This window comes from Clostridium formicaceticum, from assembly GCF_001854185.1.
Classification (GTDB): Bacteria; Bacillota; Clostridia; order Peptostreptococcales; family Natronincolaceae; genus Andreesenella; species Andreesenella formicacetica.
In genome coordinates, this window is record NZ_CP017603.1 from 4,379,630 (window position 1) to 4,494,972 (window position 115,343).

The 115,343-nt window shown below is 35.1% G+C and carries 99 protein-coding genes, 2 pseudogenes and 2 riboswitches (2 of these 103 running past the window's edge); of the genes and pseudogenes, 12 read left to right on the forward strand and 89 right to left on the reverse strand.

Annotated elements, in window-relative coordinates:
* The 29 genes from vanT to BJL90_RS20540 form a co-directional block, all read right to left on the reverse strand.
* A protein-coding gene (vanT, locus tag BJL90_RS20400; RefSeq protein ID WP_236904973.1) for a serine racemase VanT catalytic subunit crosses the window boundary here: on the reverse strand, window positions 1–988 show its 5' portion. Its footprint begins 1,136 nt before the window's first position; the window shows 988 of its 2,124 coding nt (coding positions 1–988); it begins with the start codon at window positions 986–988; the stop codon falls past the left edge of the window.
* Complete coding sequence (locus tag BJL90_RS20405) at window positions 969–1,751, reverse strand: M15 family metallopeptidase (protein ID WP_070972554.1); 783 nt, start codon at window positions 1,749–1,751, stop codon at window positions 969–971. Before BJL90_RS20405 ends, vanT begins: the two co-directional genes overlap by 20 nt.
* Window positions 1,729–2,796 (reverse strand): D-alanine--D-serine ligase VanG, encoded by a 1,068-nt coding sequence (gene vanG, locus BJL90_RS20410; RefSeq protein ID WP_070972556.1) that lies wholly within the window; start codon window positions 2,794–2,796, stop codon window positions 1,729–1,731. Before vanG ends, BJL90_RS20405 begins: the two co-directional genes overlap by 23 nt.
* Window positions 2,797–2,965: 169 nt before the next feature.
* Complete coding sequence (vanS, locus tag BJL90_RS20415) at window positions 2,966–4,072, reverse strand: vancomycin resistance histidine kinase VanS (protein ID WP_070972558.1); 1,107 nt, start codon at window positions 4,070–4,072, stop codon at window positions 2,966–2,968.
* Complete coding sequence (gene vanR, locus BJL90_RS20420; RefSeq protein WP_070973462.1) at window positions 4,059–4,772, reverse strand: VanR-ABDEGLN family response regulator transcription factor; 714 nt, start codon at window positions 4,770–4,772, stop codon at window positions 4,059–4,061. The genes vanS and vanR overlap by 14 nt, the downstream gene beginning before the upstream one ends.
* Before the next feature lie 359 nt (window positions 4,773–5,131).
* Window positions 5,132–5,347: a CBS domain-containing protein gene (locus BJL90_RS20425; protein WP_070972560.1), complete on the reverse strand. Its 216-nt coding sequence runs from the start codon at window positions 5,345–5,347 to the stop codon at window positions 5,132–5,134.
* A gap of 124 nt (window positions 5,348–5,471) precedes the next feature.
* Window positions 5,472–6,236: a MerR family transcriptional regulator gene (locus BJL90_RS20430; RefSeq protein ID WP_070972562.1), complete on the reverse strand. Its 765-nt coding sequence runs from the start codon at window positions 6,234–6,236 to the stop codon at window positions 5,472–5,474.
* A gap of 435 nt (window positions 6,237–6,671) precedes the next feature.
* The gene (locus BJL90_RS20435; protein ID WP_236904974.1) at window positions 6,672–8,891 is read right to left on the reverse strand and encodes an ABC transporter permease; all 2,220 of its coding nucleotides are present in this window, start codon (window positions 8,889–8,891) and stop codon (window positions 6,672–6,674) included.
* Between the two features lie 26 nt (window positions 8,892–8,917).
* Window positions 8,918–9,616 carry an ABC transporter ATP-binding protein gene (locus tag BJL90_RS20440; protein ID WP_070972566.1) on the reverse strand — a complete coding sequence of 233 codons (699 nt, stop codon included), beginning with the start codon at window positions 9,614–9,616 and terminating at the stop codon, window positions 8,918–8,920.
* 25 nt (window positions 9,617–9,641) lie between these two features.
* A complete protein-coding gene (locus tag BJL90_RS20445; protein ID WP_070972568.1) occupies window positions 9,642–10,307 on the reverse strand; it encodes a TetR/AcrR family transcriptional regulator in 666 nt (221 codons plus the stop codon).
* A gap of 618 nt (window positions 10,308–10,925) precedes the next feature.
* Window positions 10,926–11,591, reverse strand: a complete 666-nt coding sequence (locus BJL90_RS20450; protein ID WP_070972570.1) for an ABC transporter ATP-binding protein — start codon at window positions 11,589–11,591, stop codon at window positions 10,926–10,928.
* 13 nt (window positions 11,592–11,604) lie between these two features.
* Window positions 11,605–13,053, reverse strand: a complete 1,449-nt coding sequence (locus BJL90_RS20455; RefSeq protein WP_070972572.1) for an ABC transporter permease — start codon at window positions 13,051–13,053, stop codon at window positions 11,605–11,607.
* Between the two features lie 476 nt (window positions 13,054–13,529).
* On the reverse strand, window positions 13,530–14,825 hold the full coding sequence (locus BJL90_RS20460) for a sensor histidine kinase (RefSeq protein ID WP_236904975.1): 1,296 nt from the start codon (window positions 14,823–14,825) through the stop codon (window positions 13,530–13,532).
* Window positions 14,815–15,501, reverse strand: a complete 687-nt coding sequence (locus BJL90_RS20465; protein ID WP_070972576.1) for a response regulator transcription factor — start codon at window positions 15,499–15,501, stop codon at window positions 14,815–14,817. The genes BJL90_RS20460 and BJL90_RS20465 overlap by 11 nt, the downstream gene beginning before the upstream one ends.
* A 148-nt stretch (window positions 15,502–15,649) precedes the next feature.
* Window positions 15,650–16,498, reverse strand: a complete 849-nt coding sequence (locus BJL90_RS20470; RefSeq protein WP_070972578.1) for a WD40/YVTN/BNR-like repeat-containing protein — start codon at window positions 16,496–16,498, stop codon at window positions 15,650–15,652.
* A gap of 343 nt (window positions 16,499–16,841) precedes the next feature.
* Window positions 16,842–17,957: an ABC transporter ATP-binding protein gene (locus BJL90_RS20475; protein ID WP_070973464.1), complete on the reverse strand. Its 1,116-nt coding sequence runs from the start codon at window positions 17,955–17,957 to the stop codon at window positions 16,842–16,844.
* A gap of 146 nt (window positions 17,958–18,103) precedes the next feature.
* Window positions 18,104–19,498: an ABC transporter permease gene (locus tag BJL90_RS20480; RefSeq protein WP_070972580.1), complete on the reverse strand. Its 1,395-nt coding sequence runs from the start codon at window positions 19,496–19,498 to the stop codon at window positions 18,104–18,106.
* A gap of 5 nt (window positions 19,499–19,503) precedes the next feature.
* Entirely contained in the window at window positions 19,504–20,781 is a 1,278-nt protein-coding gene (locus tag BJL90_RS20485) for an HlyD family secretion protein (protein WP_070972581.1), read from the reverse strand.
* A 70-nt stretch (window positions 20,782–20,851) separates the two neighbouring features.
* The gene (locus BJL90_RS20490; protein ID WP_070972583.1) at window positions 20,852–21,748 is read right to left on the reverse strand and encodes a carbohydrate ABC transporter permease; all 897 of its coding nucleotides are present in this window, start codon (window positions 21,746–21,748) and stop codon (window positions 20,852–20,854) included.
* A gap of 22 nt (window positions 21,749–21,770) precedes the next feature.
* Window positions 21,771–22,634 (reverse strand): carbohydrate ABC transporter permease, encoded by an 864-nt coding sequence (locus BJL90_RS20495; protein WP_070972585.1) that lies wholly within the window; start codon window positions 22,632–22,634, stop codon window positions 21,771–21,773.
* Window positions 22,635–22,652: 18 nt separating this feature from the next.
* Window positions 22,653–25,976 (reverse strand): extracellular solute-binding protein, encoded by a 3,324-nt coding sequence (locus tag BJL90_RS20500; protein WP_156778868.1) that lies wholly within the window; start codon window positions 25,974–25,976, stop codon window positions 22,653–22,655.
* A 20-nt stretch (window positions 25,977–25,996) separates the two neighbouring features.
* The gene (locus BJL90_RS20505; protein ID WP_070972589.1) at window positions 25,997–26,386 is read right to left on the reverse strand and encodes a BlaI/MecI/CopY family transcriptional regulator; all 390 of its coding nucleotides are present in this window, start codon (window positions 26,384–26,386) and stop codon (window positions 25,997–25,999) included.
* A 341-nt stretch (window positions 26,387–26,727) separates the two neighbouring features.
* A complete protein-coding gene (locus BJL90_RS20510) occupies window positions 26,728–27,363 on the reverse strand; it encodes a flavodoxin family protein (protein WP_070972591.1) in 636 nt (211 codons plus the stop codon).
* Between the two features lie 101 nt (window positions 27,364–27,464).
* Complete coding sequence (locus BJL90_RS20515; RefSeq protein ID WP_169824251.1) at window positions 27,465–28,166, reverse strand: TVP38/TMEM64 family protein; 702 nt, start codon at window positions 28,164–28,166, stop codon at window positions 27,465–27,467.
* A gap of 16 nt (window positions 28,167–28,182) precedes the next feature.
* A complete protein-coding gene (locus BJL90_RS20520; protein ID WP_070972595.1) occupies window positions 28,183–28,647 on the reverse strand; it encodes a hypothetical protein in 465 nt (154 codons plus the stop codon).
* Window positions 28,648–29,028: 381 nt separating this feature from the next.
* Window positions 29,029–30,771 (reverse strand): glycosyl hydrolase family 18 protein, encoded by a 1,743-nt coding sequence (locus tag BJL90_RS20525; RefSeq protein WP_070972597.1) that lies wholly within the window; start codon window positions 30,769–30,771, stop codon window positions 29,029–29,031.
* Between the two features lie 232 nt (window positions 30,772–31,003).
* A complete protein-coding gene (locus BJL90_RS20530; protein WP_070972599.1) occupies window positions 31,004–32,947 on the reverse strand; it encodes an ABC transporter permease subunit/CPBP intramembrane protease in 1,944 nt (647 codons plus the stop codon).
* Between the two features lie 32 nt (window positions 32,948–32,979).
* The gene (locus tag BJL90_RS20535; RefSeq protein WP_070972601.1) at window positions 32,980–34,161 is read right to left on the reverse strand and encodes an ABC transporter permease; all 1,182 of its coding nucleotides are present in this window, start codon (window positions 34,159–34,161) and stop codon (window positions 32,980–32,982) included.
* A complete protein-coding gene (locus tag BJL90_RS20540) occupies window positions 34,142–34,903 on the reverse strand; it encodes an ABC transporter ATP-binding protein (protein WP_070972602.1) in 762 nt (253 codons plus the stop codon). The genes BJL90_RS20535 and BJL90_RS20540 overlap by 20 nt, the downstream gene beginning before the upstream one ends.
* Window positions 34,904–35,231: 328 nt before the next feature.
* On the opposite strand from BJL90_RS20540, the gene BJL90_RS20545 reads away from it, so the two are divergent.
* Window positions 35,232–36,275 (forward strand): hypothetical protein, encoded by a 1,044-nt coding sequence (locus BJL90_RS20545; protein WP_070972604.1) that lies wholly within the window; start codon window positions 35,232–35,234, stop codon window positions 36,273–36,275.
* 95 nt (window positions 36,276–36,370) lie between these two features.
* Here the strand turns inward: BJL90_RS20545 and BJL90_RS20550 are convergent, their stop codons facing one another.
* The 6 genes from BJL90_RS20550 to BJL90_RS20575 all read right to left on the reverse strand — a co-directional run bounded on the left by BJL90_RS20550 (window position 36,371) and on the right by BJL90_RS20575 (window position 44,846).
* A complete protein-coding gene (locus BJL90_RS20550) occupies window positions 36,371–37,513 on the reverse strand; it encodes an aldo/keto reductase (RefSeq protein ID WP_070972606.1) in 1,143 nt (380 codons plus the stop codon).
* Window positions 37,514–37,641: 128 nt separating this feature from the next.
* The gene (abc-f, locus tag BJL90_RS20555) at window positions 37,642–39,282 is read right to left on the reverse strand and encodes a ribosomal protection-like ABC-F family protein (RefSeq protein WP_070972608.1); all 1,641 of its coding nucleotides are present in this window, start codon (window positions 39,280–39,282) and stop codon (window positions 37,642–37,644) included.
* Window positions 39,283–39,841: 559 nt separating this feature from the next.
* Window positions 39,842–40,555 carry an iron-sulfur cluster repair di-iron protein gene (gene ric / locus BJL90_RS20560; RefSeq protein ID WP_070972610.1) on the reverse strand — a complete coding sequence of 238 codons (714 nt, stop codon included), beginning with the start codon at window positions 40,553–40,555 and terminating at the stop codon, window positions 39,842–39,844.
* A gap of 24 nt (window positions 40,556–40,579) precedes the next feature.
* The gene (locus tag BJL90_RS20565; protein WP_070972612.1) at window positions 40,580–41,809 is read right to left on the reverse strand and encodes an FprA family A-type flavoprotein; all 1,230 of its coding nucleotides are present in this window, start codon (window positions 41,807–41,809) and stop codon (window positions 40,580–40,582) included.
* 133 nt (window positions 41,810–41,942) lie between these two features.
* On the reverse strand, window positions 41,943–42,644 hold the full coding sequence (locus tag BJL90_RS20570) for a Crp/Fnr family transcriptional regulator (RefSeq protein ID WP_236904977.1): 702 nt from the start codon (window positions 42,642–42,644) through the stop codon (window positions 41,943–41,945).
* Between the two features lie 279 nt (window positions 42,645–42,923).
* Window positions 42,924–44,846, reverse strand: coding sequence for a flavocytochrome c (locus BJL90_RS20575; RefSeq protein ID WP_070972616.1), 1,923 nt, complete (start codon window positions 44,844–44,846; stop codon window positions 42,924–42,926).
* 290 nt (window positions 44,847–45,136) lie between these two features.
* Between BJL90_RS20575 and BJL90_RS20580 the strand changes: the two genes are divergently transcribed.
* The 3 genes from BJL90_RS20580 (at window position 45,137) to BJL90_RS20590 (ending at window position 49,019) form a co-directional block, all read left to right on the forward strand.
* A complete protein-coding gene (locus tag BJL90_RS20580; protein ID WP_070972618.1) occupies window positions 45,137–46,693 on the forward strand; it encodes a spore germination protein in 1,557 nt (518 codons plus the stop codon).
* A 140-nt stretch (window positions 46,694–46,833) separates the two neighbouring features.
* Window positions 46,834–47,925 carry a GerAB/ArcD/ProY family transporter gene (locus BJL90_RS20585; RefSeq protein ID WP_070972620.1) on the forward strand — a complete coding sequence of 364 codons (1,092 nt, stop codon included), beginning with the start codon at window positions 46,834–46,836 and terminating at the stop codon, window positions 47,923–47,925.
* Entirely contained in the window at window positions 47,922–49,019 is a 1,098-nt protein-coding gene (locus BJL90_RS20590) for a Ger(x)C family spore germination protein (RefSeq protein WP_070972622.1), read from the forward strand. Before BJL90_RS20585 ends, BJL90_RS20590 begins: the two co-directional genes overlap by 4 nt.
* 141 nt (window positions 49,020–49,160) lie before the next feature.
* Here the strand turns inward: BJL90_RS20590 and BJL90_RS20595 are convergent, their stop codons facing one another.
* The 9 genes from BJL90_RS20595 to BJL90_RS20635 all read right to left on the reverse strand — a co-directional run bounded on the left by BJL90_RS20595 (window position 49,161) and on the right by BJL90_RS20635 (window position 60,214).
* On the reverse strand, window positions 49,161–50,111 hold the full coding sequence (locus BJL90_RS20595; protein WP_070972624.1) for an aldo/keto reductase: 951 nt from the start codon (window positions 50,109–50,111) through the stop codon (window positions 49,161–49,163).
* Window positions 50,112–50,547: 436 nt separating this feature from the next.
* Window positions 50,548–53,196, reverse strand: coding sequence for a glycine cleavage system aminomethyltransferase GcvT (gene gcvT, locus BJL90_RS20600; protein ID WP_070972626.1), 2,649 nt, complete (start codon window positions 53,194–53,196; stop codon window positions 50,548–50,550).
* A 120-nt stretch (window positions 53,197–53,316) separates the two neighbouring features.
* Window positions 53,317–53,395, reverse strand: a riboswitch (glycine riboswitch).
* A 3-nt stretch (window positions 53,396–53,398) separates the two neighbouring features.
* Window positions 53,399–53,523, reverse strand: a riboswitch (glycine riboswitch).
* 118 nt (window positions 53,524–53,641) lie between these two features.
* Window positions 53,642–54,829, reverse strand: coding sequence for an anaerobic nitric oxide reductase flavorubredoxin (locus tag BJL90_RS20605; RefSeq protein WP_070972628.1), 1,188 nt, complete (start codon window positions 54,827–54,829; stop codon window positions 53,642–53,644).
* Between the two features lie 216 nt (window positions 54,830–55,045).
* Entirely contained in the window at window positions 55,046–55,651 is a 606-nt protein-coding gene (locus BJL90_RS20610; protein WP_070972629.1) for a response regulator transcription factor, read from the reverse strand.
* A gap of 26 nt (window positions 55,652–55,677) precedes the next feature.
* Window positions 55,678–56,793, reverse strand: a complete 1,116-nt coding sequence (locus tag BJL90_RS20615) for a sensor histidine kinase (protein ID WP_070972631.1) — start codon at window positions 56,791–56,793, stop codon at window positions 55,678–55,680.
* 40 nt (window positions 56,794–56,833) lie between these two features.
* The gene (locus BJL90_RS20620) at window positions 56,834–57,520 is read right to left on the reverse strand and encodes an ABC transporter permease (RefSeq protein ID WP_070972632.1); all 687 of its coding nucleotides are present in this window, start codon (window positions 57,518–57,520) and stop codon (window positions 56,834–56,836) included.
* Window positions 57,517–58,251: an ABC transporter permease gene (locus tag BJL90_RS20625; RefSeq protein WP_070972634.1), complete on the reverse strand. Its 735-nt coding sequence runs from the start codon at window positions 58,249–58,251 to the stop codon at window positions 57,517–57,519. The genes BJL90_RS20620 and BJL90_RS20625 overlap by 4 nt, the downstream gene beginning before the upstream one ends.
* A 2-nt stretch (window positions 58,252–58,253) precedes the next feature.
* Window positions 58,254–59,195 carry an ABC transporter ATP-binding protein gene (locus tag BJL90_RS20630; RefSeq protein WP_205684328.1) on the reverse strand — a complete coding sequence of 314 codons (942 nt, stop codon included), beginning with the start codon at window positions 59,193–59,195 and terminating at the stop codon, window positions 58,254–58,256.
* Between the two features lie 371 nt (window positions 59,196–59,566).
* Complete coding sequence (locus BJL90_RS20635; RefSeq protein ID WP_070972637.1) at window positions 59,567–60,214, reverse strand: cyclase family protein; 648 nt, start codon at window positions 60,212–60,214, stop codon at window positions 59,567–59,569.
* 317 nt (window positions 60,215–60,531) lie between these two features.
* On the opposite strand from BJL90_RS20635, the gene BJL90_RS20640 reads away from it, so the two are divergent.
* Complete coding sequence (locus tag BJL90_RS20640) at window positions 60,532–60,864, forward strand: DnaJ family domain-containing protein (RefSeq protein WP_205684255.1); 333 nt, start codon at window positions 60,532–60,534, stop codon at window positions 60,862–60,864.
* Between the two features lie 66 nt (window positions 60,865–60,930).
* On the opposite strand, the gene BJL90_RS20645 is transcribed toward BJL90_RS20640, so the two are convergent.
* The 11 genes and pseudogenes from BJL90_RS20645 to BJL90_RS22240 all read right to left on the reverse strand — a co-directional run bounded on the left by BJL90_RS20645 (window position 60,931) and on the right by BJL90_RS22240 (window position 71,692).
* Window positions 60,931–62,334 (reverse strand): sigma-54 interaction domain-containing protein, encoded by a 1,404-nt coding sequence (locus BJL90_RS20645; protein WP_236904978.1) that lies wholly within the window; start codon window positions 62,332–62,334, stop codon window positions 60,931–60,933.
* A gap of 114 nt (window positions 62,335–62,448) precedes the next feature.
* Window positions 62,449–63,627, reverse strand: a complete 1,179-nt coding sequence (locus tag BJL90_RS20650; protein ID WP_070973469.1) for an acetyl-CoA C-acetyltransferase — start codon at window positions 63,625–63,627, stop codon at window positions 62,449–62,451.
* Window positions 63,628–63,646: 19 nt separating this feature from the next.
* Window positions 63,647–64,390 carry a 3-oxoacyl-[acyl-carrier-protein] reductase gene (fabG, locus tag BJL90_RS20655; RefSeq protein WP_205684256.1) on the reverse strand — a complete coding sequence of 248 codons (744 nt, stop codon included), beginning with the start codon at window positions 64,388–64,390 and terminating at the stop codon, window positions 63,647–63,649.
* Window positions 64,391–64,434: 44 nt separating this feature from the next.
* Entirely contained in the window at window positions 64,435–65,718 is a 1,284-nt protein-coding gene (locus tag BJL90_RS20660) for a GntP family permease (RefSeq protein WP_070972641.1), read from the reverse strand.
* Window positions 65,719–65,754: 36 nt separating this feature from the next.
* Complete coding sequence (locus BJL90_RS20665) at window positions 65,755–67,308, reverse strand: acyl CoA:acetate/3-ketoacid CoA transferase (RefSeq protein WP_070972643.1); 1,554 nt, start codon at window positions 67,306–67,308, stop codon at window positions 65,755–65,757.
* Between the two features lie 942 nt (window positions 67,309–68,250).
* Window positions 68,251–68,589, reverse strand: a pseudogene (locus tag BJL90_RS20670) (phosphotransferase); the annotation flags it as partial.
* 78 nt (window positions 68,590–68,667) lie between these two features.
* Window positions 68,668–69,270, reverse strand: a complete 603-nt coding sequence (locus BJL90_RS20675; RefSeq protein ID WP_070972645.1) for a LysE family translocator — start codon at window positions 69,268–69,270, stop codon at window positions 68,668–68,670.
* Window positions 69,271–69,282: 12 nt separating this feature from the next.
* On the reverse strand, window positions 69,283–69,723 hold the full coding sequence (locus tag BJL90_RS20680) for an Lrp/AsnC family transcriptional regulator (RefSeq protein ID WP_070972647.1): 441 nt from the start codon (window positions 69,721–69,723) through the stop codon (window positions 69,283–69,285).
* Window positions 69,724–70,335: 612 nt separating this feature from the next.
* Window positions 70,336–70,665 (reverse strand): YlbF/YmcA family competence regulator, encoded by a 330-nt coding sequence (locus tag BJL90_RS20685; protein WP_070972649.1) that lies wholly within the window; start codon window positions 70,663–70,665, stop codon window positions 70,336–70,338.
* 261 nt (window positions 70,666–70,926) lie between these two features.
* Complete coding sequence (locus BJL90_RS20690; RefSeq protein WP_070972651.1) at window positions 70,927–71,247, reverse strand: hypothetical protein; 321 nt, start codon at window positions 71,245–71,247, stop codon at window positions 70,927–70,929.
* A 271-nt stretch (window positions 71,248–71,518) separates the two neighbouring features.
* Window positions 71,519–71,692, reverse strand: a complete 174-nt coding sequence (locus BJL90_RS22240; RefSeq protein ID WP_156778869.1) for a hypothetical protein — start codon at window positions 71,690–71,692, stop codon at window positions 71,519–71,521.
* A 157-nt stretch (window positions 71,693–71,849) separates the two neighbouring features.
* Between BJL90_RS22240 and BJL90_RS20695 the strand changes: the two genes are divergently transcribed.
* The gene (locus tag BJL90_RS20695; protein WP_070972653.1) at window positions 71,850–72,539 is read left to right on the forward strand and encodes a YczE/YyaS/YitT family protein; all 690 of its coding nucleotides are present in this window, start codon (window positions 71,850–71,852) and stop codon (window positions 72,537–72,539) included.
* A gap of 439 nt (window positions 72,540–72,978) precedes the next feature.
* Here BJL90_RS20695 and BJL90_RS20700 read toward each other — a convergent pair whose 3' ends face one another.
* From BJL90_RS20700 to BJL90_RS20755, 11 genes are all read right to left on the reverse strand, one after another.
* Complete coding sequence (locus BJL90_RS20700) at window positions 72,979–73,740, reverse strand: acyl-CoA dehydratase activase (protein ID WP_070972655.1); 762 nt, start codon at window positions 73,738–73,740, stop codon at window positions 72,979–72,981.
* A gap of 144 nt (window positions 73,741–73,884) precedes the next feature.
* Window positions 73,885–75,042: a double-cubane-cluster-containing anaerobic reductase gene (locus BJL90_RS20705; RefSeq protein ID WP_070972657.1), complete on the reverse strand. Its 1,158-nt coding sequence runs from the start codon at window positions 75,040–75,042 to the stop codon at window positions 73,885–73,887.
* 161 nt (window positions 75,043–75,203) lie between these two features.
* Window positions 75,204–76,268 carry an ABC transporter permease subunit gene (locus tag BJL90_RS20710; RefSeq protein ID WP_070972659.1) on the reverse strand — a complete coding sequence of 355 codons (1,065 nt, stop codon included), beginning with the start codon at window positions 76,266–76,268 and terminating at the stop codon, window positions 75,204–75,206.
* Window positions 76,255–77,292: an ABC transporter permease subunit gene (locus tag BJL90_RS20715; RefSeq protein WP_070972661.1), complete on the reverse strand. Its 1,038-nt coding sequence runs from the start codon at window positions 77,290–77,292 to the stop codon at window positions 76,255–76,257. Before BJL90_RS20715 ends, BJL90_RS20710 begins: the two co-directional genes overlap by 14 nt.
* Window positions 77,279–78,856 carry a sugar ABC transporter ATP-binding protein gene (locus tag BJL90_RS20720; RefSeq protein ID WP_070973471.1) on the reverse strand — a complete coding sequence of 526 codons (1,578 nt, stop codon included), beginning with the start codon at window positions 78,854–78,856 and terminating at the stop codon, window positions 77,279–77,281. Before BJL90_RS20720 ends, BJL90_RS20715 begins: the two co-directional genes overlap by 14 nt.
* Before the next feature lie 81 nt (window positions 78,857–78,937).
* Window positions 78,938–80,086: a DUF3798 domain-containing protein gene (locus BJL90_RS20725; protein ID WP_070972663.1), complete on the reverse strand. Its 1,149-nt coding sequence runs from the start codon at window positions 80,084–80,086 to the stop codon at window positions 78,938–78,940.
* A gap of 261 nt (window positions 80,087–80,347) precedes the next feature.
* The gene (locus BJL90_RS20730; protein ID WP_070972665.1) at window positions 80,348–81,496 is read right to left on the reverse strand and encodes a double-cubane-cluster-containing anaerobic reductase; all 1,149 of its coding nucleotides are present in this window, start codon (window positions 81,494–81,496) and stop codon (window positions 80,348–80,350) included.
* Between the two features lie 686 nt (window positions 81,497–82,182).
* Window positions 82,183–82,695: a DUF3189 family protein gene (locus BJL90_RS20740; protein ID WP_070972669.1), complete on the reverse strand. Its 513-nt coding sequence runs from the start codon at window positions 82,693–82,695 to the stop codon at window positions 82,183–82,185.
* Window positions 82,696–83,159: 464 nt separating this feature from the next.
* Window positions 83,160–83,393: a hypothetical protein gene (locus BJL90_RS20745; protein WP_070972671.1), complete on the reverse strand. Its 234-nt coding sequence runs from the start codon at window positions 83,391–83,393 to the stop codon at window positions 83,160–83,162.
* Window positions 83,394–83,917: 524 nt separating this feature from the next.
* A complete protein-coding gene (locus BJL90_RS20750; protein WP_070972673.1) occupies window positions 83,918–85,027 on the reverse strand; it encodes a cysteine desulfurase family protein in 1,110 nt (369 codons plus the stop codon).
* Window positions 85,028–85,785: 758 nt separating this feature from the next.
* Window positions 85,786–86,454 (reverse strand): ketopantoate reductase family protein, encoded by a 669-nt coding sequence (locus BJL90_RS20755; protein ID WP_335617861.1) that lies wholly within the window; start codon window positions 86,452–86,454, stop codon window positions 85,786–85,788.
* A 241-nt stretch (window positions 86,455–86,695) separates the two neighbouring features.
* On the opposite strand from BJL90_RS20755, the gene BJL90_RS20760 reads away from it, so the two are divergent.
* Window positions 86,696–88,057 carry an MATE family efflux transporter gene (locus BJL90_RS20760; protein WP_070972677.1) on the forward strand — a complete coding sequence of 454 codons (1,362 nt, stop codon included), beginning with the start codon at window positions 86,696–86,698 and terminating at the stop codon, window positions 88,055–88,057.
* Window positions 88,058–88,098: 41 nt separating this feature from the next.
* On the opposite strand, the gene BJL90_RS23220 is transcribed toward BJL90_RS20760, so the two are convergent.
* The 3 genes from BJL90_RS23220 to BJL90_RS20770 form a co-directional block, all read right to left on the reverse strand.
* Window positions 88,099–88,368 carry a YoaP domain-containing protein gene (locus tag BJL90_RS23220; RefSeq protein ID WP_335617862.1) on the reverse strand — a complete coding sequence of 90 codons (270 nt, stop codon included), beginning with the start codon at window positions 88,366–88,368 and terminating at the stop codon, window positions 88,099–88,101.
* 202 nt (window positions 88,369–88,570) lie between these two features.
* Window positions 88,571–89,470 (reverse strand): NAD-dependent epimerase/dehydratase family protein, encoded by a 900-nt coding sequence (locus BJL90_RS20765; protein ID WP_070972679.1) that lies wholly within the window; start codon window positions 89,468–89,470, stop codon window positions 88,571–88,573.
* Between the two features lie 270 nt (window positions 89,471–89,740).
* Entirely contained in the window at window positions 89,741–90,568 is an 828-nt protein-coding gene (locus BJL90_RS20770) for an MBL fold metallo-hydrolase (RefSeq protein WP_070972681.1), read from the reverse strand.
* A 400-nt stretch (window positions 90,569–90,968) separates the two neighbouring features.
* On the opposite strand from BJL90_RS20770, the gene BJL90_RS20775 reads away from it, so the two are divergent.
* Complete coding sequence (locus tag BJL90_RS20775; RefSeq protein ID WP_236904979.1) at window positions 90,969–92,150, forward strand: SAM-dependent methyltransferase; 1,182 nt, start codon at window positions 90,969–90,971, stop codon at window positions 92,148–92,150.
* A gap of 227 nt (window positions 92,151–92,377) precedes the next feature.
* Here BJL90_RS20775 and BJL90_RS20780 read toward each other — a convergent pair whose 3' ends face one another.
* From BJL90_RS20780 to BJL90_RS20800, 5 genes are all read right to left on the reverse strand, one after another.
* Window positions 92,378–92,641: a transposase gene (locus tag BJL90_RS20780; RefSeq protein WP_070972683.1), complete on the reverse strand. Its 264-nt coding sequence runs from the start codon at window positions 92,639–92,641 to the stop codon at window positions 92,378–92,380.
* A gap of 253 nt (window positions 92,642–92,894) precedes the next feature.
* Entirely contained in the window at window positions 92,895–93,203 is a 309-nt protein-coding gene (locus BJL90_RS20785) for a hypothetical protein (protein ID WP_169824252.1), read from the reverse strand.
* A 232-nt stretch (window positions 93,204–93,435) separates the two neighbouring features.
* On the reverse strand, window positions 93,436–95,040 hold the full coding sequence (locus BJL90_RS20790) for a sensor histidine kinase (protein WP_070972687.1): 1,605 nt from the start codon (window positions 95,038–95,040) through the stop codon (window positions 93,436–93,438).
* A complete protein-coding gene (locus BJL90_RS20795) occupies window positions 95,033–95,848 on the reverse strand; it encodes a response regulator (RefSeq protein ID WP_472234950.1) in 816 nt (271 codons plus the stop codon). The genes BJL90_RS20790 and BJL90_RS20795 overlap by 8 nt, the downstream gene beginning before the upstream one ends.
* Window positions 95,849–96,156: 308 nt before the next feature.
* Window positions 96,157–98,511 carry a C40 family peptidase gene (locus BJL90_RS20800; RefSeq protein ID WP_081562142.1) on the reverse strand — a complete coding sequence of 785 codons (2,355 nt, stop codon included), beginning with the start codon at window positions 98,509–98,511 and terminating at the stop codon, window positions 96,157–96,159.
* A gap of 82 nt (window positions 98,512–98,593) precedes the next feature.
* Between BJL90_RS20800 and BJL90_RS20805 the strand changes: the two genes are divergently transcribed.
* Window positions 98,594–99,301, forward strand: coding sequence for a poly-gamma-glutamate hydrolase family protein (locus tag BJL90_RS20805; RefSeq protein WP_335617811.1), 708 nt, complete (start codon window positions 98,594–98,596; stop codon window positions 99,299–99,301).
* 104 nt (window positions 99,302–99,405) lie between these two features.
* Here the strand turns inward: BJL90_RS20805 and BJL90_RS20810 are convergent, their stop codons facing one another.
* From BJL90_RS20810 to pgsB, 4 genes are all read right to left on the reverse strand, one after another.
* Window positions 99,406–100,236: a poly-gamma-glutamate hydrolase family protein gene (locus BJL90_RS20810; protein ID WP_070972689.1), complete on the reverse strand. Its 831-nt coding sequence runs from the start codon at window positions 100,234–100,236 to the stop codon at window positions 99,406–99,408.
* A 194-nt stretch (window positions 100,237–100,430) separates the two neighbouring features.
* A complete protein-coding gene (locus BJL90_RS20815) occupies window positions 100,431–100,655 on the reverse strand; it encodes a hypothetical protein (RefSeq protein ID WP_070972690.1) in 225 nt (74 codons plus the stop codon).
* 15 nt (window positions 100,656–100,670) lie between these two features.
* Complete coding sequence (gene pgsC / locus BJL90_RS20820; protein ID WP_070972692.1) at window positions 100,671–101,123, reverse strand: poly-gamma-glutamate biosynthesis protein PgsC; 453 nt, start codon at window positions 101,121–101,123, stop codon at window positions 100,671–100,673.
* 60 nt (window positions 101,124–101,183) lie between these two features.
* The gene (gene pgsB / locus BJL90_RS20825) at window positions 101,184–102,380 is read right to left on the reverse strand and encodes a poly-gamma-glutamate synthase PgsB (RefSeq protein WP_070972694.1); all 1,197 of its coding nucleotides are present in this window, start codon (window positions 102,378–102,380) and stop codon (window positions 101,184–101,186) included.
* Between the two features lie 373 nt (window positions 102,381–102,753).
* On the opposite strand from pgsB, the pseudogene BJL90_RS22925 reads away from it, so the two are divergent.
* Both BJL90_RS22925 and BJL90_RS20835 read left to right on the forward strand, forming a co-directional pair.
* Window positions 102,754–103,420 (forward strand): annotated as a pseudogene (locus BJL90_RS22925) (transposase); the annotation flags it as partial.
* Window positions 103,421–103,497: 77 nt separating this feature from the next.
* On the forward strand, window positions 103,498–104,709 hold the full coding sequence (locus BJL90_RS20835) for an IS256 family transposase (protein ID WP_070967132.1): 1,212 nt from the start codon (window positions 103,498–103,500) through the stop codon (window positions 104,707–104,709).
* Window positions 104,710–105,074: 365 nt separating this feature from the next.
* Here BJL90_RS20835 and rlmD read toward each other — a convergent pair whose 3' ends face one another.
* The 4 genes from rlmD to pssA all read right to left on the reverse strand — a co-directional run bounded on the left by rlmD (window position 105,075) and on the right by pssA (window position 108,517).
* Window positions 105,075–106,451: a 23S rRNA (uracil(1939)-C(5))-methyltransferase RlmD gene (gene rlmD, locus BJL90_RS20840; protein WP_070972697.1), complete on the reverse strand. Its 1,377-nt coding sequence runs from the start codon at window positions 106,449–106,451 to the stop codon at window positions 105,075–105,077.
* A 137-nt stretch (window positions 106,452–106,588) separates the two neighbouring features.
* The gene (locus tag BJL90_RS20845; protein WP_070972699.1) at window positions 106,589–107,353 is read right to left on the reverse strand and encodes a class I SAM-dependent methyltransferase; all 765 of its coding nucleotides are present in this window, start codon (window positions 107,351–107,353) and stop codon (window positions 106,589–106,591) included.
* 30 nt (window positions 107,354–107,383) lie between these two features.
* Window positions 107,384–107,935, reverse strand: a complete 552-nt coding sequence (locus BJL90_RS20850; protein WP_070972702.1) for a DUF6648 family protein — start codon at window positions 107,933–107,935, stop codon at window positions 107,384–107,386.
* Window positions 107,936–108,001: 66 nt separating this feature from the next.
* A complete protein-coding gene (gene pssA / locus BJL90_RS20855) occupies window positions 108,002–108,517 on the reverse strand; it encodes a CDP-diacylglycerol--serine O-phosphatidyltransferase (protein WP_236904980.1) in 516 nt (171 codons plus the stop codon).
* 462 nt (window positions 108,518–108,979) lie between these two features.
* Between pssA and fba the strand changes: the two genes are divergently transcribed.
* A complete protein-coding gene (fba, locus tag BJL90_RS20860) occupies window positions 108,980–109,909 on the forward strand; it encodes a class II fructose-1,6-bisphosphate aldolase (RefSeq protein WP_070972704.1) in 930 nt (309 codons plus the stop codon).
* A gap of 57 nt (window positions 109,910–109,966) precedes the next feature.
* Here fba and BJL90_RS20865 read toward each other — a convergent pair whose 3' ends face one another.
* The 7 genes from BJL90_RS20865 to BJL90_RS20895 all read right to left on the reverse strand — a co-directional run.
* Window positions 109,967–110,656, reverse strand: a complete 690-nt coding sequence (locus BJL90_RS20865) for a metallophosphoesterase (RefSeq protein ID WP_070973482.1) — start codon at window positions 110,654–110,656, stop codon at window positions 109,967–109,969.
* Window positions 110,657–110,687: 31 nt separating this feature from the next.
* The gene (gene yjbM / locus BJL90_RS20870) at window positions 110,688–111,491 is read right to left on the reverse strand and encodes a GTP diphosphokinase (RefSeq protein WP_070973484.1); all 804 of its coding nucleotides are present in this window, start codon (window positions 111,489–111,491) and stop codon (window positions 110,688–110,690) included.
* Between the two features lie 240 nt (window positions 111,492–111,731).
* Complete coding sequence (locus BJL90_RS20875; protein ID WP_070972706.1) at window positions 111,732–112,151, reverse strand: hypothetical protein; 420 nt, start codon at window positions 112,149–112,151, stop codon at window positions 111,732–111,734.
* A 188-nt stretch (window positions 112,152–112,339) separates the two neighbouring features.
* Window positions 112,340–113,296, reverse strand: coding sequence for a tRNA modification radical SAM protein MnmL/YtqA (gene mnmL, locus BJL90_RS20880; protein ID WP_070972708.1), 957 nt, complete (start codon window positions 113,294–113,296; stop codon window positions 112,340–112,342).
* Between the two features lie 159 nt (window positions 113,297–113,455).
* Entirely contained in the window at window positions 113,456–113,842 is a 387-nt protein-coding gene (locus BJL90_RS20885) for an adenine nucleotide alpha hydrolase family protein (RefSeq protein WP_070972710.1), read from the reverse strand.
* Window positions 113,843–114,020: 178 nt separating this feature from the next.
* The gene (locus BJL90_RS20890; RefSeq protein ID WP_070972712.1) at window positions 114,021–114,806 is read right to left on the reverse strand and encodes a LysM peptidoglycan-binding domain-containing protein; all 786 of its coding nucleotides are present in this window, start codon (window positions 114,804–114,806) and stop codon (window positions 114,021–114,023) included.
* Window positions 114,807–114,929: 123 nt separating this feature from the next.
* On the reverse strand, window positions 114,930–115,343 hold the end of the coding sequence (locus BJL90_RS20895) for an L-lactate permease (protein ID WP_070972714.1). 1,077 nt of this gene lie beyond the right edge of the window; the window shows 414 of its 1,491 coding nt (coding positions 1,078–1,491); its start codon lies beyond the right edge, outside the window — the gene reads right to left on this strand; it ends in the stop codon at window positions 114,930–114,932.

Consider the following 115,343-nt stretch of genomic DNA (forward strand, 5'->3'; position numbering starts at 1 on the left):
CTTTATTCCATATAAAGTTGAAGATCATAGAAGTAAAAACTGACAAAAGTGTAACCAATGTAAAATGGAGTATGCTGTTATCTATGAAGAAAGCCTCCGTTTTTGTTAATCTAGCGAAACCTCTAATCAAAACAATACACCATGGATGGATTATATATACTAACATAGCAATAGTACGTAGCGATTTATGGCTACTACCTTTCCACAGAAGAAGCATTTGAAAAAGAAAGTACATGGATGGCAGCAACGCTATATACATACTATCATGTTTAGGGGCTGAAAAGTGGTGTATCAATAACCCTTCTACCATTAAAATTGATAAAGAGAGCAAGAGACCCACCATACTGGTTTTAAAGGAATGTCTTTGAGGAATTTTAGAGAATAATGCCCCTAAAAACAAATAAATAGGAGAAAAAAACAAACCATTTCTTGTATAGTCAAAGAAAAAAAACAAAATGTCATAGAAATTTCTTAAAAAAGGAATTTCATTAGCTATGCCATAGTAACTGTCACCAAACACACCTATCAAATAAAGTAACAGTGCTATAATTATTGCAGTGTGCATTTTACAGTATTTTAATAAAAGAAGAAACACCCCAACCCCTATGATAATAGCAGGAAAATACCACAGATGATAAAAAGTTCCGTTGAAAAAAATATTCTTTAAAATGAATGCCCCTGCATATTTTCCACTAAAATGCCCTGCATAAAAGTTTAGAGGTAGGTATAGTAAAATTGACACACCATAAAGCTTTACTATTTTTAGCAAGAAGCTTTTATAGGAAAAGCTCCCTTCATCATAAGAGGCAAAAATAAAAAATCCTGTTGTCATAAAGAAAAAGGGGACAGCAACACGCCCTATTACCCTGGTCAAAATCAAATCCGCCTCTGTGTTTACAGATAATAAGGGAAAGGTATGAATGGCAATTACTAAAATAGCTGCAATAAAACGAAAGTAATCAATCCCTTTATACGCTCTGTCTTTCATCATTTTCACCCCATACAGTAATAATTCCACCATCTACGTTATTGCCGGATATCTGCCACATACCATTAGGCTCTTGAACCGTAACAGAGTTTTCCTCTATAAGATTTACATAAGATACCTGAATTTCTCGTCCTTTTTCTTGAAATAATAATGGGTTTTTGTTATAAATATGATTTCTAAGAAGGTCTATATATTCTTCCAAGGTAAGCTTCAAGTTCTCTATGATTTTAGAATGGGGATAACCCACATATCGAAAATGCCATGGCTCTTGTCCAATACCTGTAATAGCTTCTTTCCCCTTTTGATACCGCTCAATAAAACCAAAATCTGCTGCCTTCTCTCTAAATTTCTGGCAGATTCCGTGGTAAGGAAAATCAGGACAAATGAAGTCAATATCCTGTTTTTTTTCTGCCACATCTATAGCAAATCCTGTCTGATGCTCACTGCAATTAGGTAATGCTACATACTTGAGGGTAAATGCCTCGCCATTTTCCCTCATGGAATTTTGAAAGATTTCTTGCTGCTCCTGTAAAGAACGATAGCCGCTGATGGGAACAATACTGTCTTCAGCTTTGCAGGCCTTAATTAATTGAGATAACATGACAGCAGAGCGTAGTTCTAAAAAAATATCTTCATGAGATTCATCTACAGGGACAAATCGATGGTTCTTGGTGATCACCTCCTCATGAATAGGATATTGTTGATTTACAAGGATAAGATGTCCTTTATATATTTTTTTTCTAGTAAGTTCTATTGTTTTCATCTTCTGTCACCAATCCTATCAGTTGATCTATTATTTCTTCGAAGGCAAGTCCAGTGTGAGAAAGCATGCTAGGATACCGGCTATGGGAGGTAAACCCAGGAATTGTGTTGATTTCATTAAAAAAGATTTCCCCCTTAGGTGTTAAGAACATGTCCACCCTGGCAAGTCCTCTACATTCTAAGGCACGATATAGGGTTGCCGCCGTCTCTTTCATTTCCTTTGTTTTTTTAGAGCTAATTCTTGCAGGAATATGAATTTTTGAGGTTTCCAAAGTGTACTTTTCTTTATAATCAAAGAAACCTTTTTGAAGCTCAATTTCATCTAATGCTCCCATAATTAACTCTCCATTTCCTAAGACAGCACAACCCACTTCAAAGCCCTCCACCGCCTCCTCAATAACTACCTTATCATCATAGGTAAAAGCCAGTTGAAGGGCATCTATTAACTGATCTTTGTTGATGATTTTTGTAATACCAAAAGAAGATCCCGCCTTTGCAGGCTTTACAAAAAGAGGATATTTCAGTTGCTCTGTTTCTTTTAGCTTCTGCTGAAAGTCATCATATTTTCTAACTACAAGGAACGGAGCTACCTTTACCCCAGCCCCCTGTGCTACTAAATGAGCAAGTCCTTTGTCCATGCAAAGGGCAGAAGAAAGCGTGTTACAGCCCACAAAAGGGATACCTGCTAGCTCTAGTAATCCTTGTAGGGTACCATCTTCACCATTTTTTCCATGTATTATAGGAAACACTACATCAATATGCACTCGTTCTACCTTATCGTCACAGAACTCTATAATTCCTTGTACTTCTCTGCTTGGAGAAATCATAGCTGAAACGCAACTTTCATCAGTGAACCATGTATCATTTTTAATTTTCTCTAAGCTTCCTCTATAACGGAACCATGTACCCTGTCTGGTAATTCCAATCAAAATCGCTTCATATTTATCTTTGTTTAAGTGACTAATCAATGCATAAGCCGATTGCAGAGATACTGAATATTCTGTAGAACATCCTCCAAATAAAACTGCTACTTTTTTCTTCATTATATTTCCTCCCCTTATTTAATAAATATTTTCTCAGCTATTTCATAGCTTGTTTGAAATAAAAAAACACCATCTATCTCGATAATCCTATTTTATCGAAACAAATGATGCTCTTTATCCGTTTTTACCTATAAAAGTCTTTAGATTTTCTAACAAACTTCTTAAGATTTTCTTACGAAGGGTTAGGGATGAAAATCTCAAAGGCGATCATTTCATTTTCACTAGAGGCTGTAATTCTTCCTCCATGAAGTTCAATAATTTCTTTGGCTATGGCTAGACCGAGACCTGATCCACCATTTTCAGTAGTTCTAGCAGCGTCTAACCGATAGAATTGTTCAAATATGTGGTTTAGCTTATGCTCAGGAATGGTATCTCCCTGATTACAGAACTTTAAAATGACTTCTTGATCTCTTGAAATTGCTGTTATTAGAATTTCAGTGTTTTGATAGCTATAGCTGATAGCATTTCGAATCAAATTATCGAAGACCCGCTCTAGTTTTTTCACATCTCCTCGAAGAAAAATATCCTTCTCTGCCTTCAAGGAACAGTTTAGACCTTTTGGCTTCAATAAAGGCTGGAATTCATAGGTAATCTGTTCTAACATTCTCGTTAAATTAAATTTAGCAGGCTCTAAAGTTAAGTCCTTCAAATTAAATCTAGTAATTTCAAAAAACTCGTTGATAAGAGCTTCTAATCTCTCGGATTTTTCTAAAGAGATGGATAAGTACTTTTCTCTTAATTCCTGAGAGATTTGCCCTTCATCCCGCAATAGGGTTAAATAACCGATGATGGAGGTAAGAGGGGTTTTTAAATCATGGGCTAAGTAGACAACCAAATCATTTTTTCTTTGTTCCGCCTCTTTTGCCAATTGCTGATTTCTCATTATATTATATTTTATTTGATTTAATCTTTCTTCAACATCCTTCAATCCGTTAGGTAATTGAATCAAATCCGTATCATTTTCAAATAAGTCATCAATTGCTTTTGTCATTTTATCTACATACCCTATAGTCTTGTTCCAAAAATATAAGGTAATCAATAAAAATACTATGCCCCAAACCAATAAAAATAAATAAAGTCTAAAACTATCCGCAAATTTGAATAAACGGTACCAAAACCCCCAAGGATAATACCACACAATTACTCGATGGCCCACATAAATGCCTATAAAAAATAACAATGCCAGTCCAATGGTAAATAAAACTACTGTAGAGAAAAATTGTGCTAATAGACGCAGGGTTAGCTTAGTTTTAACCCCTGTTATATCAATCTTTTTCAATCTGATAGCCTACCCCCCATACGGTTTTGATGAATTTTGGCTTTCTTGGAGGCTCCTTCATCTTCTCCCTTATCCTTCCGATATGAGCCATGACAGTATTATTATTGTCTAAATACTTTGCTCCCCATACTTCTTCAAAAAGCTCCTCGGAAGAAACCACCTTACCTCTATTTTCACATAAATACCAAAGAATTGAAAATTCAATAGGTGTTAGAGATAGAGGCTTTCCATAAAGGCTGCACTTATGCGTATCTTTATTAATGATCAGCCCAGAAAAATCAAATTCATTGGTATTTTGAACAATTTTTGCTTTATTAACATCCAAAGCATTATAGTGTGTATATCTTCTTAGTTGGGCCTTTACCCTTGCCACCATTTCTAGTGGATTAAAGGGCTTTGTTATATAGTCATCTGCCCCAATGGTAAGTCCTGTAATTTTATCAATATTTTCTACTTTAGCAGTCAACATAATGACAGGATAATGATGTCTTTCCCTGATCTTTTGACAAATAGAAAATCCATCTATATCAGGAAGCATCACATCTAAGACAGCTAAATCCAATTTCATAGAGTCGATACACTCCATTGCTTTTTTTCCTGTGTAAAATTTGTAAACATTATATCCTTCGTTTTTAAGATATAATTCTACCAAATCAGCGATTTCTTTTTCATCATCTACAACTAATATATTTGTTTCCATAACTTTACCTCTGTTTTTTTCTTTTTCCCAGTATTCTATAATATTTGCTGCCAAATATCCAGATAAATTCTTTTTGATCCATGCTCTTTATAGTTAGGTATATTCCCCAATCTCCAAAGAGAAATACTTTGTAGAGCAAACATTTTTGCTAGGTCTATTTTTGCCTTTTTACGATCTCTAGTTTTGTTACTATAGTATTATATTAGCCTCAGTATCAGTATTAAATAGAATATCACTCTCTGCAAATACCATTAACTGCGTGGAAACATTGTTCTCCTTTATATCTCCATGTATATCCATTATATATGGAGGTATAAAGTAAATATTTACTTATACCTTACATGTATAGGTTTTGATTGTCAAGAATAAATCAATAAATCCTTGTAACTCAGTTTTTTGCTTATATACACTAAATCTGTTTCTGTTACAATTCCTACCAAAATACCTTCACTGTTAAGAACATGTAAGCAGTTGACATCAACAGATACCAATACTTTTATTGCTTCATAAATACTGTTATCTTCATTAATAAAAATAACATCCTTCGTCATGATATCCTTTGCTGTTAGATTCATAGTATCTCCCCCCCAAAAAAAAAGTTGCAATTTGTTTTTTATGAGAAGTTTCATATATTATATATACCACATCATTTCATATATAATCATTTAGCTCAACTATTCTAAGGATTTTATAATGATTTTACTTTTTCATTCCCGTATAAATAAGGATAGCATCTCTCAAAAATTCTGCTGTTCCAGGTTGTTCTTTATCGTAAAATGCTGTGAATCTTTCATCATCTACATACATTTGTGCAACTCCTGCATGGGCTTCTTTGGTGTAGTTATTCCAATACAAACTTAACCATTGGCGATGTAAATCTGCTGCCTTCTGTGCCAGTTCACCTGCTGGATTTCCAGTTTTAAGAGCTGTATGAAGTGTTGCAATAATTTCTTCTCCTAATCTATTGGCTTCATCATACTCTTCTTTTTCCATATTTTTCAGTTTATTGTTTGACCGATCAACAACTTCATCACCGTATTTTTCACGGATTTCTTTGCCATATTTCTTTTCATTGTCATTGATTAACTTTTGTTTAAAACCTTGAAATTTTTCTCTATTATCCATAGTAGTTCTCCCTTCTATTACCGCAATGGTTTTATTGACATTCGCAATTAACAAATCTAATTGCACTCTTTTCTCAAGCAGCTTTTCTCGATGTTCTCTCAATGCCTTTTCTCTGTCAAAAGAGGGTGTGGTTATAATATCTTTAATCTTCTCTAAGTTCATATCCAGTTCTCTGTAAAAAAGGATTTGCTGCAAGGTATCCACTTCTTTTTCACCATAAATGCGATACCCTGATGAATTGATCCTTGCCGGCTTAAGGAGCCCAATCTCATCATAGTATCTCAATGTCCGCGTGCTGACACCTGCTATTTGAGCTAACTTCTGTACTGTATATTCCATGTTTTCACCTCCTGATATAATAACTATATACCTTTACGTTGCGTTAATGTCAACAGGGGCATACACTATTTTTTAAAAGGATTGAATCTGCTTATAAAAGTCTAAACCTTTCTTTATTATTAGGTATAATTTATATAACAATTTTTTACCTATAAAAAGTTATGCATAGATCATAAAATTTACCCTAAGATGACCGTAGAGGAATTATTGCTATGCTACGCTATAGTATAAAAAATCATGATCGTCACTGCCTGCACATACACTTTCTAAGTATTCGTTATTGTTTTCCCTTCTTCAAAATCACCTCCATTATTTTTATTGGCCATTATTTCTTCTGATGTTGAAATTGTATATAATTAACACAAAAAACCTGCCGTACAAAAAACGGCAGGTTTTTTTATATGCACCTCAAAGGAAATGTATACAGAAACTTTTTTACTCCATTCCTGCTTTTAGCGCTTCACTCATGGAAACTTCATTCACCTTCTTTGCACACAACAGCTTGCTTAGCTGATAGGTTAACATGATGACCACGAAGCATACAGCCACATAAAGGGGACTAATAATGGTTGGCAGCACTAAATTAATCATATTGCCAAGATAGCCGTACATTGCACCCATCGACGCCGCCATAATAGGAATGCTGATCATAAATCCAGCCACTATAACAAAGGTAGAGCTGTTTAATATCATGGACTTGATCTCCCGACGGCGGTAGCCAAATACCTTGAAAAGCGATATGGTGTTTCTATTTTCCTCAATAATCAACGAAGTTACAAGATAGAGGATAATCAAGGCCACGATACTGGAAACAATAGTCATCAATGCTACCATGGAAATCATCTGCCCCAAAAATTCATCCATGGCATCCGATGCCTCACTTAGGGACTTGGTTCCTGAAAGCTCTTCATCAGGAATATCAAGCTTATTTATGCTAAAAAGCCCCATATAGCTATTTTCTGGAAGTCCCAGTTTTATGTTAAACTCATCTATTGGCATGAAGATAAACTGCTCGACTTTTGAGTCGGCGACAGCGTCAATATGAAAGGTGTAGGCTTTCCCATCCGCTTTGTTTATGAAGGTTACGGCGTCCCCGACCTTAATTCCTAATCGGTTAGCCAAAGGCTTTGTAATGTTAGTTTGGTTATTAGGAAGGGGATTTCCCTTGCTATCCTTCAACGTCACAATCGTCGAATCTGGCTCTATCCCAGTTATATAAAACTCAATTCCCTCATTATTGTCGGGATAAAACTTTCCTGCATTGAAGGCCTCTGCCCCTTCTGGTGCCTCATCGTATTGTATATCCTTAAAGGCGTATTCATACTCAAACTGGTATACGTCTGAGGCGGTGTTGAATACATGATTCATGGAGTTCATAATGGTAAAACCAAAGAGCATTAGGACAGAGGCACTGGTAACACCCAGGAAGAGAAACACAAGCCGCGAAATGCTTCTAAACTGCTGCCGCAGCTTGAATTTGGTGCTGAATTTAAACCTTTCCAGTTTAAAGGCCCGCTCCAGGGCGTTAACCTTGGTTTTTTGCTTGTCCCCCTTCATAAGTTCCGCTGGAGAACGCTTCAGCTCTGAACGTATTACCAGATAGCTGCTGAGGCCCAAAAATAGCGTCGGGGTCAGTATTCCAATCAAGACATTCAAAACACTCAGTTTAATGTTTATGACGGGAACATTATAATATGAAACCATAGCTATAACTATTGGCTTGATAGAGGGTAGTGCCAACAGGCTTCCGATCACTCCACCTGCAAAAGCCAGCAGTAGAGGAAGGGTCATATAATGGCGCATTAATTCACGCCTACGGTAGCCTTGGGCGTAGAGGGTCCCAATAATCACCGATTCATAGCGAATCATACGCCAGATCATGATGCCGATAATTAAGCAGCACAATAGAAACATGGCCGCCGGCAACGGTACGCTCATGGTTTTCATACCGGTTATGGAGGCCCAAACCATTCTTGCCCGTTTGTTGTTCATAATGTCAATCCAGTCGGAGACAATTATACCTTCTGCCCGTAAACCCTCCCGTAATTCCACCGCCTGTCTATTAAAGCTCTGGGTTCTGTCATGAAACCTGACGGAATAAATACTAGCAGCATTATCTATATCCGCAAATTCCTCTCGATTTATGACCGCCACACCGAAATCATTGGGGGAATACAGTATATCGTACACGTTCTTTAGCGGATAGATATAGTGGGGCAGGGACACAAAGCCAACCACAGCGAAGGTTTTACCTGCCGCTTCTATTTGGCTGCCTATAGGATAGCCGTTGGCTTCGGCAAAGGCAGGGTCAAGTAGAATCTCCCCCGAACCTAAAAGCCCTCGTCCCTCTATAGCAGCCGGGATGTTCAGTCTTTCTGTTTCACTGAGGAGCCGCAGGGTAAGGGTGTCGGACAGTTCAGCGTCAAAGCTCATATACTCCTCGATGATAGCGTCAAACTCTTTCTCTAATGCTGCCCTATCAGAAATAGCTCTATCAGTTGAAAAGGACAGATCTTCCTGCTTATGCTCCTCTGTAAAGGTTGTGACCAGGTTAGCGAGATTCTGAGAAAGCCCCGCCGCCACAATAAAGGTATAGCTTCCAAGGATAATCAGCATAAGAACGCCAATATATCTCAATAGATTTCCTTTCAACATCCGAAAAACTCTCTTGTTTAAAGCCATCACCACTCAATCCTTTCTGCAGGAACTGTCATCTGATTAACCTCTGCTTCTACGATTTCTCCGCTTCTAACTTTAAATACTCTGTTGGCCATAGCGGCTATTGCAGCATTGTGGGTTATCATCAAAATGGTTGTTCCGTATTTTTTGTTCACCTGCTGGAGAAGCTGTAGGATGCTTCGAGAAGTTAAAAAGTCAAGGGCCCCGGTTGGTTCGTCGCAAAGCAGCAGCTTTGGATTCTTGACAATCGCCCTGGCAATGGAGACTCTTTGTTGCTCACCACCGCTTAGTTCCCTGGGAAAGCGGTGTTTTTTATCCAGCATTCCCACTGCTTCTAAAACCTCGTCAATGTTGAGAGGTGATTTGCTGATATTGGAGACTACTTCTATGTTTTCTCCGACTGTAAGGTTGGAAACCAGGTTATAGAACTGGAAGACGAAACCAATGTCCTCACGTCTATACTCCGTCAACTGATCATCATTTAGATTATTTATCTCCACCCCATCAACAATGACCTTGCCACTGTCACCCCGATCGATTCCCCCGAGGATATTCATCAGTGTGGATTTTCCTGAGCCGGAGGGCCCTAGAATAACACCGATTTCCCCCTTTCCTAAATTCATTCCGATGCCCTTCAAAACTTCAGTTTTAACCACCCCAGTTGTATAGCTCTTCTTTAAACTTGAAACATCAATAAACATATTAATCTCCCCCCTTCCATCTTGATTATTTATAAAGCAGCTTGCGAAGTAACTCTAAATATTCTTCAAATTCCTTCATTAATTTCTCATAGTTAGCTTCATAGTTTTCCAAGTCATCCCCATACGCCAGTAAACTGTCTGAAAAGCCATGCATTGTCCACATAATAATGTTTTGGGCCTTGTCTTTATCAATATCATCCCTAAACATTGATTTATCAGATTTCGTTAAAATTTCCTGTAGAAGTGTTCTATTAGAATTAGGTATGTCCTTAGGCAATCCCTCAGGAAAAACCTCATTAAGAACAAAAACCGCCTTCCCTATAAATCCATACATGATTGGATACTGTAATGTCATTTCCAGCGCAAGCTTAGATACCTCCCAAACATTTTTTAGAAAATCCCTACTGCTTAGAATTACCTTAGAATATTTGTTGTTGATAATTTCAGCAGAATACTTCAGCAAAAATAGAAACAATCCCCTTTTTGAGCCAAAATAGTGAAAGATTAAGCCCTTAGATATACCCGCTTCTTTAACTATTTCATCCATATTTGCTAAGTGGTATCCTTTATTAAACTCCTTCAATGCTGCTGCGATAACCCGTTCACGTTTCTCTTCTTCCATTGTCATAATTTTATGGTCTTTAATTTCATATTCACATATAAATTCAGCATCTTTTTTCTTTCGCACCATTGAAACACCTCCAGTTTTATACTGCATTGACTTTAAAGTCAATGGATAGTTATAGTATAGTGGTTATTGACTTAAAAGTCAATAGTACCTCAAATTTTATAAATAATTTTATATTAGTATAAGCTTACTCATCAAAAATTTATATCTAATAATTAAATACATAAGATAAATAGTGAACTCGTCCAGCTAAAGCTGAACATCGAGGAATCAGATGGAGACTCTACTCCACCTGATTCAAAGCCCACTTATAGAAGCGGGGGTCTTAACCCAGTAAAGTATTTGATAATAAGATAAAAAAAACGACTAAGATAAAAAATCTCAGTCGATTTATCGAGCAAACATGCTTTCAAGAATTCATTATTTATCAATGTTCTGTCTCAATCTTCAAAATAATCTCCGTCAATTTTACTAGTCATTATTTCTCCTGATGTTGAAAAGGTTACTTGATTTTCGGTATCAGCAAACCTGCAAGCACATATAAAGCACCACTTAAAACCAGAACTTTCTTTTCCCTCATATTTTACCACCTTTCTGCGAATTTTCTTTCTAACCTTCCAGGTACCGGAATACCTCTGCTGCTTATCTCAATCAATAATAGACCCTGCTATGGAGTTTTTCCTAATGCATTAGCAGCAGCTTCCCATCATTGATTCCCCAGACCTCATCTGCAATAGATGTCACCTTTCTGGAGTGAGTGACGATGATGACACATTTACCCTCATCATGGGCAAGAGAGGTTAAAATCTTTAGAACATCGGCTTCGGTATCCCGATCCAGGTTCCCTGTTGGTTCGTCGGCAATAATGACATCTGGATTGTGGCACAATGCACGGGCAATACCTACCCGCTGCTGCTCTCCACCGGAAAGCTTCAATATTTTTCGACCTGCCTTCTCCCTGTCTATCCCCACCTTTTCTAAAAGCCCATAAGCAAAGGTCTTTTTATCCTTCACCTTGCTTCCACTGATGTTCATAGAAAGAATGATATTTTCTACTGCAGTGGCGTTCGTAAGCAAATTAAAGCTTTGAAAAATAACACCGATACTTTTAGCCCTATAATCGTCACGGTTGAGGGCTTTCAGACTGGTACTCTCATACAATATCTCTCCCTTTACACAAACGTCAAGTCCAGAGATTAAAGATAGTAGAGTAGATTTTCCTGCACCAGATTTTCCAACAATGGTATATACTTTTCCTCTATCAAATGCTGCATTGATGTTTTTGAGGACAAATTTTTTCGTTCCTTCATATTGATAAGATATATCTTTTACTACTAAAACACTCATTTTAAATACCTCCCTAACTTCTTTCCATCAATATTTTTATAGGCTCATACTTTGTAATTTTACTGATTGATACAAGTCCGGCAAAGGATGCCAGTAATAACGCAATGCCTATGATTTCGAATATGGTATTGAGACCAAGGGCTATATCGATATTTTCAAGGGGCTGAGCACTTGAATTTGTCACAGGGTTGACTACGCTTCCCATCATCATGCCGCCGCTGAGTCCGGTAGTAGAAGCCACCACCGACTCCGCGGCTTCTATTTGCTGGGCCAGCAGAAGATTTGTAATCGGCTGTGCAACTAACATTCCGATGCCTAGTCCAAGCGCCAGGCACAGGCAAGTTATAATCAGTATTTCTGACCACAAGCCCAGGGCCACCTTATACTTTTTCATTCCCATAGCCCGCAGTACGCCGATTTCATATTTACGCTCCCGGATGGCAATGGAAGAAAGTAGTGCAATGATTATGCCGCCAAAAATCATAACAATAATCATGAATGAAATGGAGATGTTTTTCAGCCCTTCCACTGGACCTACTATTTTGTTATAGCTGGTTTCATCGGTTGTTACGTCAAATATGGGGTCAAGCCCTTTAGCATAAAGCTCTTCAGCAAAAGCATCTATCCTATCTGGGTTTTCTACATAATAGGTAGCTGTTATGTTAATTCCAGAAAGCCCCGGTTGCATCTCAGCTACCACGGTTTCATAGTTTGTCAATATCTCATTTCTGCGGTTTGTGTAGGCGTTTTGTTGCCCACCTGGATTGTATTCATCTGTTGCGTCGTAATAGATTCCCACAACCGTCAATTCATAGTAGGTTTCTGTATATGTGGTATCTGCAAAGGTTTCTCCCTTGTAGGCAAGCTCTGAAGTAAAAGAAATAGTGTCACCTACAGAAATCCCGTTTAATTCTGCAAGGTCGCTGCTTATAATACACTGGTTTGGGTTTTTAGGCATACTACCTTCGGCAAGGTCACGTAACCCTTCGTCAAAATCTTCAAACCTATTACCTTGCAAGCTAAACATATAACTTGTTGGCGTTGACATCGTTCCTCCGCTCACAATCGTTCCGGTTGTTGATCCTCCGCCACCAAGCTTGGCATCAATTGCCATAATGTTGTCACTGTTCAGCCCTGTGGAAGCCCTATAAACTGCATCATATAAATAATCGGAATTCCCAAATTCCACATATTGCTCAGAGGGAATAACTGGGGCCATTATTCTCATCCGACCGCCTGAGCTGTTTTTCATTGCCTCATCCCGCATCCTCTCCATATTGGGTATAATGGTTACAGCAGATGAAAAGCGACTTTTATAGTCATCGATAATCCCCTTTGTGGTGTTGTTAATCATAAGAGCTACTACCGAGGCGATGATAATGACAAATATGATTGCCCCAAGCAAGATATTACGTCCTCGGTTTCGGAGGATATTATGAAATGCGTTTTGTAAGATATACATATATTGTTTTCTCCTTTCGCTTGTGTTTTTAAAATCTTACATTCCTAAGTATAAAGGTAAATCCTTTAGTGAACCTTGAATGCGTCTTCATTGATGCCTGGCAATAAATGCAATAGTGTGTATCAAATTCCATTATCTATATGACGGTTTGGAGATTTTAGGCGAACCTTAAGACCGATTAAGAGATTTTATATAAGCAACAGCAGGAAATAGATTTGAAGCATAATTTCCTTAACTATAGAAAAAAACGATAACTCAATGGCCATCGCTCTTTTCTTCTGTATATAATCTCACTAATCGTGTTATAGTTTTATTTTTCTAATTTCTATTATTAAATCTTCTATAGGTGGTTTTGTTTAATGCATTTAATAAGGGCTTTGCTCGTTATTCAACGGTTTCAGAGGAAGATTGAACTTCCACTGAAAAAATTAAGATGTTCCCCGCCATCTATAGAGGCGGGGGACATCTTAACTTAGTTATAATCCAAGTGTAAAGGTAAAGGTGGTGTATTCATTTTCCACACTTGTGACCTGTATTTCGCCACCTAGCCTATCTATGATGGTTTTCGCAATAGATAAGCCTAAACCATAACTGCCGCCTTCATGGGTTCTGGAGGGATCTCCTCTATAAAATCTATCAAAAACCTTCGGCAAATCTTTCTTTGCTATTCCTTTCCCACTATTTCTTATAGAATATATAACCTGACTTTTTGATTTCTTAAGCGATATATCAATCTGCCCATTTTCATTTGAATACTTTATTGCATTATCGAATAAAATCGTGACTAATTGTTTAACTCTTTCTGCATCTCCTTTTACAATGATGTCATCCTCTATCCAGTGGGAGAGCTTAATATCTTTTTCAAGCATTATGGCTTCCATCGACAGCATCACATCTTTTACAACGTTACTTATATTAAATGGGTTTTTTCGTGTTTCAAAATTTACATCCTCTAGCTTAGCCAAAGACAAAAGATCATTGATAAGCTTTGTCATTCTATCCGTTCCAATTTTTATATAATCAAGCCATTTTAATTGGCTTTTGATGGTTTCTTCCTGATTTTCCAAAAGTGCGTCATAATTGGCGTTTATAATTGAAAGGGGCGTTTTCAATTCATGGGAAGCATCAGCAATAAATTGCTTCTGTTTTTCCCATGTTTCGGCTATTGGTTTAATTGATCGGTTGGCAAAGTAAAGGCTGATGATAAAAATTACAAAAAGTGTAATTGCTCCCACGAAAATTAATGTAGTAAGCAGTTCCAGCAGTGTTTTTTTGTATGCTGTAATATCTAAAAATGTAATCAAATACTTATCTTCCACAAGGGAATATTGTTGCCCATTTCTAAGAATCATACGCCTGCCCTTTTGGGTTATAAGATATTGCCATTGCCTGCCCTCTAAGGTTATTGAAGCACTGCTTTTATTCTTGCTCCAGACAGCTTCTATAGCTTTATAATATACTTCCTCAGGCATATCAATAAAAGAGTTGACTTCTAAAATCTTCCCATCGGCGTCCAACTCTATACTAAATGTAAGTGTATCCCCCAAAGGAACTCTTTGAATTACAGCAACTCCTTTTTCCGTATCGTTAAGCATACTCATTCTTATTGGCATTTCAGCTCGTGAAGTCAACTTACTTTGAATTTCCGAATATATGTTGTTATAAGTAATGAAATATATTATAGCAAATGCAGTAATCATCACCAGGGAAGTGATGGACATATTAAGAACGAGAAATTTATTCCTAAGCTTTGTGAACATTTTATTCTCCATCCTTTGCCGTTTTTAAGACATATCCTGCACCCCGTATCGTATGAATCGAAACCTTAGATTCCAAACGATTTATTTTTTTTCGTAAAAGGGACACATGGATCTCTACACGATTATCTTCGGCATCAGTATCATAACCCCATAGTTTTTCAATGATCATCTCTTTTGAAATAACCATGTTATTTCTTTTTATTAGCATTTCTAGTATTTGAGATTCTTTTAAGGTTAGTTTTATTTTCTTGTTGCCACAGCAAAGCATAAGGGTAAGAGGGTTAAGCTCAATATCTCCATATTTAAGTATGCCATCATTTATAAGTTCTGTTTTTCTACGTCCCAATGCACGCAAACGAGCCAACAGTTCGTCAGTATGGAAGGGTTTTGCCAAATAATCATCAGCGCCACTGTCAAGGCCCTGTACCTTGTCCTCCGTTTCACCTCTTGCTGTTAGCAGAATAACTGGTGTTTCAATACCAGTTTTTCGTAGCTCCCTCAATACATTTATCCCATTCATTTTGGGAAGCATGATGTCGAGAATGATAAGGTCATAAATACCAGAAAGCCCGTAATCCAATCCGTCTTCTCCATCATATACTAAATCAACACTATAGTTATTCTTTTTTAATACCTGAACAATGGCTTCAGCCATATACTTCTCATCTTCAACCATTAAAATTCTCACCTACATGCCTCCTTATTATTTTTGACTATATCATAAAAAGTATCCCCAAAAAAGGGGCTTTCAACAGCTCCTTTTTGTGGACACTTTACTTTTGAGTAAAAATCAAATCTGTATTCTAATTTTTCTTAATTAATTTCATAACCCCTATCTATATAACCTCTGCACCGTCTCTAATCTTCATCTCATAACCTGCACCATCATTGGGGCCCATACCTCTAATGACAGTTCCTTCTTTACCATTGAATGCTGGCATACCCTCTGGTACATCCTCACTCCATGTTTCTCCGCCGTCTGTGGAATAGAGTTTGACTCCATCTTCAAGCTTCACCATATATCCTGCACCGTCTCTATTCTTCATTATATAACCTGTTTCACCATTAAATCCCATACCTCTAATGACAATTCCTTCTTTACCATTGAATGCTGGCATACCCTCTGGTACATTCTCACTCCATGTTTCTCCGCCGTCTGTGGAGTAGAGTTTGACTCCATCTTCAAGCTTCACCATATATCCTGCACCGTCTCTAATCTTCATCTCATAACCTGTACCATCATTGGGGCCCATACTTCTAATGACAGTTCCTTCTTTACCATTGAATGCTGGCATACCCTCTGGTACATTCTCACTCCATGTTTCTCCGCCGTCTGTGGAGTAGAGTTTGACTCCATCTTCAAGCTTCACCATATATCCTGCACCGTCTCTAATCTTCATTATATAACCTGTTTCACCATTAAATCCCATACCTCTAATGAACCCTCTACTTCCTTCCTTACCGTTGAATGCTGTTACGCCTTCAGGTGCATTCTCACTCCATGTTTGGCTACCATCTGTAGAATAAATTGTAACACCATTTTCAACCTTTCTCAACATAGCAGCACTATCGTTTGCTGCAAAGACTGTTCCAGCGCCTGTCGCAGCCACAAGCGTCCCGCAAAGGAGTGCAATGCCAGCTTTCTTTTTTGTAGTATTCATTGTTGATAAAATTTTACTTTTCATGTTCATGATACCTCCTAAATTTTTTTTAGTAAGTAGTTACCTTACATTTACTATCATAAACCCTCTACCTTTAGCGAACCTTTAGTCTGCCAAATTTATGAAATAGTTGAGCTTTTTGCTGTTGGAAGATTAAAAACAACATTCTCTTTTATCCATTTCTTGCCTTGCATTTTTACACATATTGAAATTATTTGTTTTTTTCCTTGGTAGACAAGAAAAAGAGCACCTCAAAACAATTTATTGCTTTTGGCATGCTCTCTTTCTTGTAAAGTGTATTTTTCTATATGATATAGTAAATTCTGTAATTTATAAAACCTTATCGTCACTGCTACACGTAGATTTTCTAAGTATTGGTTATTGTTTTCTCCGTTTCTTTATCAAAAATATGGATCTTACCAGGATCTAAAGCCAGCTTTATAATCTCTCCAACCTTCACCTGTTTCTGTGGATCAACCTTTGCAATAAAATCGGTACCCTCAATTTTTACATTCAAAAGAATTTCAGAGCCAAGCATTTCAACAACCTCTACTTCTGCTTCTACAACACAATCTGCCAATGAATCAAGGTAAATTTCTTGATCAAATATGGCTTCAGGTCTGATTCCCATGATCACTTCCCTGCCTAAGTAATTAAGTTCCTCTAGTTTTTTTGCCTTTTCATAGGGTAACTTGATACTGCTTTTACCAAACTTTAAGTATATTTCCTCTCCAAATTTCTCTACCATTACTTCTCTGAAGTTCATCTGGGGACTTCCAATAAATCCTGCCACAAATAAATTATTCGGCTTTTCATAAAGCCTCTGAGGTGAATCCATCTGCTGAATATACCCATCCTTCATCACAACAATTCTTGTTCCCATTGTCATGGCTTCTGTCTGATCATGTGTAACATAGATAAAGGTTGTTTGCAGCTGCTGATGAAGTTTGCTGATTTTGGTCCTCATCTGAGCCCTTAGTTTTGCATCAAGATTTGACAAAGGTTCATCCATAAGAAATACCTTCGGTTTTCGTACTATGGCACGTCCCAAAGCCACCCGTTGCCTCTGACCTCCAGATAAGGCCTTCGGCTTTCTATGAAGAAGGTGTTCTATCTCAAGGAGTTTTGCAGCTTCATACACACTTGCTTTTATTTCATTTTTGGGGATTTTCTTTAATTTCAAGCTGTATGCCATATTTTCAAAAACTGTCATATGAGGATACAAAGCATAGTTCTGAAAAACCATTGCAATATCCCTGTCTTTAGGTTGCATATGGTTTACTAATCTTCCGTCTATAAATATTTCTCCTTCGGTTACTTCTTCCAATCCTGCAACCATCCTAAGTGTAGTAGTTTTTCCACAGCCAGAGGGACCTACAAAAACGATAAATTCCTTATCTTCGATATCCAAATTGAAATCCGCCACTGCAACAACTTTATCTTCAAATTTTTTTGTGACATGTTTTAAGTTTACATTGGCCAAAATAATCACATCCCTATTATAAAAATTTTAATCATAACCTCCCTCCATCAAATCCAAATCTTTTTTTATGAACCATAATTCTCTAAACACATATCAAATATCCTATACCTTATTCTTAGATAACACTTTATGGGTCATCTATAGTTTTATAGATTATTATTTATAGATAAAGGATTTTCACCCTCAATATTTTTAAGCTCATCAAACGCAGGAAATTTTCTTTGCACTAGAAAAATATAAATAGCTATTACTATTTTTATATCCATCACAATTGGAAGATGGATTATCATCATGATCACATTCGAAAGTAGTAGAACTGCCAAATAGCCTATACTGAAAAACAAAAGTCCTTTATCTAACTGTTGTTGGATATGCTTCGAAAAAAAGAAGCCTATATATAATAATAGTCCTCCAAGGACAGTACCTAAAATAGAAGTCAATACAATAAGAAGTTCTGAAAGATAAGGTATGCACTGAAATAATGTTTTAGAAGTAGCAATCCCAAGTAAATTATTTATGAATAAATCTATAGAATATATAGCATAGCTACTATCTACTGCTGGTATATAAAAATCAAATTTAATGCTGTTTAATATTATATATACACAAGAAGTCAAAAACAAAAACCTCATTATTAGATAGATTAGTACCTTTCTATTTGACTTCATGGCTTCCGAAAAATATTGCGTTGAGCAGCTGTTTCTTATAGTTAAAAACATTCTCTTTAATGCTTTTATTTGAGTTTTAGTAGCATCATATATAATAGAAATTCCAAATATAAATATAAGGATTTTGTTTATTTGAAAAATTCTTTTTTGAAAGCTTCTATAATCTGTTATTTTATAATTTGATGAAGATTTTCCTATGTCCTCCAATACCTTTATAACAGCCTTTGGACTTTGAATGCCCTTTCCTTCATCTGATATCGCCACTTGAAAGTAAGGAATTTCAATGTTTTCATCCAATATGAATACAGCTTGTAAAGGAATATATATATTAGACTCCTTTTTTTTCAGTAAATTAGATAAAAGACTATTCCTTCTTTTGTATACTCCAATGATAGTAAAATTTTTATCCATCAACTCCATATTCATGCCTATAATGTCTGTGCTCTTAAATAATTTTAATGCCGTTTCCTCTTCTATGATTAAAACTCTATCTTTATTCATTTCTTGCTTTTCTGTTAAAAAGCTTCCTCCTATAAGATTAATATCGGCAAAGCTTTGGTAAGAAGAACTTATTGCTAAAGCTCTTACAGACATAGCATTTGATTGATTTTTTATATTTACTTCAAAGGGAAGGGTAAATGAAATAAGATTTTCCTTTAATTTATGTTCTAACTTTAAAACCTCATCCTTAGTAAATCCATAGGTACTACGCTTAATTGAATTTTCTTTTGCTTCAACGGATATTTTATTGAAGCCAAATGTACCTAATAATACTTCAGCATTTTTATTTATCCCTTGAATAAAACTAATACTGAGCAACAAAATGAAAATTCCAGAAAAGAAAAAGCATTTCCAAATTTTTCTAACGTTCATTTTCCTCACTCCCTTTGCTGAGGTCGTACTCTGCTGCCATCATGAATTGCTTTTTCGAAATCATATACAATATTCGTTCTATGGTCCAGACCATCTAATATTACGGAGTTTTGATTATCACTGTCCCCTACGCTTATGTATTGTTTCTTTATATAATACTCCTTACCTAAAGTACCTTCTCGTTCCTTTAAAATAAAAACAAAATAGCCGCTATTATCTCTTCCAAGAGCAGTATTAGGTACAAGTATATTGAAGTTTTTTGACTTTTTAACAATACGATAATCTAACTTTTCTCCCCCTAAAAAATCTCCTTCCTCCAAATCAGCCTTAAGCTCTTTGGAATTATCCTTGATGGTAATTTTTTTGATAGGTATATCAATCAATTTACTTGCGGATTTTAAATAAACTAATATTGAATCTCCAACAGATATAAAGCTATTGTCTTCCAAATCAATGGAAGCAGAAAAAACAAATCCCTTATCCAAGTCAATAATGGAACATATCGGTTGATTATCAACTGCCAATCCACCGCTTTGATAGTGTATTTCCCTAACAATTCCCTCACATGGCGAAAGTATTGTTTCTTCCTCCTGTAATTCAACTATTTTTAACTGCTGCAATTGTATATCATAGCGTAAGGCTTCGATTTCTCTTTTCTTCTCTTCTTGTGATATTTGTTGTTTACTGTTTTCTTCCTGAAGTTCTTTATTTTTTTGTTGATAATCTTTTCGCCCTATTTCAAGATTGTATTGTGCTTCTTTGACACTATCGGCAGTTTCAGCTCCTGCCTCTAACAATACCATCTTTTTATCTAAGTCCTCTTGTAGTTTATTCACTCTCTCTAAAGTCTTTTCGATCTCCAATTCTAAAATTTCTATCTGTGTGTCTTTTGTTTGTAAAAGTAGTTTTTCTAAATTGGTTTCTAATTTTCTTAGGTTTATTTCTTCTTCAAGCAACTTATTATTTGAAACTTGATTATAAAGAATAGCTATAACTTGTCCCTTTTTCACTTTTTCCCCCGCTTCAACCTTTATTTCCTTAATTCTTTTGGTTGAGTCAGGATATATGTTAAGGGTTTCTCTTGGAATAATTGTACCAGTGCCTACTGTTTCATAGGTTAATATACCAGAATAAGGTCTTGATACAGCTACCACAGGAAGAAATATATTTTGAATTGTTTTTGAAAAAAAAGTAATGATTAACATACTCATAAAAAAGATAACAATCGCTTTTCCAAACACTTTTTTTCTTTGTTCTTCCTTGATTTCTTCATAATTTTGCATAAAAGCAACCTCCAGATATAAAATGAGCCTTAATTCAGTGGGAGTCTTAGCACTATACCGAAGAATAAGCTTATTGTTTTATGCCTGAATTTAACTGTATTCCCTCAACCAGATAGCATTCCCAATAAAAGAATATGAATAAAGCTGGCAACATATATATTGTTGATGCTGCAAAGGCATAGTGAAAGTCTTTTTTCCCAATGATAGATAGATAGGTAGATAAAGGTCTTTTTATAGCATCATCCATAAACAGCAAAGGCTGTTCCACCATGTTCCAGTAGTCTATAAATTGCAGTATGATGAGAGAAGCTATTGCTGGCTTTAACATAGGAAGTACGATATAAAAAAATATTTGAAAATCTCCTGCCCCATCTATCCTAGCAGCCTCAATACATTCCTTCGGAATATAGTTCATAAACTGCTTCATTAGAAACACACCAAAGGGTGCAAAAATAGCTGGTAAAATCAGTGCCTTATATGTATTCATGATACCTAATCCGTCTATTATCAGATAATTTGGAACAAGTGTGACCTGAAAAGGCATCATCATTGTGATAATATAAATATAAAATATTTTGTTTCCACCTTTAAGGTACATTTTACTGAAGACATAACCAGCTGTTGAGGCGATAACTACTTGCCCAGCAATAATAGCTGCAACAACCCCTGCAGAGTTCCAAAACATTTTTAAAAACAAAAACTGTTGTAAAAGTACATTTTTGTATTGATCAAGTGTAAACATATCTGGAATCAGTTTCATCCTCATAAATTCACTATCATTCCATATGCTTTGTGAATAAGCAAATGCAGGATATTGATGGCTAATTTCCTCTGTTCCCATAAATGAATTTACTATAATAGATAATATCGGAAATATAAAGAATAGGGATAACAATGTCAAAAAAATATAAATCACAAACTTTTTTTTATATTGTAAAAAATATAGTTTTTTTCGTTTAAAAGGCATAGAACGCCTCCTTTTTATTTCGCTATTTGTGTATACTACTATACTTATTTTCCCATCGAAACAAAGCATAGATTAATATCCCCAAGACTCCAGCCACTACATATGCTGCTGCACTCAATTTCTGATAATCTAGGGAAACAAATACATTATTCATATAATGCTGCATTGTATATATACTTTTATGAGGATATGGTCCTGCTAGGAGGTACACTTCTCTAAAAATTTTAAAAGAATTTATAATAGATATAACAACAACAAAAAAGGAAATAGGGGCAAGATACGGTAGAGTAATATGCATTAGTTTATATATAACCCCAGCCCCGTCTAATTCTGCAGCTTCGTAATACTCTTTAGGTATTCTTAAAAGACCACCTAAAAAAATCACCATACAATAGCCGACATTCTTCCACCCATAAAGAAGAACCATAACAATCCTAGCCTTATCAGAATTCAGCCAATCTATAAGATTAAATCCCAGAGAAGTAAGCAGTGCATTAAATGTCCCTTGTGTATGAAAAAGGATATCCCATATAAGCACCACTGATGCCGTAGGGATAACCATTGGCACTACAAAAGCAGTTCTAAAAATATGGCTCCCATATATTTTTTGATTTAACACGATTGCTAAAAGCAATCCTAAAAACATAGTTGCCGGCACAGCCAATAAGACAAAATATGCCGTATTGGCTAGTGCCATTAGAAATAAATCATTAGATAATATATCTACATAGTTTTTTAACCCTACAAACCTCCCTCCTATAGAGGAATCCACCAAGGAATACCATCCACATCCTAAAAAGGGAAGAATATAAAATAGTAGAAAACCTGCTAAGCTTGGAAACAGAAATACAAATAATGTCCCCCTTCTGGTTAAATTCATCTTCATTGGTTGTCTACCCCTTTATTATTCTCTAAAATACATTTCTACCTTTCGCTGTATAACCTCAGCCGTTTCTTCTGCAGATTGTTGACCATTAAAAAATCTCTTAACTTCTTCATCAACGATTTGATTAACCTGCATATCGTTTATGTCACAATGATTCAATTTAGGCAGAATTTCATTCAATTTCTCCATATTACCTGTCAACTGCTTTTTTATTTTATCTACTGATGTAACCTGGTAACCATAGAGGTCTCCATATTTCTCCACCATGTCTTCTGCCTCTGCAAACATACTCTTCATTTTGATTTCCTTTGCCTTTTTATTCATAGGTACATCGAAAAGCCATTTATAGCATTGAATCTCTTCTGAAATCAGGTATTTGATAAACACCCATGCCTCTTCTTTATATGGCGTTTGACTATTTATGGCGTACATTTCACCTAAAGTAAATGGATATGTATTCTTATCTAAAGCTGGATATCGATAAAAACCAACTTCATCTGCATTAATTAAACCATTGCTAAAAAGGATAGAAAAATCAAATATATGATATGGAAGAAAAACATTTCCTCCCCGATCCGTATCAGACTCTGTGACATTAGGATTAACAAAGGCTCCTTTTGACATATCCTCACACATTTTAAGCAGGTTAATAAATTCTTCTGATGTGAAATAAGATTTCTTAGCCTCATAATCAATAAAGTTTATATCTGCATTACTATATATATATTTAAATAAATTTTCAGGTACAATGGTAGGCATACCATACATATCCATTGTTCCATCTCCATTTATATCTTTTGTAGCGCTATTGGCTATATCTATAAAATCTTGCCATGTCCATTCCCAATCATTGATTTCAATAGATTGTTCCTTTAAATATCCTGTGTCTGCTAAAATGGCGGAGTAAGAGAATGCTAAAGGCATAACATATAATTTATCTTTATATTCTAATGCATCAAGTATATTCATATAGTACTGGCTTTTATTGAAGGTGGTATCTTCTTCCATCAGCTCTTTTAAATCTAGAAGCAGGTTTTTGTCTGCATATTTTCTGTAGGGAAGATTGTCTATAAGAAGAATATCAGGACCCTTTCCTGCTAACATCTGCGCATTTATTTTTTGAACAAAATCATATTCTTTCCGAGAACTTTCTTCAGAAGCCTTCAGTGTTTCTTCATAATCCATATCGGAGGTTATCCAGGAAAAAGCATTATGATTGTCTATATTAATAACAATATCAGGATGTTGATTTTCAAATTTATTGATGGCAAACTCTAATGTAGGAGATAAATGTTTTACTGTAATTGTCAGCACCTTCGTATCACCATCAATAGGGATTTTTGTTAAATTTACTTTAAATAGCTGACTTTTATCGTCTTTTCTGTTGAAAGTACATAAATAGATACTTCCATTATGATCAAGAGAAAAATTCCGAAGATGAAGTTCATCTTGGTTTTTTTCACTTAATGTTGCGTCTATATTAAGCATATTATTTAAAGACTGATCCTCCAGGTCAAATCTTAAAACACTATTTTGTTCTACTAAATAGATAGATTTATCCTGTTTTGAATAAGCTGCCAAGCGTATGTAAGAAAGATTTTTATCATCTTCATATTCCCAAAAAATCTCATCTGTTATAGGCTTTTGTTTCGCAATAAAAACCTTATCTTGATAGGTGCTAGCTCCGTAAGTAATGGTATAGAGATAATCCTCTTCGTCCAGCACCATAAGCACATATCCATCTGATTTTAGCGTTTTTATATGTTTGCCCTCTGGATCAAATATTTGAGTACTTGCTTGTGCTATTTGTAATTGTGGTATTAGTAAATAGATATTTCCTTTAGAATCTACTTGCATATCCCATTGAAATATTGGGTCATTTTCTGATAGGTTTATATCTTGGAGTTCTACGTTGATTTCTCTTATTTTTTCCCCCTCTAAATTATAAACATAAATTTGAGGTTCTTCCTTTACAGCAAATATATAAATGTCATCATTAGCATCAACAGTGTAGATCTGTATAAAAAAATCTTGTGGCAAACCTTCGCAGATGATGGCTTTCTTATTTCCTGCATTATCAATCACTAAAAACTGACCATTTTCCCCATCATATGTAAGAAGTTGTTGGTCTGACAAAAGTTTTATTCCATCAAGTGATTTGTTTTCTAAATTAATTTCCTCCACTTCATATTTAATTTTTATCACCTCTTGTATTGGCTGTCTGGCATTGGTCAATAAAAGACCAGCCAAACCCAAAAATATAGCAATTCCCAAAACAGACCATAATATATAATTCTTTTTAAAATTCACGATATTTTTCACCCTTTCTATTATAAATTTTTCTCGATTCAACATCCCTGCAGCACTGCATAGGCTATTATTACCAGAAAAAATATCAAGCATTTTCAACATTGTATTTCCATATTTTTTATATTCATTAGGCTGGATATAGGACAATACCTGTTCATCACAGGCTTTTTCAGAATCCTGCCGAATCTTATTAAAAGTAAACCATATCACTGGATTGAACCAATGAAGTATTTGAAGAAAAATTAAAATCCATCGAACAACAAGATCCTTTCGTTTGTAATGTGCCAATTCATGCATAAAAACAAACTGTAATTCTTCTTTTGTCAATAGTTGTGTATGCTCTGGTGAAAGTAGGATTTTAGGATGTAAGATGCCTATTAATGAAGGGGTTTTAATTGTAGTGTCTATTACTAGTAGGATTTTTTTGTTTACTTTCATTTTTGATTTGCAGTCTTCATAAATCGCTGTTATCCTACTGTCATTGCATAAAGGAAGACTTTTTATTTTCCTCCTATAGACTACCTGTAGCCATAAAATATATACTACGCCGAAACATACACCTAATAGCCATATAAGAGCAGCTATATAAGGAAGCTCCAACGTATTTGGCTTAGGATTGTAAATACCATCAGTAAAAGTATATCTTCTATGATTTGGTAGTATATTAAAAGGATTGGATTCAATCCTTTTTTCAAATCCTTGTCTTTCATCTACTGTTAAGGGTGAATCTATCTCTACATCTTTTTCCTCTGAAGGATTCACCTCAGATTGAATATTATTTGAATCCATATACCTATTACTCATATTATTAATTACAGGGGATTGTATCTCTTCTATTTGATGGTTATTCACAGTAAAAAAGTTGTAAATGCTTATCGGGCTTTCAGGGTAATAGGGTATACTTAATCTGATCAGCAAAATCAGCCAAATGAAATAATAATAAGTAGTACTAATTTTATTTTTAAATATTTTTTTTACAAAAAGAATAACTATGGCTGCAATGGATGCAAAAAATGACATCTTTAGAATCATATAAAATACATTTAATAAAGTCACTCTTTGTCACCTCTATCCTCACATTCATCTAAGAGCTTTTTCAGTTCTTTTATTTCCTGTTTTGATAACTTCTCATTCTTTAAAAAATTCGCCATTAATAATTGGAGTGAACCATCGTATACCTTTTCTAAAAAGGATTTTGTCTCTTCTTTTTTACAAAATCCTTCTTCAATTAATGGATAATAAACGTATGGGTTCTCCTGTGTAATCCCTAGTACTTCCTTCTGTACAAGTCTACGAATTAAGGTATGAACCGTCTTTCTGTTCCAATCTGTTTTTCCTATCAATTCCTCAATAATTTCTGCAGCAGTAACAGAATGTTTTCTCCATACAACCTCCATTACCTTCCATTCTGCATCTGATATTTTAGATATGTTTTCATTCATTTGTCTTTCCTCCTTATATGAAATCTTTAAAATATATGGTATTACAAATGTACTCTGTTAATAGAGTACATTTGTAATACCATATTGTCAAGTAAATTTTAAAATTTTTTATCGATAGATTAACTCTGTAAAGCTTTTGTAGTTAAATAATCTTTGCATAGCTTCTCTACCTTTAAAGAACCTTTAGTCTGCCAAGTTTATGAAATAGTTGAGCTTTTTAATTGTAAAACAGCTTTTAACTCACTTTATATTTATAAGTGTCTGTTTAAGTATTTGTGCAAGGATATAAAAAACACCTTCTGTTGTAACTATAATTACAACAGAAGGTGTTTTTTATCTGTTTAGCGAATAAAATTCATATAAGCCTTTTTTTCTCTTTCCGGTGCTTTCACAGATTCTTTTCCATTTTCAATTAATTTCATAAGCCACGCCATATTTTTTCCTAAAATCCTCATAATTTGTACGCCTTCTTCATCCTGTAATGCTTCTTCAGGCCTAGTGCCATGAATAACATTCCAGTAGTTAGAAGTTGGTATCAACATTTCCGAATAGTTTATATAATTATTTAGTTGATCAAAGGTTGGAAGCCCACCAGAGCGCCTTACAGCAACAACAGCTGCCCCCACCTTATGTCTTAACATGCCGTTATTACCACTTGTAACATAAAAAGCTCTATCCAAAAAAGCCTTCATAGTTGCTGCTATTGATGAATAATGTACAGGAGAGCCTAAAATAATTCCCTCTGCCTCTTTCATCTTTTGTATCCAATCATTCACCTCATCCCCTGGAAGAACACATTTTTCGTTTTTGTTCTTCATACATTGATTACAGGCCATACATCCTCTAATTTCTTTATCACCAACATGAATGATTTCAACGTCTATACCTTCTTTTTCTAGCGCATCTGCTGCTATTTTTATAGCATGATAAGTATTACCATCTTTTTTAGGACTTCCATTAAAAGCTACTACCTTCATTTTTTTCCCTCCAATCAAATTCTTATCACTTTTTTTTAATTTAGAGTATATATCATATTTACCCAAGAGACAAGTATATAGACAGGAATATGTATTTTTATTTATTTTTTACGTTTTTTTTTCTTATACATCCATTTTGGTAAATAAGAAATCGTTACAATCAGTACAGCAGCAATTCCTAGATAAATTGCTGTCTTCTTTGCATCTCCGTGACCCTTACCTACTGTATTTACAGCAATAATCCATGCCGCTGTTCCAGGAACAATGCAAAGCAGAGATACAAATGCATAGGTTGTAAAAGAAATTGCGGTCAATCCATAAGCATAATTTTGCAACCAATGGGGAATAATCGGTACCATGCGCGTTAAAAGCACAATACGCCATCCATCTTGCCGCACCCCCTCATCGATTTCATGGAAAGCTTTACTTTTTTTTAATCGTTTTTCAAGTCTCTCCCTTCCTATGTATCGAGCCACAATAAATGCCATAGAAGCACCTAATAAATCTCCTACAGAAGCATATATAATACCCAATAAAGTCCCATAGGTAATTCCAGCAAAAAGTGCAAAAGGCAGGCTAGGTAAAAAAAACATTGTTCCTAAAACAAAACATAAAAAATAGAGAAGTACTCCTAGAAAACCTAAACATTGAATTTTCCCAGTAAATTTTCTAAAGTATTCAATGGATATTAATTCCCAAATTTCATATTTCCATATTATCCAAGTTATTAAACTTAATATTCCTATAATAAATAGGAGAATAACCTTTCTATTCAACTGTCTTTCCAACGCTCTTTTTTCCATCATCTATCCCCAATTCTCATTTTACAAATATTTCAATACTACGAATATGTTTTTCTTCTTCTTTTATAATCTCTGCTAATACATTGTAAGCACTTGAATCTATATCCTTCAATGTTCGAACAAACAGACCCTGTATATTAATAACCAAAGCAAGGTTTTCTTTTTCAAATTTTAAGGAAAATCTTAAAAATTCTTTTATATCCATAATATTTTCAGGATAAGCGTAGTTAAATCTAGAAATTAACTTTGATACTTTGTCATAAATATCGAAATCTATTTCTTCGAAATTTTCTGTTATCATTTGATTTCTTAAACTTTTATAGGTCATTATATGCTTATTTTTTTCTATTGCAAAAACCTTTGCAACTGTTTTTATTCTTGCATTAGTCTCTTCCCCAGCTACAATTGCTGCGTACATATTGTGACCAATTTCTTTTACTTTAATCAATTTATCAAGCACATCAATAATAGTATATCCCATATTACTTCTCCTCTACGCCTTAGTGCATTGAGATTTATAGGCGCACATTAATATAATATTTTCCTTTTTTAATACTATATACCTTAGAGTCATTATATACCCTAGAATCCAAGATATGATTAACATTGTAGATAGATTATTGATTATAATGATGCTGAAAAATCCATTTGATTTAAGATTTTAACTTGAGCCCAGCGTATAAATAATACTGCTATTATGCTTAATACTAAAAGTGTTAAGGATCTTTCATAGTATTAATAAAAAAAAAGAACATCCCAAAACATTTTATTGTTTTTAGTATGCTCTCTTTCTTTAGCGTATATTTTCCTAAATAATATAATTATCTATAATAGTATGTTTTATTTTAACTAAATAATTCCCTTATTTTTTAGTCTTGTTCAATATTTGTTGCCATACATCAAGATAAATCTTTTTTGATCCATATTCTTCATAGTTAGGTATATTTCCCAATCTCCATAGTGAGATTCCTTCTATACCGAACATTTTTGCTAAATCTATTTTTGCCTGTATACTTCGTGAATCCTCATACCATAAAATGTTATCTGTTTCATCTTTGCTGTCGAAAAAAGTTGCATAGGGATTTTGGTTTTGCTGAGAATAATTTATCGTAACCTCATCCGTAATAAGTCTTTGCTGGATAGCCTCATAACTTGGATGATAAGGATACTTATTGATCACTTTCCCTTCTTTGAGCTTCCACTGAACTGCATCCAATGAAAACTGCACCCATATCTTATTCAAATCCTGTACTCCTGTATTTTTATCGGTAATGGATTTCAAGGCATAGTATATCTCACCAATAGGGGATAAAGGAGTAAGGGTATATCCTCTTTGCATTTCATCATCCGTCAATTGCCTTGCATAATAGTCATGTGCCATCAATATCACTTTATCTGCAATCTCCCCAATGGCTTTAAAATCATATCCATCATAATAAGCTTGACCTGAAGGTCTTGCAGGGTGTACCGCTACATATAATAATTTATTGTTTTTATCCAGCTCCTGTCTTAATTCTGCTAAGAATATATTAAAGGATTTCTTTAATAAATCGCCCTTCATATTTTCAAAGTCAATCACCACCCCATTAAAAGAGACAGTAAGATCACCTACAGTTGTAGCATTAATTTGTTTCACAATAGCATCTATCACTTGTTTACGAACTTCTGGTTTTGTTACTATATACTGAACTAATGGCACATTAGACTCAGTATCAGTATTCAATACGGTATCATTCTCTGCGAATACCATGAGCTGTGCAGAAATATTTTTCTCCTTCGCTAAGTTTAAAGGCTGTGAAAAGCCAGCAGGAATTCCAAAGTCATTATCGTTGTCCCTTGTGGTATTGAGCAGAACTTGATTCGTCTCAGCATCATATTCCAACCGACTCCAGCCAAATCCTACAGAATCAAGGGAATGAAGCATGTCCATCTGATTCGCAGATCGTATAGCATAGAAAGCATGCAGCTCACTGATTGGTTTATTTAGTCTTTCATACATCTTCATCATCATTACTGCTGCTTCTTCTCTTCTCGCTGTATCGTAGGGCTTAAACAAATTATTCCCTGCCCCAGCAATAATTTGAAAATCCCTTGCAATGGTTATGTATCCTGTGTTTTTTGAGACATCATCAAAGGGACTTCCAAGATAAGCCAACTGATTGGCAAGACTATCGTATCCTAAAGCTCGTACAATCATAACAGCTATTTCTTCACGGGTAATAGGTTCCTCTGCCCTGAACTTGTCAGTATCCTTTAAAATCACCCCTTGTTGTAATGCTGTTTCTATAGGTGCATAGTACCATTTGGTTGTATCCATGTTGTCAACAAAATTACCTTTTTCCGGTGAAATTAAGTCCCACTTCATCAGCTTCGCTAAAAAAGTGATAAACTCACCTCTGCTAATTGTAAGTCCCATACCAAATTGATTATCACCAATTCCGTTGGTAATTTCCAGTAATCGCAAATCATGTATAGCTTTACTTGCCCAATGATCTTCAGGAACATCATTGAAAACTTCTACAGTATTTTCATTTGCAAATGCTGCATTGGAAAAGATCAGTACGGATATTAAAACCAAAGAAATCACTTTTTTTAGTTGACACATATCAATATATCCTCCCTTTCAACTAAACTCTATACCATATTTTTCAAGCCTTCCCTTATAACTTACATCTGTAAGTTTCAATTGTCAAGAATAAAAAAGACATTCGATTAGATATCTCATTTAAATAAGAGTAAAGACTCCCCCTGAATTGTAGCCGAATTTTATTTTTGCCTTCTCACCTTATGAATAATGTTTAATAATATGTTGTTTTGTTTTACTATCAGTAAAGTGCTTATAGTCTTTGGAAAAATTTTGCCCGATATTTACCTTTTTTTTCTAGCATTTTATGTCCTATAATGGAGGATAGGATGCATATGACAGATAAATTTAATATGTTTACGGAAATTTCAACAGGTGCAAATGCTGCAAATCCATTGTTGAGAATATGAAGAAATATGGATGGATAAAGAGACTTTGTTTTATGGGCTGTATAACCAAACACCAAGCCCAATAAAAATGTAGGCAATAATCTAACGAAATCTAAATGCACCACCGCAAAAATAATGGATGTTATCATAATCGCCCATTTCGATCCAAAGTTTTTTTCTAAAGGTCTAAATGCAAACCCTCTAAACAGGATCTCTTCACATATTCCGGGAGTAACTGCGATAAAAAAGAATTTGGTCAAGGGACTCAAGGTATGAAGCTGTGCCTCTAGTTCTATCAAACTAGGTACTTGTGGTATAAATGGCGCAATGAGTATTTGATAGATTAATGCTAAACTAAAAGCTGCAATCCAAAGAAAGATACCTCCAAATACTTTTCCTATAGGAGGCCTTTTAAGACCTAAGCTTTTCTTTTGCGATGCTTTAAGATACCATATAATTCCTACAGGTAGCACAGCAAATGCAGTATACTGAATAAACAAAGTACTTTTTACTATTCCGAAAGAATTTGTTAGTAACGTACTCATATATATATACAATATGACAATGATAGCTAAGCTCATGAATATATCTTCTACCTCTATTAAGTCTCTCTCCTTCAATTCTTTTCTCCTTAACTTGAAGGAAGTTCCTTTACCGATACCAAACAATAACCTTTCTGTGCCAAATACTTTGAACATAAAGGTAAGACTCAATACTGAAAACAAGCTATTCATAACAAGGGTGATGGCCAACAAATTTATACTGATGCCTCCTATAAACACTGATTTTATCAGAAGAGTAGCGTTTAAAATGGGAAGTATAGCATAAAAAGCATTCAACTCTAAGCCTGGGGTCGCTCCTATGTAAGCTGGTATCATAAAAAGGAAAACTAGCGGTGTAATATAAGCACCTGATTCTTTATAGCTGTTTGCAAACATCCCAACCCCTATACTTACCCCTGCCCCCATTACAATAAGAGGAAGCAGGGTAACTGCTAACACTATTATAGTAGCTGGCTCTGCCACTACGTGTAGCGTACCCATATCTATGATTCTTGGCATAAGGATTAGCAGCACCAGTAAGCTCAAAATCATAGAGAGGATACCAAATAATACACAGGCCATCAACTTAGCTACCACCAACTCTTCCTTTCTTATAGGGGTAGAAAATAAGGTCTCCAATGTTCCTAATTCTTTTTCTGCTGTTGTTAACTCAATAGCAAAGTTTACTATCGATAATAGGGCATATAGAGTTAACAAAAGAGGAAGAATATTACTTAAAGTATGTTTCAAAACCTCTTCTTCCTTTGCAATATCCTGTACCTCTAGGCTTACTGGATTTAACACTGATTGATCTTCCTTTGCAAGGGTTAGTAACCTTAATTGTTCCGACGCTTTAAAATCTAATAGGTACCCTTCAATTCTTTCACTGGCTCTTCTTCCAGCATTTCTGCCAGAATCATATTTTAGTTGAAATTTATGGCTGTCTTCTGTATAATTGTATATCAAAACCAAGTCTAAATTTTTATCTTTTATTTCTTTTTCATAGTTATCTATATGGACAATCCTTTCAAATCTAACATCTTCATCTATAAGCTCCATTACTTGATCAGGTACATTTCCTATAAGATAGATTCTACTTATTGCTTCTTCAGAGCCTCTTGCAGTAATATCCTTTATTTGATTATATCCATGAAATAGTATCGGTACCAATAAAACCGGAAGTATTAGTCCCAGCAGTATTCTTTTATTTCTTGAAAGTGCAAGAATTTCTTTTTCTAATAGATTTCTTATTATTAAAAACTTCATATGCCATCTCCTATATTACGATCTTATGTTTTTTAGCCCTTTTCTCCTCTGAAAATCACCCAGTCTGATTTAAAAAGTCTATTCATCGTTATCATAGCTACCACCGATATTGCTAAATTTATCAAAAGTGTTGTGCCTATATTGACTAAGTCATAGTCCCCTAAAAAAGCCTCCTTCATCATTAATAGTGCATTTGTAATAGGTATAAACAGCGTGAAATTTGTGATTTCAATATCAGGAATAAGTGTAATGTAGCAGGGAAACATAAATAGCATTAAAAGCACTGAAGCATAGGTCTGTGCTTCTTGATAAGTTTTTGCAAATAAACCTAAGCCAATTAAAAAAGCACTGGCCATCATCATCACAGGTAAAAGCATAATGAACAAAAACAAAAACAAACCTGATGATAAGGAGATATTTAAATCAGAAATATGATTTAATAATACGTACAAAAGCGGAAACATAGATACAATGTTGACAAGACCACTGATCATTCCTACAGTAACACATGCAAATAATTTCCCTATAATAATTTCTAATCTTTTTATTGGCACTGAAAATATTGTCTCTAGCGTCTCTCTTTCTTTTTCCCCCGCACTTAAATCAGAGGCTATTGTATAAGTCCCAATAATAGAATAAACCATCAATATAAAAGGCACCAATGTACCTAACAACATAGATAGTATTCTAGCTGAAGCATCTCCAGCTTCTGAAATTTCTATTATCTCAATAGAAACAATATCTCTTATTTTTTTGTCTATATTCCTACTATACAATATGTCTTCTTTTACCTTTTCTTCATAAGTCCTATAACTTTCCCTAATTCTATTGGCAGCCCTTTCACTTGCTTCTATCGTTGAATTATAATGCAGCGTATAAATTTCTACAGCATCCTCTAAGGTCATTGTGATTGCCGCATGTAGATTTTCTTTATTGATCTCCTCCGCGTATTCCTCTGAGGATAAATTAACGATTTTTATTTTTTCATCTTCCTTTAGTGTCTTTATAAAACTCTCCTTCACTGTATTCCCTACCGCAACAATACTTATGTTCTCAGCTAAATTTGACTGCACAATGGTAGAAAAACCTATAAAGAATATCATGATGATTGGATAAATGAGAATAGGTAAAAATACGGTAAGAAGCGCTTTTTTATCTCTAAATAAGGACTTTATTTCTTTATGCCATATTAAGTTAATCTTTTGGAAGCTCATACAGTCTGCCTCCCCTATCTATATAAGTTAAAAATATATCTCTTATATTTGTTTGTCCTGTTTTTTCCTTAAGACTTTCTAGCCTTCCTGTTTCTATAATTTTGCCTTTGTGAATTAAAGCGATCCTATCACATAAGGAGTCTGCCTCCTCCATATAGTGGGTTGAGAAGATGATGGTTTTTCCTTCCCCTTTTTTGTTTTTGATAAAATCAACGATAGTTCTACTGGTGAGAATATCCAAACCTAATGTAGGCTCATCTAGTATATATATCTCTGGATCGTGTATCATACATCTTGCTATGGATGTTTTTTGCACTTGACCGGTAGACAGCTTTTCTATGATTCTATCTTTAAAGTCCTCCATTTGCAGATTTACAACAATATCCTCTATTCGCTTTTCCATAATATTTTTGGGAATACCATAGCATTTTCCAAAGAATTTCATGGTTTCAACCGGTGTTAATTTTTTATACAGTTTGGTGTTGCCAGATAAGAATCCAATAGATTTTCTTACTTCCTCCGGCTGTTCCCTGGTATCATAACCATTGACAATGATTTGGCCTGTAGTTTGCTGCATGATGGTGGCTATGATTCTAAGAAGTGTGGTTTTACCTGCCCCATTAGGACCTAATAAACCAAATATTTCTCCTTTCTCTACTTGAAAGTTCGCATCATTTACCGCATAAAAATCTCCATGTTTTTTATCATAAAACTTCTTCTTAATATGCATTACTTTTATCATAAGCAATAGTCAACTCCATCTCTAAATCACTTTTGATTCCTTTGCAATCTTGCAGCATCTTTTTTCTACAACCATCCAAAACATGTCTCAATCTGTATTGGATTTAAAGGAGAAAAATTGTACTTTTCTATATCTTGCAAAAACTTTTTTTATTTTTTAATTCTACTGGTTTTTATAATTTTTTTCAATGAAAATTCTATTTATTTCCAAGTTGTTTCTTTAATAAAAATGTAAAAAATTCCAATTTCTTTGCGTATAACTATATATTTTTGGTATTTTCTGTCCGATAAATAAAGTAATAAATACAATTTGTGGAAGGAGAGTTTCTATGATTATTGAAAACGCAAATATCCTTATGAGTTCTCAGCATAAACGTCAAGAGAAATATGAAAAGTCTGAGAATCTTACAGCATGGATTGGAAATAGCAGCAATGGTAATCAAGGCACCTCATTTCTTAAAGATACACTAACTGTATCCGAGGAAGCTTTAGCCCTATATCAGGAAAAAATAGCAGCTATGAAACAAACTTCTGAAGGTGAACCAACAGAGATTCCGGATATACATAAGCAGAAGATGCTGTTGCTTCAAACATTGCTGGAGGCTTTACTACAAAAAAGAATACAATTTTTTATACCTGACTTTGGAAAGATAAAAACAGAAGGTTTTCACTTTCCCGCCATTCCTAATCAACAACCATCTTTTGGTTGGGGAATAGCCTATGACTATCAAGAAACTTATATTGAAACCGAAAGAATGCAGTTTACTTCATCTGGTGTTATCCGAACTGCCGACGGCAGAGAAATCAACTTTTCAGTAGACCTCACCATGAGCCGTTCCTTTGCTGAGTACCACAGCATTCAGTTTCGTGCCGGCGATGCTGTGGTTGTAGATCCCCTTGTCATTAACTTTAATGGCAACGGTGTAGGATTATCAGAGAAAAAATTCAGCTTTGATCTGACCATGGATGGAAAAATGGAACAAATATCTTACTTAAAACCTGGGAGTGGTTTTTTAGCCATTGATTTAAATGGCGATGGAAAAATTAATGATGGCAGCGAACTATTTGGTCCTAGCACAGGGAATGGTTTTCAAGAGCTGGCACAGTATGATGCAGACGGTAATGGATGGATTGATGAAAATGATCCTATTTATAACAAGCTAATGATCTGGACAAAGGACGAAAATGGTTCTGATCAATTATTTGCCTTAGGAGAACTAGGCATAGGCGCCATTTATTTAGGCAGTATCCAAACCCCTTTTCATATAAAAGATGGACAAAACCAACTGCATGGACAGGTTAGTCAATCTAGTATTTATGTTAAGGAAAATGGCACCGTTGGAACCGTACAACAAGTTGATTTGGCGATTTAACAATCACAACAGCTTTTGAAAATATAAAATAACCTCCTCTGCTTATTTCCATCTAAAAAAACAGAAGAGGTTATTCTATCATTAAAACCAATCCTTTATTTAATTCCCCAGTCGTCACTTATGGTTTTCATAATTTCAGGAATATCAAGATGTTGGGGACATTTTTTTATACATATACCACAGGAGACACAATTGGTAGACCTTTTTTTATCGAAAAACGGTCTGTTGTAGAAATTCTTAGCATGTTCAATAGAATTATACATATACCCCATATTATAGTAGTCAATATTTGTCGGTATATCTACACCCATTGGACAAGGGGTGCAATACTGACATCTAGTACAAGGTACTTTAATAAGTTTACTGAATTCCTTACGTACCTCCACATATAGTTCTAGCTCTTTTTCACTCAAATCCCCCACATTATAGGTGTTTGCGGTATGTATATTGTCATCAATCTGTTGAATTTCATTCATTCCGCTTAAAATACAGCTTACTTCTGGCCTATTTAATAGGAAGGAAATGCCTCTTGCCGCTGGTGACATTATTCTTTCACTTTTTGCCCAAATTTCTTTAACACTCTCGGGAGGTTCCTTGGCCAATTGTCCTCCCTTAAGGGGCTCCATAATCAATACACCTAATCCTTTAGAAGCAGCATATTCTAGGCCCCGCAGCCCTGCCTGATAATCAGTATCCATATAGTTAAGCTGCATAATACAAAATTCCCAGTCGTAGGCATTGACGATTTCTTCAAAAAGTTCATACTTGTCATGGAATGAAAATCCTATATGTTTGATTTTCCCTTCTGTTTTGAGTTTATCAAAAAGCTTAAAGACATTTAATTTCTTTGCCTTTGCCCAAAAGTTGCTATCAAGAGAGTGAAGAAAGTACAGATCAAAGTAATCACTTCCTGTTCTTTCCAGTTGGCTTTCAAACATCTTCTCACAGTCCTCATAAGTATCACAAACCCAGATAGAGAGCTTATCACCTAAATATACCTTTTCACGATATCCGTCACTAAGAATCTCCTTTAATGCACCCTCAGCATTTCCATTTAGATGATAAGGATAAGCAGTATCCACATAGTTAATTCCTTGATCAATTGCATACCGCACCACTTTTTTTGCTTTTTCAATGTCTATATCTGTAAACACACCATTAACAACCGGTAACCGCATCGTTCCTATGCCAATTGCAGAAATCTCTATCCCTGTATTTCCAAGTTTTCTATACCGCATATTCTTAGTCCTCCTTTATTTTGCCCATAAGATTTTGTTGTTTTTCAGCTACTCTATAATCCTATTACAACTTAAAGCTAATAGCAAGTCAAGGAAATTTACCTTTCAAATATTCTGAAAACATCAAATTATTCTTTCAGTTTCTTTAGTTCATCTAGTATTTCATGGTATTCCTTATCTAATGCTGCTATATCCTCCTGTTTAGATGGCATCGACAACCTTCCTATGACTTCTGAAAGACGATTTTTTAATACCATCACCTGTTTTTGTATTTCTTCTTTATGAGCATCCAACGGATGATTATTTTTGGCTAAGTACTCCTCATAACTTCCTGCAAACATTTTGATTTTTTGCTTTTCAATTGTCATGATTTGATTTGCAACAGTACTTATGAAACGTCGATCATGTGAGACAAATAATAATGTTCTATCGTATTCCTTAAGGGTTTCTTCTATGACCTCCAAGGCATTGATATCCATATAATTCGTTGGTTCATCTAGTACCAATAAATTAATATCCTGTAGCAATATCTTAGCAAAGGAAACCTTTACTCGCTCTCCACCACTTAATATATCAACTTTTTTATAGATATCTTCTCCTTTAAATAGCAGCCTAGCCAGCAGCAACCTCGCTAGATTCTGAGGATAAATGCTACTTTCCATCACGTTTTCTATAATACTTAAGTTTTTGTTCAATATATTCATATCCTGGCTAAAATACCCTATCTTAGCCCCTTGAGCAACTTTTATTGCATCATCATTGTCTAGGATCATTTTAATTAGAGTGCTTTTACCACATCCATTAGGACCAAGTAATGCTACTTTAGCACCGTTATAAATGTTAAAAGTTGCATTTTCTAATAGTAGCTTATCTTTAAATGCTTTATTTACATTCCTTCCTTCTATAATAATTTTGCTATGCAGCCTACTGGTTTCCATGATATCTAGTTTAATTCCCGGTTCTTCTTTAGGTTTTTCTTTAGCCTCAAGATGTTCAATTCGCTTTTCGACATTTTTAACTGCTCTTTCAAGATTCGCCTTTGCTTTTTGAGGTCCCATTTTATGAAGTCTAGCCTCAGAATTTCCCATTCTTTTTGGCGTTTTTTTCATGCTTTTCACTTTTTCTTTTGTCCTGTGAATAATTTCCTCAAGACGTTTTTTCTCTTTGATATATTCTTCATATTCAAAGGCGGCTCTTTCTCTTTCTTGCATCTTCTGCTCTCTATAGTCACTATAGTTACCCTTATAAATTTTAATTTTTCCATTTTCTATCTCTAGAATTTGATTACATAATCTATCCAAAAAACTTCTATCATGAGAGATGATGATGAGAAGACCTTCATAGGCTGCAAGTTTCTCCTCCATCAGTTCAATACCTTGCATATCTACATTACTGGTGGGTTCATCTGCAAATAGCATCACACGCTCATTATCCAAAGCCTCTGCCAGCTTAAATCTTGTTTTTTCTCCTCCACTCATCTCCTCATGCCAGATGGGCTTAACACCAAACTTTGAAGCCATTTCCTTACTTATCTTTTTCCTATCTGGTGATTCCAACTGTGATATATATCCAGCCTTTCCATATAACTTTACCCAACCTTCATCAGGCGCTAGTCTTTGACTTAGTATATTGATAAAGGTGGTTTTTCCTACCCCATTTCTACCAACAATCCCTATTCGATCCTGTGAATAAATCTTCAAATCATCTATATCCAGTATTAACCGATCACCAAAGTATTTTCTCACCTTACTGCATTCAACCAATAACATAAAAAATCCTCCCTAATTTGGAGAGGATAGCATTTTGCGAATATGATCATCTTAATGCATGATTAATAGAGCCTTAAACAAGATATCATCAAAAAAAATTATAATATATCCTAGTTTATAGTTATACGCCTTTAAACTTGAATTTTAATATCCACGGCCTAAAATAAAACATATCCTATAACCAAGCTATCCACAGCTCTAAAAATACTATCCACTCATAAATTTTGATAAAATGAATAACAATAAAACCTTTACTTAAGGTTTAACTAAGGTTTTATATTTCTGTTCTCATCTTACATCAATCGTTGAAGTGAATTATATCTCCATCTCTGCAAATACCTTGCCCTTTCATAGAATAAAGTTTTTTAATCTTCTTTCTAATTATACAAATTCATCCCTTTGCTGTCAACATCACTAAAACCTTTAATATCTCCTTAATTTTTTTATCCAGCCTATTTAAACACCTGCTTCAAATAACGCTTAAGAATATTTTTCTAATGATCCTATCGGCTACAAAGCAGACACCTAAGGATTTCTTTCTTTAGGTGTCTGTTTTAATTTAACTTTTTTCTTGATCTAACCGCTGAAATAAGATATTATTTTCTAAATGAATATGCTGGAATAAGTCAGCTTCAATAGCTTGCAACTTTTCATAGGTTCTAACAAAAGAGTTGCATCCGCCAGATGGGGCTTGATATTGGCAGGTGATTCTTCTCATTTCCTTTAATACATCCCCTGCGTTATCATGCTCATCCTCAGTTTCCTTCATTATTTTAAAGACTTTTTCTAAAACATCCTTTGAAGGATTCTTTTCATATTCTTTAATCAGTGGGAAAAGCAGTTCTTCCTCCTTTATTAGATGTTCTTCAATTTCACTCTTCAACTGATTAAAGAGTTTATGAAGCTTTGATAAGGTTTCTCCATGATCTACATAATGCACTTTTAATATTTTATTTAGCAACTGACCAGTAGTTGGGAGCTCATCCCGCATAAAGGTGTGATGTTTACCTACAATATAGTCAATTAATTCTGACAAGGTAGCCTTTGTCCAATCAATCTCTTTGTTTTGCAGGGCTTCATATTTTTCATAAGCATCATGCAATTTTTTTAATATTTCTGACGCATTGATATTTTGTTCTTTTAAAGCGGTAGCTAAAGGTCTATCGCCACCACAACAAAAATCAATCTCATACGCCATAAAAATATCTGTGGCTTTTGGAAATATTGTAGCGATTTCCCCTATTTTTTGAGATGTCATAAAGATTTTTTTCATATTAATCCCTCCATTTTTTTATATTTACCCAAGTAATAAGTCTCCAATAGCTTGTGCTGCCTGAAATAATTTTTCTTTTTCATTTTTTTCAGGTTTAAACTTCACTCTTATAGGGAATTGCAAATGATCCATCCCTGTTGTTTTAATCATATATCCACTGTCAATAACCTTTAAGTTGCTTTGTTTTAAATAATCCTGAATAACTTCAATTGCTTCTCCACTCCATCCATAAGACCCAAAAGCAATTCCTATCTTATGTTCTAAATCCATCTCCTTCAGTTCCTGTAAAATGCTTTCTAGTGAACCCACCATATCAGCATATCTTGTAGAACTTCCAAAGAGGATAGCATCTGAAGTCAAAATAGCTTCCTTTATTGCTTCTATATTGCTATTTGTTTGGGCATTCATTATTTGCACAGAAATTCCCTTATGCTTTAACCCATCTGCTAGATCATTTGCTACAGCTTTCGTATTTCCAGTCATGGTTGAATAAATGATCAAAGCTTTTTTGGTATCTTGGTTTGGTCTACTCATTTCATCATAGGCCCTGATATATTTTTTCGCATCACTTCTCAAGATATACCCATGAGAAGGTGCAATTATATTTATTTCAAGATCTTTAATTTTTTCTATCATATCTTGTACATAGGGTCTATGGGGATGCATGATTAATTGATAATACACACGGAAATCTGGCATGATATCTTCCTTCGCTAAATCATCAAATAACTGATAGGTTGCAACATGACTGCTAAACTGGTCACATGGATAAAGAACTTTATCTTCAATACAATAAGTTATCATTGTCTCTTCTGTATGAAGGTAGGGAGTTTCAAAGAATTTAAGGGTTTTGCCTCCAATATCTAATGTATCTCCATCTTGTATTACCATAAATTCTCTATGATGAAGTTTATACATTTCTTTTAATTCTTTAGCACCAAGTTCTGTGGTTACTATCGTAGCATTTTTAGCTTTGTTTGCTAAAGCTGGTAACCCACCTGAATGATCTGGTTCCACATGATTAATAATGATATACTGAATTTCTTCCGGTGCAATGTACTGACCTATAGTCTCTACAAATTGTTTCCCAAAGCTTATATCTACTGTATCAATTACTGTAGGTTTTTCAGTGAATAATAAATAGCTGTTGTAGGTTGTTCCCTTCTCAAGTGTTAATCGATGAAATGGAACTTTACGGTCATCTATATAACCAATCCAATAGGTTTTATCAGCAACTTGTATCTTTTTATCCATAGCTATCTCCTCCTATTTGTTTGAAAGCTTGTTGTCTTGTTATCCTTATTATAGGAGAGATCAAATCTTAAAACTGTGACCACAGTCAAATAAAAAGAAAAAAAATAAAAAACTCTAAAAACCTTTACAGTTTCTAGAGTGATAGATGTCCTTTTAATCTTTCTTCGTCTAACAGGATGATTTTTTTATTTCCAATGACTTCGATAATTCCTTCATCTTGAAACTTCTTGAGCTTTCTACTGATCGTTTCTCTGGCCACACCTATATAGTTGGACATATCTTCTCTCGTAAGAGATAACTTAATTTCTATTCCTCTATCTATATTTCTCCCGTTCTCTTTGCTGAGGTCTAAGATCAATTGGGCAATGCGGGTTTCTACATCGTTTGTTGCTAGATTTTGTGCTAAGTTTTCTAGTTTTAGTAGTCTTTCACTGACTACTTCTAAAATTTTTAGTCCAATTTCAGGACGTTTTAAAATAAGATTTCTCAATTTGTCTTTTGTCAAAGTACATACCCTCGTTTCTGCCATAGCTTCAGCATAAAAACCATAGGTACCCTCCTTCAATAAATTGAGCTCTCCAAAAAAATCTCCATCCGCCAAAATATGAAGAATTTGTTCTTTCCCTTCCTTGGTATACTTGTACAATTTAATTTTTCCCACATTTATCAAATATAAAGTGGCGGCATTTGTTCCCTCTAGAAAAACAGACTCCCCTTTATGATAACTACGATGTCCTGTCATAGCAATAATTTCAACCAATTCTTCCCGAGATAGGTTTGAAAATATAGGAACTTTACTGGCACATAATTTATCTGTACAGCGGTCACATGTCACTTTTTCTTCAATCCTCCTTTAATAATCGCTATTTCTTTTATTGCCCTTTATTATACAAGATATAATCTTACAACACCAGGCGAATCAAATGAACGCATAACTACTTAATCATACAAAAATTCCCCCAAACATTCATCTGAGGGAACGTATAACACACTGTTAAATTCACTAGAAAGCTAAAAAAAGTTTGACTTTAACCTATTCTCTCTATCTTTACTGCATGCTTCAATGGAATTATCATTGACATCATTTCTTTAGATACATGAAGAACTATCCTTATCAGTTCCTAGGCACAAAATCAGGCACTGTTCCTTTTGCTGCAACCTGGCCTGCAATTATGCCATGTACCGCTGCATCCGGGATAGCATTTGAACCAAGTCGATTGGTTCCATGTACGCCACCAACAACTTCTCCAGCTGCATACAAGCCTGGAATCACCTTACCCCAAACATCTTGAACTTCGGTTCTTTCATTAATTGTTAATCCACCCATTGTATGGTGCACTGAAGGCCACTGAGGTATTGCATAATATGGACCACTTTCAATTTTTAGCATTACACCTTTGTCGATGACTTTATTAAAATCAGGGTCATAACCCTCTGCTACATAGCCATTATGCGTTTTGATTGTGTCTATTAATGTTTCTGCCGACATATTGATTTTACTATCTTTATACGTATGGGCATTGATAATTTCTACTAATTCTTCAAGCGTGTCTGCTTTAAAGATTCGCTCTGCTTGTATCCCCCCATTTAATTGTGTATCTGAAATGAATCCACCTTTTTCAACAATTTCCTGACCAAATATAGAAAATGTTGGGAATCCACCACTTTCTTGTGCAGCCCTTGCACAAACATCGCGACGTTCTCCTTCATTAACATAACGCTTTCCATTGATATCAACATAGACGATGCCTGAACTTGGTCCACTAAAGGGAATAACAGCTGTAGCATCAAGTACACCGTTATTAGGATCGGCAAAAGGATAAAGTTGTATATAGGACATCTGTGTGGTATTAGCGCCAACTTCCTGCGCCATAATAATGCCCTCTCCAGTTGCTCCAACGTGATTGGTGGTTGGTATGTCGGCTGTAAGGCCTGGAACATGTTTTGAACGCATTTCAACATTACCACTGAATCCTCCAGTAGTAATGATAACCCCCTTATTTGCTTTCACATCCTTAAATCCTTCCTGTGTTTTCACTCTAATTCCTACTACCCTTTGATTTCCTGTAGTTTCACGATAGATTTGAGTCATCTCGGTATTAAGCATAACTGTAGCAGATGTATCATTCAAAATTTTCTTTTGAACAGCAACAATATCTGCTCCTACACCATTAATCGTCGTGTAAGTACGATATCCATAATGCCCCCCTGGGCGGGTGATAGATTCTCTGACTTCTAAACCATTATCCAGCATCAAGTTAAGAAAATAAGGCGATCCATAAACCAAGTTCTTTACTAACTTCTCATCATTCATGTAGTCTCCGCCTTTAATCGTATCTTCAATGTGTTTTTCTGCTGTATCTGGTTGCAAATCTAGTTTCTTATAAAGTTCGTCTGCTATTTTACTTGTGTAGGATGCATACACCCCACCATTAATTTGAGAATTACCTCCTAATACAGGCATCTTATCAATAAGGAGGGTATTTACACCTAATGTTGCCGATTCGTAAGCTGCTGCCAATCCTGCAAACCCTCCCCCCACTACTACTACATCGTAGGTCATATCCCAAGAAGCTGGCAGTTTTTCTGTGCCTAAGGCTGGACGACCATCATCACTTATATCGGATCCATCCGCAGCTTCAGGAAGATTAAACTCACTAACTACACCTCCAGCCTGCTCAATAGCTTTAGTTACCGCTTCAATAATAGCGGAACTGGTCATAGTTGCCCCAGAGATTGTATCAATGCCTATGCTTTGTTTTTCAACGATTTTCTCTGGAACTTCTTTTAATGCTATATCAGATACACCTGGCGTTTCCTCATGAGAAACAACTTCAACTGCTTTTATGGCCGTCTCACTTAAAACTACTTTTACCTTCATTGGTTTTATACCTGTAACGCTAATCGTATATTCTCCTGCCTTCATTGGAGTTATTTCATTCTTCTCTACCGGCGCCGTCTGGTTTGTACATGCTGCTAAAAGCATTATCATGTTTACCACAAGTAATAGTGAAATTAGCTTTGTTATTTTTTTCATATTACTCCCCCCGTGATTTTTCTTCAATCCATGGCATTAGATAGCTCTACTTAAAATCAAAAATCATCTTAATCTCCCCCTTTTATTTGTGAAATCTTTGTCCATTATTTTCTCTATATTTATATTCAATGATAATTTAATTATGCAGAACTCTCTCTTTTCACGCAGAAGTTTATATTTGCCTAAATAATAGTCTTCCTAACAATAAAATAACTTGCAACAATTTAATTTGGATGAACAAAGTTATACTGTACATAATAAAAATAAAAATCGAAACTGGAGGGATATGATTGCGCTTTTTTAAAAAATTCTTCAGTACTAAAAAATCATCTAATATAGACCAGAAAATTGCCAATAAGACATTCACTGATTTAACAATCTCTAAAAATATAGATACAACTAAATCTCATTTAGAGACAGCATTTGAAGACTGTGATGATATTATCTATAGAAAATTAAATCTCTATAGTAAAAATGGTAGAACTCAAATATTACTAGTTTTTTTCAATAACTTAGTAAATTCAAAGGAAGTTAATGACAATATTATTAGACCGCTGAATCATTATGGCTTAGTCAATCAAGAAAATCATCCTATAGAAAATTTTACGTTAGAGATTGCTGAAGAACTGGTTAATGTCAATAATATTAATTACATCCATAGTTTTCAGGAAATTATAGAAGCAATACTGTCTGGAAATACTATATTGTTAATGGATGGTTATACCGATGGATTAGCATTAAATACTATTGGGGGAGATACTAGAAATGTGGAGGAATCTCCTGTAGAAAATATTATTCGAGGTCCAAGAGATAGCTTTGTTGAAAATGTTCATACGAATATAGGTCTTATCCGTCAGAAGATTAAGAGTACTTTCTTAAAGTCAAAAAAACTAGTCATTGGCAATGAAACGCATACAACTGTATCTGTTATTTACATGGAAAATATCGTAAATAAACAGGCTTTAGAAAAACTTATAAGTAAACTAGAAGAAATACAAATTGATGGCATCTTTGAGAGCGGCTATATTGAGCAATATTTAGAGAGTAGCCCCTACTCTCCTTTTCCACAGATGCAAATAACTGAGCGTCCTGATAAGGCCTGTGGTAATTTATTGGAGGGAAGAATAATTGTTTTAGTAGATGGTAGTCCATTGGCTTTAATTTTACCTACATCCTTTTTTCAACTTTTTCAATCTCCTGAGGACTATTATGAAAGGATTCTTTATGGTAATTTTACAAGGATTCTACGTTTTATAGGGTTTATTATTGCTACTTCCTTTCCCTCTATTTATGTGGCATTGATTTCGTTTCATCAACAAATGTTGCCTATGGATTTAATCGTTGATTTATCTAGAACAAGGGCTCAAGTTCCTTTTCCACCAGTAGTAGAAGCGTTATTGATGGAATTTACCATCGAAATATTAAGAGAAGCTAGCGCCCGATTGCCAGGTACGATTGGACAAACAGTGGGGATTGTTGGAGCAATTGTTATAGGAGATGCAGCTATACAAGCCAATTTAGCAAGCCCTACCATGATTATTGTTGTAGCAATTACCGCTCTAGGAAGTTACATTCTACCCCACTATAGCAGTTCCTATGCCCTAAGAATGGTTCGCTTTCCCATGATATTAATGGCGGCTACTTTTGGTGCCTTTGGCATTATTATCGCCTGGAGCTGGGTTATTATCCACCTTTGTAGTCTCGACTCCTTAGGTTATCCATATCTTTCACCTTTGGCCCCCATTGACAGTGATATTAAAAAGGATGCTCTCATCCGCAGCAATCTATGGCGTTTTAAATATCGACCTAAAACTGCCAATAATTCTCACGAATCAAGATGGAGATAAAATGAGACTTCATTCCAGGGAAGTTTTTATTCCCCCTGAATTGTAGCCGAATTTACTTCGAGGATGTAGTGCTTGATCTCTCGCTTGTAGAAGTAGAAGTCTTAGCAATACACAGAAGAATAAAAGGAGTTGTATAAAAAGTGTACCAAAAATATAAAAATGGAGAGATATCCGCCATACAGTCTTTTGTGATAATCCTTAATATCATTGTAGGGTCTGGTATTCTGGGGCTTGCTAGATCAGTAGCTGAAGTCTCTCAACAGGATGCTTGGATTTCTGTGTTGCTTAATGGTTTCTTCATCAGTTTTATCATGATGATCATTGTGTATACCATCAGCAAATTTCCTAAGTATAATTTTCTTCAATATACCTGTTGCTTATTAGGTAAACCTTTAGGATATTTCATTGCTATTGGTTATAGTATCTATGCTTTTCTGGTTACTGCTGTTGTTATCCGTTTTTTGTCCGAGATGGTTTATACTTGGCTTTTGCCTAATACCCCCATCTATATCATAAATTTTATTATTCTCATTACAGCCGTCTACATGACTAGAAACGGATTAACTACACTAGCTAGATTTGCGGAAGTCCTAGTATTTTTACTACTTCCCTTTGCTCTATTGATTTTTATCGGTCTTCCACAGGCTTCTTTGATTAACTTAAGACCCATTGGCGGTTCTGGCATCAGTAATATTTTAAAGGGTATCTTGCCTTCTTTTTTTGCTTTTGCCGGCTATGAAGTTCTTTTAATTTATTATCCTTATATCTCCGACAAGCAAAGGCCTATTATGAAATATGCTGTTATGGCCACCTTGAGCATTACGGTACTTTATACTGCTACTGTTCTATCCCAAATCGCTCTATATGGCCCTCAGGAAATTGCTCAAGTCCTGTATCCATCTATTAATTATTTAACGGCGGTTGATTTTCCTGTTGTTGAAAGGACGGAAATATTTTTTGCGATTTTCTGGACATTTACCGTCTTAGCTACTATTGGGATACAGTATTTAGCTGGTTGTATTGTGTTACAAAGTATTTTTTCCACAAAGAAAACGAACTTCTTTACCTATATTTTTGCTCCTATCATCTATCTCTTATCCCTCTATCCTCAAAACACAGCAGAAGTGGTGGAGATCGGAGAACAGGTTGCAAATTTTAATCTTTTTTTTGGTTTTGTACTTCCATTGACTTTATTCTTTATGTATTTTATTAGAGGGAGGAGAGCCTTATGAGAAAAATAGCTAAGTTACTGGCTATTATACTACTTGTTTTTCCTTTAATAGGCTGCTGGGATTCTACAAATTTAGAGAATCTGTTAATTGTCTATGGATTAGGCATTGACATCAGTCAGGAGAATCCAGAGCAGTATTTTTTTACAATTGGCTTCCCTACCATTATTCCTGAAGCCCCTGAAAATAAACATGAAGTTTCTACAGAGGCCCCCTCTTTGGGCAAGGCCAAGAGTAATTTTCAACAAAAGGTGTACCGTCAAATCTCTTATGATAATATTAGAGTCGTTATCTTTAGTGAAAAGGTGGCAAAAGAAGGGATCATGGTGCATGTTGATGCCATGTTGAGAGAACCACTTTACCGAGGAACCACCAGATTTGCTGTCTTTATTGATAAAGCTGTAGATTTACTTGCTATGGAACCTCCAGTCTCTCTCTTTGTCAGCACCTTTATATTCGACGCTATTGAACAAAATCATCAATCTACTGTAGTACCTATTAGCACCTTGAGAAGTTTTAGTCATGAATATTATAGTGATGGTATTGAACCCTCTATGCCTTTCATTTGTTATGGTGCCGATGATAATGAATTGAACGTGGGCTGTGTTGCTTTATTTCAAGGGGATAAACTCATTGAACGTCTTCGGGGAAGAAATAGCAGAAGTTTTATGCTGCTAAAGGGAGAAATACAGCGAGGAATTTATACCTTTGAACTTATGGGGGGATTTGTTTCTCTTAACCTCAAAGGAGGAAAAAGTAAAATCAAGACAAAAATTATAGATGGAGAGCTCCATATTTTTCAAGATATTTTTATTAATAGTGTGCTAGCAGAACATACCCCAAAACATAACATGCTGGAGAATAATAAAATAGAAGAGCTTGAAACTCAGCTTGCTAGAGAAATCAAAAATGATTTAAAAAACGTTTTAGAGATTTTGCAAAATGAATTAAAGAATGATAATATTGGCTATGGCAAATATGTCAAGGCCAATCACCCTGAATATTTTGATGCCGAAAACTGGAATCATCAATTTTCAAAGGCAATTATCCATATCAATCCTAATGTCAGAATTAGGACCCTTGGTGTTACTCCTTAGTTGGAAAGTTTTAGAATGTGGTAAAACTACGATTCATCTGCTTCTCGTTTAAACAACACAACTGTTTAACTTAAACTTTAAAGAGCCAGTCAAGATGATGCTTATCATCCCAACTGACTCTTGCTTAAACGATAGTTTATACTAGACAATCCTTATACAAAAATGCGGACAGGCAACTGCACAGTACCCACACTGAACACATTTAGACAAATCTATGCAGGCCTTTTCTGATTCATTAAAATAAATGGCATCACTATGACAGGCTTCTATGCATTTGCCGCAGCTAGCGCACATGTGCTGAGGAATCCTAGGATTTTTCTTGCTTTTTATGCTAATAATTCCTTCCAAATCTCTTTCTCCATTGAAATATTTTACATTATACAAAACCTCTTCCTTACTTACCATTCCTATAGAAATAGAAGCTACACCCTCTATAGACCTACTAAAATCCACACTACTGCTGTATTCATCTATGAGTGTCCCCCCACCTAAAACCTTCATAAGATATATTCCTTTACCATTCTGAGTACATAACGCTATGGCTTTTCGCATTTCTTCCACTGATCCACCTATAATACCACGGCCGGCTTTATTTATAATTGGAAAAACTACATCAATTTCCCTTCTAACAGCAGCGGCCTCTACTACTTTGACATTATGGGTTGATATACCTATGGCCTTTATAATTCCCTTAGCTTTATAATCAAGTAAACACTGTAAAGCCCCCTTACGCACCTCAAATACATCAGCCTCTGCCTTCGCTGCATGGAGATGAAAAATGTCAATATCCTCCAAACCCATGGCTTCTAAAGACTCTAGTATAGCTTCTTCCATTTCTTCATATGTAAGCGCTGTGGATTTTGAAGCTATAACAGGACGAGTGCTTACTTTATCTAAGGCTAGCTTTATATGGGAATAAGTCTTATACATTTGGGCTGTATCTAAAAAATTAATTCCACTTTTAATAGCATAGGCTATCATCTCTGCTGACTCTTCTGGGGGAAGGTTTTTCTGCAATGGGCCTGCTGGCAGCACCCCAAAGCATAATTCTGACACCTCTATCCCTGTATTTCCTAACATACGTTTTTCCATATAATAGATTCCTCCTTGCTATATACATGCATAGGTAAAATAGTCACACGCTTTATCCTATTTTCTATTTAATATTTATGTCCATGTATTAGACATATTTTTTTCTAACAAATTAAGCAAAATATAGGCAATCTCATAAAAGCTATTGCCTTCCATACTTGTTTACACATATATATTATATCATACATCTATGATAACACTATGACCTATCATACTTCCATATAAGCCAAAACTCTAGATGCTTAATAATACACTATGAAGATATATTCTAACAAAACTTCCGTGAACTCGTTCCAGCAAGCTGAAACATCGGGGGAATCAGGTGGAGAATCTACTCTACCCGATTTAAAAATCCCACCTACACTAAAAACAAAATCAAGATAAAATATGCCCCCTAGAAAAGGGGGCTATAGAAATAGATGTTAGTAAATTGTATTTACAGATGAATACCTTTAGCTAGTTTATTCAAGCCCTCAACGATCTCCTCATCTGTAAAGCAATACTTCATGCTGGTGAAATTACTTCTTAGTTTTTTTACATCTTCCCTAACATTTTTATTTCTTAAAACAACATCAGCTATAATTTCCGCTAACTGTTCAAATTCCTTCTTATCGAAACCAAATCTCACCATCTCAGAAACTCCAATACGTAAGGCTCCTGATGCAGTAAAGCCTTCTTCCTCTGGCGTTGCCTGATAGTTTACAATAATATTGTTGTCTTCTAATCTGTTGGCTACCTCAGGGCCTGTACCGTAACCTACATTGACCATCACCTGATGGGTCTCAGTATAAGATATCGCAGGGTCTCCTACTACCTCTAAACCGGCTTCCTTCAAGGCTTTTGCAAAATGTTTTGCATTTTCAATAATATTTTTTTGATACGCATCCTTGAAATAATTCATCTCGTAAGCCGCCATCAAAAGTCCCAGCATGGTTCCCAAATGATGATTGCTGACACTTCCAGGGAAAGCTCTTCTTTCAATGGTTTCCCAAAACTCGTATTTAAAGTCTTCTTTTTGATAATTTCCAGCAATAATTCCTCTTTGGGTACCAAAAAACGTCTTATGGGTAGAACCGGTGACAATTTCAGCTCCCTCAGCAAAGGGATTCTGGAAGTAGTCCCCCGCTAATCCAAGAACATGAGCCATATCGTACATAATCGTTGTATTAATTTTTTGTTCATCAACAAATTCTCTAATTTCCTTTACTGGCTCTTTATGCAACACCATGCTTTTGCCAAAGATGATTAGCTCCGGCTTAAATTTATCAATAACTTTCTTTGTTTCTTCAACATCAATCTTAAAATTATTATCCTTTAATACCGGGAAATTCACTACAGCAGATTTTTCAGTAACAGGGTCAATGGCAATATAGTCATGCAAAGCACCCATAGGCTGTGCACTTAGATGGCCACCTTTGATAATATGGTTGTTTAAAACATAACCTAATCGGCTTGCCTCCCTCTTTCGATTCACTCTATTTTTGTAATCCATTAAAGCACTAAAAACCGCTGTATTGGCCATTTGACCACTGATCACCCTTGTCTCAACTTCTGTACAATTAAAGTATTTTTTCAATTCCTCCACCAGCAGATGTTCTACTTCATCGATAAATTTTGTACCCTGATAATAGAAAACATCATAGTCATAGAAAGATTTTATTTTCTTATGTTCAGCATATCTGAAGGAAGGGTCCATAATAGATAGCAGTCTTACAGCACTGGAGTGGGATTGCTCGGAAGGTATCAAATTAATACATTCCTCCTGTCGCCACATGTGATTTTCCAAACTTTTCTCGATCAAGTTCAATGCTTTTGTTTTATAGTCTGATGGAGTATCAACTTTATATATTTCTTCAAAACCGTGAAGAATAGGCCTTGCAAAAGGTGGTGCATCCCCTCTCAAATGATAAGGAGTTATCGCCGCTTTTGCTTTCTTTCCACGGATCTCAACCTCCACCTCATCGTTTACTAAAACATCGCTGTTGACAAGAGCAAGGCCGATGGATCTCATGCCTTTTTCCTCTTTTATGATGGTGTCTAACCCCTGACCCTCTGTCTTAAAGTAAGGTGCCATCGTACCGCTGGTTACATATCCTACCTCTACCCCATCTTTGTATACTTTACACCCGTTTCTCGCAATTCCCTTACCGATCAAGGCAATAGGCTTGATCATCCTTGGCAAATCAGAAATATCTGAGAAATCTCTTTTTATTATTCTCTGTAGGACCTCAAACTGTTTTAGTAGTGCTTTTTTACCAATGTAGTCTCCTTTTGCTTCAGAAAAACTAACAGCAAATTTAGCTAATGGTACAGAATAAATAGGAATTTCCTTACCATCAATATCTAAACCTAGTTCATGACCATAAAGTGGATAACCAGCTTCCATCCTTAAGGTATCCCTTGCTCCAAGACCAGCAGGTGCCGCACCCTTTTCTATTAAAAGGTTCCAAATGGCAACAGCCTCCTCAGATTTGACAAACAGTTCGAAACCTATAGGTTCTCCTGTATAGCCTGTTTTAGCAATGCGTACTTCTTTACCATCTAACGCAACAATATTAAGAGCATTTTTAACAGGTTCCGTCAAATAAGCATCTCCTGAAAGCTCTGCCAAAATATTTTTTGAATCAGGTCCTTGTATAGCAATCATTGCAAGTGCATCAGATTGATTGGTGATTTGGGCATCAAAGGTTTTGATAACTTCTGTCAAATGTGCCCAATCCTTCTCAGCATTGGCCGCATTCACCACCAACAAATATTGATCCTCATAAAAGCGGTACAGATAAGCATCGTCCAGAGCACCACCATTTTCATTAGGGATTATAGTATATTGAGCCTGATTCAAATCTAGCGCTAGAACATTGCTGGTTAAAACATGCTGTAAAAACTTCACTGCTTCTTTTCCAGTGATCACAAATCTTGCCATGTGGGAAATATCAAAAATCCCTGCTTTTTGTCGTGTATAAAGATGCTCCTCACTAATACCTGCTGGATAATTAACAGGCATTTCCCATCCACCAAAGTCCACCATATTCGCCTTTAATCTTAAATGTTCATGAAAAAGTACTGTTCTTTTTAAAGTCTCCATAAGTTCCTCCTTATATTTTCCATTTTTTTAAGGCTGTCATTATAATATTGGTTTTCTTTCTGCTTTGCATTCTTTTTATTTATAAAAAAAAGAATGCAAAGCTAATAAAAGCCTCGCATTCTCTGTTTGTTTACCTGAGAGTATCGCTATATTGAATACAACTTTCTCCTTCGGCGCCTATTTATAGGACTTTTCAGAGGTCCATCCAACAACGATACTTTTGCCTGAGAGTTTCTATGAAGTTTCGGCAGTCTTCATATTGCTCCTTCGGCTATCAAAATGAATGATCAATACATGGATTCACTTGATATCTCCCGTTGCCATCATCTGGTCTAATATTTAATTAAATAGAAATAGTTCGAATTATCTAATAAAATTATATCACAGCTAAAATAATAAAACAACAAAATAAATTTTTACATTTTATTACAGATTAGCTATTTTTCTATAATTTTTCAACAAATTCTTTACCATACTGGCGACATCTTTGTAATGCTTCTGTATCTGGATTCCACATTTCCTTTATCCCATCATCAACTAAAGTAATCTTTGCTTTATCTATTTCCTCTGTAATGATTTTAATATTTTCTCCACTCCAACCATGGCATCCAAAGGCACTTGCCTTTTTATTCCTAAATCCTAGTCCTTTAATCATTTCAAGAATTCCCGCTGCTGAAAATAAAATGCCTTTATTAATGGTTGGAGAGCCTACTAAGAATGCCTTAGATTTAAAGATTTCTGTAATAACATCATTTTTATCAGTTTTAGAGACATTATACAATTTGACGGCAACTTTGTCATCAGCAAATTGAATGCCTTCTGCTATTGCTTCCGCCATTCTTCTTGTCCCATCCCACATCGTATCATAAACTATCGTGATTTGGTTTTCTTGATAGTCCCTTGCCCATTCAAGATATTTATTTACAATCTCAAGTGGATTTTCTCTCCATATCACCCCATGGCTCGGACAAATCATAGCAATAGGTAGATTAAAATTTGTTACTTCTTCGATTTTTTTCATTACTAAGGTGCTAAATGGCGTAAGTATATTTGCATAATATTTTATTGCCTCTTGATGCAATTCGGCACTATCAACATAATCATTAAACAAAAATTCAGATGCATAGTGCTGACCAAAAGCATCATTGCTAAAAAGTATGTTTTCTCCTGTCATATATGTAAACATGCTGTCAGGCCAGTGCAACATTCTTGCTTCTATGAAGATTAATTTGTTTTTTCCTATATCCAAAGTGTCTCCAGTTTTTACTTCAACAAAATTCCACGATTTATGATAATGCCCCTTTAATGACTTAACACCATTTTTTGTACAATAAATTGGCGTCTCAGGGATTTCTCTCATCAATTCTTCTAAACCGCCACTGTGATCTACTTCAGCATGATTTGTGACAATATAATCTATGTTTTCTAAGTGAATTTCTTTCTTTAAGTTTTCTATAAACGCTTTACCAAAAGGCTGCCACACAGTATCTACTAATACATTTTTTTCATCCTTTATCAAGTAAGCGTTATATGATGAACCTCTATGGGTAGAATATTCGTTGCCATGAAACCGCTTTAGCTCCCAATCAATTTTTCCCACCCATGTAACTTTATCAGTAACTTTATGGCCCATATCCTTGTACCTCCTTAATGAATTTCATTGCCATTTCATCTATTTTATGTAGAATTAAAATTTTTACTACTTCGTATTTTTAATTCTTTCTCAGCCGCTACTTTGTTCCAATAGGGGTTTTGCTGTAATACTTTTATCCCCTCTTTGCTTCATCTTTTTTTGCTTTGCTACAAGCTCATCACTACAGCAGACACAACAATTGCCTCTCACACGCCACTATGATTTTCTCCAATAATAAATCGCCAACTGTGTTCGATCTCTTATCTGTAGCTTTTCCAATATAACTGACACATTGTTCCGCACTGTTCCCTCACTAATAAATAGTTCTTCAGCTATTTCACGATTGGAAAGTCCTTGAGCTACTAATTCTACAATATCTTTTTCCCTTGGGGTCAATTTCTTAAGCTCATCTTTTTCGGGTTGTGTCAATCGTCTTAGTACATCCGCATCCAGTACAGTACTGCCAGAAAAAAGCGTACGCAACTGCTGCGCCATACTAGAAACCTCTATTGACTTAATCAAGTACCCTTCTGCACCTGCTGAAATGGCCAGGCGAATATTTTGTTCATCCTGAAAAGTGGTTAACATCATCACACGAACTTCCGGCCAATCCTGCTTAATTTGTCGCGTCGCCTGTATACCATTCATAACAGGCATTTGTATATCCATTAATACTACATCTGGCAATGTACTCTGGCATGAAGCAATGGCTTCAGCACCATTATGAGCTGTAGCTATCACCTCCATATCCTTCTCACGAGAAAGAAGTACCTGAAGACTTTGACATACCAATGGATCATCATCTGCAATCAAGATTTTCATATAATCAGTCCTCCTTTCCTACAAATTTACCACTCAAATACATTAGTAGTATTTTTCTCCATAGGAAGTACACAAATAAGTCGAAATCCATCAGCTGTATCAATCGATATACTGCCTCCCACTGCCTTAACCCGCTGTCGAAGATTTCTAAGGCCTATTCCAGTGTCCCGACTATTGGCGACAGTTCCGTCGTTATATATAGACAATCTCACAATATGAGGATTGACATCTAAACAGACTTCTACCATAGTCGCTTCGGCATGGCGTATGACATTTGTTAAAGCTTCTTTTAAACAAGGTTGAAGAATGCTCCATAAATAAACCGACACCTTTGATGTGTCACCATAAACTTGAAAATTGATAGGACAGGCTGTAAATCCCTTACAGATTTCTTGTAACGCATCAATTCCCATGGCCTTCACTGGTTTCATATTGTGTACTGTCTCTCTTAAGTGAAGGGCACTATTGGAGAGTCTTTGCTGTGCTTGGGAAAACATCTCTTGAGCCGATGGATTATCTTCCTTCCATAAGTGTTCAAAAGCCTGTAGTGCCAATACAGCGGCAGTTAATTCATGTCCTACATCATCATGCAATTCTTGGGCAATCCGATTCCGTTCAGATAACTCCGCCATACGAGCGGCTTGTATATTGGCCAATAGCAGCTCTCCCTTAAAACTTTCTAATGCATAGCGTTCACGGCGTTCACGATCAGCTTCTTGACGATATACATTGGTTTCTGTTGCCCAACCACGAATGAGCCACCCAACAAAGACAGCTTGCATAAAGGCCCCAAAGAGTGGTATGGATATATATTCATAAACAATCACCCAAGCAAATCCTGGTAAAGCCAACCACGCTTGTCCCTTAATCATAGCCTCAAAGATGGGTAAAACCAGTCCAAAGAATGCTTGAGGCCAATATGGCATTATAATAAAACATGCCGCTTGGTCAATAATTACCGTCCACCCTGGCAAATCAAAGCGCCAACGGGTCAATGCCATAATTAGTAAAAACAGCAGAAGGACTACCCCTACCTCAGTGCCGTCGCTTCCTAGCCACAACAAACTCAGTAGAGATAATCCAAAAACTCGTCCAAGAATTATGCCGACTTTAGCAGTATATATTTCCTGCTTACTGATCATGCTCAAACACACCTTTTTAATAAACAGTATTTTCCCTTCATCATGCTATCTTTCTTCTACTTCCCAATAGTAAAAATACTATGCTAAACATAAACATCATGACCAAGGGAAGTACTAACTCAAGAATTGAAGCGCCAAATGAAATAAGCACTATGCCTTCAGCAAACCAATAAGTGGGCAACAACAAAGCCCCACGCTGTAAAGGTATTGGCATAATTTCAACAGGCCACATGATTCCCCCCAACATAGACATCAGCACAATAACACCAGTCAAAACACTAAAGGCTGCCTCTTTACTACGGAATAAAGCATACCAAGCCAAGGAAAAACCAATGGCAGTCATGGAAAAGAAGGCATAGATGATAAACAATAAGATAGGGGAAATCAGTGCTTCTCCATGTAGGATTACTCCAGCTATGATAAACACTAGGTTTAACCCCATCAGGATCAATGAATAGGCTAATAAATTTTGCCATAAATATTGAAAGTGAGTGATGGGTGACACGCCAATTCGCAGCAATGTCTTATTGGTACGATCCTCCATAAGAATACTTGCTAACTTAGCAGCAACAAACAATAGTATGATACCATAATATTGAAACCCCAAAGGGATGGGAAGCCATTCTCCCGCAGGTAAAAAAACAGAAGCTATTGGTAGTAGACATAAAAATAGAACATCAGAAAATTTGCGAAAAAAACGTTTAAATACAAAGTAAAATATGGTCATGCCAGCTTCCTCCTTCCAAGAAGTACTGCTATAACTGCCATTGCTCCCGAGGCTGCAAGTAAAATTCCAATGCTTAGAATTACCTGATCCACATTTTCTCCTATGATCAATGCATAAACTGCATTTTGTCCCAATGCAAGAGGACTGGCGTAGGTGGACAAAAAGTTTAAAATGCCGCTTTCAGGCATAGGAAACCATACCCCTGCTAATGCTATTGATGTGATACCATACACTGTTCCCAACCCTTCCGCAGTTTTATAATGCTTCACTCCCAATACTAAGTTTAAAAATACAAGCTGAGAAAGAATGGAGATAGCTAACAATACCAGGAATACAAGTCCTATATTTCCCCAATGAACACCATATACCCATTGGGTAAACAACACCATCACCAGGCCTTGAAATGCACTGAATAGTGTACAGGACAAAATGATTGAAAAAGCGTGCTGGTGCACTTGGTAGGGCAGAGCATACATCCGCCATTTTGTTGATGACATCAAATCATACCTGATAAATTCCATTGTGTAAAACCCACCATAAAGTTGAAAAGCAAGAATCATGGTTACCGCAATGCCATCCATAACAGGTATGTTAAGCTGAGGATCCACTACATCCCCTGCTACCATTCCCAGCACTGTAATTAAAGCCAAAGGAAGAAACAATAATATTATTAACGCAAGATATCCTCTAGACATTCTTCTCAACATAAAATAACTAGATCTTAGAATCATCTTTATTCCTCCCCTCCATCCCGTAATCTTTTACCAGTAAGGGTTAAAAATACATCTTCTAGCGTTGGCTTTTCGGTACTAACTGAACGTACTCCCCCAAATTGCCTTGCAACAGAAAGAACGCGGTCTAGATTGCCAGATCCTACTGGGGATATAATTTGAATTTCCCTTCCACTCTGTATTACCTGCTTCACTCCGTCAAGTTTTCGAAGCTTCTCCAAAAGTGTCTCCGTAGGTTCTGCCACTTCTAGTTTAATCTTTTCTTCATGTTGAATTTTCTCCACCAATTCCTCAATGGTGCCTTTAGCAATAACATGTCCCTGATCCATAATGACGACTCTGGAAGCAATCGCTTGTACTTCCTCCATATAGTGGGTAGTATAAAGAATGGTTGTTCCTTGCTGATTTAATTTCCGCACTGTTTCAAGTATATGATTGCGGGATTGGGGATCAATGCCTACTGTTGGCTCATCCATAATCAAAAACTTAGGTCTGTGGATAAGGGCACAAGCAATATTCAGACGCCTTTTCATACCACCAGAAAATTTCACGGGTAGTTTTCCCCCGTACTCCTTCAAACCAACAAATTCAAGGGTTTCCTCTACACACTTCTTTAAAGTATTCCCTCTCAAGCCATATATTCCACCAAAAAACTCAAGGTTCTCTTTGGCAGTTAGATCTTCAAAAACAGCAATATCCTGTGTGACAAGGCCAATCTCCTTCTTGATCTCAAGCATATTATTTTTCTGGGATTTTCCAAGTACCTCAATTTCTCCGGAGTCAATATTGATCAGACCTGCTAATGCATGGATCAATGTCGTTTTCCCTGCACCGTTGGGACCTAACAAACCCAGTATTTCTCTTTCTTCTATCGCAACATCAACACAATCCAGCGCTAAATGATTTCCATATCGTTTAACAATATTTTTCATATGTGTAATCATCACAAAATTCCTCCTATCTATTATTTACTTTTATCTTATCAGATAGGTTTCATACCAAGTAGTTACAAATGTAATGATTTAAGTCGTGATTACAGTTTACAAAACTGGACGCCCAAAGAGAAGCTATCTATTTTTTATTGTGCTAAACTTTAACCTAAGGTGATGCTATGAAGTGGCTGAAGTAACTAAGCCATGCCATTGATTATATAGAAAACAATTTAACAGGTGATATTTCCTACGGTGAAGCTGCAAAATATCCTCTGGAGGGAAAGACATGTTGTATAGCCCATATTATAGCTTAGACCAATGGAATCCTGTGATCATCTCCTCGGCTTGGGGTGATGCAGGTGATGTAAATGGCGATGGAATACCTATTCCTGTAAAATGGCAATAGCTCGAATAGGTGCTCCATCAGAGTTATCGTATTTTATCGGAAGTGCACAGAATGTAAATAATTCATTCCCTATTTCCCCTAAACCAGTGAGATTTTCTATAATGACTATATCCGTCTCAGCAAAAAGTTTTCGATGAATCGTCAAGTTTTCGTCTGAAATAGGATCAATACCTATCACATCTAATCCAACCCCCTTTTTTCTGCTATTGATTAAATATTCAGCAACTTCCTCCGTAATATAGGGATATCCTCCAAAATAGGCATTCGTACCCCAACGGCTATCCCAACCTGTATAGAACAAAATAAATTCTGCTTGATTTGCTTTCTCTTTTATACCTTCAATATACTTCATCGTAATTCTTTCACCCTCTTGTAAATCACTACAATCAATGACCAATGCTTTCCCTACAAATTGTTCTGCAGGAAATGTATCTAAAGTAGGTCTATGGGCAAATAAATGTGCAGGTGCGTCCATATGTGTTCCCGTATGAGAAAACATTGTTAGTAAGGTTTCTTTAAAACCATGTTTCTCATATGTATTTGCAACTTCTAATTTAGGTCCCTCTGTGCCTGGATAAACCGGCATAGTTTCTGAAATATTATGTGTTAAGTCAATTATTTTCATAAGATCCTCACTTTCTTCTCAGCGATTTTTATAACCATGCTTTATTTTATTTACTAGTCAAATAGCGCTGCTACCACCAAGCTTAATGAAGTTATTTCAATTACTGATGGTATAGCTTTTTTATATGATAAGCTATTCTTTTTAAACAGATTTGTATTATACACATTATATATTAGAAACCCTTATTAGCACAAATCCTTAGCAAAACTGCTTTATTGCATTTTTATCTTAATAAATCTATAATAAAAATATACGCTTTTTATTTAATCCTTTGTAAGTGATGAACAAAATATCCACAAGAAAGCTTGGTGTAAACAGTGCATACGATTATCGAAACCATCGCAGAAGCCAAAATCCGTGAAGCAATAGAAAAAGGTGCGTTAGATAACCTGCCGGGTAAAGGGAAACCTTTAAAGTTGGAAGACTTATCCCGCATACCCGAAGAATTCCGTGCAGGTTATATCCTTTTGAAAAACGGAGGTTATATTCCAGAAGAAATGGCGTTGCAAAACAAGATCTTTCATTACCGTCAGCTAATAGACCAATGTTGTGATGTATCTGAAAAGGAAACCTTAAAAAAAGAATTATCCTATTTAAATTTAAAGCATAGCCTACTTATGGAAAAAAGAAAAAGGCAGTCTATCAAATGATGCCTTTATTGTTTGCCTTTGAATCTTTCAGTGCTATCTTCTATTTTTATCTTCCTAGGGTGAAATTTATCTTGCATACAAATTATACTTTTGAATTTTCTCATAAAGGCTGGTTCTGCTAATCCCTAAAGCTTTTGCCGTTTGATACTTATTATATTTATTTTCCTTCAAAGTTCTTCGTATTAAATTTTTTTCTACTTCCTCTAGGGTAGCCTTTAACGTTTTACTTTTTCTACTTCCCTTGTTTCCATGAGGATTCGTCATAGACTTTGGAAGATGTTGCAAAGCTATTCTAGCTTCTTTATCTACTAGATTAAAGGCCCTTTCTATAACATTTTCCAGTTCTCTTATATTTCCCTGCCAATGATAATTCATTAGACAGTCCATTGCCATAGGTGTAATTTCTGTAACAAATTTATTCATTTCTTTTGAGAGTCTTTTAATCAAAAAATTTATTAATAGGGGTATATCCTCTTTCCTTTCTCTTAAAGGAGGAATTTTTATACTAATGACATTTAGTCGATAATATAAATCTTCTCTAAATTTTTTATTTTCTACCATTTCCTTAAGATCTTGATTGGTGGCAGCTATAATTCTCACATCTACTTTTTGGCTCTTCTCTCCGCCTACCCTATCAATTTCCTTCTCTTGTATGGCCTTTAGCAGTTTAGCCTGCATATTTAATGGCATTTCACCTATCTCATCTAGGAAAATCGTGCTTTTGTTTGCTAATTCAAATTTACCAAGCTTTCCCCCCTTTTTGGCTCCCGTAAACGCCCCCTGCTCGTAGCCAAACAATTCTGATTCCAATAATGCCTCAGGTATTGCTGCACAGTTCACCTTTATTAAAGGATATTCATTTCTAGCACTGGCGTTATGAATGGCGGTAGCAAATAACCCCTTGCCGGTTCCGCTTTCTCCTAAAAGCAAAACATTCGACTTTGTAGCTGCCACCTGTTTTGCTAGTTCCTTTACTCCTTCTATAGCTTCACTAATCCCTATTATCCTATCGAAGCTATCCTCATTTCCTAAAAGTCTTTTCAGCTCTCTTTTATAGAAATCTACTTCTTTTTCTAACACATTTACCCTTTTTACATAGGTGTCTAATTCTACAACATCTTTAAATAATACGGTACCTACTCCCCCAATAATTTCTCCATCTTTTCTGATTGGAATCCGATCAGCGATCATTTTATTTCCTTTTATTTTTTGTATATCTCCAATTTCTCTTTCACCGGTTTTTACTACAATATGCATTCTGGTATTTTCTATGACCTCCGTTACATGCTTACCTATGGCTTCTTTTGGCGTCGTCTCTAAAAATTTACAATAGCCTTCATTGATCATTCTTACATATCCATCTTTATCAACAACCACAACCCAGTTGTACACCAGTTCAAAAATGGTTTTATACATTTCTAGTAATGCATCTTTATTTTCCATCGAAAAATAGCTTTTATAAGCATCCACCACACCTACACCTCCTTTTTTTATTATACCCTTTTTATCCCAAATGAAATAGGAGGAGAAATTAAAGAATTTCACCTCCTACCAAAGAATGTTATATTGATCTTTTCATAGCTTTTATCTCTTTATAATAACCGCTGTGCCCATTCCTCCACCGATACATAATGTAGCTAAGCCATGCTCAGCATCTCGTTTCATCATCTCATGTAAGAGTGTTACAAGTATTCTTGCCCCACTGGCTCCAACGGGATGACCTAGTGCTATAGCACCGCCATTTACATTTACTTTTTCCTTATTCCATTTCAGCTCTTTGCCAACAGCTAAGGCTTGTGCTGCAAAAGCTTCGTTGGCTTCGATTAAATCCATATCTTCTATGGTAAGATTCGCCTTTTTTAATGCTCTTTCTGTGGCTGGCACTGGCCCTATACCCATGATGGAAGGGTCCACCCCGGCATTAGCATAGGATACAATGGTTGCTAAAGGTTGAATGCCTAGCTCCTCTGCTTTTTCCTTAGACATTACAACCAACGCAGCAGCACCATCATTGATTCCAGATGCATTGCCTGCCGTCACGGTTCCATCTTTCTTAAAGGCTGGTCTTAGCTTACTCAGCTTATCTGCAGTTACTCCAGCTTTTGGATGTTCATCTGTATCAAATACAATAGGCTCCCCCTTCTTTTGAGGTATTTCTACAGGGACAATTTCATCCTTAAATCTACCTTCTGCAATAGCTTTTTCTGCTTTATTTTGACTGGCTGCCGCAAATGCATCTTGTTCTTCTCTTGAGATACCATATTGATCCGCTAAATTTTCTGCTGTAATACCCATATGATATCCATTGAAGGCATCGGTTAAGGCATCATAAACCATAGAATCCACTAGGGTTCCCTCACCCATTTTATGGCCCCATCTAGCCTTAGGTAATAGATAAGGTGCTTGACTCATATTCTCTGTTCCACCCACCACAACAATGTCATTATCTCCCGCTATGATGGTTTGAACTGCAAGAGATACAGTTCTAAGCCCAGATCCACACAGCATGTTAATGGTTGTTGCTGGAACTTCTACTGGTATCCCCGCCTTAACAGAAGCTTGACGGGCAACCCCTTGGCCTGCCCCCGCTTGAAGAATACAGCCCATATAAACCTCATCAACATCCTGTCCTTTTATATTGGCTCTTTCTAATGCAGCTTTAATGGCTATGGCTCCTAGCTCAGCTACCGGTATATTTTGCAATGTTCCTCCAAAGCTTCCTACAGCTGTTCTCACAGCACTTGCGATAACTACTTGCTTCATCATCATTCTCCTCCTATCCTTAAAGTACTACGCCACCATCAACACTTAATACAATGCCAGTAATAAATCTGGCTTCATCAGAAGCTAAGAAGGCATAGGCATTGGCAATGTCTTCCGGCAGCCCTAGCAACCCTATAGGAGATTTACTCCTCATCATATCCAGCACCTTTTCAGGCATTTTTTCTGTCATTGGTGTTAATATAAAACCTGGAGCTACAGCATTTACTCGAATACCCTTTCTACCCAGCTCCTTTGCCCATGTTTTAGTCATACCGATCACGCCCCACTTTGTGGCAGCATAATTGGTTTGACCAAAATTACCATATATTCCTACAACAGAAGATGCATTTAATATAACCCCACTCCCTGCTTCTGCCATGACCTTGGCTGCGATTTGTCCACAATTATATACACCTTTAAGGTTTACGTTAATTACCTTATCAAAATCCTCTTCTGGCATTTTTAGCAATTGATTATCCGCTGTAATACCAGCGTTGTTCACCAACACATCAATTTTACCCCATTTTCCTACTGCCTCATCCACCATCTTTTGAACCTGATTTCTATCTACAACATCAACATCACAAGCCAATACTTCTGCATTGATCTCCTTTAAGGCTGCCACAACTTCCTCCAAATTTTGTAATCCTCTATCAGATACTACAACCTTAGCACCCTCTCTTGCAAATTTAAGGGCTGTTGCTCTACCTATACCCCTTGCTGCTCCTGTAATAATGGCTACTTTATCTTTTAATTTCATCATTTTTTCCTCCTCATTTTTAGTTAATTTCAACAAAACTCATCTAATTAAATCATGCCTATTGCTGCTAAGATTATCCCTATCGCTACTGATAATATAGGAATAAGAGATCCTACTACAAATATATCCTTGTAGGAATCTTTGTGGGTCATAGCAGTTACCGCCAACAAGGTTAGTACTGCACCATTATGAGGCAATGTATCTAACCCTCCGCTGGACATGGAGGCTATTCTGTGGAAGGCCTCCAACGGCACGCCGGTTGTAAGGGATAATTCCACAAATCTATCCGCTAATGCTTCTAAAGCAATTCCCATACCACCTGAAGCAGATCCTGTTGCTCCCGCCAATACATTTACCGCAACCGCTTGAGAAATAAGGGGATTACCCTCTATACCCATTACTAAAGAAGTTAATGAATTAAATCCAGGCACTGCTCTTACTACTGCACCAAAACCAACAGCTGCACTGGTATTGATGATAGCCAGCACTGAACCAGATGCCCCAGCATTGATTGTTTCAACAATACTCTTTACCCTTTTAAAGTTTAGTACCAGCGCCAAAAGAATTCCTGCTGTTAATGCAATAATAATATCTAGCTCAAGAAAATTTAAAAATATAATGACTATAAATAGTGGTAGTGCAGACAGCAAAGGATTCGGTAAATTCGATGCATCAATATCTTCTACCTTCTCCTTCAATTCTATAAATACTTCTCCTGCTGCTGTAAGCTGCCTTTCTCTATAAGTTAACCATAGCATCCCTACACCAAACATAATCAAAGCACCTATCGTTCCCATGATGGGAGCTGCCAGGGGTGTTGTTCCATAATATTCTATTGGAATTAAGTTTTGAATTTGGGGGGTTCCAGGAATTGCTGTCATGGTAAAGGTAAAAGAACCTAATGCAATTGCCCCTGGAATGAGTTTTCTAGAAATATTGGCTTCTCTAAATAAAGCTACAGCCAGTGGATAGATAGCAAATACAACTACAAATAAGGAAACACCACCATAGGTTAATACAGCACATCCCACAACTACTGCTAAAATGGCCCTCTTTGTTCCAATCAATCTTATAACGAAGTTAGCAACAGATCTAGCTGCGCCAGAGTCATCCATCATCTTACCAAAGATGGCACCTAGCATAAATACTGGAAACCATGTTTTTGCAAAGCCTACAAATCCTCCCATATAAGCTTCTCTATAGGCATAAATTAAATCTAATCCACCGGTTAAAGCAACAATAGCAGCACATATAGGTGCAATCCATATGATAGACATACCTCTATACGCCAAGTACATTAATAAGGCCAATCCAATAATAATTCCAAGCATCTTTATTGCCCTCCTTTTAGATTTTTATAGCAAGCATTATATCGTTACACCCATTTTTTCAGGCTTAAATATTTTCTCATCCATACGTTTAAGGTTTTTACTAATGATTGGCTTAAAGTCCATATGGGCTAATATATCCTTATCAAGATCTATCCCCGGTGCAATTTCTGTTAAAACTAATCCTTCTTTACTTAGTTCGAATACTGCTCTTTCTGTGATATATAAAACCTTTTGGCCATTTTCCGATGCGTATTCTCCACTAAAGGTAACTTGTTCAACATGTCTTAAGAATTTTACCAATTTTCCTTCTTGTAGAATATTTAGTTTACCATCCTTCACTTCAACCTGTAATCCACTGGCTTTAAAGGTGCCACAAAACACTACTTTTTTAGCGTTTTGTGTGATATTAATGAATCCACCAGGGCCTGTAATCTTAGGTCCAAATTTGCTTACATTAATATTGCCCGCCTGATCACACTGCGCTAACCCTAGAAAAGCCACATCTAAACCACCGCCATCATAAAAATCAAATTGATTCGGTTGATCTATAATAGCTTCAGGATTTATTGCTGCGCCAAAGCTTAAGCCACCTACCGGTATTCCACCTATGGGTCCTGGTTCTACCGTTAATATCATTTGATCTGCAACACCTTCTTCGTTGGCTACTATAGAAATTCCCTCTGGCATGCCTATGCCCAGATTTACAATAGCATTGGGCACTAATTCTGTAAGTGCTCTTCTAGCAATAATTTTTCTTTCATCCAGTTTTAATGGTTTTACTGAGGATACTGGTACCATAATGTTCCCTGTATAACTTGGATTATACTGTTCTGCAAAGGTTTGCATATGATTTTTTATATCTTCTACCTCTACAATGGCATCCACGTAGATTCCTGGTATTTTTACCAATCTTGGATCAAGGGTACCTGCCTTGACAACCTTTTCCACCTGAACAATTACTTTTCCGCCAGAGTTTTTCACTGCTTGTGCTATAGATAATACCTCTAATGATCCTACTTCCTTTTCCATTGTTACATTGCCTCTTTCATCGGCATAAGTTCCCCTCAATAGGGCATAATCGATTTTGAAACCTTTATAAAAAAGGTATTCTTTTCCATGAACCTCCATCACCTCTACTAGATCCTCTGTTGTTTTTTCATTTAGTTTCCCCCCCTCCACTCTTGGATCTACGAAGGTCTTCAATCCAACATGGGTTAAAGTCCCTGGCTTGCCAGCTGCTATGTCTCTAAACAGATGGGCAATCACTCCCTGTGGAAAAGTATAGCCTTCTATTTTGTTTTCCAATGCCAGTTTCTGAACCTTCGGTGCTAAACCCCAATGACCGCCAATTACCCGTTTCAACATTCCCTCTTGACCAAAGTGATTTACGCCCCTATCCTTGCCATCCCCTTGCCCTGCAACATACACTAGCGTTAAATTTCTAGGTTCACCTGTTTGCAAAAATCTTTCTTCTATCTTGACTTCTAACTCCTCTGGAACACAATTTCCTACAAATCCTCCTGTTGCAACGGTGCTATTGGAGTCTATCATTTTTATAGCTTCTTCAGCTGTTAAAAACTTTACTGCCATATGATTTTCCTCCTTCATCAATTTTGTACTTCCTACTTGCCATTTATAATCGCAAGAACCGTACCAACTTTTCTATAAAATCAAAACGTTTTCAAAAAATTTTCTAGAAAAGTTTTCCTGTATTAAGAAACAATTTACCCTAAACCCTAAAGAACCCATCATTTCTCTCCAAACAAAAGGAAGATTTACAGCATAGTTTATTAAGATAATTTTTAATAATCTCCTTTCAATTGCCTGTTTTAAGAAGTTTTTTTGTTATCGAAATAACTAAGTGTACATTTTGTTTGCAGTTAAATTAATCAATTTTCAAAATATTGATTAAATTTTTTTGATTATTCTCATTGATTAGCTAGCTCTGGTTTTTTTCCCTCCTCAAAAGCAACTGTACACTTTCTTTACAGTGTAAACATTCTGAACAGTATGCAGCCTTTCAGCTTCCCCTCATCAAACCCTGCATGAAATTCTTCCCCACACGACTTTCCGATATTTGGCATAAAAAAAACTCATAGGCTACACCTATGAGGAAATAAGAAAATGTCATAATGATAAGCTCTGCCAGTGACATGCTTTCAAGATTTACATCAGTAATATTCATCAATATAAAGGTTATGACTATGGTTAGGGGATTAAGAGATAGCACTATAATTTGTAGATTTTAAGCGTTTTTTATTTTTTTAGCGTCTCATAGATTTTTGCAAAGTGTTATAAAATTTATTTAAAAAAGCGACTGCTCTTAAATTTGAGCAAATCGCATTTTATTATTACTTTAATTCGACCCACGGTTTCTTTCTTCATCTCAATACCATGATCTATAATTTTGACTTTTACAATTTCATCTATAATAATACCTGTCTATTCTTTTCTTTCCTCATCAGGTAAATTGCCTTTTTGTAAAAGCTTAGCAAAACCTTGAATAGATGCAATAGGTGTTTTAAACCAATTTTAGTTTCCACTTACTTCTAGCGTTTGTCTTGCCATCTGTTCATATTCCTTCAGACCAGATATAATAGCAAATTCTGCAATTGCAACCGGATATGCAGCAACCAATTCAATAATATGCTCCTTCATCTTAGGCCAATAGTATCCCCCTGCTTCTTTATAGGCCTTAATAAGGGATTCAAGTCCTTCTTCACCAAAGACTTTATAATAAAACACAAAATCATTTGATACATCTGTTACCTTTGCTTCAGTCCAATCAATCAAACCCGTTACATTTGCATCTTTATCAATCAAAATGTGACCTGCATGCACATCGCCATGAATAAGACCTGTTTCTCTTGGTCACATTTATACACTCATAACTCCAAAACCAATATATACCCTTTATACCCATTGGAATCACAACCCTAAATTTACTTCCTATTTAAAAATCATTCTAATACTGAAATATAACAGTAGAATTCCAACAGTCAAATTTAAAATTTGTATTACATAAGATGAAAAAAATGTTTTAATAAAACTTCCTGCTAAAGCAATGAGTGTTAAAAAAAACATTGTAGACAATAATGCGCCAAATCCGAATGCATAAATGTCTCTTCGTGTCATGCTTTCTTCAGCAATCTTTGCTGAAAATACACCTGCCCAAAATATTATTGTTAAGGGATTTGAAACAGTAAGTATGATTGCACGGAAAAACACATTACTTGAATTTGAAATATTCTGCAGACTTAAACTGGGCAACAGATTAATACTAAACACACTTAAAATAATACTAATTCCAAAAATAAATAATACGCTGAAACCAAATATCTTTAAAACAATCTTAGTATTTCTTCTATCAATGATCGACGCAAGACCAATAATGGCAGCAAGAATGTAAAGTCCGTCAATGGTCGTAACGCCTAACACTCCTGTCGCTGCTACGCCAAACCCTCTTAATGAAGCTATTTGAAATATAAAAATACAAACAGGGCCAACTGCAAATTGTAATAACATCCCAAACTTGAAACCTTTAAAAATCATAATACATCCACCTTAAATATTTATTTCTTCTTTCAAAGAGGAAAGGGAAATCATTGTATTAGATTTAAATACGCCGGTTATTTTCTTTAACATGTTTGATATAAAATATTCTAAAGATTTCGTATCTTCTACAAGTACTTTTAGTAAGTAATCATATTCACCAGTTATATGATGACATTCTAATACATTATTATATTGAACAATAGCTTCCCTAAAATTTTCAACATTTTTGGTTTTATCAATATTAATAAAAATGAATGCTAAAATCTTGTAGTTCATTTCTTCTCTATTAACTTTTACAGTATATTTTTCAATTATTTCTGCTTCTTCCATTTTTCTTATTCTTTCGGCTACTGCAGGAATAGAAAGTTTTACCTTTTTGCTTATTTCCGATGTGGTAGATCTGCTATTTTCTTTTAAGATATCAATAATTTTAAAATCAATAGTATCCACAATACAACCTCCTCTCTACACTTTATTAGTTAATGCGATTATATAATTTAATTTTATATATGTAAATATTTTTTAAAAAAACGTAAATATATTAAGTTTTTTGTATAATTAACTTTACTTTTTAAATTTTGCAAAGTAAAATAATGATATGTATCATTATAAAAAATTTAATTACCTTCATCTCCTTCTAATCGAACAGTAGAAGAGCAACAAAAATGGGCTAAATGGTCATACCCACCAGAAACATTATCAGTTGCAACCTATATTAGTTAATAGCATATTACCAAGGGTAGGTTTTGAAACCTTAGATTATCGGTCTATAATAGACATTTCACATCGCAATAATTTCTATATTATCTCATATTAGTTAGCTAATGGTAATAGAATTTTAATATAAATAAAAAAGGAGGCAGATTAAATAATTACCTACCTCCTACTCGGTTGATTTTTGATATAAACGTATTTCAATTACTAGATTATAGTTCCTTCGAGTATTCCATTTTATCTTACTATCAAATACTTTACTGGGTTAAGACTCCCACTTCTATAAGTGGGCTTTGAATCAGGTGGAGTAGAGTCTCCCGATGTTCAGCTTTAGCTGAACGAGTTCACTTACAGATCTTCCTCAATTAAATCATTAATATATTTGTACACTTGTACCATTAGATCATTAAAAGAGTTGGCAGCTTTTAAATAGTACTGCACTTCAGGTATTTTAGCCAGATCCTGAAATTTTTGCTTGAGTTCCGCTGCTTTTGCTTCCATATTATTTCCAGACTTACCTGATCTCATGAATTCCATTTGCTCTCTGTTGTAATTTTCCATAATATAACTTAATTCCCTATTTCCATCAATAACGTTTTTAGCCTGCTTCATAGCTCTAAATTCATCAGCTTCCTTAATAGCTATTGAAAGTCTTTTTGCTTCATCTAACAAACTCAATACTACTCACCTCTTACTTATAAAATTTTTAATGAAAAAAGAAAGATATTATCACAACCTGTATATAAAAAACCATTTATTCAACCCATATATAATGTATGCCAGAAGTTCTCAAACTAATAGATTTCTAAAAGAAGGAGAAGAACTATTGATAAATGGAAGAGATATTCTAAAGATGAGAAATCTAATAGAATGTCAAAACTCTATCAGACTTCTCGGATTAAATCAATATGTGGCTATTTTATATACTCAATCCTTAGCCTAGAAGAAATGAGGTCTCCTAAATCTAAAAAAAGGAAAGAAGAAAAAAGGAGATCTAAAAAATGGGAATGGAATAAAAGGAAATCTCCTGAATCTAAAACCTGGAAATCCCCCATGAGGATTTCCCCAATCATACATTCCCCAATCATGCATTCCCCCATGAGGATTTCCCCAATCATACATTCCCCCATGAGGATTTCCCCAATCATACATTCCCCAATCAGGGCTTCCCCAATCAGGACTTCCCCCAAAATCTCCAAACTGTTGAGCATAGATCGGATTGTAACTATAACTATAATCGTACATACTATATTGATCCATTTTTCCACCTCTCTCTATATTTTTTTCAGTACTTGATAAAGTCGAACCATTGAATTTATCTACATACTCTTTAATAGAATTGTTCCAGGCTCGCTATATAATATTCTGCACATACTGATATAGTTACAGGTTTTATGTTTTTTTGTTTCTTCTATATATGAAGTTTGATGAGAAAGAAGGAGCTCCTATCCATACTATGGCGGAAATATTACAAATAATAAGTATAATGCAAAAAGTTTCAGAATAACTTCTATAGAATTCAGAGTTCATCTCATCCAACACCTTTACCTCTTAATATAAGTTTTTCTTTTGCTCTATCACCGAGCCATTTATCCTGTTTTACAGCAATTATTTTGTTGTGCAAAGAAATTAATAATTCTGCGCTTCTGTATAAACAGCTGTAACAAAGGACTTTATCTGTATCAATAATTTTGGCATTCCACATTGATTACTCCTTCAATACAAATTGCATGACAAACAACAACCTATTGACTTCGCTGTTAATACATCTATAATAAAGATAAAGCCTGTGTTCTATTTATCTTGCCTCTGATATTTGTTTGCTAAATGAATGTCATACAATTTAGAAAGGAGATTTTATTATGAAACAATTTTATGCCCGTCTGCTGCGCTTAATATGCGGACTTTTCCTATATGCACTTGGAATTGTTGTTACAATGAATGCCCATATGGGATATGCTCCATGGGATGTTTTCCATGTTGGATTTGCAAAAACAATAGGAATAAGTATCGGAACCGTTTCGATTATAACTGGAGTAATTATTGGAATAATAACAGTATTGCTTGGTGAAAAGCTTGGACTTGGTACCATTTTAAATATGGTGCTTATTGGAGTGTTTATAGATATGCTTCTTGGATTTCATATAATCCCTGTGGCAAGCAACTTCATGTTTGGAATCATCATGCTTATTGTAGGGTTGTTTATAATTGCTTTAGCTTCATACTTTTACATTGAATCAGCGTTTGGAGCAGGTCCAAGGGACAGTTTGATGTTTGCACTTACTCGAAAAACGGGATTACCCGTAGGTGTCTGCCGTGGAACAATTGAGCTTTTAGCAGTGTTTGTCGGATGGAGGCTCGGGGGTATGATTGGTATCGGAACAATTATATCTGCGTTTGTAATAGGATTTTGTGTTCAGACAACCTTTAAGTTGCTTAAGTTTGATGCAACAGAAATTAAACACGAAACATTAGATCAGACATATAAAACCCTTTTTAACAATAAAAAAGAGCAGTTTCATGAAGAAGAGGTGCTTAAAAAGGGTCTATAAAATAGTTTGTATAGGGAAAAATCAACTCTTTTTTGATAAAAATTAAAATGATAATCTAGAGAGGAGATTTTAAAACAAAGGGATGTTTCACTCATCATCATGAGAATAGTAATTTTTCTCCTCCTGCAATTACATGGAGGATGAAATCACTATTCTCATGATGGTGGAGTGGAATTTCTTGGCCTGGTATCATGTTCAATATAAAGTTTAACACTTTTTCTTAATAGGATCTAGGGGGACAGTTCTTTCCTGTTCTGCATTTCTCTTATTTCCCAGAACCAATTCCCGTTGATCTTTGTGTTTTTTGTGTTTCTCAACTTTTTTCAATATAGGAAAAACAAGAGAAGAAAATCACTTCCCTTGCTGATCTGGGATTTTGTAATTCTGTTTCTTTATCTTCCTATAGTAAATCTTAGAAATGCTAATCATGATCACATTTTTACTTATATCCAATCACTGCGGCTCCTATCGCCCCCATAAACTGTGCCATACTAGAAGTATAGATTTCTATCCCTAACTTTTCTCCTAGATATTCTTTTAATAAAGGGTTTTTTGAAACACCTCCAGAAAAGAAAACCTTATTTTCCACGCCTACTTTGCTGGCTAGTGAATAGGTTTTGTTGGCTACCGATTGCAACAACCCAGCCGCTATACTTTCCTTGGAGGCTCCCTCTGCCATCAAGCTTACTACCTCTGATTCAGCAAAAACTGTACACATACTATTTATATTTTTAGGCGTGGCACCTTCTGCCACCTCTGACAGCTCACTGATATCGATCTCCAAAGCATGGGCCATTACCTGCAAAAACCGTCCCGTTCCAGCAGCACATTTATCATTCATTAGGAAATCAATAACGTTCCCTTTTTCCTCCAGTTTAATTACTTTACTATCCTGTCCACCTATGTCAATAACTGTTCTTACTTCAGGATCTAAAAAATGTGCCCCTACGCCATGGCAAGTGATTTCCGTAACTTTTTTGTCTATAAAAGATAAGGCTACACGACCATATCCTGTTCCTGTGATGGTTTTTATCTGATCTCTTTCAATCTTCGCTTCCGCCAGCAGGCATTCTAATATTTTCTCGCCGGTTTCCCTAGGACTCCACCCAGTAGGTAGTATGACTTTAGCAATCACCTTCTCCCCATCAAACACTACTGCCTTACTAGCTACCGAACCAATATCAATCCCTATGCTATACATTTTCTCACTTCCTTATTAATATGATAAATAAATACTTTAGCTGTCTTTTAGACATAATGAATTTTCTCTTATTTACATCCTTACACTAAAACTCTACTACAAAAAAGAGCTTCTGTGAAGAAACTCTTTCAAGATAAAACTATATTACTTTACTGTTTCAAGAAAAGATTCTAAGAAAGCCTCTACTCTCACCTTTATTTGTCCTACATCCGAATTAGAGTAATCGGTTTCTATTTGTAAAAAGGGTAGATTCAATTCTTCTTTCACAAAGTTCTTTACGGTAAATGATTCGATATTGTAGGTATGACAGGCCTGCCATGTTAAATCCACTACTGCATCCACCTGATATTCCTTGGCTAGCCTTTTAATTAAATCTAGCCTCCTGGTGTTATTACTCATACAGGAACATGGCGTTGATAGATATTTTTCTGCTATAGCTAGAATTGGCTCTTTTTCTTCATCCACCATTATGTCTAATCCTTTATATCCAGTACAATTTTCTAAAGCTACCACACTAGCTCCCGCCTCTTCTAATATCTTCAATACTTTCTCAGACCCACTTCCAATAGGTACCCCAGTTAGTAATATTCTAGGAGTATTTTCATCAAAAGCAAATTTTCCTTCTGCCATTCTTTCTTCTATTTCAACAATTAAATCCTCAATCAACTGAATACCAGCTTCTTTATCTACATTAAAGCCTTTTAACCATTGAGCCAGCATCATATCCATCCCAGTAAGAGGTGCTGGTTTATGAGCACTTAATTGATGTAATTTCTTTAATGCTATTCTTTCTCGATTAGCAAGCTTAACGGCAGCTCTTAGTTTTTCTTCAGTAATCTCTACTCCAAACTTTTCTTCAAGAAAGTTTTTAAAGTGTACTACTTCTTGTTTCCAGTAGGATAAAGCCTCTGCTCCATCAGCTGTTTGAGGAAGGTTCATTACATGCATAGGTTTAATTTTACCCATTAGTTCATACATTTTTTTCTTCCCGTCACAGGTTGTCTCCGCTAATAACACATCCGAAAAATAGAAGTAGGGACATTTGTCAGTAATAGCAAAACCATAGCTAGACTTAATCAGTGGACATAGATTTCTCGGCAATTCCTTTTCTGCATCTTCTATTGGCTCTTGCTTGGTGCCACATAGGGTTACAGGAATAGCTCCAGCTGCTAGTACAATTTCCTGTGGCGAAAAAACACAATACATTCCTACTACTTTGCGTCCAGCTTCACTGGCTTCTTTAATTTTTACAGCATTGATTCCTCTAAGTTCTTCTACCTTTTCCATAAGTACTGGCCTCACAATAAATTCCTCCTCATATCTATAAATTTTATTATGTACAATTCTCTACTAATACCCATTCACCTTCGAGTGTAGCACAGGGTTTTGTAATTTACCAATTGGAGTTTCCTATAGATTTACTACTCACAATAAAAAAAATCAATCCTCTGTTTCAAAGATTACTATACCTTGGCATCAACCTTAATTATTGCTGTATTTGCCTTTTCATGTTTCAAGTTCAACATTAAAGCAAAGATAATCGTTCCATAGGCTATAAAACTTCTGAAATATTCACCTAAAGCAGGGTTTTTAAATAAGTTCTGTCCTGCAAGAGGAGAAATTATAAATAGAGTATGAAAAAGGATGACTCCAATAAAAGCATTTTTAATTGTTGCTTTTTTAAATGTGGCCCCACCAGCCAAGAGTGCTGCTGCTGAAAAAATATCTAGGTTCAAATGTCCTGAATAAACATTAATAACTCCCAAATCTTGAACAAACATGAGATGAGCTAAAGCGGCTAAAACAGTAGAAATTACAATTGAAATTCTTCTAGTTTTATCAACATCTATACCTAATTTTTCTGATATCGATAAATTCTCTCCCACTGCCCTCATATGATAGCCTATTTTGGAAACAGATATCAAATGCACGATAAGGGCAAGTATGAATACGATGATGATAGGTAAAAGGGAGCCTGTGGTGTCTCCTATGGTAATAGGCATGATTCCTGCAAAAAGTGTTTTAAAGTCCATGCAATCCAGCATACTCTTTACCCCTATTCCCCTTGTAAGTAGGATCTCTTCATTAAAAGGAGTAATGACAGTGCCATAACCCACCATAAATATAAGCTGATATACATTGGTGCCTAAAAAACCAATAACGATGCTGGCAATCATCTCTTTACCCTTTGCTTTATTTAACAAAAACCCAACAATATTGCCGAGTGCAACTGCCAATCCAATACTCATAACTGCAGCCAACAAGAGGGCTCTTCCTCCTGGCAATCCCATATCAATGACAATCACCATAGCCATCTGCGCTGCTATAGCGCCAATCGTAATAGCAAAGTTAATCCCCATGCCTGAAATAATAGGAATAATTAAAGCCAGCAGAAATATTGCATTTCGAAGAAATCTAGAATAAAGCTGTCCTAACACAAAACCTGTGCTTACATTTGCTGTTATAATACCAAATATAGAAAGGATTAAAAAGAAAAAAGGTACGTAATAGGGTCTATACTTGCTCACTTTTCTTTAGCACCCCCTCATATAAAAATGCATAAAGTATAATGCTGTTGGTTACAATCATCCTGATCACCTCTGACATTTCAGGGATAAGCAAAGCATTTGCAACAGGCACTGATAGTAAAAAGGTTGTTTGGTAAAGATATGCACCTACTAAGGCATGAAATATCGTTGCCTTTTTTCTAGTGGCCCCCCCAATCAAGATTGCCGATACAGCAGGAAAAGCCATCATAAATGGCCCATTATATAATTCTACAAAGCCATAGCTTTGGGCATACACACATATACCTATGGCAGCTAAAATCGTAGAAAAAATAATAGCATAAGTCCTATACCTATTGATATTTACACCAGATAGCTTTACAAAAGCCTCATTTTCAGCTATAGCTGACATCACTGTGCCTATTTTTGTCTTGAAAAATAGATGTACAATTAAACAAAGTATAGCGAAAAATAATAATAATCCTACAGGAATCACTAACTTTCCTATATTTATCTTTAGTGCATTGTCTAAAACCCCTCCAAAATACTGATTTAAGCTAATCTTAGGTCTTAGACCTTGCCCACCTACAGGATAAAGCATTTGTCTATTTTTAAAGGGGGCCAGTGTCCAAAAGGTATTCATAATGGGTATAAAGGAGAAACCTGCGAAAGTTCCTACAATTTCTTCATTTCCTTTGAGTTTATTTAAAATGATGGAATAAATCCCACCGAATATCAAAGCCACCACTGTTCCCATAAATATAGCCACTAGAAAACCAGACCAACCTTCAAGTCTTAATTCAACAGCTATACACATTCCTATCAATCCTGCACAGATTCCTATAGGCAGCCCAAAATTTCTTCCTACCCCAATATTAATCATGGGTACTAAAGATAAAACAAGAACCCCATTCATAGCCCACTTTATTAGGGAAGTATTAATCATTTCTATCATTGGAATATCTATAAAACTTAAGGATATTGTTAAAATGAATAAGTACACAATAATAATGATTTGAGGGACGCCTATATTAATTTTTTTCATAGCTTTCCACCCTTCTTCCCGATATGGCTAAGCTAAATACTTCATCATCTACATCCGGTTCAAGAATGTCAAAAACCTCTCCTCCATACATAATGACAATACGATCACATATTCTTTTTAACTCTCCAATCTCTCCAGACGAAATGACAATCGTCATACCCTTTTCTTCATTCATTTTTAACAACATTTCCAGCACAATTTCTTTTGAATAAATATCTATGCCTCTAGTAGGTTCCCCTACAAATAGAATCTCCGGATTTATGGTTAAGGCTCTGGCAATACAGACTTTTTGTTGATTACCGCCACTTAGCTCCTTGATAGGTTGATAGATATCTCTAACCTTAATATTTAAATCTTCAACTAATTTACTGCTATAGTTATCAATCACGCCATGGTTTAAAAAAGATAATCCCTTCATCTTAGGATATTTTAGAAATTCCTTGTGTTGTTCATAAGAACCAAAAACAACATTCTCCCATATTGAACTTCCAAGTAATAGCCCCATCTCTTTTCTTTCATCTGGAAGCATATATATACCTTTTTTAGAAATTAAGCCTACATCCCCAGGTATAACCTTTTCCCCATTGATAAACACATTTCCCTTCATATCATACAATCCCATTAATCCGTATCCAAATATCTCTTGACCATATCCCGCTAAACCCGTGATGCCAAGAACCTCTCCCTTTTTTATATCAAGAGAAATTTCCTTATATAATTTGTCCCCCTGGGTTACTTGTACATTTTGAAAGGAGATGATCTTGTCTCTATTTCCAACTGTTCTTTTTCTTTTGGTTTGTACTACCTGTATACCTATCATATCTAAAGCTATTTTATTGATTTCAAACTCTTCTTTACTATAATGAGAAATAACTTCCCCATCCCTTAATACCGTTACTCTATCACATATCTGCGTTACTTCCTCCAGTCTATGGGAAACAAAGATAATAGATATACCTGTGTCTGCAATGGCTCTTAAGCTTTTTAATAGTATCCTTGTATCCTCCTGATTCAGAGAAGCTGTTGGCTCATCCAACATTAATATTTTCAAGTTGGTATTATCTATTTCCCTTGCAATTTCAATAAACTGCTTCATATTAATGGAGACGTTGCTCACCTTTATACTAGGATCAATATTTACTCCTATTTTAGATAAAGCATTTTTAGCGTCTTCTTTATTTTTTTTTGTATCTACTATTCCAAATTCTCTTCCTAAAATTTTTCCCGCCAAAGGATAAATATTTTCCCTATTGATTTTAATATTACTACTAATATCGAGGCTCCCTAGTAATGCAAACTCTTGATGCACTAGACCAATACCATGCCTTAATGCGTCTAGTGTACTGCTTATAGTGATGTTTTCTTCTTCTATAAATATTCTACCTGAATATCCCCCAGTATCTTTTATATGACCGCTTCCAAATAAAATGTTCATCAATGTACTTTTTCCAGACCCATTTGCTCCTACAAGTCCATGAATCTCTCCCTTTTTTAACGAAAAGTTAACATCCTTTAGTGCATAGCTTTCTTCAAATTTTTTCGTCAGATTTTCTACCTTCAGCATATATTCCAAAACATCTATCCTCCCTTTGCCAAAAACATACCATATGCAGGACCTAGTAACTGCCCTGCATATAAAGAAACTTTAATAATATATTGAATCTAAAACCAACATAAAGTAGTTATCATACTCTCCCATAGGCTCAAAATCACCACGAACTCCCATTACTTCTTTAGAAAAATCATCTAAAAACGCTTTGTTTAATACGTCCTTATGATCTATTTCCTTCTCTATAATATACTTAGCAAGCTCTATTTCGAACTGTGGAATATATACACTTGATGGCATAGCCCATCCTGAAAGTCTTCCTGTCATTTCAGCTTCTTTTACCTTTTCAGTGATCATTGCATTAATTAAATCAAAGTTTCCTATATCCTCAGGAGCTATTTCTAATCCCATTACCGTAGGATAAGCTTGTGTTGGAGTAGGACAACATTGCTCCGCTACAATGAATTTTGATTTTAAGGCTTCATCTAATATAACATCGTACATAGGACAGTTAGATCCAAATATATTTATATCTGGTCCATATTTTGTTATCTGCCTTGGTATATCTTCTCTTAAAAATTGAAGCATGGGTGCTGTACCGTCTCCTGTTTGTGGGTCTGGTGTTATAATTTCAACGAATTCCATACCTAATTCTTCAGCAGTTCTTTTCATTGCATCTTTTCTATTGGCTACTAGATCCCTTGCTAAATGGGTTGGGAAGGAGTAATGAATAAAGGTTTTTGCACCCATTTCTTTGGCTTTTGTAGGAATGGTAACCCCTCTTCTCAGCCAGTCTGTAGAAAAGTTCATATCTATGTAGTTAGACATTAAATCTGGTTCATCCATCATGGTAGCTATGGTTAGGATATCAGGTCTTCTCTCTCTGATGGTTTGAAAAGCTGGCAACAGTCCTGCTTGCCCTGAATTCACTATAATAGCCTTCATTTCTGGGCCATCTGCCAAACTCAATATTTGACTTATTCCAGTTTCTAATTCAATATTAAAGTTTTCTGGCAGTGTTATGTGTCTAACAATATCAGGATATTTATCTGCCATAATAGCAGCTGCTCTAAACTCATCTTCACTCGTTGATAAGGTTGGAGTAACAATACCAATCTTATAGCCTGCAGATACTGCTACATCTGCAGCTTCTCCTCCTTCATTTGTTGTTGTGCTGCTTTGACAGGCTGCCAATGAAAAAATCATCATTATTACTATCATGAATGCCATAGTTTTCCTAAACATTTAAAATCTCCCCCATATCATCTTTCAAATTTTATTACTGTAATTTCTACTGAGATTATATTATTTTTCCGTTTTAATTGAGAAGCCTAATTATAAGCTATTGATAGAGAATAAATCCTATATTTTCCACCGTTAATATATTAACATGGCTTTCTATAGAAGTATAATTGATAATTGTGATAGGGTAATTGTGTATTATTTAAAATTTCTATTCATCAATCTCAGTTTTTCTATTCCATAGGATAGGCCTTATTTTTTATTTTAAAGCATTTCTATAAAAGCAGCTATCCGCGTCTTCAGTTGACCAATGTCTGATTGGGAGTAGTCAGTTTCTATATTTAAGTAGGGAATGTTCTTTTCTTGATTCGTAAATTTTTTTATTCTATAGCTCTCTACGCTATAAGTATGACAAGCTTGTAGAATTACCTCCACTACCCCATCTATTTTATACTCATCAATTAATCGAGATAACAAGTCAATTCGTTCATCATTTGGTGACATAACTGAACAAGGAATATTTAAATATTTATCTGTTAAAGCATCAATAGGGTCAATGGTTTCATCTACTAATCGATCATTAGGTTTTGCTCCGCTGCAATTTTCGTAGCAAACCACTACACCACCATTTTCTTCAATCAGCTTAATGACTTTTTCGGATGCACCCCCAATAGGACATCCTGTTATTAGTATTCTAGGAGTGTCCTTTGAAACTTTCTGCTGATTGCTTTCGATGTTTTTCTTCACTTCCTCAATAATATCTCTTATATATTGTTTCTGCGCCTCTTTATCTAATTTAAATCCACTTCCATACAATACTTGAAACATTTCTGTCCCAGTAATAGGTGGAGGACATAATTTTCCTAACTCATAAAATTCCTTTAGTATTTGTCTTTCTTCATTTTTGCTTTTGATTGCTTCCTTTAGTTTTTCTTCTGTTATTTCTACATCAAACTCTTTTTCCAAACGATCTTTTAATACTCGGATTTCCTCTTTCCATAGGTTGAAGGAATGCTCTCCTTTATTGGTTTGAGGTAATTGCATTACATGCATAGGCTTAATTTCTCCTAAGTATTCATACATCTTTTTCTTACCATCACAAGTAGTTTCTCCTACAAGCAGATCAGAAAAATAAAAATAAGGACATGTATCAGTTATAGCAAACCCGTAGCTGGACTTAATTAAAGGACAAAGATTTCTTGGAAGATGTTTTTCGGCTGCAGGTATAGATTCTTCGCTGGTGCCGCATAGTCCAATAGGCACAGCCCCTGCTGCCATAATAAGTTCACTTGGCGAATAAGCGCAATAGATTCCTACTACTTTTTTTCCATCTTCCTTTAGCTTCTTTACTTCTACAAAACCTTTCCGCCTTGCATCATCAAATGCTTCAAACATTTTAGGCAAATTATTCATTATATTTCATCCCCCCGCTTTTTAGTACTTCTTATATAGTCAGTATCTTCTTTTAATTGCTTATACGATTATATCAATAAAAATAGATGAATATCATTTTATTATTCAATAGAAAGCTGATTAACTATTTAAAAATATAATATAAAGCATGAAAGCAGAGGTGAAATAATATATTTCACTAATATAAAAATATATTGAATAAATTGGAGGTGATGCCGTGAATCAGAAGGTTTATATGTGGAAAAAGGAAGCCTTTTTAGGTTGTCCTATCCTCCACTCTAATTCTGATAAAGGCTATTATAAAAAAACAGCTGTAAATTTGATTTTTAAAATTACAGCTGTTCTCTATTTTTGCTTATTATTATCTATACTGCTCTTGCATAAGAATTTTTTTAACATCATAAATTCTGTCACACAGTCTGTTTAATAAACTTTTCTCGTGATTAACAACTACCAAACCTAAAGATCTTTCTCTACATATTTGTGTAAGTTCATTTCATATTTTTGCCTGAGTAATAGCATCAAACATCGTAGTCATCTCATCTGCAATGATATATCTCGTATTGGAATTAAGGGCCTTATTTTTCTTTTCTAATTTAGTAGTGAACAGATCTCCACGTGTGTTTTGATAGAAAGGTGCTTGGGAAAGGGGTTATAAATTTGTTTTTCTATGCATATAACTACCTCTAATGTTTTCCTAGGGTTTCATTTGAAAGTATAAGCACACTCTCATTTAAGTTTTTTGCAGCAGCTTTAGTGTGATTAACAACCTCTATCACATGTTTATGCGCCTGCTGGCTTCCTAATACTAGTAGAGGAACCCCAACAAAATCCATTCCTAGCCCCCTAGACAGAAACCCTCCTATCGTCATTGGTAAAGTAACAGTAGGAGACATATTTGAAAATATAATCTTTTCATGCATACCACATTCATTATGTAAAATTGTTATCAAATTTTTAAGACATGGTATAAGTACTCTTGATGTTCCTCTTCCTACACTAAATACCTTATTCCCTTCTTCATCAATTCCCCGAAAGATGATTCTTCCCATATCCTTGAACTTAAGTCTATTAAAATAATCGGTATCCAATATTTCTTCCCTCGTTGGAACTCTATTTAAAGGAAGTTTATTTAGATGAATAGCAGATGCAAGAGAAGATGAATGGGTTCCAGCATAACAGTTATATATATAAATCATTTTCTTTCACTCCAATGCTGTTATTAAATTCATTATGAAATACATAGACATTTATATACTTTCTCATCAGGCTTTAAAATCTTTTTAGATTTTTTGAACTACTTAGGTCTTTATAATCTATTGCTATCGTCCAAAACCTTATGAAATATCAGCTTAACTTTTGAAACTCCTCCAAATTTATTATTGCATGGATTATATATTTGATTCATCAAAATCATATTTGCTATTTAATTCCATCTTAAAGTTCTAGTCTCAAAAAGGCTAAGTGCATATTCATCAAATTCTTTTTTCTAAAAGATTAAGTAATCATTTGCCATTAACCCGTAGTTATCTTTATTCTCAGGTTTATTAATTAAGGCCACGAATAAGGCCATGGGAATGCCATGGGGAATGCCATGGGGACGTTTGCCATGGGGAATGCCATGGGGACGTTTGCCATGGGGACGTTTTGTTTGCCACGAGTATTATTTAATTTTATTTAGTATATCTCTTCCTATTTTTAGCACTCTCAATAATTGTCTGTTGCTTGCTCCAGTTGACTCTTTTATGCTTTTAAGCATGTTACCTCTAGCCTCTATATCTAAAATATATAGTATGGATATATCTACTAATAAAAATATTGTTTTTTCTAATTCTTCATCAGTATATCTCTTTTTAGGATTGTACTCTAGGCACCTATCCTCACTCCCTTCTGTCATATACTTTATAAAAACTTGTATATCCTTGAAACGCCCTAATACATAAGATTACAAAATACTATAGGATTACAACATTGGGGAATGAAGTCTTAGAAGAAGCCCGTAAAAAAGCTTATGAATTATTTAGAGAGATTAAAGATTGACCAAAGAGGGATGATTTTTTATGTTTTTATTTAAGAAGGTACAATATGTAGAATTGAGAAGAGATATTGCCATGCTTCCACAAGCCCCTTAAAAAGATTATTGCTATATCCATGTTATTTGGAACTTTGTTAAGAATAAAGAAAGTCAATTAATCATTGGTGGCTAGATGAAATAATATGTAAATGTATAATGTCCATATACTATATATCTACTCTAGCCTATGGACATTATTTTTCAATTAATAATTCTTACTAAAGTAACCTACCTAAAAACATTTTATTTCAGTATATCTATATATTGTTATGAATTTTCGAAATTAGTCACTATAAATAGAACATGATATGGAAATATCTCTGTCTTAATTTCCACTATTGCCATATTTATAAAATTTCATATAAGTTTTCGATTACTGTATCAATTTCTTCTTTTGTTGTATAGCTTCCGAGGCTAAATCTTACAGCACCCCGTCCAATTTCCTCTGAAACTCCCATTGCCTCTAATACTGGTGAAATTGTAGTTAAGCCCGAGTGACAAGCAGAACCCGTTGAGGCCGCTGTTTCATTTAAGTTCCTTAGAACTTCATGCCCATTGTATCCAATAAAGCTAACATTTAGAGTATTAGGTAATCTCTTTTCAGGATGCCCGTTTAAATGAATCTTTTTATCGAAATTTTCTTTAAGCTTCTTATAAAAATACTCTGTTAATTCTTTTATTCTGGATTCCTTCAAGTTCTCCATAGCAATTTCACAAGCTTTACCTAAGGCTACATCTAAAATAATATTTTCTGTTCCAGCACGCTTTCCACCTTCATGTCCAGCTCCATGGATCAATGGCTCAATATTTATTCCATCTCTAATATACAATGCTCCGATGCCTTTAGGAGCATATAACTTATGTCCTGCAACAGTTAAAAAATCTACTCCTAAGCTTTTAACATCTACAGGTACTTTACCTATTGACTGTGAAGCATCTGTGTGGAATAGAATATTATACTTTTTACAAACTTCTGCTATTTCTTCTATTGGTTGAATAGTACCAACTTCATTATTAGAATGCATTATAGTAATCAATATGGTTTTGTCAGTAACTGCTTTTTCAACATCCAAAGGGTTTACCATACCATATTTATCAACCGGCAAATAGGTGACTTCATAGCCTAGTTTTTCTAAAAACTTACATGGGTTTATAATAGCAGGATGTTCCACTTGGGTAGTTATAATATGATTGCCTTGATTTTTATAGGTAAAGGCTACCCCTTTAATAACAGTATTATTTGATTCACTTCCACCACTTGTAAAGATTATTTCTTCAGGCGAGCAATTTAATATCATTGCCACCTGCTTCCTTGCATATTCAACAGCTTTTTTAGCAGTAACACCTAATTCATGAGTGCTGGAAGGGTTCCCAAAACCTCCATAGAGATAGGGAAGCATAGCGTCTGCCACTTCTTTGTCTATTGGCGTTGTTGCATTATAGTCTAAATAAATCATATCATGCTCCTTTCTAACAATCTGCTTTTATCCTATCACACCTATATGAGTGTGGCAATCAAAACCGTCAGACTGCGTGAAAATTGTCACCCTGAGGGCAGCGGATAGGTCTTACAGGTAAAATAAACCTAGAGTTGTATATATCCAATCGAAAACCTGAATATTCTCTAGTTTATTACATCAATACAAAAAAATATTCTCCTGAAGACAAGTTATTTACAACAGTTTTTATAGGGGAGTTCTATTATATCGTCGAACTAAAAGATGGTAAGAAAATTAACCTTGAGGCATTTATATCACCAGGAACCGCACAACAATACCCACTAAATACCATTCTCTTTCTAACTCCTGAGGCACTAACCTTAGCGTTTTCCAGTCCATTTCCTCAAAATCCGAGAAATAATACGCTACTATAATAAGCAGTATCTTTATAAATATCAAACTAATTTTCTTCTGAGATTCCACTGCTTAATATTTTGTTATTTCCAATTTATTTTGCATTTGCATAATCAACTTTCAATGAATTCTCCCTTAAGCTACTGCTAGCAGGTATTTTCTGCCCCACCATCTGGAGCTTTTTATTGTATTCACTATATATGTAAGATAAGTTCTTTTCTTAGCAAAACAATTGACCTTAATCCTATTATATTTTAATAGTATTTCCAGCCATTTTTTTCATACTTGTATGAAAACCTTTGTTATAGCAACAGAATTTTCCTGCAGTCCACAAACTAGGATCAACTCCTACTGATTTTTAATTATATATCTTTAAAACCAAATTTTCTTGTTATTTTTTCATAATTTAAAAGAGGTACGCCAATTTTATTTCCAATGCGAACTACTTCAAATATAAGACCATCAATTTCGGATTGTTTCCCTATGCTAAAGTCTCTCTGCATAGATATAGAAGCTGTCGGGCTTAATCCATCAAGAATATCCAAATTTGTTGGAATAATATCTACTGTGAAAAAGACACCCATTGCATTTGCCAATAATTTTATCTCTCTAATCAATGATACAAAACATTCTCTTATTTCTCCTTGTTTTTGCATTGCTTCAGCAGTACAATCATAATATAGCCCACAAGCTGCCATTGGGGACACATATGAAAATTTTTGTAGGCAATCTCTTTGAATATTGTCTGATATAATTCCAGTTATTCCTGACTCTTTTAAGTCATTTGCTATTTCTTCCAGCATCGGTCGATATTCATTTGGATTTCTAACACCATAAACGATTCTAAAAATATCTCCATGCATTTTTATTACACCCGGCTCTTTTATATTTGCTGATACATAGATGCATCCATATGTTACCATTAATCCTGGTAATTGTTTTTGCATTTTACTACCTATTCCATATATATTTAAAATCGGAATCACAGCAGTGTTCTTATGTGCAACTTTCTTGATAAATAGTGAATTTATTTATTTTTGTCCAGTTTAGCGCCAGTAATCTTATTTAGAATATTCTTTTCCAAAATGCTTAACCTCTATTGAAACCCTTAAATATAAAGTTCTATCCTAATTTAAAATAAAATAATTTTAAAGAGAATAATTTGTTTGCAGTTTAATTATCCTTGGGCAAAAACAATTCTAGAAAAAAACCAAGAAATTATGTACAATGGAAAAGCAGGCTTTTTAATGATAAAAGAAAAGAGGTACGTTTATGGTTATAAAAGATATAAAGGATAAACAGTTTTATAAAACTTTATTGGCTATCGCTCTTCCAATCGCACTGCAAAACCTTATTTCTTCCTCTCTTAACTTAGTAGATACTGTAATGATCGGAAAAGTAGGAGAGATAGAAATTGCGGCAGTAGGTCTAGCCAATCAGTTTTTTTTCATATTTGTTCTTCTTCTATTTGGAATCAATAGTGGCTCATCTATTTTTATTTCTCAATTTTGGGGTAAGAAGGATGTAGCAAATATACGAAGAGTTCTGGGAATTGCTTTAGTATTTGGCGGAATTATTAGTCTTGTTTTTGCAGGTCTTGCTTTATTCCTACCACAAATGGTTTTAAAGTTTTTTACAAGAGACATAGAGACAATTGCATTAGGTAGCACTTATTTATCTGTAGTATCCTTAAGCTATTTGGCTACTGCCATAAGCTTCTCCTATTCTTTTGGTGCTAGAAGTATTGGTGAAGCAAAGCTTCCCATGATTATCAGTAGTATTTCTTTGATTACAAATACTATTTTAAACTATTTATTTATATTTGGCATGGGTTTCATTCCTCCGATGGGGGTAAAGGGGGCAGCCTTTGCTACATTATTATCTAGAATTATAGAGATGCTTTTACTTCTATGGATTATTTACTCTAAGGAACATCCATTGGCAGGGAAAGTAAAAGAGATGCTGGATCTATCCCAGAGTTTTCTTAGAAATTTTTTCAAAACTACATCTCCGGTTATTTTAAATGAAGGTTTTTGGTCATTAGGGATGACCATGTATTTGGCAGCCTATGCAAGAATCAGTACTGAGGCGGTTGCAGCAGTCCATATTTCCAACACAGTACAAAATCTTTTTATGGTCATTGCCTTTGGTATCGCCAATGCTTGTACAGTCATGATTGGAAATGAAATTGGTGCTAATCATCAGGAGAAGGCCATATCCTATGCTAAAAGGTTTTCTATTTTAGGGGTGCTAGTTGGATTATTCATCGGAATTACTTTATTCCTGTCAACCCCCTTTGTAGTATCCTTCTTCAATATTTCAGAGGTAGTACGTCACAGTGCAATTCGAATTTTGATGGTGTTCTCTGTAGTAATGGGCGCTAAGGTCTTTAACGCTATATTAGTTGTTGGTATTCTTAGGGGCGGTGGAGACACAAAATTTTCTTTGTTTTTAGAAATGGGAAGTGTGTGGCTAATTGGTGTACCCTTAGCCTTTTTGGGGGCTTTGGTATTGAAGCTGCCAGTGTATTGGGTGGTAGCTCTAGTATCCCTTGAGGAAATCGTCAAGGCCCTTATTGGCATCCCAAGAGTAATCTCTAAAAAATGGGTCCGTAATATTATCGAAGAGATGTAGGTTATAACCAGCAAGCATCATCCTGCTTGCTGGTTTACTTATTACGTACATCTACTGTAAATTTTTTTAAGAAAATCTATGAACTTTTTCTCGGATAGTATCTCATTAGTAACAAATTTTCCCTCATAGAAGAGACTATAGGTAGTAAATGGTGCAGGTGCCTTTTGTACTTCTTCCTTGGATTGAAATTTTATTAAAATAAATTCTATACCCCTTTTCTTTGCAATGTCTGCAATTATGGGTGCATATTTTTCAGTATGAGGACATTGATTTGAGTAGTATAAGGTTATTCCTTTTTCCTCAACTCTAATTAATTCGTCATTTTCTTTAAATTTTGGTTTTAATGTTTCTTTATCGAAGGGTAATTACAACAATTCATAGTAGGGATTAGTTGTATCATATATTTCAAACCCCTGCTTTTTAAGATGATGTAAGTTGGGACTTTATATCAAGGGTAAAGCAAATTTTGTCTTACCCTTGTATGATTTATATTATCTCTACAGAATCCTATTACTATATATTTGTCAAAGTAAATTGGTCTTGGGGTAAGGCCTTCAGTGTGCCGTCTTTATTTAGTACATTACGCCATGTATACTGCGGTTCATAACCAAGGATATTACGAGCCTTATCTATTGCCATTAGACTCTCATAGCCTTGTATGGGTCTCTTTAAAGGTACATTTGGAAAGAACCTATCTGCTAAATCTTGACTAGGATCTGGCATAATTGTATCTGGAGCAGTTATATGAAAGACTTGATTTCCCAAATTATTGCTCTCTACTGCAAGAAGACAAGCTCTTGCAGCATCACGAACATCGCAGTAAGCCCATGCGTTTTTCTTTTGAATATCTTTTTGTTGTTCATTCCAATGCATTACAGGGATTTTTGCATATTCATCAGGCTCATATATATTTGCGAAACGTAGTGCAACTATTTGTGTATTAGTGAAATTATGATACATTCCTGAGAGATGTTCAGTTAACAATTTTGCCATAGCGTATGATGATTTCACTGCAGTTGGATGCTCTTCGTCTAATGGAAGATAATTAAGCTGCTCTGGAACAAAAGGATATCCTAAAACAGTTTCACTTGAAGCCCATATAAGTTTAGGAATAATAAGATCTTTACAAGCTTCAAGTATATTAAAATTAACAATCATATTATTTTCGAATATTGCCTGTGATGTATTCCTCACATCTGTAGGAATATTTGCAAGATGTACTATTGTATCGCTCCCCATCAAAAGCTGGCATACCTGTCCATAGTCACGTAATTCAGCTTGAATAAAGTTTTTAGATGCGGATTCTTCTGTCAATATTCTGTCTGAAGCTATAACTTCATGACCGGCATCTAAGATTGTTCTTACAGTCCATCGACCGATTTTACCTGCTGCTCCTGTTACCACTACTCTCATTATTTCTCCCTCATTTCTCTGTATTTTATGCTAGGATCTCCCTTTAAGACTCTTTTATTTTGTGAACATATAAAATGAGACTTACTTCAGAGGGCACTCCGTAATTTTGTGTTGATCACTTAGTTTGGTCAATAGAAGTAGGTATCTTAACAATACACCAAAGGATAAATATCTTTTTTTAGCTATAGCCTATAATCCCAAAATAGTTTCTATCCACTTATGTTTTATCTTCTAGTAATATACTTTGGAGCTTTTACACTGTGGTAACAGTTATTGTATATACTTTCCGTAGTTCGGCACAGCCAAGCTTGCAAAATTATTTGCAAGGTTTGTCAGTTGTTCATTTAACTCCTTACCTTCCATGGGGCGACCATGACTTGAAACAGCTATTTGAGGGTGTAAGTCTTTTAACGTCCTTACTGATTTTTCTGCTGCCTGCCAATCCATAGTAAAATATGCAGGAGGTCCATTAACTTCTTTTTCCTTTGCAAGTACTGATTCAGCATAATCCTGTTTTAATGTAGTAAATGCATCCCCTGCAATTAATGTCCTATCACTTTCACGGTATAAAGCAACATGACCAGGTGAGTGGCCTGGGGTATGAATCCAGCGCCAACCGGGCATCGAAGGTACATTTCCATCTGCAGGCAGTGGCCGAACACGATTACCCAAATTTATACTCTTATTTGGGAAAGTGGGTGATATTTTTGTTATCAATCCATCGTTTACGGTGGGGTCTGCAGGAGGGTAATCCATAGCACCTGTCAGATATGGAAGCTCTAATTCGTGTGCATAAACCGGTACATTCCATTGATTAAGGAGTTCCATAATAGCTCCCACATGATCGAAATGTCCATGAGTAAGTATAATAGCCTTGGGCTGACTTCCTTTTCCAAAACGTGCTTCAGCAGCTTGGATGATATCTTTAGAAGTGTGAGCCATACCTGCACCAATAAGTACCCATTCACCATTATTCGTTTTAGGGTCTCCAATAATACAGACATTCACAAAGGGAAATTCTAAAAGCATTATGTCTGGGGTTACCTGTTGATACCCCATTGGTTTTTGTGTAATTTGTTGAAGAATATTCTCTTGCATTATTTTTTACCTCCAATCAACTTTATTCTTTATATAGCTAATGCTATTTCTAGTAAGTATTATTTGTAATATGAAATAATTATATTAGTTGTAGCAATAATAGGATTGTATTAATTACCATCTTATTTAAAGCCCAGCTTATTTTCTACGCAGTGCCGTTCCGATTATGACGAATCATTAAACATCATTCACCACCCTCCAAAACTGTTGCTAACTTATTTCCCTTCATATTTGATTCATTAAGACTATATTTCCTATTTAATTTCACCTTTCAGTAGACTTTTTTTAATATATGTAATAAGACTAAGAAAAAAATACTGAATAATACATAGAATCTACCACATAGCAAAATAATATAATTAAAGGAAAATTTAATCTCTTTGTGGGAAGGAGGGCTTAATTGGAAAAACAAGTATTACATAAAGCATTAAGTCGAATGAGTCATGGTTCTTTTGAGGTTGCTTACTGGGACGGAACAGTAGAATATTATGGTAGTGGAGAATGTGTTTGTAGAATAGTTTTTCAAGATCAGATGGATATTAAAAAATTTTTTCATGATCCTGTTTTAGCTGTAGGCGAAGGGTATGTAGATGGCATAATCGAAATAGAGGGAAACATGAGAGATGCACTAAAGCTAGCCTTCTCTAGTCAGGATCATTTTTTGCCATCAAACCATGCAGTAAAAAAAGCCCTATCTATATTGCAGAAGGCAAATTCACTGTCTAAGCAGAAAAAAGATATACAACAACACTATGATCTTGGCAATGAATTTTTTTCTCTTTGGTTAGATGCAACTATGAGTTACTCTTGTGCGTATTTTCAATCTTTAGAGGATTCACTATATCAAGCACAATTACAGAAGATTGATCATGTTCTCAAAAAGTTACAACTAAAACCAGGAGATACCCTACTAGATATCGGCAGCGGCTGGGGCTGGCTAATCATCAAGGCTGCAAAGCAGTATCAGGTTAATACCATGGGAATTACTTTAAGTGAGCAACAATATCATGAGACTAAGCGAAGAATACAGCAAGAAAATCTAGAGGAACTAGTGGAAGTTGAACTAATGGATTATCGTGCACTAGCAAAGAGTGGACGCACCTTTGATAAGATTGTCAGCGTGGGCATGCTTGAACATGTTGGAAAAGCAAATTTGCCTGTATATATGGAAGCTGTACATAAAATGTTAACCCATGGAGGACTTTCATTAGTACATACTATTACCCACCAAAAAGAAGGGCCAGTTAATGCCTGGATTGAAAAATATATCTTTCCAGGGGGATACATTCCTTCCTACCGAGAAATAATATGGCAACTTCCAGAATATGATTTTCACTTACTCGATGTGGAAAGCCTCAGAATTCATTATGCCATGACACTTGATCATTGGGCTCAAAGATTTGAAAAGCATATAGATAAAGTAAAAGAAATGTATGATGAGCGATTTGTCCGTATGTGGAAGCTGTATTTACACTCTTGTGCTGCTTCCTTCCGTTTCAGTGGCTTAGATATTCACCAGATTCTTTTCTCTAAAGGATTAAATAACCATTTACCCTTAACCCGCAACTACCTTTATTCCTAGATTTTTTTAAATAGTATCCACTAATAGTTTTGCCACCCAGTAGTAAAAATGGGTGGCAAGATAGTGTATGCACTAGGCGTTTAGCCTATAAAACACTATTGATTCTTTAATGTTTCGTTAAAATTTCATTAGAAGCAACAAGAGCATAGGTTTTTATCCAGTATATTTATTTAAACCCACAACGTAGTAGTAAAAACGACCTTATAATTGGGATTTTTAATAAGCGATTAATGGTATTGTGCATAGCCCACAGTTATTCTTCTAATGACATCTCCTATCTCCTCTGATTCTGTTTTAAGTAACATATGTACATGATTCGTCATTAAACAATATCCATATACTGTGAATTCTGCCTTTTCCTTTGCTTTCGTAGTATGCTCAATAAATTTTTCATAATCTGAATTATTTATAAATATATTTCTTTTATCTATCCCTCTTAACATAATATGATAGATTCCTGTTTGACTTTTTTCTCTTGCTATTCTGACCATATTTATCACCCATTTTTATCCTATCATACCTATATGGGTGTGGCAATCAAAACGTCAGACTGCGCAAAAATGTTATTGGATGGTTTTCCATACCCACTTTTGGGTGTATTTTGAATTTATTTAGGGATTCAACCTCAAATTTCGTTCAATTTTGTATAGTTTGGCTCCACCTTCAAAAAGTCAATGGTACTTTTATCCGTTTTGTCGCAGCCTGACGTCCCCTTGGCTTCCAATATCATTCCCCTGTTTAATCCTATATAGCTGTATCAAGATTCTTTCCTAAAATATCTTCTTTTGTCTCATAAATCTCATGAGCATTGATACTTAATGCTTGAATAAACTCTTTATCATTACCAATATAGTTTAAATATACTTCTGTAGGTGATAGAAATACCTGTTGTTTATATACTATATCTCTATTTTTTATATGAAACTTTTTCGTGTGCCTTCTTTTTTTTTCTTGAATATAGTTGAGTTCATATTTCTCTCTTTTTATTTGAATCTCTATATTATTAATTCCTTGAATTTTTCCGTAAGGCAAATAAAAATTATTTTTTATCATATTGGTATGCATATAATTCACTCCCCTCTAGCCACTTTTTATTCCACCGAAATCAATAAGAAATCTGTTTGCATTATCAAGTGTCTTCCTTGACAATTTATTTATTATTAATGAATTTTAATATAATATACGTAATTTATGTGTAATATAAGGGGCTAATTTAGCTAAACCAAGAACAAAGCTCCCTATTTTCCTTGAAAATCAAGGGGAATAGGGAGCTTTTCATGATACGCTAAGGATTCTGCCCTCCGACATATGGATTAGGAATTGGTATGAGAGCAGCTGGAAATCGCACATAGAAAACAGTCCCTTTGCCTAACTGGCTTTCCACATCTATTTTCCCATGATGCAGCTCCACCAATTGCTTCACTATAACTAGACCCAAACCGCTGCTTTGTTGCAGTTTACCATTGCCTCTTTGGTTTTTGCTTCGATAGAACCTATCCCAAATACGGGGCAACTCTTCACTGGATATACCAATGCCATTATCCTTAATCATGAGGATCACCTCATGCTGTAAAATTTCTACTCGAACTGTGATTTCTCCATCCTTTGTAGCATTGATGGCGTTTTGTAATAAATTCCTAATCACCTGTTCAATTCGATCGATATCTCCCAATATCATTGCCCTTTCTATATTCTTCTCAAATACAACCGATGTATTCCTAGCTTGTGCCATTGCTCCAATGGACACAACAACTCCTTGTGCCAGGGTTACTAAATCTAAAGGAACTTTTTCGAGACTTATGTTACCGCTTTCTAAACGGCTTAGTTGTAATATATCGTCTACCAATCTGTTTATATGCATAGTTTGAGTATAAATAATTTCCAAATATCTATCCAGTAAATCTTTGTCTTGAACGATGCCATCCCGAATAGCTTCTACAAAACCTTGAACAGAAGTCAAAGGAGTGCGGAGTTCATGGGAAATTTCAGCAAAAAGCCGTGTTCGTTCTTCTTTTCCCCTTTGATTTTCTTCCTGTACTTTTTGCATCTTTTCATTTAATTTATTAAGCTGACTTGTCAGTGTTTTGATTTCATCTAAAGCAGGCTCATCTTCTTGTATAACGTAATTTTCGCTGTCCAGCTCAGCTATAGAAGTAGCTAATCTGGAAATCGGCTTGGAAATATGCATTGCTTGATATACAGAGATAAAAATAACCATGAGAAACATAAATATTCCTCCCACGATCAGATATAACTGTATCCTGTTTATATCAGAATTAATTTGGGGCGGTTTTATTTCCAGTAAAATACCGTTTTCAATCGTGTCTTTGATGTCTCCCATGGGGATAGTAGCAATAAACGCTAGTTCACCGCTTCTATTGTCAATAATTTTTGTAGTTATGATTTCTCCATCAGAGATGGTTTTAATAAATTTTTTTTCTACTTGACTGCCCGGTACTACTTCTTGTTTAGCAGAAGTAGCTACAATATTCCCCTCCCTATCAAAAACTGTAATTTTTGCGTTAAAAACATCAGATAAAGATGTGAGTACCTTCTGTTGATTGTCGTCATCATTATCCTGCTGATCTGTAAATGGCCCCAGCCATTTCAAATCATTTTGCTTGAGTAAAGCGAAGTTTACCTGCTTTGCTTTTCGCAGCGTCTCCTGTTGCATCTGATTATAAGTTACCTGTTTTACTGCAAAATCAAAGATTGTAATTAATACAGCAAGGCATACAACAAAACATAATATATTCATAAATAATATTCTAGTATAAATATTTTTATTAAACTGCTTTCGTAAAAATTGTCTGAGGAAAAGCACAAACTTTATAAGTGTTTGAATTAGTTTTTGAGCCATTACTTTTCCTTTTTGTACATATCTATTCATAAATTTCTTCCCTCTCTTTTGAGGGAGCCGTAAATTGATAACCTACACCCCAAATCGTTGTTAAGTATTCGTGGGTTAAAGAAGCAAGTTTTTTTCTTAATCTACGTATATGCACATCCACTGTACGCTGATCACCGAAGTAATCATATCCCCATACAGCAGATAAAAGATTTTCCCTTGAAAAAACACGTAGGGGATTTTGTGCAAGATAGAGAAGTAGCTCGAACTCCTTCGGTGTGATCTCTATTTCCTTGTCGGCTACGAATACTTTTCTAATATCAGCCATAATCGTCAGCCCAGGGTATTTTAAATTCCAATTTGTTAATATTTCAGGCGTTTTTGTCCGACGCAACACAGCTTTGATCCTGGCTACCAACTCCCTGGGGCTAAAAGGCTTAGACACGTAGTCATCCGCACCCATTTCCAGTCCTAATACCCGGTCTGCTTCTTCTCCTTTAGCGGTCAGCATAATAATGGGAACCATACGGATCTCCCTTAAATGTCGACATAGCGTAAGACCATCTTTTCCTGGAAGCATAATATCTAGTATGATTACATCCGGATTTTCTCTGTTAAAGGCAGATAATACCAGATCTCCATTACTGATTCCTACAATTTCAAAACCTTCCTTTTCACCATATAACTTTACTAGTTCCAATATGTTTGGATCGTCATCTACAACTAGAACTTTTCCTAGATGCTGCAATACTATCACCTCCATTATATCTCTATAATATTGAGCACAGGAGTTTGTAGGATTTAAAAAGTTTCCTTGTTTTCTAATGTCTAACATTGCTATTCCCTTCAAAATGTACTTTAAATATCATTAGCACCAATATTCTACTAGTACTGGAAGTTTTTATCCATACAACCAGCCTTATTGTTCATGTGAAAGTTTGGTTTGTTATATACCTTATAGGAACTGTTGATATAAACTCTTTCCTCCTCGTCCTTAAAGATAAATACGAAAAAATCCAGAAAAATCGGTACCCATTTGTAATAATTTTCAAAATAACTATCCAAAAGATGAACTTTCTCATCTTCTGATTCCTTTTTATTCCCTATTAAAGAGCCGAGACAAAAGCCCCGGCTCAGTTGGATTATTGCTATTATTGTTTAAAACAATCGTCTTGCTCCCAAGTATCCTTCACTCCAATACTGGTGGTATTTTAAGTTTCTTTCTTTTACCCCTGTACTTGTAAGTATGATAAAGGAACCTTCTCCCACATATATACCCGTCATAGTCGGTGTATCTTCGGATAGATTGCTTCTAAAGAATATAAGATCTCCTTCTTCCCGTGCATCAGGTAAAATTGCTTGACCTAAATTCCATTGTTCATAGGCAGTAGCGGGTAGTTGTAAATCAATATTTGGTGCTTCATCGAATACCTTTTGTACAAATTGTGCTGTTGTGTAGCCTTCAAATGAAACATCTATATATTCTTTAGCCTTAATAACAGCAGAATGGTTATTTTGGATTTTTTCATATCGTCTTGCCCCAACATATCGTGGACTCCAATAGCTATCTGAGATATTAAGATCACGAATTGCTACACCTTCAGATTCTGTTACAATCACAAACTGTTCATTTCCAATATATAATCCTGGTAGTAGTACCTTGTCGGACCCTTCGAAAAATAGAACATCTCCAATACTTAAATCTTCCCTTTCTATTTCCTTTCCCAAAGCCCATTGTTGAAATGAATATCTTGGCAGATCTATATCTAAACCTGCCTTCATAACGTATTGTAAAAACCCGGAGTGATTAAAACCTTCTATGGTATTTCCTCCTGCTAAATAAGGCATCCCCAGGGTTTTGTATGCTTCTTCAACTATTCTGGAATCCAGTCTCAAACTAAGGGAGTCAAAGCGTTTTACGACTGCATAGCGATCCATCCAATATTCTCCTAAATAACTGATTGTAACCATACCTTCATCACCGGATGCATGAATGATATAATTATTTCCCAGATAAATCGCAGCATGTGATATCCCTTCCTGCCATTTTTCTGAAAAATAAATAACGTCTCCAGACCGCTTATTTTCAAAATCGATAGTTTCACCTACCTCACATTGTTTATAAGTTATGCGAGGCAAATAAATGTTTTTAGCATCTCTAAAAACTGTCTGAATTAAATAAGAACAGTCAAAGCCATCCATTGTCTCGCCACCTAACAAATAAGGAGTTCCTATATATTTCATTGCTTCCCGAATAGCTGCATTCTCATGTTCTCTATAATTTTCAGGCTGAGAATAATATATATCTGCCTCCGTTAGTCGTTTTGCACCTACATATATATTTGACCAATACTCACTTTCAATATCCCTTTCCGCAACTCCTTCTGTTGTCTGAACTATGAATATACCATTTCCTCTATAGATACCAGGTATAAGACTGCTTCCCTGAAAAAACACTAAGTCTCCCGCTTGAAGCTCTTCTTTAGAAATGGATTCGCCTACTTCATAGATCCTATCGGAAAAAACAGATAGTTGTATGCCGAGGGTGTCTTTAAAAACATAACGTACAAAATTAGTGGTATTAAAGCCTTCAGTTGGTAATTGCCCATCTGGGTTATAGGGTGTCCCAAGCAAGTCCATAGCCTTTTCTACAATGGGATTGCTTACGACGGATTCCTCAATAATACTGTTTGTAAACCGTCTTGCTCCCAACAGCCTGGGTCCCCAATATTCACTTGTTTCGAGATCTACTATCGCAACCCCATTCGTTGTAACAATAACAAAAATACCATTATCTATGTAAATTCCCGGTAGTCGTACACTGCTGCCTTGAAAGAATAGTACATCACCGGATTCAATAGCAACCATATCTACTTCCATACCTACTCGCCATTGTTCCTTCGATGTTCTTGCAAAATTTAGATTGTTTGCTTCACTAAAAACATATTGTACAAAGCCTGAATGATTAAAACCAGTTGGATCATTACCTCCAAGCTCATAAGGAGAACCTACTAATTCAAGGGCTTTTACGGCTGCAGGATGTAATTCATCTACTATATTTGTGTAGCGTCTTGCACCTTTATACCGATCCCTCCAATAGGAATCCTCTGCTATATTCCGTTTTGCTACACCTTCACCGGTCGTTACAACGATAATGATATTATCGCCTTTATATATTGCTGGTATTAGGTTGTTGCTTCCAGTAAAGAAAAAAACATCCCCAGGCTGTATTTCACTGCGTTCTATAGTTTTACCCAGTTTCCATAATTGGGAAGACAACTTGGGGAGAACTATATTTTCCCCCTCTCTAAAAATATACTGAATAAACCCCGTACTATTAAATCCTTCCTCTGGTGAATTTCCCTCTTGGGTAAAAGGTTTGCCTATTAAACTTTCTGCAAGTAAAACCGTTTGGATTTCTGTCTCATTATTATAACCATAGGATGGTACTATAAGCATTAACAGAATCAATAGGACTAACCATATGACATTTCGTTTTTCAAATTGGGTCATTTTAAAATCATCCTCTTTATTGATTAATTTTGATAAATATGGACATCACAGGCGCATAATATTATAATAGAAGCATATACATTTGTCGAAAAGTGAGTTGATGGATATGATGCTAAATAGCGTATGTAGTTTTTTAAGTTCTACACGACTTATTGTTTGCTGTTGCCTGATCATTTTAATATTTACTCAATCAACTACCGCAGCTTCTGTTGACATTTATCGCAATTTCAAAGAGTTAATCTCAAATACGATAGAAAATGTGGACTATAAAATTGAAACGAACGTGACAGATTCTGATGTTATCATTATTGCCATTCATGGAGGGAAAATTGAAAAGGGTACTACCGAATTGGCTTACGCCTTATCTTCCCACAATAATTATAATTATTATTCATATATAGGTTTAAGAAGCAAAGGAAACTCGGCGTTACATATTACTTCGGAAAAATTTGATGAACCAGCTGCATTGGAAATGGTTTCGAAATCTAAAACAACTTTATCCATCCACGGTTGTTCCGGTTCAGAAGAATTCACCTATATTGGAGGCCTGGATACTGAATTGGGAAACAAAATAAAGGAATCTTTGACTAAGTATGGTTTTACTGTGTTAGATGCTCCGAAGAATATGGCCGGCATATCCCCCAACAACATAGTGAATAAGAATATGAGCGGCTTGGGGGTACAGCTGGAAATATCAAAGGGCTTGAGGACACAATTTTTATCCGATAATCATGATAAATTAAAAGACTATGTTTTAGCAATAAGTGAGGCAGTCAACAGTATTCAATAGAAGCTACCCTATAATAATACAAAAGGTATAACATAAAAAGGCTTAAGGCTACATTTTCGTAGTTTATCGGCCTTTTTATGTTATTCAAAGAGTATTTTTTTAGGTTACTCTTTTGTATTTTCAATTAATTCTTTAGGGGTTTTTGCACCTTTTTTTAATATATTCTCTATTTTCTTATCAAAGTTTTTCTTTGAAGGGTTAAACTTATTTAGAGTCCCTTGAGTATTGCCAATTTTCTGCAAGTGGGGAACTATTTTGGGCCAGCTTACGCTTAGGGCTTCATTAATGGAGCTTGAATAATCATTTAATATACTGGAATCAGTTACGAACTTATCTCTTAAACCTTTTGAAATAGCTATTTGAACGCCGCCAATCTGATAACTGTCATTAAATAATTTATTCTTATTCACTATATTGCTGTTCATAACCCCAGCAATGCGATCGGGAATACTTAAAGTTTCTACTTTATATCCTTTGTTAATAAGGTGTAGTTTAATCAATTCTGCCAATATTTTATTTTGACCGCCAATATATGTAACTTCATTATCGCTGGCAACTCCGATAACAGAAACAGTATAATCTGAATTTTTTACTAAACGGACAGCTTCTGGTTCATCAAAGTTGATAGCCTTTAAAAAAAGACTTCCATTATTAGTGGTTTTAAGTCCTTCAAATAAATACGTGTTATATTTACCGTATCCTTTCAATGCTTCAACTAATTCTGAAGTACCTCTTTGAATACCGCCTCCGTGTATCGCCAAAATGGTTGTATCTCTCCCGATATCAGTAGTTTTAATTATATATTCGGCAGCATCTTCAAATGCATATAGTTCCGCAAAATTACTATAACCTGTGGTAAAAGCATATGCAGTTGTACCAATAGCAAATGTAAACAACATCATAAAAGCTAGAATTTTCATAAATTCTTTTTTCATACTTATCTTACTCCTTTCTTAAATAATCATAGTAAATAATAATTCGTAGCAATAGTCATTAGAGCTAATCCCATTAGCACAAGTGCTTGATAGCTAGTATTTCCCTTGCTGATCTTAAAATGTAAACAACATCATAAAAGCTAGAATTTTCATAAATTCTTTTTTCATACTTATCTTACTCCTTTCTTAAATAATCATAGTAAATAATAATTCGTAGCAATAATCATTAGAGCTAATCCCATTAGCACAAGTGCTTGATAGCTGGTATTTCTCTTGTTGATCTTAATAAGATACAGACATTTTTCTTGCAATGTTAGAGCATTAAAAACCGCAAGCGCTTCACTCTGATTGTTTTTTCTGTCAGCTTTCGATGTGTTTCTGTACCGTTTCCTATGTATTAGCCCATATAAAGTGTTCATTTTCTTCCTCCTTTCCTATATATTGATATTTAACAGTATTGTGCTCCCATAGGTTACTGCAATCAACAATCCAGTGCTTAAAAATGTTGTTACTAAACCTTGACGCTGAATTGTGTTTGCTAATAATCCAGGTAGAACAATACCAACTGCCGTCAACCTAGAGATAGTACTATAATCAAATGGTAATATTGCATATATCATAAACTGTACTACGATTGCTACCGCTATCATAGCTGTAAATTTTCTTTTGCCGTACAGAATTGTGACTTTACTCACTCCAAAATAAACAATTAAATACGTTAAAATGCTGATAAAGAATGTTAAGAATATAGTCTGAGGGTTTTTCATATGTAAAGTTAAATATCCGGGTACAATTAGGCCGGCAGGTAAAACTCCTGTAATCTCTGTAAATAACAAGCTGAAAATTACACCCAAAACGATGACTGTACTAATATCCGTAGTTTGCAATTTTTTACCTCCTTCATAATAGAATGTTTACTGAAATTCTTTTATTTCAAATTTAAGGTTCTATGCTGATTGTGGAACTTGATCCATTTCTAGATTCAATTTTTCGTGAATGATTAGTTCAACTAATTCTTCTCCGCCACCGTGAATGTTTCCAAAGCCAAAAATGGTTCTATTTATAAAATGACTCTTAATTAATTCATAAACCTCATGTGGAGACAAGCCTTCAGCATTTATGTATTTCTGTGGAGATATTTTTTTAGTATTAACTCCTTCGGTAATTGGTTTCACTGACTCTCCCATTGAAACGAGAATATCAATATTCATATTTGGCAAGACATCTTCTGCCATCTGTAATGTTCTGTCAACCCTATCCGGCCTGCAATTTACAATTACCATGGAGTTTTCCGTTGGATATCCCATCGTCGTTATATGCTTCCAAATCATTAATGTGGAATTTGGATCATTGGCGGCAAAGGCATTGACAAAATACGTTGGGTTTTTGTTGTCTAATGGATGTATCATTAAGGCTCCTGGATCAGAATTAGCGTTTAACATTCCCCTCAGTGCAATATCCTTGTCAATGTTTAGAGCTTTAGCCACAGCCAAGGCGATAGCAATGTTTTCTGGGAAAATTATATATCTAAACTTTTCCATATAACCATCGGGGATTTCTTTTTCATTTGCAATAATTATCTGGCTGTTTCTTTTCTTTGCCTCTTGCGTAAAATAATCATTATAACTGCTATTAGCTACAACAAGGGTTCCATTTTGAGGAATTGTAGCTGTAAAGGACTCTGCAATAAAGTCCAAAGTCGGACCACACAAATCCATATGGTCTTCACGAACATTAACTATAACTCCTATATTGGCTTTAACAAGCTTCTCCTGAAACGTAATCTGGTAATCAGGATTTACAGCCATACACTCTGTTACAAATGCAGATGCACCAAGCTTGGCCACTTTTTTAATAACATTTTTCTGTTCTATAATATTTGGACCTAGACGGCCTCGTTCGATTGGTTCTTCTTCTTCCTTATTCCAATAAATAATTCTCGCGCTAGTTCCCGTCGTTTTCCCAACAACCTTAACTCCTGCTTCCTTTAAGATACCAGTAATGAGTCTTGTGGCAGTGGATTTACCTCTTGTGCCGTTTACATTAATTCTAAGATTGATACGGTTTAAGTTTTTATTATGTTTTATTTGTTCATAAATACCTAAGCTAAAGACAAAAATAATAAGTACTATAGCAAACTGCAAATTATCCACTCCTTTCTTTAAAGAGAATCGATTACATTTGTTTCCACGCTTTGTATCCTAACCTTTTAGACAATCTGTCAAATATTAATTCATCAAGAAAAGCGTGTCCACTTTTGAATGAATATAATAAAATATGTCTAGTCTATGCACCTCCCTTGTAGATAATTATATAGACTAAATGTGAACAATTTTTTTCCAAAATTAGAATATTTTTTAAAAAATTGTTAATAATTGTTAACACTAATTTCTAAGGACAGGGAAGGACAAGGGGAATGGGAACGTTTCTAGACCACTGAAAAACACTTCAAATACATAGTAAAAGAATGGATGATAGTAGAATAAGTAAAGAAAAATCCTCCTTAATTTGGTATATGCGAAAGAAATTCTATCAGATCCTAAATTTATAGAGCAAAGAGGAGTTCGATCAATAGTTGATCAAGATGCCAGAGTAGGTCATAAGAGTAAAACAGAGCACTTCTTTGGGTATAAAGATGAGCAGATTATTACAACAGATGAAAGAATAATTACAGTCATTACAATAGCCAATGGAGCATATGTAGATGGAACAAGATTTAATGAACTAATAGAATTGACAAAGAAAACAGGATTAAATACTAAAGAAGTATATGGTGATAAAGCATACTTTAGAAAGCCAATGTTAGATAAAATAAAAAAATTGAAGCAAAGCCATATATTCCAGTAAGTGAGATGGCTTATAAGATTGATGAAGAAAGGTTTAGCTACAATAAAGACTCCGATGAATGGTTCTGCAATCAAGGTAATAAAACAGTAAGAAAAAAACATAGGAAAGATAAAATTGGTAAACAGGCATATAGACATTATTTTGAAAAGGAGATATGTAAAATTTCCATGGGTTAAACCGTGCCCGAGGGTATAGTCTAAAAAGCATGTCTTCACAAGCAAAATTAACTACAATAGCAGTTAACTTAAAGAGGATAGCAGCAATACTACCCTCAAAATTATCCCCTAAATTCAGCTTTATTCCGATAATATGGGAGCCTGTAGAAAATTTTGTGTAAACAGATTAAGTATACTCTTTCTAGACAATAATTGAGGTAATGATAAAATACCAAAATTTTCTAGGAGGAGTATTTTTATGTCGAATATACCAAAGGAAGTATTGAAAAATTACATCAAGGAACAAAATTTTAGTAATCCAAATGAAGTATTAGCAGCCATGAAAGAAATGTTCAGGGATGTATTACAGGAAGCTTTAGAAGCAGAGATGGATGAGCAACTAGGATATGATCGATATGATATGTCCGATAAAGAAACCCCGAATAGACGAAATGGATATTCTAAGAAAACCATAAAATCAGAATTAGGACCTGTTGATCTAAATATACCAAGGGATAGACATGGGGATTATGATCCCAAAATAATACCTAAATATCAAAGGAATGTAACTGGTATAGAAGAAAAAGTAATGGCACTTTATGCTGCAGGCATGACCACTAGAGATATATCAGAGCAAATAAAAAACTTGTATGATGTGGATATTTCAGCTGATATGGTCTCTAACATAACCAACAGAATTTTACCCCTAGTCTCTGAATGGCAAAACAGACCATTAGAAAAGAGATATTCCTTCGTATTCATGGATGCAATACACTACAAAGTAAGAGAAGATAAACAAGTAGTAGTTAAAGCAGCCTACGTGGTGCTGGGTGTAAATATGGATGGAGTAAAAGAAGTCCTTGGTATTTGGATAGGAGCAAATGAGAGTAGCAAGTTCTGGCTCTCAGTCCTTAATGATCTCAAAAATAGAGGAGTACAAGAAGTCTTAATATTCTGTGTAGATGGTTTAAGTGGCTTTAAAGAAGCCATTGGAGCAGTGTATCCTTTTGCCCAAATACAGCGATGTATTATTCACCAGCTTAGGGCGAGTATGCGATATATACCCTACAAAGACAAGAAAGCATTCGTAGCAGATCTAAAGGCTGTTTATACCTCAGTGAATGAAGAAATGGCATTAGAAAATCTACTTCATGCTAAGGAAAAATGGTGCAATAAATACCCGAATGCGATTAAAAGCTGGGAAGATAATTGGGATAATATTTCAACCTTTCTAATGTTTCCAGACTATATAAGGAGGATTATGTACACTACCAATGCCATAGAAAGTCTAAACAGCCAGTTTAGAAAAGTAACTAAAACAAAACTGATATTCCCTACTGATGAAAGTCTTATGAAAATGCTATATCTAGCTACTGAAAGAGTTAGTAAGAAGTGGACTAGGGGCTATGGAGATTGGGATAGGGTACTAAGCCAACTAAATATATTATTCAAAAAAGAGGATGTTGTTTAACTTGGGGACGCTGTCCCCAAACCCCTGAGGTTTAACGCTTTTGTTCCCCCAGGAACGAAGAAAACGGGAAGTCCACTAGACTACCCGTTCCTGTAAAGAATCCTAATAACCCCTCAGGTTGCTCCTCAGCATAGCCCTACCCTGTTATTAGGAAAAACAATGTATATTCTTAGCTTTAAATGGGTAATTTATACAGCAGAACTAATTTGACAAATTACTCATCGACAAAAATCAGCATTTAAATCAAATCTTAAAGTTACTTAAGTTATTGTACTTAGAAAGAGAATACACAAAATTATTTACACTGCCAACGGGTAAGAAATTGCGTTGGCAAACAGTAGGCAATCCAACATAGATTGCTATTTTTATTCTTTTAAGCTATTGCTATTCTTAGAAAGTTTGCAAACACTCTCCACATGCGGAGTATGCGGAAACATGTCCATCAACTGCACCTTATCTATCTGATAACCACTGGCTTCTAATTCCACCAAGTCCCTAACCATGGTTTTAGGATTACAGGATACATAGACAATTTTTTCTGCATCAAAGCTTATAATATCCTTCAACGCTTGAGGGTGGATTCCTGCTCTTGGGGGATCTATGATGATGATATCAGGTTTTTCTGTTAGTTTTTTTACTTCTTCCTTTACATCTCCTGCAATAAAACTACAATTGCTTAAGTTGTTTAACTTAGCATTTTCCCTTGCTGCCTCCACAGCTTCTTCTATAATCTCAATCCCCACTACCTTTTCTGCATTAGGAGCTACAATTTGTCCTATTGTACCAGTACCACAGTAAAGATCAAACACAACTTGATCCTTTGCTTCTCCCACAAAGTCTCTTACGATAGAATATAGTTTTTCTGCTCCTTGAGAATTGGTTTGAAAGAAAGAGAAGGCAGATATTTTAAATTTTAATCCTAAAAGCTCTTCTATTACATAATCCCTACCATATAAGATATCTGTTCTATCACTTTGGACAATGTCAGCCAGATTATCGTTGAAGGTATGTAAAAAGCCTACGATGCTTCCGCGTAATTCTAGTGTCAATAATTTTTCTACCAAATCCTGTATGTTTATTTGACTCTGCGTTGTCGTTACCAAGTTTATTAGGATTTCTCCTGTAAAATGAGCTTTTCTTATAACTAAATGTCTCAAATAACCTTCATGTCTTCGAGTATTATAGTAGGATAGACTCTTTTCTTTAAAATAATCCAGGATTGTTGTTAATAGTTTTCTAAAATCCTCATCCATAATAAGACAGGCATCTACTGTGACAATATCATAATGTCTTCCTCTTTTGTGCATCCCTAGAGTCAAAGGCCCACCCTTTTCCTCATCTCCAAAGGAAAATTCCATCTTATTCCTATAATCAAAAGCTATAGGACTACCTTCTATGCCTAACCACGTGTAATTTTTAATAGCAAATTCTTCAAAAAGTCTTTTTACTTGCTTTTCCTTCAATTGCAGCTGCTCATCATAGGCCACTGTTTGTTGAAAACATCCACCACAGTTTCCAAAATGCTGACATGGAGATTGGTCCTCTAGAGGAGAATTCTCCAATATTTCTAAAACTTGAGCTTCTGCCTGCTTCTTTTTTATTTTTTTGATAGCAGCTCTTACCAACTGTCCCGGTATACCATGTTTTACCGTAACTTTTACATCACCTACATAACCATACCCTTTACCGCCAAATTCACTATCTTCTATTTTAAATTCTACAACTTCTTTTTTCTTTAGCATCTCTTCACTCCCATTACTTTTCATTGAAGTTTTAATCCATATAATTAGTTTATGTCATCAAAACAAAAAATATAGTGATCGGTACAACTAACCGTCACTATATTATAGCCTAAGTTTGGAATATAATCAAAATTTTATCATTTATTTGCCTTTAATATATAAGCTGGAGCTAAGAACTCCTTTGTTTCTTCAAATTTCTTTACTAGCTTTTCTGTTAAATCCACAAACCCCCTTGTCAAGTTTTCATTTTCTAAGTCATTAGAACCTTTGATTAGGTTTTGCTTTTTCTTATCTAAAAACTTTACTGCCATTTCAGCATTGATTTTTTCATTGAACTCTCTCCAATGAATATTTTTAAATCCTATAATATTTAATCCCTCTTCTAAATCACTGGGATGTATTTCATTAAAAGTAGCCATTGCTTTTAATATGCTAATACTTTTTATAATCCTAAGTCTTTTAGACCAATAGGTATAATCCTTACTATCCACCGACCAGATAGGCATTTCCTCTGTGACCAGTAATTGACCTTCTGTCTTTAAAACTCTATAAAACTCTTTTAACGTTTTCATCACCCGTAAAGGAAATTGCTCTACAGAAGAAAGCGTATAATTACAGATAACCACATCAATAGAGTTAGAAGGAATAAAGTATAGATCACTCAAATCCCCCCTCCTTAAATTCAACTTTTTAAAAACAGGTTGAATATCTTTTTCAATTTCATTAAAGTGACTATCATCAATATCAACAGAAATCAATTCAGTGTTCCAATTATTTTCTGAAACCTTTTTAGCAATGAGTCTAGTAGTATTTCCCCAACTAGTCCCTCCTTCTAAAATAATTTTTCCTTCTAAATTGATTCCCTCCCAAAGAAATCTGTCAGCAGTAACAATTTTATACATGATATCCCTCCTTATTTTTTATAAATACTATTAATATTTTGCATTAATATAGTTTTCTATTAAGGAAGTCCTAATACCTTCTTTAAATACCCCCTCCTCCTGCAGTCTATTTAAAAGACTTTGACTTCTAGAGTGTAGTATAATATCCTCATAATCTTTGAAGACTACTTCAAATAAATTCTCTTTTAAATGAGTAGACGTTACTTTGATATAGTAAGCCTCCACATCATAAAAATCCAATAGTTCTACTGCCTTTAAAGTGCTCTGATCTTTTTTGTGGTAGTAATAATTTACTTTGTCCAAGTAGTCTTTGTGCATTTCAGGATGTTTATCATACTTTTTTATTTCTTTTGCCTTTAGATAACAATACTTAGCCATACTATTATAGTACTGGTAATTATAAATCGCTTTATTAAAGTTATCTACCCGTTTGAAGGGCTGAATATTCATCCGTTTTATATAAGCATAGCCTTCTTCTATGTATTCTTTTTTTGTAATGTCGCCTTTTCTAAATTGTTGGATTAAACTCTGTCTTTGCTGAAAAAACTTTTCAAATATGTTTTCACCTTCTACATACTTCACTTTGAACACCCTCTACTGTAGCATAATCTAGATATTGTAATGAAAAGACTCCTAGCAAAGGAGCCTTTATCTTTTCTTTAATTTAATTTTTTTACTTATCATAGAGTATGATAGGAACAAAGTCATCATTCCTATAAAATGTACGTTGGTTTGATAATTAATAGAATATAATGTAATTAATGCCAAGATTCCTCCACACATGGTGATAGGTATCCCCATGTAGACACCTTCAAATTCCATAATATTATATCGTGCTAGTCTATAAGCTCCTGAAATCGCAAAAATTACCATGATTAATATTCCTATAACACCAAATTTTGCCAAATGAAAACTCCATATCAATACTGCTGGGGCAACTCCGAAGGAAATCAAATCACACAACGAGTCCAGCTCTTTCCCTAATTCACTCTCAACATCTAACTTTCTTGCCAACTGCCCATCTAGACGGTCTGTAAATGCTGCTACCAAAATTAATAATGCTGAAACAGTATAGGATTCATTTATTATACTAACAATTGCTAGGATACCTAGAGTTAAGTTAAAAAAAGTAAACATATTCGGTATATGCGCCTTTACCTTCACCCTTCTCCACCTCTATTCCTCTGGATTTCAAGAACTAAATAAAACCCTTTAATTTGATTGTATTCGTCTCTTGATAATATTTTACTGTATTTTGCCTAAAATTCCTAGTGAAAATTATAAAAAACTTATTACTTTAGACCATACCTCTACATATCTTATTATAACTTGTGTAAAAATAACTGTAAATGAAAAAGTTCTATGCTATAAATATATGTGTATAAATAATATTATTTGATAAATTTAAGAATTCTATCAATATAATTCTTTGTTAGTTTTTTCTTAGGATTGACGATAATAAAAGGCTTATGATACAATCTAGTTGACTCATTAGAATATTTTACATAATTTAGATAAATGCCCTTATTTAAAACCCTCTTTGTTTTAGCCTGTTAAAGGGAATTTTCTTGTCTGCAACTAGCTATTTACGCTATATATAAATTAATATTTTAGGAGGAATGTAATATGCCATTAATTACTAGTAAGGATTTATTTTCTAAGGCTTATGATGGTAAGTTTGCCATCGGTGCCTTCAACGTAAACAATATGGAAATTATTCAAGGTATTGTTGATGCTGCTAAGGAAGAAAAAGCTCCTCTTATCCTACAGGTTTCTGCTGGTGCTAGAAAATATGCTAATCCAAAGTATTTAAAAAAACTAGTTGAAGCAGCTGTAGAAGATTCTGGGCTACCTATTGTTTTGCATCTAGATCATGGTGAAGACTTCGAAATATGTAAACAATGTATTGATGATGGCTTCACTTCTGTTATGATCGATGCTTCTCACCATCCCTTTGAAGAAAATATAGCACTTACAAAGCAAGTGGTAGAGTATGCTCATGCTAGAGGTGTTGTAGTAGAGGCTGAGTTAGGCCGATTAGCTGGTGTTGAAGATGCTGTTAATGTCAGTGCTGCAGATGCTGCTTTTACAGACCCTCAACAGGCAGCAGAGTTTGTTGAAAAAACAGGAGTAGATTCTTTAGCTATTGCTATTGGTACCAGTCATGGTGCCTATAAGTTTAAAGGAGATCCCAATTTAGATTTTGAAAGACTACAAAAAATTGCAAGTCTATTACCTGGTTTTCCATTAGTGCTTCATGGTGCCTCAACAGTATTACCAGAGTTTGTAGAACTATGTAACAAGTATGGCGGTGACATACCAGGTGCACAAGGAGTTCCAGAAGAAATGCTTCGTAAAGCAGCTTCAATGGGGGTATGTAAGATCAATATTGACACTGACTTGCGTTTGGCCATGACAGCAGCTATCCGCAAAAGCCTTGCAGAAAATCCTGGCAATTTTGACCCTCGAAAATATATGGGAGAAGGCAGATCAGCTATCAAAGAAATGGTTCGCCATAAAATCGCCAACGTACTTGGCTGTAATAACTTTTTATAAAATTCTTCAAACTATAAAGAAAAAATAGCAGCCTACTTTTAGGTTGCTATTTTTTCTTTATAAAAGTTGATATAACTGAAATTCCAAGTAATCACAGGAAACTAAGTAATAGGGTATGCCATGATATATCCCTTTAACCCCTGCATCATAAGACTCTTTTCCATGCAAATGCCCATAAATCACCATGCTTACGCCATATTCCTCACATACTTCTGTAAATAAGGAGGGTTCATGCTGCTCATTGGTAGGTGGATAATGTAACATACAGACTATTTTTGTATAACCAGCTTTTTTAGCGCTATCTAAAGAAAGTTTCAATCGATGAACTTCCCTATAATAAACCTTCTCATCCTGTTGCGTAAATTTATTACCATTAGGAGAAATCCATCCCCTAGTGCCACATATAGCATAATCTTCATAAGCAAAGTAATTATTTTGCAAAAATTTTAAAGTCGCAAACGTATCATTAAGTTTTGTAATGGAGCTCCACCAATAATCATGGTTTCCCTTTAGTAAAATCTTCTTCCCAGGCAATGCTTCAATCCATTTTAAATCCTCCATTGCCTCCTCCATATTTATTCCCCAAGAAATATCTCCAGGAACAAGCACCGTATCCTCTTGCTTTACGTTATTATACCAGTGTTCTTTAATTTTCTCATGGTGCATTGTCCATTGAGGACCAAAAATATCCATCGGTTTATCTACTTTACTACTTAAATGTAAATCTCCTATTGCATATAAAGCCATCTTATCACCCATCTTTGAATACTTTAAACACTTATTCGTAAGTTTCATACTTTTGTGTTAATTTATCAATTTCCTTATGTAGTATCTTTAACTCCATGGTATCTTCCTTTTCCCAAAGCCTATTAAATCTTTCTTGAAAGTCATTAGCTTCTTTTAGCCTACCTGAAAGATAAAGAGATTGTATATTTTGCAGAATGCTTGAAACAATGTTAGAGCGAACTTCAAAAAATTTTTGCGCTTGTCTAATCTCATGACGTATTTCAGACATTTCTTGATCTAGCTTAAAAGCGGCATCCGCTGCCTTTTTTAATCTATCTTCAATATGATTAGGAATTTGTTGCTTATATTTATACTTCAGAGAATGCTCAATAATTGCCCAAAAATTCATAGCTAAAGTTCTAATTTGTATTTCTGCTAGTATGTTTTTGGGTCCCAAAGCTGTATGTATAGGATACTTAATGACCAAATGGTAGCTTCGATAACCGCTATCTTTAAAGTTTGTTATATAATCTTTTTCTAAAACAATCTCCAGATCCTCTCCATCGCGATCCCTTATATAGTCTACTACCGTATAAATATCTTCAACAAACTGACACATAATTCTTATGCCAGCAATATCTTCTATTTTCTCAGAAATTTCTTCAGGACTTACACTTAATTTTCTAGCTTTCTCTAAAATACTAGATACTTTTTTTACCCTGCCAGTTACAAACTCTATTGGAGAGTACTCTCCGATGGTACGAAGCTCATTTCTAATACTCTTAAACTTTACTTTTAGTTCCTCTACTGCGTGCTCATAGGGAATTAAAAACTTTTTCCATTCGATACTTTCCATATTCACTATTTATCACCCCACTATGCCAAAACTTTTCCACAGTCGAAATCAAAGTACACCTTATCTATTATATCATTATTTCATGTTTTTTTTAATTTATAAATATAAAAAGCTTTTGTATTATAGTGATACTGTATTATTTCCTCAATATTCATATTTATACATATTTTTACATATATCTTGTATTCTAAGGCTTTTCTACACAAGATAATAGAGCAGTTTGCCTGCCCTACACTTTTATTACGTATTTTGACGGATGTATTTTTTTAAAAAACTGGGTAAGTTTTCTTCCGTTCTACTAATACTAAAGATAAAGCTTACATTATATTTTATTTCTAGCACACTCAGCTTATTAAAAAAACTTTCCATATCTTCTAACGGTTTCTCTGTAATTTTGCACAAATCATCTATATATATACTTTCAACATCATAGTTTGAAGCGATGATGCCACAAAGAAACCCATAAAAACTTTCTTCATCTTTCACCTTGTAATCTTTTAATGGCATGAATCTTATCTTGTAATCTATCTGAAACATATGACTATTGTCTATATCAATAAAAACAATATGTCCCTTCGTCCTTTTTACAGAATCATTTGCATCCTGAATCAAAGCTCTTGTTTTACCGCTACCTTTTTTACCTAAAACTAATTTTATCACTTTTCAACCTCCCACCTGCATTCAGCCTATAATTTTCCTTCTAAAGATATACGCCTCTTAATTTCAATATCCTAAGGGGCAACCGCAGCCTTTGGCTATTAAAATCTAAGTATATAGGCGTATATCTATAAATATTCTATCAATTCTGACATTTTCCTGCATAATTTTAAATATTTTCTTTATAACTTTTATAAGCTATTGTCTAAGGCTTTTCCCCCCAAGTAGTTGGCTCTCTTGCCCTGGTAACTATTATCTTTTTCCATCATTTCATGAATCTCATCTCTGATTTTCCACCAGCTCCTATTCCAATTTACAAAAACGCTATTTTCTTCTGGTGCTCTTCCTATCAATCGCTGCACAATGATATTAGGGGCTAAATATTCTAAAAAAGTCACTACTCTTTTTTGATAAGTCTCTACAGGAATAATTTGAAATTCTCCCTTTTCATACATTTCTCCCATCTTCGTTCCTTTCACTAAGTACAGAGCATGTAACTTTACCTGTTGTATCCTTAAGGCAGAAATAATTTTTGCATTTTCTATAACATCATCCTCATCATCCCAAGGTAAATTCAATATTAGATGGGTGCATATTTCAAAACCATATTTTTGTATATAAAAAACTGCGTCAATAAACTCTGCCAAGGTATGACCCCTGTTGATTTTTTTTAGACTATGGTAATTTACGGTTTGAAGACCCAACTCTATAGAAATTTCTATGGCATATTTATCTTTTATTTCCTTTAAAAATATTAAATAGTTTTCGTCAATACAGTCAGGTCTTGTAGAAATAGCTATCTCTACAATATCTTCCCCTACTGCTTCCTGTACATATTTTTTAAAATCTTCTAGTGGAAGATATGTGTTGGTGAAATTTTGAAAATAAGCAATAAATTTTTTAGCTTTATACTTTTTTCGGATAATTTTCTTGTTACTCTCTAGTTGCTGTGCTACTGTATAAGAATTAGGTAGATTCTCAAAACCAGTCCCTACTTCTGCACAAAATGTACACCCCCCCTGACCTAGCCTTCCATCCCTATTGGGGCAGGTTAAAGGTAGGTTTATAGGTAATTTATATACTTTTTCTCCATATTTTTCTCTAAGATAATCAGAATAAGTTCTATATAAAAAAACGTCTTTTTTCATCTATATCCTTCCTTTTTTAGCTTTATGCTATTTTTTCTTCTAGGCTGTTGCTGAAAGTAATTTACTATCTTTTTATTTGCCACGAATAACGAAGTTATACATTCTTTAAAATGAAATAGAGATTTCTCATAGAAATCTCTATTTCATTGATTAAATTGATTAATCAGTAGATATTATTTTTAAATCAACATCATTACATATCTTTTTGCTTAGCTTCATAATGATGTTATTCTCAGTAGATTTTTCTTTTGATTCCCCTAGAACAATCGTTTTTATATTATGTTTTTGACAAAAATCAATAATTGTCTTTACTACGTCAGAAGAACGCAGAACTGTCATATGTGCGCCAACTTCCTTAGAAATATCAAACAAGTAGTCTAAGGCTTCTCCTTCTTTAGAATTTCCCAATATACTCCATCCTATAGGCGCCACATGAACAACAAAAATTCCTCCTCCTTGCTTTTCTTTTATTTGTACACCAGCTTTTATCAATCTTTCGCAGGTTTTTTGTTGGGTTACACAGATCATTGTATTTTCATTTTCCATCCAATATGTACCCCTTTCTATTATGTTGATAACATTATCTTTCTTATTGGATATCAAGCGCGTACTATTTTGTCTCTATTCTATTATACTATATATGGTTTTTAAAATAAATTTAAGTTAGGAAGAAATTTAAAAATCCTGTAACCAATTTATAGATTACAGGATTTTTATCTCATTTTTAAGGTATAATGGTTCCTCTTAATACAACTGGCCCAGTTGGCTTATCTATAGATATAGTGGCTTCTGCCGTAACAATCACTTCATCGTAACTTACAAAACTTCCAGTCGTTTTGCCATAGCCTACCATGATATCAGATACGCCACTATCCTTTAATTCTACTCTGTAGTAACGATCTCTATCTCTGTCTACTACCCATGCATAGTAACACTTTAACTTAGGATCAATTGTAGCAGGAGCTGGTAAGCCAAAGGTACTGATCCAAAGGATAGCACCGGGTAAACTCACAAAGGCCATGCCTCCTAAAACACCGGTACGTTCTGGTCTTAATATAACTCTACGTATACCTTCAGGAAGTGGTATATCTGGCGCTGGAACACAAATTCTTTGGCCAATATCCAAAACATTTGGATCAGGAATTTGTGGATTTGCTTCAATCAATCTCTGCAAAGTTACACCAAATCTTCTAGCAATATTAAACATGGTGTCACCACGTTGTACAATATAAATCGTTCCATCAGGACAAAATACTGCTGGCGGTGGTGGTGGCGTTACAACGGCAGGAATGCATATTCTTTGTCCTACATAAATAACATTTGGGTTAGGTATTTGTGGATTTGCTCTAATTAATGCTTGTAGTTCTATGCCATAGCGATTTGCAATACGAAACATTGTATCTCCAGGGCGAATTGTATATATTGTTCCTCCAGGACATGCAGGAGGTTCTGGTACTTGTAGGCTCATCATAGGTGCCATAGGATTAGGTCCTCCATAACTAGGGTACATGCTTCTCCTCCTTTCATTTTTCTATATCATTATATGTTATCAAGTTTTTTTTGTTATACTTTTTTGGTGTTTTATCACATAAAAAAGCCACTTTTTTTCAAAGTGGCTTTCTATAATAACAACTTAAACCAGTACACCAAAGTTAGGGAATAGATAGTGGGTATACATCAGGGCTGCTAGCCCATATAATACCAATATAAGTAAAAAAGCTGGTAATACTTTTTTCATAAGTTGTCCTTCTTTTCCTAATACGCCAACGGTTGTAGCAACAGCTACCACATTGTTTATACAAATCATATTTCCAATAGCTCCACCTACATTTTGCCCTGCAAAAACAGTAATTGGGTTCAACCCCAAGGATGTAGCTGCTTCAACATGCATTGTAGCAAACATAATATTAGATCCTAATCCTGTGCCCGTCATAAATGAGCCCAAAGCCCCTATAGCTACTGCTACAAAAGGATATCCCTTTCCTGCTGCATTTGAAAGGGTTTTTGCTAAAAGAGACATCATTCCTGTACTTACCATGACATCACT

What these genes read in the sequence shown, in the direction of transcription:
- BJL90_RS20605 (WP_070972628.1), bottom strand. Translation starts at nt 54,829, where the DNA reads ATGGGCCATAAAGTTACTGATAAAGTTACATGGGTGGGAAAAATTGAT.
- BJL90_RS20470 (WP_070972578.1), bottom strand. Translation starts at nt 16,498, where the DNA reads ATGAAAAGTAAAATTTTATCAACAATGAATACTACAAAAAAGAAAGCT.
- BJL90_RS20545 (WP_070972604.1), top strand. Translation starts at nt 35,232, where the DNA reads ATGATTATTGAAAACGCAAATATCCTTATGAGTTCTCAGCATAAACGT.
- BJL90_RS20520 (WP_070972595.1), bottom strand. Translation starts at nt 28,647, where the DNA reads ATGGGATATACTATTATTGATGTGCTTGATAAATTGATTAAAGTAAAA.
- BJL90_RS20530 (WP_070972599.1), bottom strand. Translation starts at nt 32,947, where the DNA reads ATGAAGTTTTTAATAATAAGAAATCTATTAGAAAAAGAAATTCTTGCA.
- BJL90_RS20865 (WP_070973482.1), bottom strand. Translation starts at nt 110,656, where the DNA reads ATGGCTTTATATGCAATAGGAGATTTACATTTAAGTAGTAAAGTAGAT.
- BJL90_RS20760 (WP_070972677.1), top strand. Translation starts at nt 86,696, where the DNA reads ATGGTTATAAAAGATATAAAGGATAAACAGTTTTATAAAACTTTATTG.
- BJL90_RS20835 (WP_070967132.1), top strand. Translation starts at nt 103,498, where the DNA reads ATGTCGAATATACCAAAGGAAGTATTGAAAAATTACATCAAGGAACAA.
- BJL90_RS20500 (WP_156778868.1), bottom strand. Translation starts at nt 25,976, where the DNA reads ATGATTCTAAAGATGTCATTTTTTGCATCCATTGCAGCCATAGTTATT.
- BJL90_RS20690 (WP_070972651.1), bottom strand. Translation starts at nt 71,247, where the DNA reads ATGGATCAATATAGTATGTACGATTATAGTTATAGTTACAATCCGATC.
- BJL90_RS20740 (WP_070972669.1), bottom strand. Translation starts at nt 82,695, where the DNA reads ATGATTTATATATATAACTGTTATGCTGGAACCCATTCATCTTCTCTT.
- vanR (WP_070973462.1), bottom strand. Translation starts at nt 4,772, where the DNA reads ATGGAAACAAATATATTAGTTGTAGATGATGAAAAAGAAATCGCTGAT.
- BJL90_RS20435 (WP_236904974.1), bottom strand. Translation starts at nt 8,891, where the DNA reads ATGTTGAAAGGAAATCTATTGAGATATATTGGCGTTCTTATGCTGATT.
- BJL90_RS20725 (WP_070972663.1), bottom strand. Translation starts at nt 80,086, where the DNA reads ATGTTTAGGAAAACTATGGCATTCATGATAGTAATAATGATGATTTTT.
- BJL90_RS20665 (WP_070972643.1), bottom strand. Translation starts at nt 67,308, where the DNA reads ATGGCAGTAAAGTTTTTAACAGCTGAAGAAGCTATAAAAATGATAGAC.
- BJL90_RS20575 (WP_070972616.1), bottom strand. Translation starts at nt 44,846, where the DNA reads ATGAAAAAAATAACAAAGCTAATTTCACTATTACTTGTGGTAAACATG.
- BJL90_RS20515 (WP_169824251.1), bottom strand. Translation starts at nt 28,166, where the DNA reads ATGGAAAAAAGAGCGTTGGAAAGACAGTTGAATAGAAAGGTTATTCTC.
- BJL90_RS20650 (WP_070973469.1), bottom strand. Translation starts at nt 63,627, where the DNA reads ATGAAGCAAGTAGTTATCGCAAGTGCTGTGAGAACAGCTGTAGGAAGC.
- BJL90_RS20445 (WP_070972568.1), bottom strand. Translation starts at nt 10,307, where the DNA reads ATGGTGCGAAAGAAAAAAGATGCTGAATTTATATGTGAATATGAAATT.
- BJL90_RS20565 (WP_070972612.1), bottom strand. Translation starts at nt 41,809, where the DNA reads ATGGATAAAAAGATACAAGTTGCTGATAAAACCTATTGGATTGGTTAT.
- fba (WP_070972704.1), top strand. Translation starts at nt 108,980, where the DNA reads ATGCCATTAATTACTAGTAAGGATTTATTTTCTAAGGCTTATGATGGT.
- ric (WP_070972610.1), bottom strand. Translation starts at nt 40,555, where the DNA reads ATGAAAAAAATCTTTATGACATCTCAAAAAATAGGGGAAATCGCTACA.
- BJL90_RS20505 (WP_070972589.1), bottom strand. Translation starts at nt 26,386, where the DNA reads ATGAATGAAAACATATCTAAAATATCAGATGCAGAATGGAAGGTAATG.
- BJL90_RS20745 (WP_070972671.1), bottom strand. Translation starts at nt 83,393, where the DNA reads ATGACAGAAGGGAGTGAGGATAGGTGCCTAGAGTACAATCCTAAAAAG.
- yjbM (WP_070973484.1), bottom strand. Translation starts at nt 111,491, where the DNA reads ATGGAAAGTATCGAATGGAAAAAGTTTTTAATTCCCTATGAGCACGCA.
- BJL90_RS20590 (WP_070972622.1), top strand. Translation starts at nt 47,922, where the DNA reads ATGAGAAAAATAGCTAAGTTACTGGCTATTATACTACTTGTTTTTCCT.
- BJL90_RS20490 (WP_070972583.1), bottom strand. Translation starts at nt 21,748, where the DNA reads ATGCCTTTTAAACGAAAAAAACTATATTTTTTACAATATAAAAAAAAG.
- BJL90_RS20635 (WP_070972637.1), bottom strand. Translation starts at nt 60,214, where the DNA reads ATGAAAATAATTGACTTAACACATAATATTTCAGAAACTATGCCGGTT.
- BJL90_RS20460 (WP_236904975.1), bottom strand. Translation starts at nt 14,825, where the DNA reads ATGGAGAATAAAATGTTCACAAAGCTTAGGAATAAATTTCTCGTTCTT.
- BJL90_RS20535 (WP_070972601.1), bottom strand. Translation starts at nt 34,161, where the DNA reads ATGAGCTTCCAAAAGATTAACTTAATATGGCATAAAGAAATAAAGTCC.
- BJL90_RS20750 (WP_070972673.1), bottom strand. Translation starts at nt 85,027, where the DNA reads ATGATTTATTTAGACTATAATGCAACAACGCCAATAGACAAAGAAGTG.
- BJL90_RS20450 (WP_070972570.1), bottom strand. Translation starts at nt 11,591, where the DNA reads ATGAGTGTTTTAGTAGTAAAAGATATATCTTATCAATATGAAGGAACG.
- BJL90_RS20425 (WP_070972560.1), bottom strand. Translation starts at nt 5,347, where the DNA reads ATGAATCTAACAGCAAAGGATATCATGACGAAGGATGTTATTTTTATT.
- BJL90_RS20610 (WP_070972629.1), bottom strand. Translation starts at nt 55,651, where the DNA reads ATGAAAATCTTGATTGCAGATGATGATCCATTGGTATGTCAAAGTCTT.
- BJL90_RS20485 (WP_070972581.1), bottom strand. Translation starts at nt 20,781, where the DNA reads ATGCAAAATTATGAAGAAATCAAGGAAGAACAAAGAAAAAAAGTGTTT.
- BJL90_RS20480 (WP_070972580.1), bottom strand. Translation starts at nt 19,498, where the DNA reads ATGAACGTTAGAAAAATTTGGAAATGCTTTTTCTTTTCTGGAATTTTC.
- BJL90_RS20790 (WP_070972687.1), bottom strand. Translation starts at nt 95,040, where the DNA reads ATGAATAGATATGTACAAAAAGGAAAAGTAATGGCTCAAAAACTAATT.
- BJL90_RS20430 (WP_070972562.1), bottom strand. Translation starts at nt 6,236, where the DNA reads ATGGAATATACAGTACAGAAGTTAGCTCAAATAGCAGGTGTCAGCACG.
- BJL90_RS20800 (WP_081562142.1), bottom strand. Translation starts at nt 98,511, where the DNA reads ATGACCCAATTTGAAAAACGAAATGTCATATGGTTAGTCCTATTGATT.
- BJL90_RS20525 (WP_070972597.1), bottom strand. Translation starts at nt 30,771, where the DNA reads ATGTGTCAACTAAAAAAAGTGATTTCTTTGGTTTTAATATCCGTACTG.
- BJL90_RS20660 (WP_070972641.1), bottom strand. Translation starts at nt 65,718, where the DNA reads ATGCTTGGAATTATTATTGGATTGGCCTTATTAATGTACTTGGCGTAT.
- BJL90_RS20815 (WP_070972690.1), bottom strand. Translation starts at nt 100,655, where the DNA reads ATGAACACTTTATATGGGCTAATACATAGGAAACGGTACAGAAACACA.
- BJL90_RS20785 (WP_169824252.1), bottom strand. Translation starts at nt 93,203, where the DNA reads ATGATAAAAAATAATTTTTATTTGCCTTACGGAAAAATTCAAGGAATT.
- BJL90_RS20455 (WP_070972572.1), bottom strand. Translation starts at nt 13,053, where the DNA reads ATGTATATCTTACAAAACGCATTTCATAATATCCTCCGAAACCGAGGA.
- BJL90_RS20780 (WP_070972683.1), bottom strand. Translation starts at nt 92,641, where the DNA reads ATGGTCAGAATAGCAAGAGAAAAAAGTCAAACAGGAATCTATCATATT.
- BJL90_RS20625 (WP_070972634.1), bottom strand. Translation starts at nt 58,251, where the DNA reads ATGATTCTAAGATCTAGTTATTTTATGTTGAGAAGAATGTCTAGAGGA.
- BJL90_RS20720 (WP_070973471.1), bottom strand. Translation starts at nt 78,856, where the DNA reads ATGCTGAAGGTAGAAAATCTGACGAAAAAATTTGAAGAAAGCTATGCA.
- gcvT (WP_070972626.1), bottom strand. Translation starts at nt 53,196, where the DNA reads ATGGAGACTTTAAAAAGAACAGTACTTTTTCATGAACATTTAAGATTA.
- BJL90_RS20675 (WP_070972645.1), bottom strand. Translation starts at nt 69,270, where the DNA reads ATGATTTTTAAAGGTTTCAAGTTTGGGATGTTATTACAATTTGCAGTT.
- BJL90_RS20730 (WP_070972665.1), bottom strand. Translation starts at nt 81,496, where the DNA reads ATGAATAATTTGCCTAAAATGTTTGAAGCATTTGATGATGCAAGGCGG.
- BJL90_RS20440 (WP_070972566.1), bottom strand. Translation starts at nt 9,616, where the DNA reads ATGTTTATTGATGTTTCAAGTTTAAAGAAGAGCTATACAACTGGGGTG.
- BJL90_RS20620 (WP_070972632.1), bottom strand. Translation starts at nt 57,520, where the DNA reads ATGACCATATTTTACTTTGTATTTAAACGTTTTTTTCGCAAATTTTCT.
- BJL90_RS20885 (WP_070972710.1), bottom strand. Translation starts at nt 113,842, where the DNA reads ATGGAAAATGAAAATACAATGATCTGTGTAACCCAACAAAAAACCTGC.
- abc-f (WP_070972608.1), bottom strand. Translation starts at nt 39,282, where the DNA reads ATGTTATTGGTTGAATGCAGTAAGGTGAGAAAATACTTTGGTGATCGG.
- BJL90_RS20890 (WP_070972712.1), bottom strand. Translation starts at nt 114,806, where the DNA reads ATGTACCCTAGTTATGGAGGACCTAATCCTATGGCACCTATGATGAGC.
- BJL90_RS20630 (WP_205684328.1), bottom strand. Translation starts at nt 59,195, where the DNA reads ATGATTACACATATGAAAAATATTGTTAAACGATATGGAAATCATTTA.
- rlmD (WP_070972697.1), bottom strand. Translation starts at nt 106,451, where the DNA reads ATGCTAAAGAAAAAAGAAGTTGTAGAATTTAAAATAGAAGATAGTGAA.
- BJL90_RS20715 (WP_070972661.1), bottom strand. Translation starts at nt 77,292, where the DNA reads ATGAAAAAAATTAATATAGGCGTCCCTCAAATCATTATTATTGTGTAC.
- BJL90_RS20540 (WP_070972602.1), bottom strand. Translation starts at nt 34,903, where the DNA reads ATGATAAAAGTAATGCATATTAAGAAGAAGTTTTATGATAAAAAACAT.
- BJL90_RS20615 (WP_070972631.1), bottom strand. Translation starts at nt 56,793, where the DNA reads ATGATCAGTAAGCAGGAAATATATACTGCTAAAGTCGGCATAATTCTT.
- BJL90_RS20695 (WP_070972653.1), top strand. Translation starts at nt 71,850, where the DNA reads ATGAAACAATTTTATGCCCGTCTGCTGCGCTTAATATGCGGACTTTTC.
- BJL90_RS20765 (WP_070972679.1), bottom strand. Translation starts at nt 89,470, where the DNA reads ATGAGAGTAGTGGTAACAGGAGCAGCAGGTAAAATCGGTCGATGGACT.
- BJL90_RS22240 (WP_156778869.1), bottom strand. Translation starts at nt 71,692, where the DNA reads ATGTGGAATGCCAAAATTATTGATACAGATAAAGTCCTTTGTTACAGC.
- BJL90_RS20810 (WP_070972689.1), bottom strand. Translation starts at nt 100,236, where the DNA reads ATGAAAAAAGAATTTATGAAAATTCTAGCTTTTATGATGTTGTTTACA.
- BJL90_RS20845 (WP_070972699.1), bottom strand. Translation starts at nt 107,353, where the DNA reads ATGTATAAAATTGTTACTGCTGACAGATTTCTTTGGGAGGGAATCAAT.
- fabG (WP_205684256.1), bottom strand. Translation starts at nt 64,390, where the DNA reads ATGATGAAATTAAAAGATAAAGTAGCCATTATTACAGGAGCAGCAAGG.
- BJL90_RS20770 (WP_070972681.1), bottom strand. Translation starts at nt 90,568, where the DNA reads ATGCAAGAGAATATTCTTCAACAAATTACACAAAAACCAATGGGGTAT.
- mnmL (WP_070972708.1), bottom strand. Translation starts at nt 113,296, where the DNA reads ATGAAAAAAGACGTTTTTTTATATAGAACTTATTCTGATTATCTTAGA.
- BJL90_RS20595 (WP_070972624.1), bottom strand. Translation starts at nt 50,111, where the DNA reads ATGGAAAAACGTATGTTAGGAAATACAGGGATAGAGGTGTCAGAATTA.
- BJL90_RS20495 (WP_070972585.1), bottom strand. Translation starts at nt 22,634, where the DNA reads ATGAAGATGAATTTAACCAGAAGGGGGACATTATTTGTATTTCTGTTT.
- BJL90_RS20700 (WP_070972655.1), bottom strand. Translation starts at nt 73,740, where the DNA reads ATGTATAGCATAGGGATTGATATTGGTTCGGTAGCTAGTAAGGCAGTA.
- BJL90_RS20550 (WP_070972606.1), bottom strand. Translation starts at nt 37,513, where the DNA reads ATGCGGTATAGAAAACTTGGAAATACAGGGATAGAGATTTCTGCAATT.
- BJL90_RS20405 (WP_070972554.1), bottom strand. Translation starts at nt 1,751, where the DNA reads ATGAAAACAATAGAACTTACTAGAAAAAAAATATATAAAGGACATCTT.
- BJL90_RS20510 (WP_070972591.1), bottom strand. Translation starts at nt 27,363, where the DNA reads ATGAAGGTAGTAGCTTTTAATGGAAGTCCTAAAAAAGATGGTAATACT.